Origin of the sequence: Thalassotalea sp. HSM 43 (genome assembly GCF_004752005.1) — a bacterium.
Classification (GTDB): domain Bacteria; phylum Pseudomonadota; class Gammaproteobacteria; order Enterobacterales; family Alteromonadaceae; genus Thalassotalea_A.
The window spans coordinates 1,439,984-1,555,326 of sequence record NZ_CP038493.1 but is presented as its reverse complement, the minus strand read 5'-3'; the positions used below and the strand labels follow the sequence as shown (position 1 = coordinate 1,555,326).

General features: G+C 43.2%; 105 protein-coding genes and 5 tRNA genes (2 of these 110 running past the window's edge). 57 read left to right on the top strand and 53 right to left on the bottom strand.

Annotated elements, in window-relative coordinates; translation table 11 throughout:
• On the top strand, positions 1–239 hold the 3' portion of the coding sequence (locus tag E2K93_RS06645; RefSeq protein WP_135438343.1) for a GIY-YIG nuclease family protein. 49 nt of this gene lie to the left of the window's left edge; only the last 239 of its 288 coding nucleotides appear in the window; its start codon lies off the left edge, out of view; its stop codon occupies positions 237–239.
• 948 nt (positions 240–1,187) lie between these two features.
• Here the strand turns inward: E2K93_RS06645 and E2K93_RS06640 are convergent.
• The 10 genes from E2K93_RS06640 to E2K93_RS06595 all read right to left on the bottom strand — a co-directional run bounded on the left by E2K93_RS06640 (position 1,188) and on the right by E2K93_RS06595 (position 9,624).
• Entirely contained in the window at positions 1,188–2,912 is a 1,725-nt protein-coding gene (locus E2K93_RS06640) for a Na(+)/H(+) antiporter subunit D (RefSeq protein WP_135438342.1), read from the bottom strand.
• A complete protein-coding gene (locus tag E2K93_RS06635; protein WP_135438341.1) occupies positions 2,905–3,159 on the bottom strand; it encodes a hypothetical protein in 255 nt (84 codons plus the stop codon). Before E2K93_RS06635 ends, E2K93_RS06640 begins: the two co-directional genes overlap by 8 nt.
• Complete coding sequence (locus E2K93_RS06630) at positions 3,160–4,692, bottom strand: monovalent cation/H+ antiporter subunit D family protein (RefSeq protein ID WP_135438340.1); 1,533 nt, start codon at positions 4,690–4,692, stop codon at positions 3,160–3,162. It lies immediately after the preceding gene.
• Complete coding sequence (locus E2K93_RS06625) at positions 4,689–6,206, bottom strand: monovalent cation/H+ antiporter subunit D family protein (RefSeq protein ID WP_135438339.1); 1,518 nt, start codon at positions 6,204–6,206, stop codon at positions 4,689–4,691. The genes E2K93_RS06630 and E2K93_RS06625 overlap by 4 nt, the downstream gene beginning before the upstream one ends.
• Positions 6,206–6,562 (bottom strand): cation:proton antiporter subunit C, encoded by a 357-nt coding sequence (locus tag E2K93_RS06620; protein ID WP_135438338.1) that lies wholly within the window; start codon positions 6,560–6,562, stop codon positions 6,206–6,208. Before E2K93_RS06620 ends, E2K93_RS06625 begins: the two co-directional genes overlap by 1 nt.
• Entirely contained in the window at positions 6,559–7,539 is a 981-nt protein-coding gene (locus tag E2K93_RS06615) for a DUF4040 domain-containing protein (RefSeq protein ID WP_135438337.1), read from the bottom strand. Before E2K93_RS06615 ends, E2K93_RS06620 begins: the two co-directional genes overlap by 4 nt.
• Positions 7,539–7,868: a monovalent cation/H(+) antiporter subunit G gene (gene mnhG, locus E2K93_RS06610; RefSeq protein ID WP_135438336.1), complete on the bottom strand. Its 330-nt coding sequence runs from the start codon at positions 7,866–7,868 to the stop codon at positions 7,539–7,541. The genes E2K93_RS06615 and mnhG overlap by 1 nt, the downstream gene beginning before the upstream one ends.
• A gap of 23 nt (positions 7,869–7,891) precedes the next feature.
• Positions 7,892–8,158 (bottom strand): monovalent cation/H+ antiporter complex subunit F, encoded by a 267-nt coding sequence (locus E2K93_RS06605; protein WP_135438335.1) that lies wholly within the window; start codon positions 8,156–8,158, stop codon positions 7,892–7,894.
• The gene (locus E2K93_RS06600) at positions 8,155–8,631 is read right to left on the bottom strand and encodes a Na+/H+ antiporter subunit E (RefSeq protein WP_135438334.1); all 477 of its coding nucleotides are present in this window, start codon (positions 8,629–8,631) and stop codon (positions 8,155–8,157) included. Before E2K93_RS06600 ends, E2K93_RS06605 begins: the two co-directional genes overlap by 4 nt.
• Before the next feature lie 123 nt (positions 8,632–8,754).
• Positions 8,755–9,624 (bottom strand): universal stress protein, encoded by an 870-nt coding sequence (locus E2K93_RS06595; RefSeq protein WP_135438333.1) that lies wholly within the window; start codon positions 9,622–9,624, stop codon positions 8,755–8,757.
• A 295-nt stretch (positions 9,625–9,919) separates the two neighbouring features.
• Between E2K93_RS06595 and E2K93_RS06590 the strand changes: the two genes are divergently transcribed.
• From E2K93_RS06590 to E2K93_RS06580, 3 genes are all read left to right on the top strand, one after another.
• Positions 9,920–10,852 carry a hydrogen peroxide-inducible genes activator gene (locus tag E2K93_RS06590; RefSeq protein WP_135438332.1) on the top strand — a complete coding sequence of 311 codons (933 nt, stop codon included), beginning with the start codon at positions 9,920–9,922 and terminating at the stop codon, positions 10,850–10,852.
• Between the two features lie 183 nt (positions 10,853–11,035).
• Positions 11,036–11,710, top strand: a complete 675-nt coding sequence (locus tag E2K93_RS06585) for an outer membrane beta-barrel protein (protein WP_135438331.1) — start codon at positions 11,036–11,038, stop codon at positions 11,708–11,710.
• A 951-nt stretch (positions 11,711–12,661) separates the two neighbouring features.
• Positions 12,662–14,197, top strand: coding sequence for a right-handed parallel beta-helix repeat-containing protein (locus E2K93_RS06580; RefSeq protein ID WP_135438330.1), 1,536 nt, complete (start codon positions 12,662–12,664; stop codon positions 14,195–14,197).
• A 283-nt stretch (positions 14,198–14,480) separates the two neighbouring features.
• Here the strand turns inward: E2K93_RS06580 and E2K93_RS06575 are convergent, their stop codons facing one another.
• Genes E2K93_RS06575 through cyaY form a run of 6 tightly spaced genes read right to left on the bottom strand, consistent with a single transcriptional unit; the run spans position 14,481 to position 20,203 of the window.
• Positions 14,481–15,608 (bottom strand): MltA domain-containing protein, encoded by a 1,128-nt coding sequence (locus E2K93_RS06575; RefSeq protein WP_135438329.1) that lies wholly within the window; start codon positions 15,606–15,608, stop codon positions 14,481–14,483.
• Positions 15,609–16,781 (bottom strand): heme biosynthesis HemY N-terminal domain-containing protein, encoded by a 1,173-nt coding sequence (locus E2K93_RS06570; protein ID WP_135438328.1) that lies wholly within the window; start codon positions 16,779–16,781, stop codon positions 15,609–15,611. It lies immediately after the preceding gene.
• Positions 16,781–18,187, bottom strand: coding sequence for a uroporphyrinogen-III C-methyltransferase (locus E2K93_RS06565; RefSeq protein WP_135438327.1), 1,407 nt, complete (start codon positions 18,185–18,187; stop codon positions 16,781–16,783). The genes E2K93_RS06570 and E2K93_RS06565 overlap by 1 nt, the downstream gene beginning before the upstream one ends.
• Position 18,188: 1 nt before the next feature.
• Complete coding sequence (locus tag E2K93_RS06560; RefSeq protein WP_228445525.1) at positions 18,189–18,872, bottom strand: uroporphyrinogen-III synthase; 684 nt, start codon at positions 18,870–18,872, stop codon at positions 18,189–18,191.
• A gap of 55 nt (positions 18,873–18,927) precedes the next feature.
• The gene (gene hemC, locus E2K93_RS06555) at positions 18,928–19,857 is read right to left on the bottom strand and encodes a hydroxymethylbilane synthase (RefSeq protein ID WP_135438325.1); all 930 of its coding nucleotides are present in this window, start codon (positions 19,855–19,857) and stop codon (positions 18,928–18,930) included.
• A gap of 25 nt (positions 19,858–19,882) precedes the next feature.
• A complete protein-coding gene (gene cyaY / locus E2K93_RS06550; RefSeq protein WP_135438324.1) occupies positions 19,883–20,203 on the bottom strand; it encodes an iron donor protein CyaY in 321 nt (106 codons plus the stop codon).
• Positions 20,204–20,365: 162 nt separating this feature from the next.
• On the opposite strand from cyaY, the gene lptM reads away from it, so the two are divergent.
• From lptM to E2K93_RS06505, 9 genes are all read left to right on the top strand, one after another.
• The gene (gene lptM, locus E2K93_RS06545) at positions 20,366–20,512 is read left to right on the top strand and encodes an LPS translocon maturation chaperone LptM (protein WP_135438323.1); all 147 of its coding nucleotides are present in this window, start codon (positions 20,366–20,368) and stop codon (positions 20,510–20,512) included.
• 67 nt (positions 20,513–20,579) lie between these two features.
• On the top strand, positions 20,580–21,827 hold the full coding sequence (lysA, locus tag E2K93_RS06540; RefSeq protein ID WP_135438322.1) for a diaminopimelate decarboxylase: 1,248 nt from the start codon (positions 20,580–20,582) through the stop codon (positions 21,825–21,827).
• A gap of 25 nt (positions 21,828–21,852) precedes the next feature.
• Positions 21,853–22,683 carry a diaminopimelate epimerase gene (gene dapF / locus E2K93_RS06535; protein ID WP_135438321.1) on the top strand — a complete coding sequence of 277 codons (831 nt, stop codon included), beginning with the start codon at positions 21,853–21,855 and terminating at the stop codon, positions 22,681–22,683.
• 21 nt (positions 22,684–22,704) lie between these two features.
• Positions 22,705–23,412, top strand: a complete 708-nt coding sequence (locus E2K93_RS06530; RefSeq protein WP_228445523.1) for a DUF484 family protein — start codon at positions 22,705–22,707, stop codon at positions 23,410–23,412.
• A gap of 2 nt (positions 23,413–23,414) precedes the next feature.
• On the top strand, positions 23,415–24,128 hold the full coding sequence (locus tag E2K93_RS06525; RefSeq protein WP_189637871.1) for an HAD-IA family hydrolase: 714 nt from the start codon (positions 23,415–23,417) through the stop codon (positions 24,126–24,128).
• Between the two features lie 141 nt (positions 24,129–24,269).
• Positions 24,270–25,784, top strand: coding sequence for a S10 family peptidase (locus E2K93_RS06520; protein ID WP_135438319.1), 1,515 nt, complete (start codon positions 24,270–24,272; stop codon positions 25,782–25,784).
• A gap of 147 nt (positions 25,785–25,931) precedes the next feature.
• Positions 25,932–28,100, top strand: a complete 2,169-nt coding sequence (gene uvrD, locus E2K93_RS06515) for a DNA helicase II (RefSeq protein ID WP_135438318.1) — start codon at positions 25,932–25,934, stop codon at positions 28,098–28,100.
• 166 nt (positions 28,101–28,266) lie between these two features.
• Positions 28,267–29,343 carry a YjgN family protein gene (locus E2K93_RS06510; RefSeq protein WP_135438317.1) on the top strand — a complete coding sequence of 359 codons (1,077 nt, stop codon included), beginning with the start codon at positions 28,267–28,269 and terminating at the stop codon, positions 29,341–29,343.
• A gap of 2 nt (positions 29,344–29,345) precedes the next feature.
• A complete protein-coding gene (locus tag E2K93_RS06505) occupies positions 29,346–30,401 on the top strand; it encodes a M48 family metallopeptidase (RefSeq protein WP_135438316.1) in 1,056 nt (351 codons plus the stop codon).
• Positions 30,402–30,417: 16 nt separating this feature from the next.
• Here E2K93_RS06505 and E2K93_RS06500 read toward each other — a convergent pair whose 3' ends face one another.
• The 4 genes from E2K93_RS06500 to E2K93_RS06485 all read right to left on the bottom strand — a co-directional run bounded on the left by E2K93_RS06500 (position 30,418) and on the right by E2K93_RS06485 (position 36,948).
• Entirely contained in the window at positions 30,418–32,772 is a 2,355-nt protein-coding gene (locus E2K93_RS06500) for a penicillin acylase family protein (protein WP_135438315.1), read from the bottom strand.
• A gap of 63 nt (positions 32,773–32,835) precedes the next feature.
• Positions 32,836–34,155, bottom strand: coding sequence for an aminotransferase (locus tag E2K93_RS06495; RefSeq protein WP_135438314.1), 1,320 nt, complete (start codon positions 34,153–34,155; stop codon positions 32,836–32,838).
• Between the two features lie 9 nt (positions 34,156–34,164).
• On the bottom strand, positions 34,165–35,406 hold the full coding sequence (locus tag E2K93_RS06490) for an MFS transporter (RefSeq protein WP_135438313.1): 1,242 nt from the start codon (positions 35,404–35,406) through the stop codon (positions 34,165–34,167).
• A gap of 15 nt (positions 35,407–35,421) precedes the next feature.
• Positions 35,422–36,948: a pyridoxal phosphate-dependent decarboxylase family protein gene (locus tag E2K93_RS06485; RefSeq protein ID WP_135438312.1), complete on the bottom strand. Its 1,527-nt coding sequence runs from the start codon at positions 36,946–36,948 to the stop codon at positions 35,422–35,424.
• Positions 36,949–37,225: 277 nt separating this feature from the next.
• Between E2K93_RS06485 and E2K93_RS06480 the strand changes: the two genes are divergently transcribed.
• The 6 genes from E2K93_RS06480 (at position 37,226) to E2K93_RS06455 (ending at position 44,642) form a co-directional block, all read left to right on the top strand.
• Positions 37,226–38,440, top strand: a complete 1,215-nt coding sequence (locus tag E2K93_RS06480; protein ID WP_135438311.1) for an alanine racemase — start codon at positions 37,226–37,228, stop codon at positions 38,438–38,440.
• Between the two features lie 2 nt (positions 38,441–38,442).
• Positions 38,443–38,748, top strand: a complete 306-nt coding sequence (locus E2K93_RS06475) for an immunity protein Imm33 domain-containing protein (protein ID WP_135438310.1) — start codon at positions 38,443–38,445, stop codon at positions 38,746–38,748.
• Positions 38,739–39,914, top strand: coding sequence for an aconitase X catalytic domain-containing protein (locus E2K93_RS06470; RefSeq protein WP_135438309.1), 1,176 nt, complete (start codon positions 38,739–38,741; stop codon positions 39,912–39,914). Before E2K93_RS06475 ends, E2K93_RS06470 begins: the two co-directional genes overlap by 10 nt.
• On the top strand, positions 39,914–40,354 hold the full coding sequence (locus tag E2K93_RS06465) for an aconitase X swivel domain-containing protein (RefSeq protein WP_135438308.1): 441 nt from the start codon (positions 39,914–39,916) through the stop codon (positions 40,352–40,354). Before E2K93_RS06470 ends, E2K93_RS06465 begins: the two co-directional genes overlap by 1 nt.
• 312 nt (positions 40,355–40,666) lie before the next feature.
• Complete coding sequence (locus E2K93_RS06460; protein WP_135438307.1) at positions 40,667–42,067, top strand: S8 family peptidase; 1,401 nt, start codon at positions 40,667–40,669, stop codon at positions 42,065–42,067.
• Between the two features lie 820 nt (positions 42,068–42,887).
• Positions 42,888–44,642: a hypothetical protein gene (locus E2K93_RS06455; protein WP_135438306.1), complete on the top strand. Its 1,755-nt coding sequence runs from the start codon at positions 42,888–42,890 to the stop codon at positions 44,640–44,642.
• A 107-nt stretch (positions 44,643–44,749) separates the two neighbouring features.
• Here the strand turns inward: E2K93_RS06455 and E2K93_RS06450 are convergent, their stop codons facing one another.
• The 4 genes from E2K93_RS06450 to E2K93_RS06435 all read right to left on the bottom strand — a co-directional run bounded on the left by E2K93_RS06450 (position 44,750) and on the right by E2K93_RS06435 (position 47,160).
• The gene (locus E2K93_RS06450; protein WP_135438305.1) at positions 44,750–44,998 is read right to left on the bottom strand and encodes a hypothetical protein; all 249 of its coding nucleotides are present in this window, start codon (positions 44,996–44,998) and stop codon (positions 44,750–44,752) included.
• Positions 44,999–45,046: 48 nt separating this feature from the next.
• Positions 45,047–45,391, bottom strand: a complete 345-nt coding sequence (locus E2K93_RS06445; RefSeq protein WP_135438304.1) for a hypothetical protein — start codon at positions 45,389–45,391, stop codon at positions 45,047–45,049.
• Between the two features lie 329 nt (positions 45,392–45,720).
• Complete coding sequence (rarD, locus tag E2K93_RS06440; RefSeq protein WP_135438303.1) at positions 45,721–46,626, bottom strand: EamA family transporter RarD; 906 nt, start codon at positions 46,624–46,626, stop codon at positions 45,721–45,723.
• A gap of 75 nt (positions 46,627–46,701) precedes the next feature.
• Positions 46,702–47,160, bottom strand: a complete 459-nt coding sequence (locus tag E2K93_RS06435) for a thioesterase family protein (protein WP_135438302.1) — start codon at positions 47,158–47,160, stop codon at positions 46,702–46,704.
• 159 nt (positions 47,161–47,319) lie between these two features.
• Here E2K93_RS06435 and recQ point away from each other — a divergent pair, with 159 nt between their 5' ends.
• A complete protein-coding gene (recQ, locus tag E2K93_RS06430) occupies positions 47,320–49,089 on the top strand; it encodes a DNA helicase RecQ (RefSeq protein ID WP_135440422.1) in 1,770 nt (589 codons plus the stop codon).
• A gap of 21 nt (positions 49,090–49,110) precedes the next feature.
• On the opposite strand, the gene E2K93_RS06425 is transcribed toward recQ, so the two are convergent.
• Positions 49,111–51,438: a hypothetical protein gene (locus E2K93_RS06425; RefSeq protein ID WP_135438301.1), complete on the bottom strand. Its 2,328-nt coding sequence runs from the start codon at positions 51,436–51,438 to the stop codon at positions 49,111–49,113.
• A gap of 74 nt (positions 51,439–51,512) precedes the next feature.
• Positions 51,513–52,376 (bottom strand): 4-hydroxybenzoate octaprenyltransferase, encoded by an 864-nt coding sequence (gene ubiA, locus E2K93_RS06420; RefSeq protein WP_135438300.1) that lies wholly within the window; start codon positions 52,374–52,376, stop codon positions 51,513–51,515.
• A gap of 173 nt (positions 52,377–52,549) precedes the next feature.
• Between ubiA and E2K93_RS06415 the strand changes: the two genes are divergently transcribed.
• The gene (locus E2K93_RS06415) at positions 52,550–53,899 is read left to right on the top strand and encodes an MATE family efflux transporter (RefSeq protein WP_135438299.1); all 1,350 of its coding nucleotides are present in this window, start codon (positions 52,550–52,552) and stop codon (positions 53,897–53,899) included.
• A gap of 145 nt (positions 53,900–54,044) precedes the next feature.
• Here the strand turns inward: E2K93_RS06415 and E2K93_RS06410 are convergent, their stop codons facing one another.
• The 6 genes from E2K93_RS06410 to E2K93_RS06385 all read right to left on the bottom strand — a co-directional run bounded on the left by E2K93_RS06410 (position 54,045) and on the right by E2K93_RS06385 (position 58,784).
• Positions 54,045–54,449: a DUF3718 domain-containing protein gene (locus tag E2K93_RS06410; RefSeq protein WP_135438298.1), complete on the bottom strand. Its 405-nt coding sequence runs from the start codon at positions 54,447–54,449 to the stop codon at positions 54,045–54,047.
• 148 nt (positions 54,450–54,597) lie between these two features.
• The gene (locus tag E2K93_RS06405; RefSeq protein WP_135438297.1) at positions 54,598–55,164 is read right to left on the bottom strand and encodes a chorismate--pyruvate lyase family protein; all 567 of its coding nucleotides are present in this window, start codon (positions 55,162–55,164) and stop codon (positions 54,598–54,600) included.
• Between the two features lie 3 nt (positions 55,165–55,167).
• Complete coding sequence (gene glpG / locus E2K93_RS06400) at positions 55,168–56,028, bottom strand: rhomboid family intramembrane serine protease GlpG (protein ID WP_135438296.1); 861 nt, start codon at positions 56,026–56,028, stop codon at positions 55,168–55,170.
• A 9-nt stretch (positions 56,029–56,037) separates the two neighbouring features.
• The gene (gene glpE, locus E2K93_RS06395; protein ID WP_135438295.1) at positions 56,038–56,370 is read right to left on the bottom strand and encodes a thiosulfate sulfurtransferase GlpE; all 333 of its coding nucleotides are present in this window, start codon (positions 56,368–56,370) and stop codon (positions 56,038–56,040) included.
• 180 nt (positions 56,371–56,550) lie between these two features.
• The gene (gene tdh / locus E2K93_RS06390; protein ID WP_135438294.1) at positions 56,551–57,576 is read right to left on the bottom strand and encodes an L-threonine 3-dehydrogenase; all 1,026 of its coding nucleotides are present in this window, start codon (positions 57,574–57,576) and stop codon (positions 56,551–56,553) included.
• 14 nt (positions 57,577–57,590) lie between these two features.
• Entirely contained in the window at positions 57,591–58,784 is a 1,194-nt protein-coding gene (locus tag E2K93_RS06385; protein WP_135438293.1) for a glycine C-acetyltransferase, read from the bottom strand.
• Positions 58,785–59,113: 329 nt separating this feature from the next.
• On the opposite strand from E2K93_RS06385, the gene waaA reads away from it, so the two are divergent.
• Positions 59,114–60,400 (top strand): lipid IV(A) 3-deoxy-D-manno-octulosonic acid transferase, encoded by a 1,287-nt coding sequence (waaA, locus tag E2K93_RS06380; protein WP_189637869.1) that lies wholly within the window; start codon positions 59,114–59,116, stop codon positions 60,398–60,400.
• A 49-nt stretch (positions 60,401–60,449) separates the two neighbouring features.
• On the opposite strand, the gene E2K93_RS06375 is transcribed toward waaA, so the two are convergent.
• The 5 genes from E2K93_RS06375 to E2K93_RS06360 all read right to left on the bottom strand — a co-directional run bounded on the left by E2K93_RS06375 (position 60,450) and on the right by E2K93_RS06360 (position 67,992).
• A complete protein-coding gene (locus E2K93_RS06375; protein ID WP_135438291.1) occupies positions 60,450–62,534 on the bottom strand; it encodes an alpha/beta hydrolase family protein in 2,085 nt (694 codons plus the stop codon).
• 2 nt (positions 62,535–62,536) lie between these two features.
• Positions 62,537–63,103 carry a hypothetical protein gene (locus tag E2K93_RS06370; RefSeq protein ID WP_135438290.1) on the bottom strand — a complete coding sequence of 189 codons (567 nt, stop codon included), beginning with the start codon at positions 63,101–63,103 and terminating at the stop codon, positions 62,537–62,539.
• 169 nt (positions 63,104–63,272) lie between these two features.
• Positions 63,273–66,221 carry a prolyl oligopeptidase family serine peptidase gene (locus tag E2K93_RS06365; RefSeq protein WP_189637868.1) on the bottom strand — a complete coding sequence of 983 codons (2,949 nt, stop codon included), beginning with the start codon at positions 66,219–66,221 and terminating at the stop codon, positions 63,273–63,275.
• The gene (locus tag E2K93_RS17675) at positions 66,211–66,837 is read right to left on the bottom strand and encodes a hypothetical protein (protein WP_189637867.1); all 627 of its coding nucleotides are present in this window, start codon (positions 66,835–66,837) and stop codon (positions 66,211–66,213) included. The genes E2K93_RS06365 and E2K93_RS17675 overlap by 11 nt, the downstream gene beginning before the upstream one ends.
• Before the next feature lie 117 nt (positions 66,838–66,954).
• Complete coding sequence (locus tag E2K93_RS06360; RefSeq protein WP_135440421.1) at positions 66,955–67,992, bottom strand: glycosyltransferase family 9 protein; 1,038 nt, start codon at positions 67,990–67,992, stop codon at positions 66,955–66,957.
• Positions 67,993–68,100: 108 nt separating this feature from the next.
• On the opposite strand from E2K93_RS06360, the gene E2K93_RS06355 reads away from it, so the two are divergent.
• The gene (locus E2K93_RS06355; protein ID WP_228445521.1) at positions 68,101–68,841 is read left to right on the top strand and encodes a 3-deoxy-D-manno-octulosonic acid kinase; all 741 of its coding nucleotides are present in this window, start codon (positions 68,101–68,103) and stop codon (positions 68,839–68,841) included.
• Between the two features lie 4 nt (positions 68,842–68,845).
• Here E2K93_RS06355 and E2K93_RS06350 read toward each other — a convergent pair whose 3' ends face one another.
• Positions 68,846–69,511: a TetR/AcrR family transcriptional regulator gene (locus E2K93_RS06350; RefSeq protein ID WP_135438288.1), complete on the bottom strand. Its 666-nt coding sequence runs from the start codon at positions 69,509–69,511 to the stop codon at positions 68,846–68,848.
• Between the two features lie 202 nt (positions 69,512–69,713).
• Between E2K93_RS06350 and coaD the strand changes: the two genes are divergently transcribed.
• Entirely contained in the window at positions 69,714–70,211 is a 498-nt protein-coding gene (gene coaD, locus E2K93_RS06345) for a pantetheine-phosphate adenylyltransferase (RefSeq protein ID WP_135438287.1), read from the top strand.
• Between the two features lie 109 nt (positions 70,212–70,320).
• Here coaD and mutM read toward each other — a convergent pair whose 3' ends face one another.
• From mutM to rpmB, 5 genes are all read right to left on the bottom strand, one after another.
• Complete coding sequence (mutM, locus tag E2K93_RS06340) at positions 70,321–71,136, bottom strand: bifunctional DNA-formamidopyrimidine glycosylase/DNA-(apurinic or apyrimidinic site) lyase (protein ID WP_135438286.1); 816 nt, start codon at positions 71,134–71,136, stop codon at positions 70,321–70,323.
• A 38-nt stretch (positions 71,137–71,174) separates the two neighbouring features.
• Positions 71,175–73,100: a M48 family metallopeptidase gene (locus E2K93_RS06335; protein WP_135438285.1), complete on the bottom strand. Its 1,926-nt coding sequence runs from the start codon at positions 73,098–73,100 to the stop codon at positions 71,175–71,177.
• A 23-nt stretch (positions 73,101–73,123) separates the two neighbouring features.
• Positions 73,124–73,723 (bottom strand): LemA family protein, encoded by a 600-nt coding sequence (locus tag E2K93_RS06330; protein WP_135438284.1) that lies wholly within the window; start codon positions 73,721–73,723, stop codon positions 73,124–73,126.
• Positions 73,724–73,924: 201 nt separating this feature from the next.
• The gene (rpmG, locus tag E2K93_RS06325) at positions 73,925–74,080 is read right to left on the bottom strand and encodes a 50S ribosomal protein L33 (protein WP_033078277.1); all 156 of its coding nucleotides are present in this window, start codon (positions 74,078–74,080) and stop codon (positions 73,925–73,927) included.
• 11 nt (positions 74,081–74,091) lie between these two features.
• A complete protein-coding gene (gene rpmB, locus E2K93_RS06320; protein WP_135438283.1) occupies positions 74,092–74,328 on the bottom strand; it encodes a 50S ribosomal protein L28 in 237 nt (78 codons plus the stop codon).
• Positions 74,329–74,746: 418 nt separating this feature from the next.
• Between rpmB and E2K93_RS06315 the strand changes: the two genes are divergently transcribed.
• On the top strand, positions 74,747–75,643 hold the full coding sequence (locus E2K93_RS06315; RefSeq protein ID WP_135438282.1) for a neutral zinc metallopeptidase: 897 nt from the start codon (positions 74,747–74,749) through the stop codon (positions 75,641–75,643).
• A gap of 11 nt (positions 75,644–75,654) precedes the next feature.
• On the opposite strand, the gene radC is transcribed toward E2K93_RS06315, so the two are convergent.
• Positions 75,655–76,326 (bottom strand): RadC family protein, encoded by a 672-nt coding sequence (gene radC / locus E2K93_RS06310; protein WP_135438281.1) that lies wholly within the window; start codon positions 76,324–76,326, stop codon positions 75,655–75,657.
• Between the two features lie 172 nt (positions 76,327–76,498).
• On the opposite strand from radC, the gene coaBC reads away from it, so the two are divergent.
• From coaBC to E2K93_RS06295, 3 genes are all read left to right on the top strand, one after another.
• Positions 76,499–77,713 carry a bifunctional phosphopantothenoylcysteine decarboxylase/phosphopantothenate--cysteine ligase CoaBC gene (coaBC, locus tag E2K93_RS06305; protein ID WP_135438280.1) on the top strand — a complete coding sequence of 405 codons (1,215 nt, stop codon included), beginning with the start codon at positions 76,499–76,501 and terminating at the stop codon, positions 77,711–77,713.
• 85 nt (positions 77,714–77,798) lie between these two features.
• On the top strand, positions 77,799–78,383 hold the full coding sequence (gene slmA, locus E2K93_RS06300) for a nucleoid occlusion factor SlmA (protein ID WP_135438279.1): 585 nt from the start codon (positions 77,799–77,801) through the stop codon (positions 78,381–78,383).
• Between the two features lie 95 nt (positions 78,384–78,478).
• Positions 78,479–79,936: an aminoacyl-histidine dipeptidase gene (locus tag E2K93_RS06295; RefSeq protein ID WP_135438278.1), complete on the top strand. Its 1,458-nt coding sequence runs from the start codon at positions 78,479–78,481 to the stop codon at positions 79,934–79,936.
• Positions 79,937–79,994: 58 nt separating this feature from the next.
• Here the strand turns inward: E2K93_RS06295 and yrfG are convergent, their stop codons facing one another.
• The gene (yrfG, locus tag E2K93_RS06290; protein WP_135438277.1) at positions 79,995–80,666 is read right to left on the bottom strand and encodes a GMP/IMP nucleotidase; all 672 of its coding nucleotides are present in this window, start codon (positions 80,664–80,666) and stop codon (positions 79,995–79,997) included.
• Between the two features lie 153 nt (positions 80,667–80,819).
• Here yrfG and nudE point away from each other — a divergent pair, with 153 nt between their 5' ends.
• The 3 genes from nudE to E2K93_RS06275 are packed head-to-tail and all read left to right on the top strand — an operon-like array spanning position 80,820 to position 82,797.
• Positions 80,820–81,377 (top strand): ADP compounds hydrolase NudE, encoded by a 558-nt coding sequence (gene nudE, locus E2K93_RS06285; RefSeq protein WP_135438276.1) that lies wholly within the window; start codon positions 80,820–80,822, stop codon positions 81,375–81,377.
• A 2-nt stretch (positions 81,378–81,379) separates the two neighbouring features.
• Positions 81,380–82,204 carry a 3'(2'),5'-bisphosphate nucleotidase CysQ gene (gene cysQ, locus E2K93_RS06280; RefSeq protein WP_135438275.1) on the top strand — a complete coding sequence of 275 codons (825 nt, stop codon included), beginning with the start codon at positions 81,380–81,382 and terminating at the stop codon, positions 82,202–82,204.
• Positions 82,205–82,215: 11 nt separating this feature from the next.
• Entirely contained in the window at positions 82,216–82,797 is a 582-nt protein-coding gene (locus tag E2K93_RS06275) for a YceI family protein (RefSeq protein WP_189637866.1), read from the top strand.
• A 92-nt stretch (positions 82,798–82,889) separates the two neighbouring features.
• Here the strand turns inward: E2K93_RS06275 and E2K93_RS06270 are convergent, their stop codons facing one another.
• The 3 genes from E2K93_RS06270 to E2K93_RS06260 form a co-directional block, all read right to left on the bottom strand.
• Positions 82,890–83,129 carry a YheU family protein gene (locus E2K93_RS06270; protein ID WP_135438273.1) on the bottom strand — a complete coding sequence of 80 codons (240 nt, stop codon included), beginning with the start codon at positions 83,127–83,129 and terminating at the stop codon, positions 82,890–82,892.
• Between the two features lie 29 nt (positions 83,130–83,158).
• On the bottom strand, positions 83,159–84,130 hold the full coding sequence (locus E2K93_RS06265; RefSeq protein ID WP_135438272.1) for a hydrolase: 972 nt from the start codon (positions 84,128–84,130) through the stop codon (positions 83,159–83,161).
• A gap of 94 nt (positions 84,131–84,224) precedes the next feature.
• Positions 84,225–84,680, bottom strand: coding sequence for an META domain-containing protein (locus tag E2K93_RS06260; RefSeq protein ID WP_135438271.1), 456 nt, complete (start codon positions 84,678–84,680; stop codon positions 84,225–84,227).
• 140 nt (positions 84,681–84,820) lie between these two features.
• Here E2K93_RS06260 and E2K93_RS06255 point away from each other — a divergent pair, with 140 nt between their 5' ends.
• Entirely contained in the window at positions 84,821–85,396 is a 576-nt protein-coding gene (locus E2K93_RS06255; protein WP_135438270.1) for a PhnA domain-containing protein, read from the top strand.
• A 111-nt stretch (positions 85,397–85,507) separates the two neighbouring features.
• Here the strand turns inward: E2K93_RS06255 and E2K93_RS06250 are convergent, their stop codons facing one another.
• The gene (locus E2K93_RS06250) at positions 85,508–87,415 is read right to left on the bottom strand and encodes an ATP-binding cassette domain-containing protein (protein WP_135438269.1); all 1,908 of its coding nucleotides are present in this window, start codon (positions 87,413–87,415) and stop codon (positions 85,508–85,510) included.
• 74 nt (positions 87,416–87,489) lie between these two features.
• Between E2K93_RS06250 and E2K93_RS06245 the strand changes: the two genes are divergently transcribed.
• Positions 87,490–87,681 (top strand): YheV family putative zinc ribbon protein, encoded by a 192-nt coding sequence (locus E2K93_RS06245; RefSeq protein ID WP_135438268.1) that lies wholly within the window; start codon positions 87,490–87,492, stop codon positions 87,679–87,681.
• A 67-nt stretch (positions 87,682–87,748) separates the two neighbouring features.
• On the opposite strand, the gene E2K93_RS06240 is transcribed toward E2K93_RS06245, so the two are convergent.
• Positions 87,749–87,982, bottom strand: a complete 234-nt coding sequence (locus E2K93_RS06240; protein ID WP_135438267.1) for a SlyX family protein — start codon at positions 87,980–87,982, stop codon at positions 87,749–87,751.
• A 245-nt stretch (positions 87,983–88,227) separates the two neighbouring features.
• Here E2K93_RS06240 and fkpA point away from each other — a divergent pair, with 245 nt between their 5' ends.
• Positions 88,228–88,980: an FKBP-type peptidyl-prolyl cis-trans isomerase gene (fkpA, locus tag E2K93_RS06235; protein WP_135438266.1), complete on the top strand. Its 753-nt coding sequence runs from the start codon at positions 88,228–88,230 to the stop codon at positions 88,978–88,980.
• Between the two features lie 79 nt (positions 88,981–89,059).
• Here the strand turns inward: fkpA and rsd are convergent, their stop codons facing one another.
• Positions 89,060–89,527: a sigma D regulator gene (rsd, locus tag E2K93_RS06230; RefSeq protein WP_135438265.1), complete on the bottom strand. Its 468-nt coding sequence runs from the start codon at positions 89,525–89,527 to the stop codon at positions 89,060–89,062.
• Between the two features lie 165 nt (positions 89,528–89,692).
• Positions 89,693–90,559 carry a S1/P1 nuclease gene (locus E2K93_RS06225; RefSeq protein ID WP_228445517.1) on the bottom strand — a complete coding sequence of 289 codons (867 nt, stop codon included), beginning with the start codon at positions 90,557–90,559 and terminating at the stop codon, positions 89,693–89,695.
• 484 nt (positions 90,560–91,043) lie between these two features.
• Here E2K93_RS06225 and hemE point away from each other — a divergent pair, with 484 nt between their 5' ends.
• The 10 genes from hemE (at position 91,044) to E2K93_RS06175 (ending at position 97,844) form a co-directional block, all read left to right on the top strand.
• Positions 91,044–92,111 (top strand): uroporphyrinogen decarboxylase, encoded by a 1,068-nt coding sequence (hemE, locus tag E2K93_RS06220; RefSeq protein WP_135438263.1) that lies wholly within the window; start codon positions 91,044–91,046, stop codon positions 92,109–92,111.
• A gap of 102 nt (positions 92,112–92,213) precedes the next feature.
• Positions 92,214–93,236, top strand: coding sequence for a UDP-N-acetylmuramate dehydrogenase (gene murB, locus E2K93_RS06215; RefSeq protein ID WP_189637864.1), 1,023 nt, complete (start codon positions 92,214–92,216; stop codon positions 93,234–93,236).
• Between the two features lie 12 nt (positions 93,237–93,248).
• Positions 93,249–94,223, top strand: a complete 975-nt coding sequence (birA, locus tag E2K93_RS06210) for a bifunctional biotin--[acetyl-CoA-carboxylase] ligase/biotin operon repressor BirA (protein ID WP_135438262.1) — start codon at positions 93,249–93,251, stop codon at positions 94,221–94,223.
• The gene (locus E2K93_RS06205; RefSeq protein ID WP_135438261.1) at positions 94,171–94,953 is read left to right on the top strand and encodes a type III pantothenate kinase; all 783 of its coding nucleotides are present in this window, start codon (positions 94,171–94,173) and stop codon (positions 94,951–94,953) included. The genes birA and E2K93_RS06205 overlap by 53 nt, the downstream gene beginning before the upstream one ends.
• Positions 94,954–95,108: 155 nt before the next feature.
• Positions 95,109–95,184: transfer RNA gene (locus tag E2K93_RS06200), tRNA-Thr, on the top strand.
• A 42-nt stretch (positions 95,185–95,226) separates the two neighbouring features.
• Positions 95,227–95,311: transfer RNA gene (locus tag E2K93_RS06195), tRNA-Tyr, on the top strand.
• A gap of 27 nt (positions 95,312–95,338) precedes the next feature.
• Positions 95,339–95,413, top strand: a tRNA-Gly gene (locus tag E2K93_RS06190).
• Positions 95,414–95,428: 15 nt separating this feature from the next.
• Positions 95,429–95,504, top strand: a tRNA-Thr gene (locus E2K93_RS06185).
• A 226-nt stretch (positions 95,505–95,730) separates the two neighbouring features.
• A complete protein-coding gene (gene tuf / locus E2K93_RS06180; RefSeq protein WP_135438260.1) occupies positions 95,731–96,915 on the top strand; it encodes an elongation factor Tu in 1,185 nt (394 codons plus the stop codon).
• A 578-nt stretch (positions 96,916–97,493) separates the two neighbouring features.
• Positions 97,494–97,844, top strand: coding sequence for a hypothetical protein (locus tag E2K93_RS06175; protein ID WP_135438259.1), 351 nt, complete (start codon positions 97,494–97,496; stop codon positions 97,842–97,844).
• 205 nt (positions 97,845–98,049) lie between these two features.
• Here the strand turns inward: E2K93_RS06175 and E2K93_RS06170 are convergent, their stop codons facing one another.
• Positions 98,050–98,337 carry a GIY-YIG nuclease family protein gene (locus E2K93_RS06170; protein ID WP_135438258.1) on the bottom strand — a complete coding sequence of 96 codons (288 nt, stop codon included), beginning with the start codon at positions 98,335–98,337 and terminating at the stop codon, positions 98,050–98,052.
• A gap of 453 nt (positions 98,338–98,790) precedes the next feature.
• Here E2K93_RS06170 and E2K93_RS06165 point away from each other — a divergent pair, with 453 nt between their 5' ends.
• The 13 genes from E2K93_RS06165 to rpsG all read left to right on the top strand — a co-directional run.
• Complete coding sequence (locus E2K93_RS06165; protein WP_135438257.1) at positions 98,791–100,632, top strand: hypothetical protein; 1,842 nt, start codon at positions 98,791–98,793, stop codon at positions 100,630–100,632.
• A gap of 214 nt (positions 100,633–100,846) precedes the next feature.
• Positions 100,847–100,923 (top strand) — tRNA-Trp (locus tag E2K93_RS06160).
• A gap of 67 nt (positions 100,924–100,990) precedes the next feature.
• Positions 100,991–101,371 (top strand): preprotein translocase subunit SecE, encoded by a 381-nt coding sequence (gene secE / locus E2K93_RS06155; protein WP_135438256.1) that lies wholly within the window; start codon positions 100,991–100,993, stop codon positions 101,369–101,371.
• A gap of 3 nt (positions 101,372–101,374) precedes the next feature.
• Entirely contained in the window at positions 101,375–101,920 is a 546-nt protein-coding gene (gene nusG / locus E2K93_RS06150; RefSeq protein ID WP_135438255.1) for a transcription termination/antitermination protein NusG, read from the top strand.
• A 135-nt stretch (positions 101,921–102,055) separates the two neighbouring features.
• Complete coding sequence (locus tag E2K93_RS06145) at positions 102,056–102,949, top strand: sulfite exporter TauE/SafE family protein (RefSeq protein ID WP_135438254.1); 894 nt, start codon at positions 102,056–102,058, stop codon at positions 102,947–102,949.
• Positions 102,950–103,229: 280 nt separating this feature from the next.
• Positions 103,230–103,658, top strand: a complete 429-nt coding sequence (gene rplK / locus E2K93_RS06140) for a 50S ribosomal protein L11 (protein WP_135438253.1) — start codon at positions 103,230–103,232, stop codon at positions 103,656–103,658.
• A gap of 3 nt (positions 103,659–103,661) precedes the next feature.
• Entirely contained in the window at positions 103,662–104,360 is a 699-nt protein-coding gene (gene rplA / locus E2K93_RS06135; RefSeq protein WP_135438252.1) for a 50S ribosomal protein L1, read from the top strand.
• Between the two features lie 304 nt (positions 104,361–104,664).
• A complete protein-coding gene (gene rplJ, locus E2K93_RS06130; RefSeq protein ID WP_135438251.1) occupies positions 104,665–105,159 on the top strand; it encodes a 50S ribosomal protein L10 in 495 nt (164 codons plus the stop codon).
• 85 nt (positions 105,160–105,244) lie between these two features.
• On the top strand, positions 105,245–105,613 hold the full coding sequence (gene rplL / locus E2K93_RS06125; RefSeq protein ID WP_135438250.1) for a 50S ribosomal protein L7/L12: 369 nt from the start codon (positions 105,245–105,247) through the stop codon (positions 105,611–105,613).
• A gap of 331 nt (positions 105,614–105,944) precedes the next feature.
• Complete coding sequence (rpoB, locus tag E2K93_RS06120) at positions 105,945–109,973, top strand: DNA-directed RNA polymerase subunit beta (protein WP_135440418.1); 4,029 nt, start codon at positions 105,945–105,947, stop codon at positions 109,971–109,973.
• Positions 109,974–110,050: 77 nt separating this feature from the next.
• Positions 110,051–114,286, top strand: coding sequence for a DNA-directed RNA polymerase subunit beta' (rpoC, locus tag E2K93_RS06115; protein WP_135438249.1), 4,236 nt, complete (start codon positions 110,051–110,053; stop codon positions 114,284–114,286).
• Between the two features lie 236 nt (positions 114,287–114,522).
• Positions 114,523–114,897 carry a 30S ribosomal protein S12 gene (gene rpsL / locus E2K93_RS06110; RefSeq protein ID WP_135438248.1) on the top strand — a complete coding sequence of 125 codons (375 nt, stop codon included), beginning with the start codon at positions 114,523–114,525 and terminating at the stop codon, positions 114,895–114,897.
• An 84-nt stretch (positions 114,898–114,981) separates the two neighbouring features.
• Positions 114,982–115,343: the 5' portion of a 30S ribosomal protein S7 gene (gene rpsG, locus E2K93_RS06105; protein WP_135438247.1), read on the top strand. It continues 112 nt past the right edge of the window; only the first 362 of its 474 coding nucleotides appear in the window; the start codon lies at positions 114,982–114,984; its stop codon lies off the right edge, out of view.

The window sequence follows — 115,343 nt, the reverse complement described above, 5'->3', positions numbered from 1 at the left end:
TATACATTGGCGTAACCAGCAATTTAATTCAGCGCGTCTATCAGCACAAGCATAAGACAATTAGAGGTTTTAGTGCCAAATATAACCTAACTAAATTAGTTTACTTTGAAACTTTTGATGATATGGATAACGCAATTACAAGAGAGAAAAGATTAAAACAATGGCATAGACGATGGCAAGAGAGGTTAATTGGTGAAATGAATCCAGATTGGCGAGATTTATATTTTGATATTATTTAAGTGCGTGTATATACAGTCACAGAGCAGTCATCGGGGTTGCTGTCTTTGCCGCAATGACGGTGAAAAATCATAGTTTCTACTTCCGCTAATGGCACAAAGCGGAAATAATTAGTTTCAAGTGATCTGACCCCTTGAAGCAAAGCCACCCTATCTAATATGACATACAGAGCACAGCCGAATACAAAGGGAGTTATGGCGGCTAATGGCACACAAGAGTCAGATGATAAAATCACATAAGTTAAATCAAACACCTAACGGCAGACAAGAGGGATAAGCGGCTATACGCTGTCTCTCAAAAATAACACCGTCATTGCGGCGAAGGCCGCAACCTCGTATCGTATAGGTTTGCCTTTAACACCGCAATACTGAGTCTCTTCGAAACTGGAGAAGATCCCACCCAAAAACACGGTGGGATGACGCACAGGATGTGCTAATGCAAATTGCTTCATGGATGGAGGTTGTATATGTGTGATGGTGCAACTTTTCTAATTATGTGCGTACTTCTTTGGTGATTTTTTAATATGTATTGTGACCGTCTCTGATTGGCACAAAGCTGCCCTTTAAAGTCACTTCGAACCTTATGGAGGTTCCCGCCTTCGCGGGAATGACGGTGCTATTTTTTAACCTTGTGCGCGCTTCTGCGGCACTTTTATCAGGTTACGTTTTGGTCTTAAATTGGCACAAAGCAGTCCTTCTATGTCACCTTTAACCTGATTGAGTTCCCATCCAAAAGCACGCCGCAATGACGCTAAGGATGTGCTAATGCAAATGGCTGTGGAGTATGCAACAACCCTACGAAGAGAAACAAAAAAGGAGGCGCTAAGCCTCCTTTTTTCTAGTGCTATTTGAATGCATTGTCGTTAAATGCATTTGCTTTGACTTGCAGATATTAGTCTGTAAATGACTAAACTGTGTAGCGAATATTAGCTAATGCATTACTCCGTGTGATCAAAGCAGACCAAGCATGTAGTAGAGCATTAAATAGATCGCTAGTAATCCCGCCACCCAAACGACCATGGTTTCGATAGGCCAAAGCTTTGCGAAGTATCCTTTGGGTTTGCCTGACTCCGAATCATATGAATTCTGGATCATTTGCTTGATCGAAATAATCGCAAACATCTCCAGTTTCTCGTAGGCGCCGTAGGTTCTACAGGCAATAGTTCGCACAAAGTTAGGCGCTAGCTTACGATAAAACCAGTCAGCATCGAGATTAGTTGATGGTAACTCAGGCGGGTACATATTGCGTTGGTTTAACCACACAAAAGCGAGTGCCGAGAAGAATAGCAGCTGCAGCTGGGTTAAAACGTGAGTGACATCATAGGGCTGATAGTTATGCTCCCAAGGCAATAGGGCGTAAACCGTTTGTGCTGGGAAACTACCTATTACAACACACGCAATTGCAGCTAAGGTCATGGCAATAAGCATGTTCTTAGGAGGCTCTGTTGTGCGAATGCCAGAATCATGGGCGAAAAATGCGAAAAATGGAATTTTTATACCGGCATGGTGGAATACACCTGCGGCAGCAAACAGTAATAATAACCAAACGACGTCATAGCCTTCAGCAACCGCGGCAGCCATGATCATCGACTTCGATACAAAGCCACTGAAAAGAGGGAATGCTGAGATTGAAGCGGCGCCGACAATACAGAGAATGGTGGTTTTGGGCATACTCTTATACAACCCACCGAGCTCGGATCCATTAATCTTGCCGGTCATGTGCAACACGGCTCCCATTGTCATCATCAGCAGGCCTTTAAATATAACGTCGTTAAAGGCATGAGCAACGGCACCATTTAATGCGATAGCGGTACCAATACCGATACCAACGATCATAAATCCGATTTGGTTAATCAAACTGTAAGCTAACACTCGACGAAGGTCGTTTTCGATAACCGCAAAGAAAATTGGGAAACACGCCATGGTCACGCCAATCCAAACCAGGATTTCTTCACCTGGGAAACCTCGAGCAAATGCGTAGACAGCAACTTTAGTCGTGAAGGACGCTAAGAAGATGGTGCCTGATGGGGTTGATTCTGGATACGAATCGGTAAGCCAGTTATGCACAAATGGGAAGGCACACTTGATACCAAAAGCGGCAAAGATTAACCATGCGCCAACTTCAGCAATACCATCATGGGCCAAGCCAATATGCGTGAATAGCAGGCTGTTATTCACTTGGGCAAATATCAGTAGACCTGCCAGCAATAGCACCCCAGACAGCACCTGAATGATCAAGTAGCGTAGGCCCGCGGCATAAGCTCGATCAGTTCGACGAGCCCAAATGAGGAATACTGAGGTTAGGGCTAACAGCTCCCAAAACACAAATAAGGTCAGCAAATCTCCCGCAAACACGGCGCCTACCGCGCTGCCTGCGTAAGCCAAGCCCGCCACATGTTGGACCGTATCTTTAACATGTAAGGCGTATATGACGGCGATCAAAGCCGCTAGATGGAAGAGATAACCAAACATCAAGCTGAGCTTATCTACCTTCACTGGTTCAAGGCTGTAGCTCATAAACTCCATGCCCCAAAAAACGCCATGCTCCATGCCCAATAGGTTTAGAGCGCCGGCTATGGGAGCAACCAACATGATGATATTACGCGCCCAGCCTCGTAACAGAATCGCAGCAAAAGCTCCGATCATCAAAGGAAGAAATGGTATGACACTATTCATCGTAATAATCTTCCCCACGCATTATCACTTTTCGCATTTCTTTGGCGATTAAAACCAGAACGACACAGCCCACAAAGCCATAGATAGCGTAAAAAGCAGGTATATTTTCCCAGTCATGATAAATATGGCGATGGACAATAAAGTCGGCGACAACTAAAAGGCCGCAGATTACATAGAAAACGATTAGCATTTTCTTAATGTTTTCAGGCTTGTCGAAGAAGCCTGTGGGTTCATGCTGTTCAGCCATTTAGCCCTCTCCATTTAAATTGTTAGCAATCTCAACTTCGGTCGAAACGCCCGGAATCAGATTAATTAAGTCGATCAAGGGCTGAGGATAGAAAAACAACACAAGGCAGCCCACAGAAGTCACACTAAGTGCAATCAACATTGGCAGAGGAGCTTCCTTGGTATCTGCCCATGACCAAGGTTTTGCGTCTCCAGCCGAGGTAATGAAAAAACCTTTGATAGGAATGGGTAGCAGATAAGCAATATTAAGCAGCGAGCTGATCATCAATGTGGCGACAATGAATAGTTTATCTGCTTCAAGTGCGCCTATGGTGAGGTACCACTTACTCCAGGTTCCGGCCATCGGTGGTAAGCCAATGATACTGATGGCGCCGATAGCAAAAGCAATCATGGTGATCGGCATCTGTCTTCCCAAACCAACCATCTCACTGATATTTTTTTTGTGACTAGCAACCATGATCGCGCCAGCACAAAAGAACAGCGTGATTTTACCCACAGCGTGCGTTGCGATGTGTAATGCCGCACCAGCACTCGCTACCGAAGACGCCAGCAATGCGCCAACCACAATATAGCTCAACTGACTGACGGTAGAGTACGCTAGACGCGCCTTAAGGTTATCTTTGGTCATTGCAATGCAAGAAGAAAGCAGTATGGTCGCGGCGCCGATATAAAGCATGATATCTGTTGTCGCGAGGTTTTTAAGCTCGTCCAAACCAAAGATATAGATAACAACTTTTAAGATACTAAACACACCGGCTTTGACCACCGCTACCGCATGCAACAGTGCGCTCACTGGGGTCGGTGCAACCATCGCCGCAGGTAACCAACGATGGAAGGGCATAATTGCTGCCTTACCAATGCCGTAGCAAAATAAAACAAGCAGAGCACCAAGAATGACTTTGTTGTGGGAGTCATCAAAAATTCCGCCAGCACGAAAATCTAAGGTTCCAGTTAGGCTGTAGGTAGCGAGCACCGCAAAGAGTAAAAACGCGATTGACGTACCGAGTAAAATACCCAGATAAACTCGACCACCTTTTTTCGCTGCCTCGTTTCCGGCATGGGTCACAAGTGGGTAAGTCGAAAGGGTCAGCACTTCATAAAATATGAATAGGGTTAGCAAGTTGCCTGAAAAACAAATCGCCATAACGGAGCTAATCGCCAGTGCAAAGCAACAGAAAAATCGTGTTTGATTTTGCTCATTGTGTCCCCGCATGTAGCCAATGGCGTAGATGCTGGTAATAATCCACAAGAAGCTCGCCACCAGCGCGAACAGTACGCCAAGGGGCTCAACATCAAAGCTAATGCCTAGCCCTGGAAATATCTCTACCAACTGCAAATGCATCTCTACACCCTGGAAGGTGTAGTCTGTGATGGCCAGTACAACAGTAAATAAGATAGTTGCCGTTGTTAAGGTTACGGCTTCTCTTAGGTTCGGTATTTTGCCTGTCGAGATAACAAGTAATGCACCTACCAACGGCACCAAAATAGATAGACTGATCAGTTGTGAAGGTTCTACGCCCTGCCAGAGATTCATTTGAGCATCTCCTGGCTGCTAGTTACCACGTCTGTGTTTTGGAATAGCCACTCAGATGCAGTACTAGCGGCTTCGGTAGTCAGGCTTGTATCAATGCCAAAATAAATGTTGGCTAACACCAATATCCACATTGGAGCCAGCATAAGCCAGGAGACTTCCTTGACCTTATCTGGGGCTTGCGATTCAGGTAATTTTTGAAAATAGGCAGCTTCTAAAACGCGACCGATATAAACGACAGCCAATAATGAACCTGCCAAAACTAGAGCCGCGATCAACCAATGGTTTTGCTCTAGTGCTGCGGTGACTAAGTACCATTTACTCACAAAGCCAACAGTCAGAGGTACACCTATAATACTGAGACCTGCGATGGTAAATGCTGCCATAGTGAGGGGCATTTGCTTCCCTAACCCCCTGAATGCTTTTATATCAACGGAGCCAACACGATAAAACACCGCGCCAGCGGCCATAAACAGCGCGCCTTTCATAAGTGCGTGATTAAATATATGGATAAAGCTAGCCATCAGCCCTGTTACGCTGACGAGACTGAGGCCGAGAATCATGTAACCGATCTGAGCGACACTACTGTAGGCAAGTAAGGTTTTGACGTTACTTTGTACGATTGCCGTATATGAAGATTTGAAGATAGCAACAATGGCCAGCACCATCAAAATCAGTTCCATCCTCATTTCTTCAAACACATGCTCCACCCCAAATACCGTGAACACAAAACGAATCATTACGTATACAGCGACCTTAGTCGCAGTACTGGCTAAAAAAGCCGTAACGGCAGACGGTGCGTGGGTATAAGCAGAGGGTAGCCACATATGTAACGGGAATAAGGCAAGCTTTATACTGACGCCAACCATAATAAACGCCAAGCCAGTGTTGATCGTGCGGCTGCTTTCGTAGATATCTATTCTACTCGCCAGATCGAGCATATTAAGAGTACCGGTCATCATGTAGAGCATGCCGACACCAATCAAAATAAAGGTGGCGCCAATGGTGCCCATCACCAGATAACGGAATGCGGCAGTTAGACAACGACGATCAGATGCTAGGCTAACCAGCGTGTAAGTTGCGAGTGAGGAAATCTCTAAGAAAACGAATAGATTAAAAGCATCGCCTGTTAACAACATTCCCGACAGGCCTGCAAGACAAAGTAAATGTGCCGTGTAGTACAAGGTATGTTTGGAAGACTCGATTTCTTTTTCAATGCTGTCTTTTGAATAAAGCAATACCAGCGTTGAAAGTGCAGACACAGCTAACAGCACAAAGGCATTGGCAGCGTCGACACGTAACTCGATACCCCATGGCGGCGGCCAACCACCAAGTGCATAACTTAGCACGCCATCAGATAACGCAGTAACTAACAATTGCCAAGAGAAAAAACAGGCTAATGCACTGATTGACGTTGCAAAAAGCCACGTAAACAATGAGCGACCCATAACTAATGTGATAGGTGCTGCAATTAATGGAATTATTATAGGTAGTGCAGCTAAATGTTGTTCAAGCATTATATGGTGTCACTCTGATCTTTAAATTCATTTTCTTCAACGGTGCCATAAGCGCGTTTGATTCTAACAATGAGTGCTAGTCCGACCGCGGTTGTGGCTACACCGACAACAATCGCAGTAAGAATAAGTACATGAGGTAGCGGGTTGGAATAATGTGTTGCCCCGTCAACGACAATAGGCGCTGTGCCATCACTGACGTTTCCCATAGTGATATAAAACATGAACACAGAAACTTGAAATACATTCAAACCAACAATTTTTTTAACAAGGTTGCTTGCAGAAATAACGATGTAAAAACCAGTCATCATTAAAAACACGACGATCCAGTAGTTATAATGATCGAGAATAAAATTCACTTGATGTTTGACCTCTCTACCTGGCTACTAAAGGCATAGAAAATACTTAGCATAACGGCAAAAACTGTAATACCAACACCTAGCTCAATAATGATAATGCCGTAGTGTTGACCATCTAATGGCTGCGTTGTGAGTTTGTCGTAATCCAAAAAGTTGCCGCCTTTGTACATGCTGAACAACCCCACGCTTGCGTACAGTAAAACCCCCGCGGAGGCCATAAAATGCAAAAATTTGGGACCGATCACGGCGAATGCATTGGGTAAGCCGAAAACAAGGGCGTATAAAATAAGTGCGGCAGCCGCTATTACTCCGGCCTGGAAGCCGCCACCGGGACCAAAATCGCCATGAAACTGTACATAAAGCGCGAAAAGAATGATAAGGGGAATAATCATTTTGGCGACGACGTGCAGTACGTGATGGCTTGTTAAGCCCGACTCAGCAGCATCTTTCTTATTTTCCCTTCTAACGCCTAACAAAGAAAGTACGGCAATGAGGGCGGCAAACACAACCACTACTTCGCCAAGGGTATCAAAACCACGGTAACTGGCTAAAACGGAGGTCACCATATTGGGTAATCCAACTTCTTTTGGTGACTCTTCTATATATCGAGGGGCAACATGTTGATGTATAGGGTTATCTAAGTCGCCGAAAGCGGGCATGTCGAGAGTACCGTATATCAGTGCGGCTCCAGTGACACATACAACCAGTAAAGGTAATATCGAAGAATGAGAGTTTTCTTTTTCCTTCCGGCCAGTTAGGGTCAAAGTCCCAATCATCAAAACGGTCGAAATGCCTGCACCCACTGCCGCTTCGGTAAAGGCTACATCAACAGCATCAAGGTTTATGAATATCAACGCAGATAAAAAGCTAAAAATGCCGAACAGCATGACGACGGCAAATAAGTCTTTTAAGAATATAATCCGTAAAGCGGTAAGTGCCAGCATTGCTAGCAACACTAAATTAATCAGCTCATCCATTAACGCGTTTTCTCCTGTTGTTTCTCTTTAGCTTCCGCGAGGGTGAGTAAACCTCCATGGCGGGCGGATTTAGCAAGAGCATGAGAAGCAGTAGGGCTAGTGATCATTAGAAACACTAGAATAAACAGGAGCTTTGCAGTATTTAAGTCGAAAGAGGTTTGCAGCAGCAATCCGCCGATAATCAATATAGTGGCGATCGAGTCAGTAATACTTGCAGCGTGAATGCGCGTGAAAAAGTCAGGGAATTTGAAAATCCCCATCGCTCCACTCAAGCCAAAAAATACGCCTGCAATTAGCAGGATACTACTGACAATGTCTAAAAAAAGCATATTCTTCCTTATTGGTAAGGTACCTATTCAACAGGTGTCGTATCCTCAAAAAAACGCAGTACCGCGACCATTCCTATAAAGTTGATAAGTGCATAAACAATAGCAATGTCGAGAAATTCAGGGCGTCCCATCAGGTAACCAAGAGCAGCGATAAACAACACTGTCTTTGTGCCAAACATATTGACACCTAAAATGCGGTCATACACGGTTGGCGCGATAAACGCTCTTGCTAGCGCTAATGCCATAACAACCAAAATGGCGATACATACCACGGCATAAACTATAGTCATTTGTTTTTACCCCATATGCTGGCGATCTTCTTTTCCATCTCACCTTCCGCTAGTTCATCAATCGATGACTCTTGCAGCGCATGAACAGTTAGTTCGTCATTAACCAAGTCCACGGCCAATGTGCCGGGAGTCAGTGTTATTGAATTTGCATAGAGAACACGCTTGTGTCGAGGAACATGTTTCGTTTTTACTTTGGCCAAGGCTGGCGTCAACGTCACAGGTGATCTCCAAATGAGTTGAGTTACCTGAAGGCTAGAGCGAATAATTTGTCCGATCAAGAACGGAAGGTAGCGAATAATTTGCAGGCCTGTACCGTTTTGCAGTGGCTCTTTATCAATGTCATCCATGCGCTTTAAGATCACAAGTACGACAGCGACCGATGCGGCGCCGAAACCAAGCATCAAAGGTTGGATGTAGCCTGAAAGCAACAGCCAGAACATTGACAGTAATATTGCCCATTTAGTCAGATACATTAATAAGAACCGATTTTATTATCATGTAAATTATGGCTAGCAGGGATTAATAGACCTGCAAAGCCTTTAGTAACGCGCTTTTGACTTTCTTTCATAAATACTCCAAGCATACGATACCAAAATCTATTTTCTAGTTTTGGCTCGGCGGCCTCTACATATTAGGATGTCGGTGCGTAAATGATGCAAGGTATTTTCTGCGGTTTTACCGAAGAGAAAATCTTTCAGCCCTTTTTGCCCAACACTCCCCATGATGACTAAATCAGCTTTTACTTTGTTAGCAATAGATGGAATGTTTTTTTCCGCAGGGCCTATTGTGATGTGGGTATGAGCATCACCTAAATTAAATTTCGTTGTCAGCGATAACAGATTTTGTTCTGCTTCAGGCTGTTTATTTACTAGAACTTCTTGTTTATCAACAACGTCAAATTCTAATAAGGGCCTTGCAACGGGAATGCTATAAATAATATGTGCTTCATAATTAAAAACATTAGACAGCAGTGCTGTCCACTTTAATACTATATTATTGTAATCTTTTTTCAGCTTTGCTTTTGTTGACAAATCAACGGCTGCGACGATAACGGGTTTGCTTTTCCATTTGCGATCGCTTGCTATAAATATAGAACATGGAAGCTTTTGCATGAGCAGCGAATCTAATGACGTGTCAAAAAGGCTTTCTGTTTGATGCCTAGCTTTGACTACAAATTCATACTTCTTTTGCTGACATGCGTTCACCATCCAATCGGCAATATCATCGGTGGCGATTACATCACAAGTTACTTGAGTGTGTTCACCACAGATGTTGGAAGTGTCATCAATCAGAGTTTTTTTAGCTTCACTTACAGCTTGCTGGCGTTGGCTTTCGTCTTCAGTATCTAGGCCGCTTAAGAACCGCACGATGTCTAATGTTACATCTAGTGAATCAGCTATGCTCTTAGCTTTTTTGATAGGTAAGTTGTCATTTTCGTCTGCAACGACAAGTATTGATTTGGTCACGTGCAAAGCCCCTTAATCAGGATGACAACAAATAATTGGCTCATAATCACACTCCCAAACAATAACAATAAAAAAGTAAAATTACTCAGTTCTGTAGCACAGGGCAAAGGCTTGATGCTGGAACGTCTGAACGCCTTTAACCAGTTGATTCAAGGTCGTTTCCTTATCATCTTCAAAGTTAGTACAAAGGTTACTATGAAGAGCAAGCTATGATAGGACAATAGAACTTATTACATTTTATTGATAGTATCTATCTATCACCTATAAGTAAAATTCACCTGAAATAGGTATTAGAATGGCGCTAAACACCCCGACTATTAAGCAGCTGAAATACTTTGTCAGCCTGGCAGAATCGACTACTTTTCGTGGTGCAGCAGAGCGCCTGAATATCAGCCAACCGACTCTGACAGCTCAAATCTATAGCTTGGAAAAAACGTTAAATCTAACCTTGATTGAGCGTAGTCGCAGCGGCGCGACCTTAACGCCAGCAGGTAAAGATTTATTGGGTAATGCTCGACAAGTTATTGAGCAAATGCGTGGATTTATGGATCAAGCGGATATGATCAATCGCGGGCCAGGAGGCACATTCCGTGTCGGTGTATCCCCCACGGTTGGGCCCTACTTGCTGCCACATATTTTGCCCGGCCTACAAGATGCCTACTCATCATTGAAGCTCTATGTTAGGGAAAATATGCCCAAAAAATTAGAACTCGACCTATTGGAAGGGCGTCTGGATTTGGTAATGATCCCTCTGCCTTTTAGCAACTCCCGCTTGACGACCGAAGTGCTATTTCATGAACCACTTCAATTAACTATCCCTGAGGATCATCAGCTGGCTAAGTTAAAGAAAATACAAACCCACCACCTCAGCGGGCAGAATATACTGACGCTGGAAGAAGAATATAGTAGCTATCACCAAATAGAGTTTCTGTGTAGAGAGTTGGGCGCCAATATTGCCAGAGATTACGAGGGCACCAGCCTGGATGCTTTACGTCAAATGGTGATGATGAAAATGGGAATAACCTTTCTACCCGAGCTTTACATACACTCTGAAATACACCATCTACAAAATCTGAGCGTCAGAAAAGTGGAGCAATTACAACTCTATCGCACTCATGTCTTGGCATGGCGAATAAATTCGCCTAATCGCAGTTTCTATAGACAATTAGCAGAGCTGATACGCTCATTAGTAAAATCCAATCTAAGTAAAGTCAATTTGGATTTTTGAGCACACGGATTGGGTAAAATATAAACTTTACTAAAAAGTCATAACGTACGCATTGTCAGAATAAATGTCCGCTGTTGGCAAAAGTTGACGGACATTATCTGTAAAGGTAATGTCTGGTATGCGGGAACAGCAGCCGTTACAAATAATAATTATAAACCCAAATTTTAAGTTAAATTAAACGTAATGAATAAATATATTGCAGGGATAGCATTAGTAACTCTCCCTTTTTTTTCGAATGCTGAAACAACTATAGTGTCTGAAATTTTAGTTGGTACTACTCACAATAACCTTACAACTAGCTCACATATTAGAGGTGAAAATAATAAGTTTTCTAATTCTGAAAACTCTGAGTCATATGGTATTAGATTAGGAGTTAAATTCACTGACAATATATCTATTGAGCTTTCAAGAAATGTTCATGGTAGTGTTGAAAGTAATTTTACATATACATACTACACTCAATCGCCAGGTATACCTGGTGGTGGCACAATACCGTCGGAAACTCAGGCTATTACTGCCGACCATTCATTTGATATTGAATCAACTAAGTTGGGGTTCAAATTAGAATATAACTTATGGTCAGATTTATTTATCAATACTCGCATAGGTATTGCATATTGGGAATACGATGATAGCACCCCTCATTATTCACATGATGATGGTGACACAGGTAATGACGTATATTACTCAGTAGGGGCAGATTACCATATTACTGAAAATATATACGTCGGATTAGAGTATTCATTTTTTGAAGCAACCGATAACTGGGACGATACCAGTGGTGATAATCTAGGGAGTTTTGGTAAATTTTCTCATGAAGTCGAAGATTTATCCCTCATTGCAGGTTGGAATTTTTAATAGTTGGTGACTGAGTACAAGTGGCACACATGAGTCAGATGATAAAATCACGTAAGTTAAATCAAACACCTAACGGCAGAAAAGAGGGATAAGCGGCTATACGCTGTCTCTGACAAATAACACCTTCACAAATATACAACCTTCATCCATGAAGCTAATTGCATTCGCAGATCCTGTACGTCATTGCGGCGAAGGCCGCAACCCCGTACCGTATAGGTGTGCCTTTAACACCGCAATATTGAGTCACTTCGAAACTGGAGAAGATCCCACCCAAAAACACGGTGGGATGACGGTGCAACTTTTCCAATTATGTGCGTACATCTTTGGTGATTTTTAATATGTATTGTGACCGTCTCTCAATGGCACAAAGTTGCCATTTAAAGTCACTTCGAACCTGATGGAGGTTCCCGCCTTCGCGGGAATGACGGTGCTATTTTTTAACCGTGTGCGCGCTTCTTCGGCACTTTTTATCAGATTACATTTTGGTCTTAAATTGGCACAAAGTTGACGGACAATGCCTGTAAAGGAAATGTCAGGTATGAGCGATCAACGAACGCACAAGCTCTTCTGATAGTAATCGCTTTTTCTCTAAAGCTGACGTTCGCGCTTGCTTCATTAACAGTCATTTTCCTTACTCAAGAATGCATTATAATCAATGATTATACTATGACTTCAGTTAGCCATAAGCGGAAGTTAACTTTTGAGTTACTAGCGTTCAATGAAGCTTTGTTCGATACCAGCCTTAAATCAGCAAATTAATAAATCCTTTGTAAGATGTTCAATATATTGAATATTTTCTATATTCCTGTTTCTTTAGTGTTACCATCGATGTTGTGCATTTATTGTACAGTTAATTGGTTGTCGGTCGTTAGGTCAGATTATTTTCCGCCCTGGTGACTATCAGTCGTTCGTCGATTACCAACCACTAAAATTTGTAAAAAAGGAAGAAAAATGAAAACAAATATAATTAAGGGAATTATTCTTTTATTGGCATCAAGTTTTGCTACGACAAATATTTTTGCCGCAACAGAAACAGGATGCTTTGTTATTGCAAATACTGAGGCAAACAAAACTCAAGCAACATTAGGCAGTAAAAACAACCCCTATAGCTCATTGGATGATGTCCAAGCTGATACGAGTTGTGATGTTATACATGTACTCTATTCTGATACAGAGTTAGATGGTCAAATCATATTACGAGATGGTCAGAAGATATTCGGAAAAAAAGGAAAGAATGGTGAGCTTCCTGTTATAACTAATAGTCTAACGCCATATTGGTTCGGTTCACTTGACGGTATTGCTGTAGTTCTAGCAAAAGATAATAAATTAAAGAATCTACATTTTAAAGATACTCAAAATACAAGTATTTTAGGGTTTAATTTAGCCCAGCCAGTGGGTGGGAAAATAGATTTTGATAATCTTGTGGTAAGTGGTGCGAATCAGGCAGGTATTGTTAACCCATTGAGTGCTGTCGGGTCACCAAGTCTTACAATCATTTCAGATGAGGATATGGATGTTTCCATTAACAACAGTGATATAGGACAAGCAAACGTCATGTCATTGTATGTCTCGCTAGAAAATAGCAATGGCAGTGTTCAAATTAAAGATACTATCATTCACGATCAAGCGCAGTTATCTTCAGATAATCCCGAATTCTCTCCGGGGATCTTCATAATCGCTAGTGGATCTTCCGATCTGGCTGTCAATATTAAAGATACTAAAGTGGATAATATTGGCAGTAACTATATTTCAAACTCTGATGGCCTTTTGTTATTAAATGACGGAACTGGCCACATGGAAGCCTCAGTAGATGGTTATCATTTTACCAATCCTGATGGAGGTGGTGCAATTTGGAGTTCAACTGGCATTGAGATGGGTTTTTGGGACGCTGATGGTGGTGGTAGTTTTACAGGTATTGTTAAAAATAGTCGGATAGATGGTGCATACCAGACAGGTATACAAGTTGTAAATGGCCCCAGTGGAGGAAACAATACTTTAAACGTTGAACTGAATAACAATGAAATAAGCAACAGTGGACGTGGCATATGGCTGCTTAATACCGCTAACCCATACAGTAGTAGTTTTGTTGATATAAGAAATAATATTATCAGTAATTCAACACGGTTTGGGCTGCAAGTTGGAGCGGGCATGTACAATGGGCCAATGGATTCTCTGGAAATTATGATGGAAGAAAACACCATCCAGAATTCTGGTGAAGCGAATATATATCTTGAACAAGGCGTAGACCCAATTGCTAATGTACAAGTAGATGCAGGTTTAGGTTCTTTGGGTAGTGCAGGTAAAAATCGTATTTTAAGTGACGGTACTACTGAAACTGATATCTATTCATATGGCATGACAATATCTGCAATAAATAATTGGTGGGGTAGTGCTACAGGCCCAGAAACGATTGTTGAAGAAAATGGCGGTGTTGTTGATGTTGAGCCATCGTTGGTGATAGATCCGCTACATAAGGGTAAAAAGTAAATTCAAGCTTGTTCTTATCTAGGGCATCCTTGTTAATTGAAAGATATTAACATAGATGTCCTCGTTATTTTTTCATATTACCCCCTAATATAATGCTAACGTCTGCTGAGTAGAACAAATTAAAAATAAAGACAACTAAACGTATAGTTGTTTCTTGCACAAAGTTAATGTTCGATGCATTTTCTACAGTGACCGCTTTGGCGGCTTTTTCGACGGTCAAAACAAGATAGTTTGAACACTTTAAATAGCTAGAATATTAATTGATGCCGGTGTTTATTAAAGACTATTGCTTAAGCAGCATGATCCAAGCGTTTGCGTAATCCGGTAGGTGCTTGTTGGCGGCGTGGTAATCTTGCCAACCAAAGTAACTGTCTACCAACAAGTCGAGTTGGAATAAGTTGTTATCAAAGGCGCCACCGGTATCGGCTAATATCGCCAATTGACTGGTCTGTTGTTGGTTGAGCGGGTAGCTGATCATAATAAGCTTGCCTAAGCCTAAATCGTTGACGTTGCCTGCAAAGGTAACGTGTGGGCGAACCGCGATTTTTTGCTCAATTTGCTCTCCATAGCCCATGATGCCCGGCACTTCTGCAAAGTACCAATAACGTTTTTGTTCGGTTTTCCCTAGCGCATAATCATAGCTAATACCATTGTTACGATGAACATTGAAATAGCGGATTTTGCCATCGACATCGAGTACACCCGTGCCTTGCAGTAACACGTCATGCAAGGCGTCTTCGCTTAGCCATACCAATGGCTTGGCTAAATTTTGTTTGTCTAAGGCACCGTTGATGATGTCTTGACGGGTATATTTGAAGCGGGTCAGTGAGTTTTTCTTTTCTAACGCTTGCTCTTTAGTCATCCCTTGCTCATCAAAGGGTAATGCATACAAGGCTTGATTATGCTGCGCTGTTTTTACCGTGCTGGCCTGTAATCGCTTGGTATAGTATTTGGTGATAAACAGCTTTTCATCTGGGATTTGTTTTAAGAGTCTTTGTTTGACTTCATTGCTGCTGTTGTCGGCAATGCTGTCAGCTTTGAGTTTGTCTGGGTACCAGCGATAAAAATCAAAGTGCTGTTTTACAAAGTCACTGTCGTGTAAACGGCTTTGTCTGTTTGCTCGCACGTCTTCGCGGTAGACCTTACAGAGAAACGTTAAGGTTTGCTTAACTCTATCCAGCGTGATGCTTTTATCAAACACCTTACCGGCTTGAATAGCTTGCTTGTCGGTCTGACTTAGCTGCGGATCGCTGAGGTATTTGTGGGTGTTTTCAGCGACGTAACACAGGTCACTGGTTTTTTGCAGTTGCATTTGTCCAAGCTGTGGATTCGCTTCTAAGACAAACTTGGCGGAGCTGGCAAAACAGCTGGCACTGAATAGACACAGTGCCGTTGCGAAAAACTTTAACACTTATACGATTTCCTGATAAACCCGGTTTGCTTGTTGGTATTCACCCATGTCTTCTAGTAGGTGTGCGTAGGTTAGTAAGTCATCCTTGTGCTTTTCAATTTTAAACAAACTGATAAAGGCTTTGTGGGATTTTTCCGTTTGATTGTCGGCATAACAAATATGCGCCAAGGCACTCAACCACATGATATTTTGCGGGTCTTTTTGCAGTATTTTTTGAATGGCGTCAATAATATGTTGCGCATGACTTATCGGTAACTGCTTAACGGCATTGATAAAGCTTGCTGATGACTTGGCATTAATGCGTGGCAAAACCAAGTTCTCAAAGTTTTCGGTCAAGCCATTGGCCATTAATGTGTCGGCGTAGGCGATAATAAGGCCTTCGCTTTGCTTCTCTTTACGAGACAGACCTTTGTAATGCTTACCAACCGCATCGATGCTTTTGCTGCGTGCCAGCTGTTGGTATAGGCCACGGTAGGCGTCAAACTCTAGCGTATATAATACATCGGCATCAGCATTTTTTTGTTTACGTAAACGTTTAAGGCCTTCGATGGCAGCATCATATTTATCTAAGTCGATATTCACTTCGCAATCTAGGGCTATTAATCGCGCGTCATGGCCAATTAAGGTGTGATGATCATCAAGTAAACGACGGGCTTTATCTAAATGACCAGTTTGCATTTGCAATCGAGCGGCGAGTAATAGGGTTTCAAAACTAAAGTTTTGTTTGGCCGCTGGATGCTCATCAACCAATTGCAGAAAGTTTTGCGTGCTGGCGCTGTCGCCAATTTGGTGACTGGCTTTTGCCGCGAGCAACCAAGCGCTGTTGCTGAGTTCGCTGTTTTCGGCGCTGCTGGCCAATAGCTTTTCTGCACGCTGGTAATCACCAAGCAAAAATGCCCCCAAACCTTGTTGAAATTCCCGTTTGGCTCTGGCTTTACTGGCAAACAACATTTTGCGCCAAGTGCTAGAGGTTAGGCGAAATCCAAGGCGCACCATCCAATATATCAAGATACCTATAAAGCCGGCGATGACTAACATCAGCAAGGCACTTACAACCGTCATTTCTAAGGTTAGGTCGCCCATGGCGATCAGTATGTAGCCTTTTTCGTCAATAAGAAAAGGCGCTATAGCGATACTAATCAATACCGCGATAACTAACAGAGTTTTTTTCATTAAACGTTACCCTCTGTTGTCTCCGACGCGTTATCTTTCGGTTCATCCTTTGGTTGGCTTGGCGACTTTGTTGGCGGTCGTTGATCATAGCTTTTATTATCAAGCATTTTGCGTAACGCTTGTTGCGATTGCATTTGCTGAGGGTATTCAACATCAACCGGCTTTATACGCAGCTGGGACAAACGCATATTAAACTTCTGCGTCGCAGCCTCAGTCATATCAAAATAATCGTTTAGCCATTGGCTAATATCGTTCATGCTTTCAACGTATAGCTCGCTTTCACCCTTGCTTACTGCCCACTGTGCCAGTTGAAACTTAAGACGCATATTTTGCAGTAAGTTTTGCTCTTGATCTGGGGCCATTAAAGGTTCGACGTTTGCTGTGCGATAGCGCACCGTTATAAATTCGTCTTTGAATTTGCGCCATGATTTGGCCAAGTTTTGTTTCCAGTCGCCAATGTCTTCACTCAGTGCGTTACTTTCGGTCACTTCAATTGGCTCCGGGATTTGCACGGAGGATAAAGGCAATTTGTCGACTTGTTGACTGAGCGCCATAAGCGACAAAATAATGTCTTGGCGCTCTAACTTAGGTAATGTTTTCAGTGATTCAATGTCTTGATGGATCATCTCACGAATAGCCAGTAGTCGTGGGTCTTTTAATTCTTTAATACGGGCATCGGCATCGTGTAAAAGACTGATTGCCGTTTGTGTATCTTTCTCTAACCAAAGCACGCGTCCAGCCATGCGAGTTAAATACTCTGCTTCGGTTATCTGCCAGTTTTGTGGTTGACGCTCAAGCAGTTGTTTTATTTCGCCTTCAAGCTCGGCAATTTTACTTTTATTGCGTTGTTCAAATTGCTCAATGACTTCGCTGACACGCTTTTGCTGTGTGCTTTGTAAATCGGAAATTTGTTTTTGCAGGTGCTGATCCAATTCAGCCAAACTTTGTTTGGTTTGTTGATTCAGTTGTTGGCCTTGTTGCGCCAATGTGGTGTTTTGATATTGATATAAATAGCCAACCGCTGCACCGGCGCCAATGGCGAGTAATAAGGCTAATACTGCGGTTTTGGAAATGCCTGGCTTGCCAGCATTGCTATTGCTTGTTGTAGGTCGAGTCGGTGGTTTTTTAACTGGCGGCGATGTTACTTTTGTTTTGCCTGCGCTGCCTGCGCTAACAGCTTGCTCCGTTGCTTTTGCAGCGGGTTTCTCGCTTGCTTTGCTGGCCTCTTTCGCCGTTGTTTTATCGGCAGCTTTCGGGCTCGCCTGTTCAGCAGGTTTTGCATCGGCATTGCTGCTCAGGTTTGATTTTGCCTGTGCTGCTATTTTCGCCGCGTCTGCTGCGCTAACCGTCTTATTTTGTTGTTTGTTATCGGCTGTAGGCTGCTTTTTGTCGTCTTTTTCAGTCATGCTAGTTTTCCATTAACTGTGCTTTTATGCTCGCCAGAATGTGTTGATGACTTGCTCCCTGGCAATTGATGACCTTGGTTAAACCAAGGGCATGGGCATTTTGTCGTGTGCGTTCACTGACTACCAACCAGGTACATTGATTGGCAAAGTGCAAATCATCAATGAGCGCAAACAGCTTTTCAAGAATTTGAGTGGATGTCACTACAATACAATTAATTTGTTGTTTTCGCCATTTTTCAATGGTTTGCTCTGCATTTAGCGGCAACCATTGGCGTTTATATACTTCATTATAGGTGACAATTGCGCCGCGATTAGTCAACTCTTGCGCAAGATGCTCTCGACCACCATTACCACGCACAATGATAACCCGTTTATCTTTAACGTGTTGCAATGTTACAAGCTGCAGTAAACCTTCACTGGTTTCTCGCTCAGGCACGCTAATATTACTAAGACCACGGTGCTGCAATCGTGTGGCGGTTGCTTGACCGACGGCAAATACCTGTGTGCTGCTCAGCATCTCAATGGTTATGGTTTTTAAGGCAAACTCAACCGCCGCAGGGCTGACAAAAATAATAATGTCAGCGGCGATGTCACTAAACTGGCTGTGATCAGATAACGCCTGCGCAGACGCAGCGTATTCAAATAAAGGGCAAATTTCGATGAGGTTGGCGATCGGAGCTAGCACAGTCGCTAGCTCCTGAGATTTGGGTTGAGGCCTGGTAAGCAGGATATTAAGCGGGTTAGTCGCCATAAACCTGCTTGAGGATTTTCTCAGCGCCTTTATCAAGCAGACGTTGCGCCAATTGTTGGCCTAATACTTCGCCTTGTTCGATATGACCCGATATTTCATCGTGTAAAATCGTGCTACCGTCAGTGGCGCCGACAAGGCCGCGCAAATACAATTGCTCGCCGTCTATCGTCGCGTAACTGCCAATCGGCACCTGACAACCACCTTGAAGCTTTCTATTCATGGCGCGCTCGGCAATAACGCGATGACGCGTTTCACTGTGCTCAAGTGGTGCCAACAACGCTTTGACGCGTTCATCTTGGTTACGACATTCGATACCAACGGCACCTTGACCATTGGCAGGTAACATCACTTCTGGTTCAATAAACTCACGGATGCGCTCTGGCATCTCCAAGCGAATTAAACCGGCTGCGGCAAGAATGATGGCATCATATTGGCCATCATCAAGCTTTGCTAAGCGGGTATTTACGTTACCGCGTAGATCGCGCACTTGCAGATCTGGGCGCATGGCTTTGATTTGGCACTGGCGACGCAAACTTGAGGTACCAACGACGGCACCTTGTGGAAGCTCGGCAAAACTGTTGATGCTGTTAGACACAAAAGCATCACGTGGATCTTCACGTTCACAGATAACGTGCAGGCCCAAACCGTCCGGGAACTCAACCGGTACATCTTTCATAGAATGCACGGCAATGTCGGCACGGCCTTCGAGCATGGCCACTTCGAGTTCTTTGACGAACAGGCCTTTGCCGCCCACTTTCGACAGTGGCGAGTCAAGAATGATGTCGCCCTTGGTCACCATAGGCAATAGCTCAACGGTAAGCTCTGGGTGAAAGTGTTCCAGTCGTGCTTTTACATATTCTGCCTGCCACATGGCTAAAGCACTTTTACGAGTGGCAATTTTTAACGTTTGTTCAGTCATGACCTTGGTCTTTATGTTGTGGCAATTATTGCGCAGCCAGAGTGATGGTTGCATCCGCCTGAACGCTGACCGCGTTTGATAGGAATTGCCAGAATTCGTCACCGCCACGTTTGTCTACCCATTGCTCGTCAGTATAAGCAAAATGGTGACCATTAAATTTGGTTGCGACCCAAATTTCATGCAGCGGTGCTTGTTTGTTAATGATAATTTTTGTGCCATTTACAAAGGCTAAAGTTAACAGCCCACCGGCAGACTCGTAATCGATATCATGATCACATTCATCTATGGCTTCTTCTACCGCGAGCAAGAGTTCATCGGCCATTAGGTTGTACTGGCTGTCGTTCATCTGGAAACCTTATTTATTGTCAAGTCGGACATATTTTCATTATACCAATGATTAATTTGGTAATTGAACGCTAAAATCACAATTTTTAACGCTTTTTTGGCTTGGTATTTTAGCGGTTAAGTGCGATTATAATGCTATTATCTCATCAATGCGATCAATAAAATGCTTAATAAAAAACTGTTAGTTATTGTATTAACCTCGCTTACATTTACCTTGGCGGCTTGTGGCCAGAAAGGGCCATTGTATGAAGAACAGCCAGAAGCGAGCAATAAACCGCAAGAACAAGAGCAGCCGGAAGCAAAATCCTAACGATTTTGTGACATACACGTCGGCTCTAAACAGTTATCACAAGCAGTCAATTTTCAGGATTTAAAGCGTGGATTTTTTCAATCGTCAAGACGATGTTTTGTATGCGGAACAATGTTCAGTCAAAGACTTGGCCGCCAAATATCAAACTCCCTTATATGTCTATTCTCGAGCAACGATAGAGCGTCATTGGCATGCCTTTGATCAAGCTGCTGCGGCAACAGAACACTTAATTTGCTATGCGGTAAAAGCCAGCTCCAATATTGCCATTCTAAATGTGTTAGCTCGTTTAGGAAGCGGTTTTGATATCGTCTCTAAAGGTGAGTTGGCGCGCGTCATACAAGCTGGCGGCGATCCCGCTAAAGTGGTGTTTTCAGGTGTTGGTAAAAAAGCCGATGAAATAGCCTATGCATTAGAAAAGGGCATCCATTGCTTCAATGTAGAATCGGAAGCTGAATTATCTCGCATTAATGACGTTGCCGGGAAAATGGGTTTAAAAGCGCCAATTTCATTGCGCGTTAATCCAGATGTCGATGCCGGCACACACCCGTATATCTCGACAGGCTTAAAAGACAACAAGTTTGGTATTGCCATTGACTCTGCCATCGAGGTCTATCAAAAAGCTGCGGCGATGCCACATTTAGTTATCAAAGGTGTAGATTGCCATATTGGTTCGCAACTTACCGAAGTACAGCCATTCCTTGATGCACTTGATAGAGTGTTGTTATTGGTTGATAGCCTAGCGCAGCATGGTATTAAATTAAGCCATCTTGATGTTGGTGGTGGTTTAGGTGTGCCTTATCAAGGTGAAACTCCGCCACATCCGAGTGAATATGCCAAAGCCATTGCTGATAAAATGCAAGGCTATGATTTGCAGCTTATTTATGAACCAGGACGAGCAATTATGGCCAATGCCGGCATTCTGGTTACCGAAGTTGAATTTTTAAAAACCAATGAAGACAAACATTTTGCTATCGTCGATGGTGCGATGAATGATTTAATACGTCCTTCGTTATATCAGGCGTGGCAGGAAATCGTGCCAGTACAATACAATCACTCGGTAGAAGAAAAATTGTATGATGTGGTTGGTCCGGTTTGTGAAACCGGTGATTTTCTTGGTAAAGAGCGTAGCTTGGCAATTTCTGCCGGCGATCTGCTTGCTGTTCGCAGCGCTGGTGCTTATGGTTTTACCATGAGCTCGAATTATAATTCTCGTCCGCGCGTGGCTGAAGTCATGGTTGACGGTGATCAACATCACTTGATTCGCCAACGAGAAAGCATTGAGTCCCTTTGGATGGGTGAACAGGTCTTGCCATAGAGCAAGCTGACGAGTAGACCTTTACATGTTAATGAATTTTTCTAAAATGCACGGTTTAGGTAACGACTTCTTAGTATTGGATAACGTTACCCAAAACATCTTTTTGTCGAATGAGCAAATTCGCCGTCTGGCGGATCGCAATTTTGGCGTAGGCTTTGATCAGCTGTTGATTGTAGAGCCACCATATGACCCGGATTTAGACTTTCATTATCGCATTTATAATGCCGATGGCAGTGAAGTGAATCAATGTGGTAACGGTGCCCGTTGTTTTGCCCGCTTCGTGAAAATGAAAGGCCTAACCAATAAAAACAAAGTCAAAGTATCAACCGCTTCCGGTAAAATGACCTTGCACATTGAGCGTGATGGGCAAGTGACGGTGACCATGCCTGTGCCAGAGCTCGAGCCGGCAAAAATCCCCTTCAATGCGCAAAAAGTTGAAGGCACTTATATTATTCGCACAGAGCAGCAAACCGTATTATGCGGCACTGTTTCTATGGGCAACCCTCATTGCGTACTTACCGTCGATTCGGTGCAAGATGCGCCGGTTGACACCTTAGGTGCGGAGTTAGCCGTGCATGAACGATTCCCCGAAGGCGCGAATATTGGTTTCATGGAAGTTGTCTCACCAAAGCACATTAAATTGCGCGTATACGAACGTGGTGCGGCAGAGACTTTAGCCTGTGGTAGTGGTGCATGTGGTGCTGTCGTTGTTGGCATAACGCAAAAGAAACTTGCTAATAACGTGACCGTTGAACTGCCAGGTGGCAAACTTAAAATATTCTGGAAAGGCCCAGGCCACCCGGTAAAAATGACCGGTCCTGCAGATCATGTTTTTGACGGCCATTTACATCTTTAAAACTGAATCTTGGATACCATTTTGAATAACAACAATAATACTGATATCAATGTGAACGAAGAAACCCAACTGCTTAATGATGAGTTGATCGCCACTTACTTACAAGATAACCCAGATTTTTTCGCACGTAATCCGCAATTGCTGGCGTCAATTCGTTTCAGCGATAACAAGCGTGGCGTGGTCTCATTAGTCGAGCGCCAACAACAAATTCAGCGCCAAAAAATTCATGCGTTAGAAGAAGAAATTACCCAATTGTTGACGGTTGCCAATTACAACGAGCAATTATTCACGGTCTATAACGACTTGTATTTGAGCTTGATTGAAAGCCCAGATTTGTCTGACTTTCTCAGTAAACTGCAATTAACCACGACGCAACTACTTAATCTTGCTGGCTTTAAACTGTATTTGACCAACAAAGATTTCGAAATTGGTCATCCAACTATCGTTAAAACCGACTGCTCTGAAATTCTTGAAAATCGCCTTGGTGATAAAGAATATTACTTTGGTCGTATCCAAAAATCAGAACAAGAGAGCCTGTTTGCATCAACAGACGTCGGCTCAGTGGTATTGGTGAAATTAACCGAGCGTGAAAAGGTGCTTGGTTTTATCGCCATCAGCTCACAAGATGCCGAACATTTTCATCCAACAATGGATACCCTGTTATTAAACCAATTTCGCACATTGATTGCTAAACTATTAATACAACAGTTATTAAAAGTAGGTTTATAACGGTGCGATTCTACAAAAGGTTGTCATCGTTCAAGGCGATTAGCTTTGATTTAGATGACACCCTTTATGACAACCATCCTGTCATAACCAAAGCTGAGGCTGAATTGCAGTCACATTTGCAACAGATTGCGCCAGAGTGTGCCAATTTGGGCCGAGAGTTTTGGTGGCAACATCGGAACGTCTGTTTAACCAATCAGCCTGAGTTATGTCACGACGTCACTGCGCTGCGCTTAGCCTGTATGCAAGCGGGTATTGAAGCCCTTGGTTATAGTGAGCTAGAGGCAAAGCAAAAAGCGCAAAATGCGTTTGATTACTTTTTAAGTCATCGTAATAATTTGCAAGTGCCAGATCGAGTAAAAGCACTGTTGCAAGGCTTAAGCGAAAAGTACCCATTAGTGGCCATCTCAAACGGTAATGTCAGTATCGAAGAAATCGGTATCAGTGACTATTTCAGTCACAGCTTTTTTGCCGGTGACGGTAATTTGCAAAAACCAGAAGCGGATATGTTTGAGCAGGCGAGTCAAGCTTTGTCGATTGAACGCAAAGATTTGCTGCATATTGGTGATTGCACTCATGCCGATATTTACGGTGCGCTGTCAGCGGGTTGCCAAACAATTTGGATCAACAACGATGAATTTGGCATTCGTAAGAAGCCATTGAAAGTGTTACCAAATGCCGAATTTGACCATGTTGAACAGCTGGCGATGTTTTATTAATTCGCCAATTGCTCACCTTATCTACAGCTATACTTCCATTTAACCTATAATTCCGGTCAATCAACCAATTTATGTTGCGCCTTGAAGGCAAACGATTTTTAATGGTTTGATTACTCTTTGCATACAAAATCAGATAATTAAATGAAAATAACAAGCCTAATTTTTACTGTAATGGCCCTTGTTAGTCATGCATCAATTGCCGCAGACCAAGATTTTGGTCGTAAAATTGATATCGACTCAAGTGTTGTTAGTGAACATAAAACCAAGGTTAATGGTGAGCGTTTTGAGTACACCGCAACCACAGGTACCCAACCGGTATGGAATGACAACGGTGACGCTGTTGCCACCTTGTACTACACCTATTATCAACGTGATGACGTCAAAGACAGAGCATCAAGACCTTTATTAATCTCTTTTAATGGTGGTCCAGGCTCAGCGTCGGTATGGATGCACGTCGCATATACCGGTCCTCGCGTGTTAAATGTCGATGATGAAGGTTATCCGTTACAACCGTATGGGGTGAAAACCAACCCATATTCAGTGCTAGATACTGCCGATATCGTCTTTGTGAACCCAGTTAATACCGGCTATTCGCGCGTGCTACCAAATAAAGACGGTAAAATGCCGTCAAAAGAAGAACAACAGAAAATGTTCTTTGGCGTTAATGCCGATGTTAAATATTTGGCGGACTGGGTAAATACCTTTGTTACCCGCAACAATCGCTGGCGCTCACCTAAATATCTGATTGGTGAAAGCTATGGTACAACTCGTGTATCTGGTTTGGCACTAGAGCTGCAGAATCGCCAATGGATGTACTTAAACGGTGTGGTGTTGGTATCACCGACTGACATTGGTATCGACCGTAAAGGTCCGGTCAAAGCAGCAAACCGTTTACCTTACTTTGCGGCAACGGCGTGGTATCACAAAGCCCTAGCTGACAAGTATCAAAACATGGACTTATTGGAGTTCTTACCTGAAGTTGAAGACTTCACCATTAATGAATATTTACCGGCATTGGCGATGGGCGGTTTTATCTCGCCTGAGCATAAAGCGCGTATTGCCGCAAAAGTTGCCGAATACGCCGGTCTAAGTGAGCAAGTGGTATTGCGCTCTAACTTAGATGTCGATACTCGCTTTTTCTGGAAAGAGTTATTGCGCGATCGTGGTCAAACCGTTGGCCGACTTGATTCTCGTTACTTGGGTATCGATAAGAAAGATGTTGGTGACAGCCCAGATTACAACGCCGAGCTGACTTCATGGTTGCACTCATTTACGCCGGCAATTAATTACTATATCCGCGAAGAATTGAACTATAAAACCGACGTTAAATACAATATGTTTGGTAATGTTCACCCTTGGGATCGTAACAACAATAATACCGGTGAAAACTTGCGCCAAGCGATGGCACAAAACCCATATCTAAATGTTATGGTGCAAGCTGGCTATTACGATGGCGCGACCAATTACTTTGATGCCAAATACACCATGTGGCAGCTCGACCCAAGTTCTAAGATGAAACAACGCTTGAGCTTTAAAGGCTACCGCAGCGGTCACATGATGTACTTGCGTCATGATGACTTGAAGCAATCTAATGACGACTTACGTCAATTTATTAAAGACTCCATTCCAGCGAAGGAGCAGGCCGCTAAGTACTAAATGGCCATGGTTTGCAGCCTAATAAAACAGTAAAAGGGGAGCACTAGCTCCCCTTTTTAATGATTTTTTATTTTTTACTGTTTTTACATACAGTGACTGCGTTATACTAAAGCAAAATCTTATTGGCATTGGCAAAATATCAGCACTATGGATGTATCAGAACTCCTCGATTCGTTAAATGATAAGCAACGTGAAGCGGTTGCTGCACCGAGTAAAAACTTATTGGTATTGGCCGGTGCCGGGTCGGGTAAAACTCGAGTATTAGTGCATCGTATCGCTTGGTTAATGCAAGTCGAAGACGTATCGGCACACAGTATATTGGCGGTAACCTTTACCAACAAAGCTGCAGCAGAAATGCGTGGTCGTGTTGAGCAAGCGGTTGGCGGTAATGTTCATGGCATGTGGGTTGGTACTTTCCATGGTTTGGCTCATCGTTTATTGCGCATGCACTTTCAAGAAGCAAAATTACCACAAAGTTTTCAGGTACTTGATTCAGATGATCAGCTGAGACTAATTAAGCGAGTGATTCGTTCGTTACAGCTTGATGAGAAGAAGTGGCCGGCGAAACAAGCGATGTGGTACATCAATGGTAAAAAAGATGAAGGCTTACGTCCTAAGCACATTGATAACCAATATGATCCAACAGAAGCCACCTACATTAAGATTTATCAAGTGTATCAAGAGACCTGTGATCGCGCCGGTTTAGTTGATTTCGCTGAGTTACTATTACGCGCTCATGAGTTATGGCTAAATAACCCAATCCTACTTGAGCATTATCAACAACGATTCACTCGCATCTTAGTCGACGAATTCCAAGATACCAATGCCATTCAATATGCCTGGTTAAGTTTGCTCGGGCAAAAACATGGCAACATGATGATAGTTGGTGATGATGACCAATCCATTTACGGTTGGCGTGGCGCTCGTATTGAGAACATCCAAAGCTTCAGCAAAGACTTTGACGCCGAAACCATACGCCTTGAGCAAAATTATCGTTCAACAAAAAACATTCTTAATGCCGCTAATGCACTAATCGATAACAATAACAATCGCTTAGGCAAAGACTTGTGGACCGACGGTGTTGATGGTGAAGCCATTTCTGTGTACACCGCTTTTAATGAATTAGATGAAGCTCGATTTGTTGCTTCACGCATAAAGCAATGGGTTGAAGAGGGCAATAGTCTAGATGACGTCGCCTTGCTGTATCGTTCAAATGCGCAATCACGCTTACTTGAAGAAGCATTATTGCAGGGGCAGATCCCATATCGCATTTACGGCGGTTTGCGCTTCTTCGAACGCCAAGAAATCAAAGATGCATTGGCCTATCTGCGACTGATCAACAATCGTAATGACGATGCCTCATTTGAGCGAATTATTAACACCCCAACCCGCGGCATTGGTAATAAGGCGTTGACTTACATTCGTGATGCGGCGCGCAGTCATGGTGCGACGCTCTGGGATGCCTGTCGCCATTTGTTGAAACACGATGAATTAAGTGGTCGAGCAAAAAACGCCGTACAAGGCTTTGTTGAGTTAATTGACCAACTTGAAGATGACATTATCGAGCTTAACCTTGATGAACAGGCGAAAAAAGTCATTCACCATACTGGTTTGCATGCGATGTATCAGGCGGAAAAAGGTGAACGTGCTGCCGCGCGTATCGAAAACCTTAATGAGCTGGTGACCGCTTGCTCAACATTTGAGGTGAACGATGAGGTTGAAGACATGACGCCTTTAACAGCGTTTTTAACCCATGCAGCGTTGGAAGCGGGTGAGTCGCAAGCCGATGAATACGAAGCCGCGGTGCAACTAATGACTTTACACTCCGCCAAAGGCTTGGAGTTTCCAATGGTGTTTATGGTGGGCATGGAAGAGGGCATGTTTCCGTCGCAGCAATCGGCTGAAGACATTGTCCGTCTCGAGGAAGAGCGTCGTTTATGTTATGTCGGGATGACCCGAGCCATGCAAAAGCTGTTTTTAACCCATGCCGAAACACGTCGCTTATACGGTCAAGAAAAGTATCATCGCCAAAGTCGATTCTTAAAAGAAATACCGGATCAATTTCTGCAAGAAATTCGCATGCGCAACCAAGTCAGTAAGCCGAAAACCACCGGCCGTTTTAGCAATACCATTAGCTTAGAAACATTTGAAAATACCGGTTTTAAACTTGGTCAACGTGTAATGCACAACAAGTTTGGTGAAGGCGTGGTATTAAATTTTGAAGGCGCCGGTAAGCAAGCTCGAGTGCAGGTTAACTTTGAGCAATCGGGCAGTAAATGGTTGGTTGTCGCCTACGCAAACCTACAAGCGATATAGTAAATTAGGGCTAAGCACCTAGCCGTGTTTAGCCTTTGTTGTTACCCACTTGCAATCCTTATTGTTTTATTAACATAATGAGCCTCTGATGGATCAGGACTCTATTTATTGGCATTCTGATCTCACTAGGAATAATAATAATTAGGTTTTAAAACAAGGATAAAATATGGAACACGAACACAAGGACGAGACTGAGTCTTCGTCACCTGCGTTAATGAGCCTGTCACCGGTGGACTTTCGTTTTCACGGCAAATCAAAAGAATTTTTCGGCATTTGGATCGTCAATGTCCTGCTCAGTATTATTACTTTGGGGATATATTCTGCTTGGGCCAAAGTTCGCACCTTTCGTTACCTGTATGGTAGCACCGAACTAGACGGTCATCGTTTTAACTATTTAGCTGAGCCAATGCAGATCCTTAAAGGGCGCATACTGGCGGTGATCTTGTTCGCCGCGTATTACTGGCTAAGCATGCAGTCACCTGAATTTATGTTTGGTTTTATGGCGGTGATGGTGTTTTTAACGCCGTTTCTAATTTGCTCAAGTTTGCGTTTTAAAATGCGCATGACCAGTTATCGTAATGTGCGTTTCGATTACACCGGCACCTATTGGCAAACCTTGCTGTATTGTGTGGTGTTGCCATTTGCGTCGATATTTACCTTGTATCTGGCCATGCCGTGGGTATTGAAGAATATGGATCAATACATAGTCAATAACACCAAATACGGCAACAAAGCATTTAGTACCGAATTGTCTGGCGAAATATATTTTGTCGCCAGTTTTATCTCGGGTATTTTATTTGCCATCATTTTTGCTGTGGCAATGTTTGTGGTTAGCACCGTGGCACCAGATGCCAGTGTCAGCGAGCAAGCGATGAATATCATGACGTTTGCGACGTTTGCCGTATACCTGTTGGCGTTTACCATTGTGCGTGCCTTCTATAAGGCTCGTGTACGCAACCATATTTTTGAAAGTACCTTCTTGCAAGGCGTTGCTAACTTTGGCTCTACCTTTAGCTTTAATGGCCTGTGCTATATCTATCTAACCAATATCATTGCGTTAATCTGTAGCTTTGGCTTGGCTTATCCTTGGACCAAAATCCGTATGGTTAACTATGCCGTCGATAACACCGGCGTCATGGCGGTAGATAACCGTAGCGAAGTCATTGATGAAATTGGCGAGCAAACCACCGCTATTGGTGATGAAGTTGCCAATGTTTTTGATGTTGATGTTGCGTTAGGTTAACTATGCAATTACACGGCAACGGTAAATTAATGAGTCGCGGACAGGATGCTGTGCGCGACGTTAAGGTACGCATCGAAAATGAGCAATTAGTGATCTTAGATACGGACAATAGCGAGACGATTTATCAAAGCGAATATCAAAACCTGAAGGTGTCGGAGCCGCTTGGCAGCATTCCTTGTGATGTGCTGTTGAGTGATGGCAATCACATTAGCTTGGATAGAGACGATCCGGTGTGCCGTTTTTTACTCGAGCAAAAAAACAGCGTATTTCACCTGGTTGATAAACTCGAACGTAGCAAGCGATATTGGCTGCCGGCGCTTGTTTTGGTGCCGATATTATTTTATCTGTTGATAAATGTTGTGGTACCGGGTGCAGCGCGTTCAGTGGCGCATATTTTACCGGTGTCGTTCTTGCACAATGTTGACCAAGAATCGATAGAGTTTATTGCCGAACACGTTCTTGATGAAACTGAAATCAGCGAGCAAACACAGCGGCTTATAAACGATGATTTTGATTATATGTTGCAGCGATTGCAACTCAATCAATACCCTTATGATTTGCGCTTTTACAAAAGTGAAGCGTTTGGTGCAAATGCCTTTGCTTTACCTGGTGGCACCATCGTTGTTACTGATGACTTGGTTAATTTATTTGCAGAACAACCGCAAGTTATCTCGGCGATATTGCTGCATGAAATTGCTCATGTTGAACATCGTCATGGTATGCAAGCGATGGCTGAATCGTTAGCGACCACTTTGTTGTTATCGTATTTCTTTGGTGATCTACAAGGCATGGCTGAATTATTCTCGGGTACCGCATTAACGGTAATTCAGAATAACTTTTCTCGTGACTTAGAAGCTGAAGCCGATGACTTTGCCCTTGAAGGACTAGACCGACTGGATCGCTCGGCGGATGATTTTGCTAAGGCGATGCAAGGCTTATTTGAGCAACAGGGCGATGCTGCTGATGAGGATAACTTGGGCAAGTACTTCAGTACTCACCCAGCGTTAATCGAACGTATTAATAAGGCCAAACGCGCCGCTGAAAAACAAACTCATTAGCGTCTAGCGAATTAAATTAGTTGTATGCCTTAAGCAATAAGCTCATTGATGCTTGTTGCTGAGGCTCTTCAATAACCGTCAACTCGCCATTCAACCATTGAGTAAATTGATCATCATAATGTGCTGACATGGGATGACCGCTTTGCCCACCGGGCATGATTGATTTGACGGTAATGTCATCAGCCATTTCGGCAACAACCCTGACGGTAGCACCATGCTTGACTTTAAGGTCGCCTAAATAATCATAATTGGCTCGGCCAACGGTACTGGTTGAGCCGGACATTGGCTGGCTGTCAGAATTAAACATAGGGTCTAAAACGGATATCGCTTTACCTAATTCGTGATTAAGCTTTACGGTATGCATATTACCCAAACGCCACTTTAGTGGATCTTGACCCTGTGTTTTGACCAGGCTTTTCACCGCTGTAGTGAATGCATCAGATACAAACTTTTTGCGCTTATCTTGCCACCATAAATGCTCTGTCTCAGATAGTAGCAATTGATCCAGAGTGTGATTTACCAAATAACTTTTCTTTAATACTTTATTGAGTAGCGGTTTTGGTAATCGACTCGCTAATAAATCGTTAGCGAGTTGCTTATACCAAAGCTGAAACACCAATGCGGCGCCACTGTCTTTATCGGCAGTAGGTTGTTCTAGCCATCGTTTTAATAAGCGTTGTGCGCCAATATGAGCAGTAGACTTCCTCGGCGTGAGGTCGGCAAGCATGGTTGGTAACAATAACTGTGCTTGCGTATCAAAGTAATCAACTTGCAGTGTTTGCATATCGGTTAAGGTGAGCTGCTGTTTATCCTGCAAGACCGATTGTATACGCTGGATGCGATACGGTGCGGCGTTATCTGCGGATACCAAGACACCTTGACCTTCGGCGTTAACCCTCGCATTGGCGGCCGCAATAAATCCGGCTTTGGGGTTATAAATACGTGGCATATCTTGTTCTTTTACCATGCCTTGCCAGCGATTTTCGGCGATGTCGCCAGCGAGTGGCACTAAGCCGACCCCTTCACCTCTAAGTGGTAATACACCTGCGGTACGAAAACCTATGTTGCCCTTGGTATCGGCATACGTGGCATTTAACGATGGCGCGGCTAACTGATCCAAGGCCTTGTTAAATTCCTGCCAGTTGCGAGCAAGGTTAAACTGCAAAATAGCGTCTAAGCCTTTGTCACCAATATCTTGTATGGTCCAGCGTAATGACAACGACGGGTTTTCGGCGATTAACACGCCGTTTAAAGTATTAACTAACGTCACCTTGGTTGGCTTCTGCTCGCCTTTGACCTTGATACTGACTTGCTCGGTGTCGGCTTTATACCAAGTTTCTCCGTCTTTGTAGGTAAAGGCTTGTTCTGGATGCGGAGTTTCGACAAATACATCTTGGGTATCACCAATATTGGTAAAGCCCCAAGCAATGTGTTCATTAAAGCCATTAATCACCCCAGGTAGCCCTGCTACAGACCAACCCCGTATTTGTCGAGGTTGGTTATTGAGGTTAAAAAACAAATGCACTTCATAAAATAAGTTCGGTAGGCCCAAGGAATCATGAGAATCAAAGGCAAATAATGCTCGTTTATTTTCGGTTTTCTCGGGGCTAACCACCCAGCCATTTGAGCCAAAAGCAAATCTTGGCATTAAAGGGTTTTCGTTGGCATCGGTGTTATCGAGTCTGGCGACCGTATCTACGATATTATGATTGGCTGCGGGGATCGGCATAACATATGGGAATTCTTGCTTGTTGCCGTCATGAGTAAGGAACATCCGCGCAAGCTCGGGTTGCACTTCATTGTATATGGCCATGCGCAACAACTCGTTGCGAAAATTATTACCGCTTTGAAATGCCATTAACGCGCCGACTGCATAGACATCTTCCGCTTGCCATGGAGATACCTTTGAGCCAAGTAATAAAAACTCGGGTGGCAGAATTGGGTTAGCATAAATAAAGTTGTTGATACCGCTGATGTAATCTTGCACACGCTGTTGCATCACATCACTGGCGTTGGCTTGTAATTTTTGTGCTAATTTAGGAATACCAAGGCGCCACAATTCGATGTCGGTGGCGATCATATCCTTACCAAGCAGTTCGCTTAGACGACCAGAGCCTGCACGGCGAAACATCTCCATTTGCCAAAGGCGATTGGCAGCATGCAAGTACCCCTGCGCAAACAGGGCGTCGTCGAGAGAGTCAGCGTAAACGAATGGTCGTTGCGCCGCATCAAATTGGATTTCAATGTCCTGCTTTGCGCCTTTAACTAATTCGATACCGTCAAGTTTCACGTTCGAACCTGATAAGGTGCCGTATATGACAATGACCAACATGATCATCATCGCAAGCAGTAACTTTAACAAGGTTTTCATGACAATTCCTTTATGTCTGATACCAATTATTTTTGTACGGTAGCGTTATACCATGCTGGCCAGTTAGCGATGAATTAACGTTTGTTCAATTGACAGCGTTAACTTATCGACTATCTCATCCGCCTGTGATTTGTTGATGATCAAAGGCGGGCATAAAGCCAGCGTATTACCGTATACTTGTCGCAGGATCAGACCATTTTCAAGACATCTGGCAGCGATGTTAGCGGCGAGCTCTGCACAAGCAGTTTTGTTCGCTTTATCACTGACAATTTCTAGCCCGGCGATTAATCCCATACCGCGGATTTCGCCAACACACTCAAATTTTATGAGCTCGTTTAGGCGTTGTTGAAAATAGCACCCTAATTGTCCTGCATGTATAAATAATTGATCACGTTCGTAAATTTGCAAGGTTTTTAATGCAACTGCTGCACAAACAGGGTGACCAGAATAGGTATATCCATGGGCAAATGCGCCAACTTTGTTGGCCGGCTCGCGAATTGTTTCGTGAATATTAGCGCTCACGGCAGCGGCGCTGATAGGTAAGTATGACGAGGATAAGGCTTTGGCCAAGGTCATCATATCGGCATCAATGTCAAAGGCGCGACTGGCAAAATCATGACCGGTTCGGCCAAAACCAGTAATCACTTCATCACAGATAAAAAATATTTGATATTTGTTTAGCAGGGCCTGCACTTTATCAAAATAGCCTTGTGGTGGCAGCACCACACCTCCGGCACCATTTATGGGTTCTGCGATAAACGCGGCGATAGTGTCTGGGCCTTCGGTTAAAATGAGTTGCTCAAGATTATCGACCAAGCGTTGGCAAAATTGAGCTTCGGATTCACCGGGCAAGCCATTGCGATAATAATGTGGGCAATCGGTGTGTAAGATGTTGAGCTCGTCAATGGGCAAATTAAAATGCTGATGAAACGCCGGTAAGCCGGTTAAACATGATGCGGCCATAGTGACACCATGATAGGCACGATGCCGTGATATCACCTTTTTCTTTTCTGGCTTGCCGATGACATTAAAATAATATCGTAATAATTTTAAATGGGTGTCATTGGCATCACTGCCGCTGTTACCAAAAAATATCCGCGCATCGTCCATCGGTAGCATGTCTGAGAGCGTTTCAGCGAGCTCAATGCCTATGTTATGGCTTTTTCCGGCAAACATCGGCGTATAGGCTATCTCGCGCATTTGTTGATTGGCGACCTCTATAAGCTCTTCGTTGCCATAACCCAAAGATGTTGACCATAAACCAGCAAGTCCTTCGATGTATTGCTTGCCTTTATCATCATAAACATACGCACCTTGGCCGCGGCTAATGATTAATTGTTCGGTTTCATTAGGGTTGGTTTGTGGGTAGATGATACGTGTCATGGCTGTACCTTAATATTTAACTGTGCGATAAACGGCGATGAGCATTAAGGCGTTAATGGCACACACCACAGATACAATCCAAGTGCCTTCGCCATCGCCTATGATTGGCGAGACAATGACCGGTCCTAAGCCACCACCAATCATGGTGGTTAAGCCGTTATAAATACCAGCGCCTGTGGCAACCTTATGTTTCGGTAACAGCCGTTGTACCATGGCAAATTCGCAGGCGTTGTAAGACGAGATAAAAAATACCGCAGCAGAAAACAATAACGCCACTTGCCATATAGTGTCGCTGTCTAAGGCCAAATACAGCATGATGCCACACATAAAATAACCAACCCCGGCTACTATGGTGCGCTTATTGTGTTTGTCGCCAAGGTAAGACCATAGCGCAATACCGAACAATGAAAATACATAGGGGGTGGCAACCAACCAAGCGATGTCATTAAATGGGATGCCTTTTTCGGTGGCAAAATAGGTCGGTAACCAACTTGAGACGCCGAGCGCGACAATATTGTTGCAGATACCTATCGCCATCAATAACAAAAAGCCAGGTTTGGTCATGACTTGCCAAAGCAGCGAATTATCGGTGAGTCCATCTTCGTAATCATGATGGTCGGCTAGGTATTGCCGTTCTTGTGATGAGACTTTGTTATGTTGCGCGGGTTTGTCTTGAATGGTTAGGTAAACCAAAGGTAAGGAGATCACTAGGCCGATTAACGCCAGTACGACAAAGCCCGAACGCCAGCCAAAATTGGCCATCATTGGCACCAATAACAGCGGTGCGGTTAATACCGCGACGAATATACCACTGACCCATATGCTGTTCGCCTTGGCACGCTCATGCAACGCGAACCAGTTTTTGGTGAGTTGCGCCATCATCGGAAAATGCACACCTTCACTGAGGCCAAGTAATACTCGGGTGGCGATGAGCAGCATCATAAATTGGCTTACCCACGCACCCAGCGCAGTAAACAGGCTCCATAACACAATAACCACCAGTAAGGTTTTGCGTGGGCCGAAACGGCTGGCAATTGGGGTTAAAAAGATATTGGCTAAGCCATAACCCAAATAGAATATGCCCATTAGCAAAGAGCCGTTATCGCGAACTTGCTGATCGCTCCAGCCATATTCTTGCGCCATTAAGGGGATGGCAAAGGTGATATTTAAGCGGTCGTAAAAACCAACCAACACGGTGACGAACAGCACCAGACATATTCGCCAACGATAGTTTTCTTTCAAATATTGCATGATGACGTCTTGTTATTATTTATCACTGTAGCCTAACAGTTTTTTGAAATAACGGTAAAGGCGATAAATCTTAGGAATTTTCACTCCTTCAAATACACTCTTATCGGCGCTTGAATACAGTTGGTTAAGAAAGTCGGCCAGCAGTTTGTCTCTAAGCTTTGGCTCCATCAGGTTAAGCACGTTATTTACCGCATCCATACGCTCCGGTAAGTTGGTGCCGTCTGAGCCAAGAAGTTCACTGAGCTTTTCCAGTAATCTTTCATCAGGGTTAGCCACCAGTTCGGCGATGTCATCGGGTAACTGTTGCATTGATGGGCCTTTTTGTTCGGCCACCAGCTTGGCTGTCATCATTTTTAGATCGCTAATAAATTCATCGGCTTTATCTGCATTATGCGCGCCTACCGACAGGTGTACGTTGCCCTTAGATGATGAGTAACCAAATTGGGGTTGAATGTACCAACCTCGAGTTTTCATTTCATCGGCTAGCGCGAATATATCGACCGTGTCGGATGTAATGGCAAATAAGTTTGCTTTTGGCTCACCCATAAGTCGCAGTGGTTCAATGTCGTTGGTAATGGCGTCCATGATTTTGTTGGCAGCGGTTTGGCTCTTTTGCACCAAATCTAAGTAACCTTGCTTGCCCATATGGTTGAGAATTGCCCAACACGCAGCGATCGGTCCGGCGGATTTGGTTGACATCACCGTTGGATTTATCACCGAGTAACCGGTCCAGCCTGACCAAGCAAAAATTTGATAGCTGCGCATCTTGGCACCGTCTTTGTAGATCACCGCTGACGCACCTTTTGCCGCATATCCCCACTTATGAAAATCCATGGAAATTGATGTCACTCCGGGCACCGATAAATCAAAATCGGGAATGTCGAAGCCTAATTGTTTAGCAAACGGTAAGTACATACCGCCAACGCAGCTGTCGACGTGAAATAGAATGTCGTGCTTGAGAGCGATCTGACCTAACTCACTAATGGGATCAATAACACCATGGCCGTAACCCGGTGCCGATGCCACCATCATGATGGTGTTATCGTTAATTGCTTGTTCCATTTCGCTGCCAATGGCTTGAAAGTTTTGTTCATTAACTTTAACCACGACCGGCTTAATTTTTAGGTACTGACAGGCCTTAGTGAAGGCTGGGTGAGCGGTTTCCGGTAATAGCAATTCCGGTTCGCTAATGTTGCGTTCTGCTTTGGCAAAGTCTCGCGCCGATTTGACCGCTAATATAATTGATTCAGTACCACCGGAGGTAAAACTGCCCTCAGCTTTATCGCCACCATTGATCAAATCAATGGCCATACCGATGACTTCTTTCTCCAGTTGCATGGCGCTTGGAAACGCCGTTGGGTCAAGACCATTTTCGGTTAAAAACAGACTAAATGAGTCTTTTATAAGCTTCATCGCTTGTGGGCCAGCATCATATACATAGGCGAATACTTTGCCTTCTTCCCAAGGCAGGTCTTCACTCTTCATTAACTCTAATTTAGTGAGTACTGTTCCTGTGTCTTGACCTTGTTCTGGAAACTTCATTTAAAACTCCGTAAATTTCCACTATGTTAATAAAATGTTAACAGCGATGATTGGCGCATAGTGACCGAATATGAATTTGTACACAAGCCCAATCTTTATAACTTTTTGCTTCAACAAAAAGCTCGTCTGTTATAAGTAAGAAGGCTATGCTGTTTCAAAGTAAATTGAACTATTGTTCGAGACAAGTCAATCTTAAATTGTATATATGTACAATAAAGTATAGTCTGATATTTAACGGGTGAGCCAATAATATGTTGTTGGTCAGAGAAGAGTGGATATGAGTAATCAATATCAGCAGTATGAAAAATGTCTGAAAGTGGCGGCGGTAAATAGCCCAAGTTTGTTCATTGATTTGGATGTCCTTGATGCTAATGTTGAAAAAGTACGTGCGGCCACTTACGGCAAAGATTTGCGATTGGTGGTTAAGTCATTACCATGTCTCGATTTGTTAGCGTATTTGGGTGAACAACTCGATTGTCGCCGCTTTATGTGTTTTCACACCCCATTTGTGTTGGAAATTCTCGACGCTTTTGAAAATGCCGATATCTTGATGGGTAAGCCATTACCAAGTAATAGTGTCGAGCACATCATTAAATACTTGGCGCAACATGAGCAGTTGCCAAAGCTGGCGCAAATCCAATGGTTGATAGACAGTAAGCAGCGCCTTGATCAGCTATTGATGTTAGGCCGTAAGTACAATGTGTGCTTTAAAATTGCCATCGAAATTGATGTAGGCATGCATCGTGGCGGTCTTGGTGAACCTGAGCAACTGCAACAATTGCAGGCGTTTGTGAATCAAAATAAGAAGCACGTCAAACTCACCGCCTTGATGGGGTATGACGCGCATGTGGTAAAAGCGCCTCGACCGTTTATGTCTGTAGAAAAAGCATTCGCTCAAACAGAACAACGATACCAACAATTTATTGATGCCTTGCTGCTCAATGGTGAAGAGCTGATATTCAACGGCGGCGGCAGTACCACTCATGCCATGCACCAACAATCGTGTACCAATGAAATATCGGTGGGTTCGATTTTTTTGAAACCGACAGACTTTGATTTGGCCGGACTGCGCCAGTATCAATGTGCCTGTTTTATTGCTACTCAGGTGTTAAAGCGATTAAAAGGCATCAGCATTCCTTTTGTGCCTGACAAGTATTGTCAGTGGACGGAAAAATACAAAGATACGTTGTTTTTGTACGGTGGTCGCTGGCTGGCTAAAGCGGTGTATCCAAACCTGATGCGCAATTACTTATATGGCTTGAGCTCAAATCAACAATTTATGATGGTCGATAGCAAGCAGCCAATTGACGTTGATGATTTTGTCTTTTTTAGGCCAAGCCAAAGTGAAGCGGTATTGTTGCAGTTTGGCGATATTTTGCTGTTACGTCGTAAGAATGAGCAAGTACGTTTACAGCACCGTTGGTCGATTATGTCACAACACAAAGCCAAGCCTTTGCCGGGACGCATGCAACGACAGCGTAACGAGGATTGATAATGAGCCAACAATTTTTTTTGATATCGAAATTGGTCAGCAATGACAATGTTGCGCGACTTGCGTATCGTGAAAAGCCCTTTTCTAATCAAGACAGTGGCTGGCGGGTATTTACCAGCGAAGAAACCGGTGAGTTTTTAGCCAAACCCAGCAACATCTTAATGCTTGATATTGAACAACTTGGCCATCTAGCAAATAACTTAACGCGATGTGCGCAGTTTCAACTCGATTTACCGGTCGGGAGTTGTTTTGAATTTAAGCATGGCCAATGGCAACCCTACGTAAATGAGCAGCAACAATGCAGCTAACAGAACAACAACAGGCGATTCTTGATGGCAGTGAAGGCCCTGAAATGGCTAAGTGTCTGCTTACTCTAGTGAATTATGGTAAAGCATTTAATGCGCCCCGTTTGGTGCCAATTAAAAGCGCACATTTAACCGGAAGTTTTAAAATATTCTTTTACACCGCGTACTATGAAATCATTTCGCAGTTGGTTAGCGCTGGCATTAAAGTCAAAGTCCCTACCACATTAAATCCACGGCCGGGCTATGACTATACACCGCAAAATCGATTGATCTTTAAATCACAGCAATGGCATGAACAACAGTTAGAAGCCTTAGGCATCATCGCCAATTACTCTTGTGTTTGTTATCGCTATGACAACATTCCCGAATTTGGTGATGTTCTTGGTTGGGCTGAAAGCTCGGCGATTATCTATGCAAACTCGGTGATTGGCGCACGTTCAAATCGCAATTCGATTATGGTCGATATTTGTCAGGCGGTGACTGGTTTAACGCCTGAGTTTGGTTACTTATTGGATGAAAATCGCCGTGGACAGGTAAAGATAAACCTTGATATTGACGTTATGGACGCGCCGGCGTTAGGGTTTCTAATCGGCAAAATTGCCGTCGATAAGGTACCGGTACTCGATTACTACCCGTTTACTGATGATCAATTAAAAAACATGGGCGCTGCCATGGCTTCAAGCGGCGGTGTTAGCTTATTTCATGTCATTGGTTTAACCCCTGAAGCGAGTGATGAGCAAACCGCGTTTGCCGGTCAGCAGCCTGAACAAAGCGTGACCATCAGCCAAGATGATTTAACGCAAGTGCGCAGTGCTAAGGAGATTCAACAGGATGCAAAAATCATTGCTTTCGGTTGTCCGCAAATGACCTTGCAAGAAACCATGGAAATCGCGCCGTACTTTGTCGGCAAAAAAGTTAAAAAACGCACTTTGTTCCATTTGATTCCGCAAGCACTTAGAGAGTTTGAGCAAAGTGAATTATATCAACAAGTAATCGACGCTGGTGTTGAGGTATTAGAGCATTGTCCATTGGCCGGATTGAGTTTGCGTATTAGCATCGGTAATAAAGAGGTGTTAACCCCGTCGGGTAAGCTTTATTACTATTTGGAAGGTACACGCTACGGTGATCTGCATGATGTGCTGGCGGCGTGTGGCGTGGTGGAGCAGTAATGCAAAAAATTCAAGGCAAAGCTATCGTCCCTGGACAAGCTCGCGCACCAGCGCTGGTGACCGAACAGCCCATCAACTTTACCGCGTCTATGTGTAAAGTACCGAATATGTTGCCAAGCAAACGGGCGGAAGTTCGTGATGCGCATCATGAACTGTTTAAACAAAATATTGCCGGCAAAGTGCTGGTATTCCCAAGTTGTATTGGCTCGACACATACCGGTTTAGTGTTGTTGGATTTAGTCAGTTTTGATAGAGCACCGGCGGCAATCATTGTGCAACATGCCGATTCATTATTGGTGTCAGGCGTGGTGTTAGCAGATGTCTGGTATCACAAGTCCATCGCCATCATTGAAGTCGATGACGACAAGTTATTCGATAAAATACATAATCAACAGATGGTAACGGTTAAATCCTGCGGCACCATCTTAATAGATGATTAACTCTGTCTATTTGCATCACAACACGATTAATCTTTTGGTTATAAGCTATGTCATTCGTTATTGCGTTTGTAAATACCATGTTACGAAATACCGGTTAGGATTTTTGTGCAATATTTAATCAATTTTTCACTTCTCTTCACTTTATTTGTTATACCAATATCTTTGCAAAAGTAATATCTCGGCAGTATGAGATCTTAATTTGGTAAAAAATAAAACTCAACGAACACCGTAAGGTACTGAATTAATGGGTCTAATTGATTCAGTAATGGTGATTCATTATCCGTTGAAAATAACAATATTAGGGAAGTTAAAATGAAAACTAAGATTATCTCGATAGCTATGCTAGCGGCTGTGTCTACACCGTCTATTGCAGGCTCTTACCTATACTCTACCAACAAACACTTCGATGCCAACAAGGTTGAAAAACAAGTCGCCGCCAAAGGTGGTCAGGTTGTTGATTGTTTAGCAGAAATTGGTGTTTGTAAGGTCTCGTTTGATACACACCAACAAGCAATGGATGCGGATTTAGGTTTGGTGCCAAATGTATCTACCTTTGTACCAAAGATGGACACCTCGTCTTTGCCTGTGGCGGATATGACCTTAACGTCTAATGAAGCGATGGATATGCAACAACAAGAAGATGACTTCTTTTTCGGTTTGCAATGGGGGCATGATGCGGTGTCGGCTCAACAAGCTTGGGCAGCGGGTCACCGAGGTCAAGGCGTACGAGTTGCGGTTCTAGATTCTGGCGCTGACGCGTCTCACCCAGATTTATCACCGAATATCAATTACAGCCTTAGCCGTTCATTTATTGCCGATGAAGACTGGTTTGATTACGCCGGTGAAGTCGGTAACCACGGTACCCACGTTGCAGGTACGATCGCTGCCGCTGATAATGGTTTTGGTACCATAGGTGTTGCACCGGAAGCTGAATTGGTGATTTTAAAAGTATTATCAGCATACACTGGCTCAGGTGACAGTTATGGCACCATGGCGGCAATGGTTTACGCAGCGCAAAACGATGTTGATGTTATTAACATGAGTTTGGGTTTGAGTATCCGTAAAAATGGTTATTACGATGTTGAAGGCACGCCAGAAGACATCAGTGATGACATCCGTTTTGCACCAGGTGGTAAAGACGGTATTGCCCAATTTAAGAACGCATACGGCAAAGCGGCAAAATACGCTCGTAACAACGGTGTTATCTTAATTGCTGCCGCGGGTAATGATGGTGTTGATTATGACCATGCTGACTCGTTGATTGCACTACCGGCAGAGCTTCCTGCGGTATTAAGCATCTCGGCAACAGGCCCTATGATGTGGGCAATGGATTCATACACCAACTTGGATCACAAAGCGATTTACACCAACTATGGTCAATCATTGGTTGATTTCTCTGCTCCAGGCGGCGATTACAGCAGTGCGTTTATGCCAGGTGGTTTTGATGATTGTACTGTTGGTTTTATTACCCGTCCTTGTTATGTGTTTGACTTCGTGTTTAGCACCGGCGGTAATGGTTCATGGTACTGGTCTGTCGGTACGTCAATGGCATCGCCTCACGCCGCTGGTGTTGCAGCTCTTATCATCAGTGCAAATGGTGGTGATATGTCGCCAAATGACGTTGAGAAAGAAATGCGTCGTTTAGCGGACGATCTTGGTAAGCCAGGCAATGATGACGTTCACGGTGCTGGCCGTGTTGTCTCACCTCACTAGCATCCGATTTCTACATAGTAAAAAGCTCCTTTAAACAGGAGCTTTTTTTATGCCAGAATAAATACATTAAATCGCTAACTCAGCGTACCGATATGCGATTGAATGAGCTAGATAACACAGGGTATGACCTAACCGTGTGTCACCTTAACTGTGGGCTTGACGCTTGCGTTGACGGCGTTTTTTTAATGAGTCGATGCTATAGATTACCAAGGCGCTCCAGATAAACGCGAAGGTTAGCATTTTCTCGAAAATGAGTTGCTCGTTATAGACGGTGATTGCCAATACGTGCTTCAAGGGGTCAGATCACTTGAAACTAATTATTTCCGCTTTGTGCCAGAAGCAGACCTTGAGAGACTTAGCGATTAAGACAGCAATGATACGATAGCGGAAGTTTTACTATTTCGTTTTTATTACTTGTCTATACGCAAAGCGGAAATTAATTTAAAATTTTTTCCCATATATTTTCTACTAAATTATTCGAGTCATGTTACTGAGAAGTATCGATAGTCCCCTTAAAACCAAGAATTTACATTTCAAATAATTATTTTCAATAGAAACTGTACAAACATACAACTGAAACAAGTTTCCCCTATATTCAGGAAAATGCGCAAATCGCGCACTATTAAATTGTTAGGTACCCAATGAAGTTTAGAGTCATTAATATTTACATTAATAGATGTCTGGTCAATAATTGAACAGTTGGGGTGGGGCAATAATTCCGATTGTATTCATAACATTTCGACTAAGTAAGCGAGTTATGGATTCGCAAATGTTAGCAGCTTGATGCGAAAGATGACTCAAATATAAAAGGACTAAAATTATGCGAATATTATTTGAATTCCGATTGAAACTGGCGTTTTTCGCGCTAATTGTGTTGGTCGGCTGTGATAGTAGTGTTGACAGCAATGGTATTGAAAACGTTGCAGAAAAGAAAACAGATTTAGAACTTGCTGAAGACAATTGGCGTCAACCATTGTTTAGTGGTTTAGGTGATGTGAACTTTCCGATTACAACCAAATCTCCGGTTTCACAACAGTATTTTAATCAAGGACTTGCATTATCTTATGCGTTTAATCACGCAGCAGCTGATTTTGCGTTCAACGAAGCATCTATCTACGACCCAGAATGTGCCATGTGTTATTGGGGCAGTGCGTTAGTATTAGGGCCAAATGTGAATGCTGATATGGCAGCCTCCAATGCTCCTGGCGCTTTTGCTTTGGCTAAAAAGGCTAAAGAACTGAGTGCAAACGTGAGTGCCAAGGAAAAAATGCTCATCGAAGCGCTGCAGCTACGCTATTTAGAAGTAGAGCCGGACGATAGAAACTCACTCAATGAAGCATACGCAGATGGCATGCGCTCAGTAATGAACGCCTTTCCGAAAGATGCCCATATTGCTGCGCTTGCAGCCGAGTCGATGATGGATGTACACCCTTGGGATTATTGGGATGCAGAAGGTATAACACGACCTTGGACCAAAGAAATTACCGATACAATAGAAACTGCTTTAGCGCTGGATAAAAATCATATTGGCGCGATTCACTTATATATTCATGCGGTGGAGCAATCGACAAGCCCAGAGCGTGCAGAACCCTATGCAGATACGCTCGCAAAACTTGCCCCAGCAGCTGGGCATCTAGTTCATATGCCTGCTCATATATATATGAGAGTAGGGCGTTACCATGACGCGACTTTGAATAACATGTTGGCTACAGCAGCAGATGATGAGTTTATTCAGAATTGTAGATCGAATAGTCCAATATATCTCGCTGGTTACATTCCGCACAATTGGCACTTTGGTTGGGTTACAGCCGCCATTAGTGGTTGGAAAAGCAAAGCCTATGAATTAGCTGATGGCACAGCCGCTGCTTTAACTGAAGAATTGCTTCGTGCCCCAGGCATGGCGGTAGCACAACATTATTATTCGCAGCCATTGTATGCAAAAGTTAGATTTGCTGATTGGCAAGGGATCCTCGACACAGTTGAACCCGCAGAGGATTTACTTTACGCTCGCGGAATTTGGCACTACGCAAGAGGACAAGCGTTTGTTGGGATGAATGATAAAGTAATGGCAAAACAAGAACTAGCAAAATTAGCTGACCTGCGAAGTATGCCGGACATTCAAACACTTCGTTTTTTTAATCGCGAGGGTGCACCAATTCTTTTGGAAATTGCTGAGACGGTGTTAACAGCCTCGATTGCTGAAAACGCAGGGGATCTGCAAACTGCAATATCCGTATACAAGACAGCTGTAGAGATGGAAGATTCGTTGCCCTATACGGAACCACCAGAGTGGTACTTTCCGGTGAGACATGCATTGGGTGCTGCACAAATTGATGCCGGTGAATTTGCCGCCGCGGAGGCAACCTATCAACGAGACCTAGAGATAATGGTAGAAAATGGCTGGGCCCTTCGCGGACTTTCAGAAGCGTTAATTTTGCAAGGTAAAACTGAAGAAGCAAAGAGTGTGGAACGTCGATTTGAGGCCGCATGGAAGCATGCTGAGATCCAAATAAGCGGATCAGTATTATCCAAAGAGGATACTATGCTCAGCGCTACTGCTAATGGTTTGAATTAGTGTGATTACCAAGGGCTAGACTTGCACTGCGGCCCGTTATCTTAGGCGTCAGTAGGCTAGAGATATAATTGATGTTTTCTGGGGTGAACAAGGTGACTTTTGAGGGGTTAGTCGCCTTCTGTTTTTGATCTTTTGTCAGATTGAGCTTTCCCTGATGTTTCTTTTTTCTCAGCGATAAATTCAATAGTGTGTTGTACTTTTGGGTCAGGTAAGAACATTTGTAAAAACAAGCCTGCCGCTAATGCAACACCTTTCTGTTTCTTGGCTAATTTATAAAAAACTCGAAAAAGATAAACGAGAAATAAAAAACCTAACCAAATAAATATTTGCGAATAAGCGTTAAAAGAAAGTTCCATTATTTTCCTTCCAATAAGTGTGGCCAGCAGAAGTGCTGGGAGAAACAATTAATTGATAAAGAAAATAAGGCGAAGCGAAGCTATGTTTTGTTGATAGGAGATGATTTTAATAAATGTACTAAATAGACTTTGTTCTGGCCAAGGTGGAATTTGATAGTCAGAATTATCAAAAAAGTTGTCTATCAGTAAAGAAAGCCAGAATAAATGAGTTGGATAAATGTATAGAGTTGGATTTTGTTTGATATCAAAAACACTGGTTTCAGTCGACTCAGAAACTTCTGCGTAAGAAACTGAATGAGTGGTTGATGACTTTTCAATAGACGGAAAAGCACCTGCTAGCCATACGACTGACAGGAGAATTAACCACAGGTATTTCAAATTTGTTTTTGACATAACATCTATTTGGTGCCAGTTGTATCTACTTACAAGGGGGAAGTAGAAAAAACTACTAATCGTACATTTGACTAACCGGATAACTTTAGCGGTCAATTTCTTTCTGATAGCTTTATAGAAAGTGTGTACGGCCGAAATTCGCTCTAAGCGGAAGTTTTCCGCCTTCGTAACTAATACTCTAATGAATATTCATTCATGTTAGGTAATCGGCTCCTTTAAACAGGAGCGTTTTTTATGCCAGAATAAAGACATTAAATCGTTAACTCGGCGTACCGATATGCGATTGAATGAGCTAGATAACACAGGGTATGACCTAACCGTGTGTCACCTTAACTGTTGGCTTGACGCTTGCGTTGACGGCGTTTTTTTAATGAGTCGATGCTATAGATTACCAAGGCGCTCCAGATAAACGCGAAGGTTAGCATTTTCTCGAAAATGAGTTGCTCGTTATAGACAGTGATTGCCAATACGAACATGATACTCGGGCCGACGTATTGGAAAAAGCCCATGGTGGTTAATGGCAAGCGTTTGGCTGCGGCGGTAAAAAACAGCAAGGGTGCTGTTGTTACCAAGCCAGCGGCGATAAGGGTGACGTTTAACGACATGTCATTGAGCATCATATTGGACGTCGCTGATTCGGCAAAAAATGCCCAATACAATAGACCCAGCGGTAACATCCAGAACGATTCTATTAATAACCCTGGTAAGGAATCAACCGGCATTTTTTTGCGCAATAAGCCGTAAACACCAAACGATGTGGCTAAACCGAGAGCAACATAAGGTACGCTGCCTAAACTGATCAGTTGAATCAATACACCAACCATGGCCAATGCGACCGCAACTAGCTGCCATCGGCTGAGTCGCTCGCCGAGAAACAGCATGGCCAAGGCAACGCTAAATAGTGGGTTGATATAGTAGCCCAGACTGGCTTCTAGTATGTAGTCGTTATTCACCGCCCAAATAAACAACAACCAATTGGCCGCTAAAATAAGACTGGTGAAAAAAAGCCAAGCGAGCTTTTTACGATCTCGATAAATCGCTCTGACTTTAGACCAATTGCCCATGAGCAGGACAATAGCGACCAATAACACAAATGACCAAACGATTCGGTGCACCAAAATTTCCATGGCAGGTACCATAGATAATAGTTTGAAATAAATAGGCGCTATACCCCAAAGGGTGTAGGCGCATAAGGCGTTTATCACACCTTTTTTGGTTTCGTTTGCTGCTTGCATTAGTGCATTGCCATGTGCGTGTTTTTAAGGGGCGCGAAGTGTAGCATGAGTGGCTGTATAACCACCAATAATAGTTTAAACCATGTAAGTACCGGTACCGGTACCGAAAGCGATGTGCTCATTACGCTCATTGTGCAGCTCCATTCGGGCTACGGCGACTTCACTGCCATGGCGGATAATACGTGCGGTGGCGATAAAGGATTTACCACGACCGGGACGCAAATAATCGGTACGTAAATCAATGGTTGCCATACGCGTCAATTTGTCGTGAATTTTTTCTTTACTCGGTTGTTTTATATTGCTGATTAAGTTCGCCGCGACAACAACGCCACCGACCATATCCAGCACTGATGCGGTAACGCCACCATGGAGAATTTTTTGCACCGGATTGCCCATAAGCTTGTCGTCCCAATCAAAGTGGATCTCGGCGTAATCTTCACGCATGGCGACAATGTTAAAGCCAAGCAAGCGATTAAAGGCAATATGTTGGTTCCAGATGGCGGTGACTTCGTTAAAAATATCTGTTAATTGCATTGGCTAACTCGTTAATACAAAAGGTAAAAAAATAAACTTCAAAAAAGCCTACCTTAGCATCTATCAGTTAAGTAAAATAGCGATACAAGCAATAACAATAATGCTCCTTTGATTCCACAGTCATCATCAACTCAGTACAATGAAATAGACCTGCAAAGCATGTTAAGCCAGTATTTTGGCTTCGACAGTTTTCGTGTGGGTCAGCAACAGGTAATTGAACAATTAATCAGTGGGAGAGATTGTTTGGTGTTGATGCCGACCGGCGGTGGTAAGTCGCTGTGTTATCAATTACCCGCCGCGATATTGCCGGGTCTTACGGTGGTGGTGTCACCACTGATTGCGTTGATGAAAGATCAGGTCGATGGCCTAGTGCGCCAAGGTATCGGTGCAGCGTACATCAATTCTTCGTTATCACAACAAGAAATTAATAACACCATGCAGCGTATTGCCAGTGGTGAGATTAAGACTTTGTATGTGGCACCGGAACGATTGCTTAGCCATTATTTTTTACAAGCATTGGCAAGCATGCACATCGCTTTTTTTGCCATTGACGAGGCGCATTGTATTTCTCAGTGGGGACACGACTTTAGGCCATCCTATACCCAATTAGGTCGCATTAAAGAGCATTTCCCTTATACCCCTGTCATTGCGCTAACGGCGACCGCGGATGTGACTACCCGTAAGGATATCCTTACCCAGTTACGCTTACAAAACCCTTATGTGCATTTAGACAGTTTTGACCGTCCCAACATTCGCTACACCCTAACCGAACGTTACAATGGCGAGCGCCAGATTCTCGAATACTTAAACCAAAATCCAGATGACAGCGGCATTATTTATTGCTCGAGTCGTTGGCAAGTCGACAATTTGTGCAAAAAGCTAGCGCAACAAGGGGTTAACTGTGCCGGATATCATGCGGGCATGGAAACTGAGGTTCGACATGTTATTCAAGATGGTTTCACCAAAGATAACATTCGGGTTGTGGTGGCAACCGTTGCCTTTGGTCTAGGTATTAATAAGCCTAATGTGCGCTTTGTGATTCACTACGATACACCGCGTACCTTAGAAGCTTTTTATCAAGAAACGGGTCGTGCCGGACGTGATGGTTTGCCGGCAGAAGCGTTGTTTCTTTTTGATAATCAAGATATCGATAAAGTGAAAAAGCGCATTATGCAGAATGACAATGACCACAGAGTCAATGTTGAGTTGCAACGCTTTGCCTCGATGGCTGGTTTTGCCGAAGCTCAGACTTGTCGTCGTCAGGTGTTATTAAATTATTTTGCGGAATATACCGAACAAGCTTGCGGTAATTGTGACATTTGCCTTGACCCGCCAAGTACCTATGACGGCACGGTCGATGCACAAAAGGTGTTGTCTTGTGTCTATCGTATAGGGCAAAGCGGTGACATTCATTATCTTATTGATGTGCTACGTGGTCGCGATAATGACAAAGTGAGCAACAATAAACATCATCAAGTATCAACGTTTGGTATTGGTAAAGATAAAACCCGTGGTTATTGGTTTAATGTCATCCGCCAACTTATCCACCTCGGTATGTTGCAGCAGGATATTGAAAAACAATCAGCGCTGCAATTGACCAACGCATCACGGTCGATATTGAAAGGCGAAACAGCACTGATGATGGCCAGACCGCGATTGCAAAGTCAGAGTTATTGGCAGCAAAGTAAAGCGAAAGTCAGCTACGATAAAAGCTTATTTAAAAAGCTTCGTACATTGCGCAAAGAGATTGCCGATGCCGAAGACATTGCGCCGTTTATCGTTTTCAATGACGCAACCTTGATTGAAATGGCCAAGTACAAACCTACCAATAGCACTGCATTTTTATCGATTAGTGGCGTTGGGGAAACAAAATTGGCCCGCTATGGCAGGCCATTTATGCAATTGATCGAGGAAAACATCAGCGCTTAACGCTGATGTTGTTTGTTACCTTTAGTTAGATAGCGACTCATAGGTTGCCATTAAGTAACGGGTCATAAAGCTGACATTGTCATAGCTCGACATAATGCTCATATCGATAACATCGTTGGCATTAAAGTCTATTTCGGTTTTACTGACTAAGCCTCTCTCGTTTACCGTGGTTGAGCGTCTATCGAGCACGCCATCACCTTGGATATCCAAATCAGCGGTAATCGCATTACCAAATTCATCGTTAATATAATTGGCTAAACTCACCAAATTACCATTATCAAATGATCTAAAGCCACTGATGAAGCCATTGTCATCGTAACTAAACTGGGTATCTAGTTCTATGGAACCGTCGTCATTAAAGTCTTCCTGAATTGACGCTAACAGATTACCTACGTAGTTATAGGCAATGCGTATTTGCGGGTCGGTATGAGTTTGCAACTCTTCGACAATACGGCGTTGACTGTCGTAGCGGATTTGAGCACGAGAGTCGTCAATAACACCATCGCTGAGTTGATCAAAGCTATATGCGGTAACCAATCCTAGGTTGTTATAACTGTACTCTGAGGTGTAGTCTCTAAACGCTAAGAACTTGTGATCAAACACTTCCTTTGTCAGACGATTATTGTTGTCGAAAGTCGAGGTTTTGACATAGTCGACGGTATTCGTACCAGGATCGATGAATTCTGCTGTAACCGATAACTCATTACCAAAACTGTCACGATTGTAGATTTCCTGATAATCGTCTTCACCGTCAGTGTTAACGTCTTCTATCGCTCTAGTTAAATAGCCTTTTGCGTTATATGTGTACCTTTTGGTAAAGGTGACGCCACTTTCTTTTTTAACAAAGCGGGTTAGATTGCCGTCGGCATTAAAGTTAGATTGGATCTCTTCCAATATCGTACCGCCAGCGTCTAGATTGGTATAAGTAGCGGCCAATAAATTACCATTGTTATCAAAATTCACCGTTTCGGTATCTTGCTCTGTGACGCTGCCACTTTCTAAGGTTTGTACGGAAAGGCCGACAAATTTACCGCTGTTATTAATATCAAATGAAACTCGTGAATCGACGGTGTTATCGCCATCATTATCTTGCTCAACCTGCGTCGCAACAAAATTGCTGCTTTGTTCTGATTCACTGTCTAAGAGAATATCAACAGAGCGCATGTAATGAACCACGCTGGCATTGGCTAGGATGTTGTCTTCAACTAACTTGTTGCGGGCATTTTGCCAAGCATTGTCACGATAAAAGTTTTCCATCGGTTTGAATAAATCAAGGCTGACATTTTGCCAACTGGTGTGTGTCGCGGGTGTTATAAGGACACCGTTTTCTGGGTTTTGATCAGAATCGACTGAATAGATAACTGACGCAATGTTAAAGCCACGACCTGGAAAACTGTCGTTGGCATAACCGTTCCAAAAGCGTCTTACTTCAACAAGGCTAACCGGTAAAAACGATTCAGGGGCTATGTCATAAGGGCTAATTCGACCTTCACAAGGAATGCTATCGCCAAGCTGCACTGAACCAATGAAAAAGGCAATGGTTTCGCCCGGTTCGCAGGTAAAGCGTCCGGTACCATCGATACAACCGGTTTCACCATTTGATTTTTCGTAACAAATACCTTCAACATTGCCATCCATAAAGATGCCTTTGTTAAAACCTAACAATGCACTATCTGCGGCACAATTTTCAGGGTTCATGACTTCACAAACTTGATAGCGAACATCAAGGTTGCCTAATGGCACATCGCCTAGGGAGTTCAACCGACCGTTCGATTGTATTTGAAAGAATTCGTCAAAATCTGGAACAACCAGATTCATGCTTACTTCATTAGGGTCAATGGTGTCACCGTCGATTTGATCATTGGCGAGCAAATCAACGACGTTATCAATAGGGTAGGCACCATCAAGATCTTCTGCCTGATCGGAATTTAAACTAAACACCGCGGGGATAACTTCAACCGTAACCACGCCACGCGCGCATTTACTGCTGTCGCTTTTCAGGCAAACCTCATACACCATCTGATATTCACCAGCGGAGGTCATTGGTTTAACGTTTAAGGTGGCATTACTGTTTAAGGATAAGGGCGCTTGTGCCGAACTCACTGTCACTGTGACATCGTCAAGCGATAAATCTTTACTATCAAGCGTATCGTTACCAATGATACTAAGACTGTTTGCACCCTTTCGACCAGGAATACCGGTTATTGAATCGTTAGCAATACTTAAATTAGCAGTGTTACTGTTACCGCCGCCGCCTCCACCGCCGCCACCGCCGCCACCGCCACAGGCAGTTAACGTTGAGACGAGTATTAGATAGAGAAAAGGGCAAATTATTTTTGCTTTGGCCATGTTCCAACAATCCCTATTATTGTTATTACATATAAGTGATTATTTATTAGCCTAGCAGAGAATTTTAAAAAGGGTTAAAACACAAACTGACAGATGATGCCAAATAAAACCACCAGTAATCCATAGTGATTATTTAAAAATGCTTTAAAGCAGTTGTCACGCTCTCTACGCTGAATCAAGTGATGCTGGTAGGCAAAGCTTAAAGTGACGTATATCAGTGCCAAATAGTAAAATGCATTAAACTGTTGAAGTTGCCCAACTTTAAACAACAAAGTCAGGGTTAAAAGCTGTAGAAAAGCAATCGCCATTTTGTCGAATCGACCAAATAAAATGGCGGTCGATTTGACCCCGATTTTTTTATCGTCGTCTCTGTCCACCATCGCGTACATGGTATCGTATGCAACGGTCCAAAATAAGTTGGCGAAAAAAAGTAACCAAGCAACAGTCGGGACTGAGCCGTTAATTTCACTAAATGCCATGATCATGCCCCAACTAAATGCCGCACCAAGGACCACCTGCGGTAGGTGAGTGAAGCGTTTCATGTAGGGGTAACTGGCGGCAAGCAATAGCGCAACGAATGACAATTGAATGGTTTGCCAAGACAAGGTAAGTACCAACATCAAGGCGATGAGCAATAATCCAATAAACAATGCAATGGCTTGTTTTTCGGTAATAAGGCCACTGACTAACGGCCGCTGCGCGGTGCGTTTTACATGGCCATCAACGTTTCTGTCAGCAAAATCATTGATCACACAACCGGCACTGCGCATGATAAAAACACCGGCTGCAAAGACTAAGGTTAAATGCCAGCCAGGGAAACCATCTGCAGCAACCAGCAACGCCCAAAACGTCGGCCACAACAATAAGTAGGTGCCAATTGGCTTATCCATGCGAGTTATGAGCTTCACTGCCTGCCATTTTTGTGTCAAATCTGTCATATATATCTAGGATTCAGAGAATCATTATTATTGTCATTATAAATATGGCTTGAATCTGCTTAGTCTACATACGTATTCACTAAGTGCACCACAGCTGCAACAGGTAAAATGTACCCTGATTTACCATAAATTTTTACCTATATTAACGTAACCCGTATTGCGAATAAACCCAGATGACCTTTTTAAATAAACCGGCGCTGAAGTCCAGTTTTAAGCTGGCTTGGCCGATATCCCTGCAAAATACATTGGTGACCATGCTAAGCATGATCGATGTCATGATGGTGAGTCATTTAGGGAATGCCTCGGTTGCCGCTGTTGGCTTAGGTAATCGCATTCAATTCGTTATATTGATTTTGGTTACTGGCCTGTCTTGGGGCGTAGGCATTTTAGCGGCGCAATACTATGGCGCGGGCAATCAGCAAAAAATACGTCGCTCTATCTTGATGGGTATTGTGCTTGGCATTGTCGCGCTGAGCCCGATCATAATTGCCAGTGTGATCTATGCCGACGGTATTATGGCAATTGGCAGTAAAGATGCGGATGTTATCGCCATTGGTGAACGCTATTTGTGGATCACCATGCCCAGCTTATTGTTCGTTACGGTGAGCATGGTATTTGAAAATGCATTGCGCAGTACCAACGAAGTAAAACTGCCGATGTTGCTCAGTGTGGTCGCGATTGTCCTTAATATCGTGCTTAACTATTGGTTAATCAATGGTGGGCTCGGTGTAGCTGCGTTGGGCGTCGATGGCGCCGCAATTGCCACTACGGTGAGTCGTTTATTCCATATGCTGCTGTTGATTGCGGTACTAATACATATCCGCCATTTTCTTCGACCATCAAGCGCCGATATAAAAAGCCTTAATCAGTTTCAGCCCTGGAAAAAACTGGTGCTGTTGGTTTTGCCATTGATGTTTAGTTTTGGTGTTTGGTCGCTGGGAACCTTTGTTTATCAGGTGATCTACGGCCGAATGGGCACAGCTGAGTTGGCGGTAATCAGCTTATTGGCACCGGTTGAAGGTATGTTCATTTCGGTGTTTTTTGGCTTCGCGTCAGCTTGTGCGATTATGGTCGGACAGCGACTGGGCGCCAATCAATTTGACCAGGCTTGGTCGATAGCTCGCTCATTTATCACCTTAGCCCCTGTGGTCGCCCTTATTTTGGGGATCGTGATGTTGATTCTTGAACCTATTATTTTCCTGCCATTTAATGATATGCCTGAAAGCACCTTGGCTTTGGCGTCAAATATTTTTGTGTTGATTGCTCTCGGCGCATGGATAAAAATCAGCAATATGACCCTAGCGATGGGGGTGTTACGTGCCGGCGGTGAAACCAAAGCCTGTTTGTATATTGATACGATTGGCATGTGGTTAATCAGTATTCCGCTGACAATGCTGGTGGCGTTTTACTGGCAACTACCAATGTTTTATGTGGCACTGGCGGCTTATTCAGAAGAGGTGTGCAAGTTATTGCTGTTTGGCTGGCGCACCATCCAGAAAAAATGGCTAAGAAATCTGACTTAGCCATTTTTTGGTAAGTTTATAAACTTACTTAATTTACTTACGTATTTTAACTACGTACTTTCACTGCTTACTTTCAGTACTTGTTAAGAGTACTTGTGAAGAGTGCTTGTAAAAAGTAGATACTCCTTTTAGCTAGTGAACCGTTTTAGTTGGCACTAACCACGATCACAGTATTTGGCGCCAATGTTTTACTCAAATCAATGATTTCCACATTATTGTCAATTCGATATTTAGAGCTTGCTCGTCGGTTGAGATAGTTAAAGGTATTATCTGCACCGTATTGCGCGGTGAATTCAACCAAGTTGGTGTTGTTGCACTTTATTTGCTCTGTCGCGAGGTGCACTTGTGCGCCTTGATCACGTACCACGTTTCCAGCAACTCGGCGCAAATAGGTTTTTGTTGCGCTTAGATTGTTAGATACCGCATGAACACATAACTTGGTCGCGATTGAATTGTCTTTCGCAACGAAGGTTACATTTGCAGCCATGCTGTTGAGGCAAAATAAAGAGGTTGTAAGCAGTGAGCCAAGAGTTAGGGGTGTAATCTTCATGATTTTCTCCAGCCGATTCCGTCACGTAACATTATAGGTAGGAGTGAAGGGGGCGATGTAAGGAATAGCCGATTAAAAGCTATCGCTTTTATTTCGCTTTAAAATCAATTGGATATTTGGCTTTTGCTCAGTTCATCATTAGCTTTTGTTAAGCTTTTTTATAGGCTCTAGCGCCGGGTAGGAATACTTCGGCAACCATTAACGGCTTTTGCTCGATATAGAATAAACTTCTGCGTCCCCAAAGGTTATGGTCGACGCGTAAATCGAGCATGTTGGCGAGTTCACATACCCGCAGACTCGGGGCTATTTCTGCGACTTGAACCACTTCGCGATGTAATTTGGGATTGTTGAACAAGACTTGACCCAGCGGTTGCTCACCAAGGTTGGCTAATTGCTGTTGATCGCCGGTTAAGCTTTTAAGTGGCAATAGGCTGCGGGCAAATACGTGGGGCACGGCATCGCAAAACAACACCACTTCACGCACCAGCACTTGTTCACCTTGCTCAATATCGGCATTGGCCTCATGGGGCTGGCAAGCTTCTATTCGTTGACCCAATAATTCTACTTTAAAATCAACACATTGTGCTTTAAGGCGAGCGGTTAATGAGGTTGGGTCAAGCAACCAATCATTAAGTCTGGCGGTTGTTGGTGCATGTTCAGCACTGACCCAGTTGACATCCAGACCTATCGGAAACTCTTGCTTTAAACGCTGCATAGATTATCTCGCTTTAGAGTCTTGGTAGTTATATACAAAGGCCAGTAATGAGCCACTGATCAAGCCCATTAGGTGCGCTGTATTAGCAACATTAATTGGCATGAAATCGGTAAAACCAAGCACCAGCCAAAATAGCATAAAGCCAATCAGCGACTGAGATATACCGATGCCGCGCCCTGGATTTAAGTAACCAAACCACCAGACAAAACCAAATACGGCATAAACCACACCCGATAAGCCGCCAAAATTAGGGCCGGAGACATAAAATTGACTGACGTTAGAAACGATGGCGGAGATCATAAAAATCGCCATTAACCAGCTACTGCCCAGTTGTTTTTCAATTTGACCGCCAAGTTGCCACCACCACATGGTGTTAAAAGCAATATGCAATAAGCCGTAGTGAAACAGCGCAGGGGTGATAAACCGCCAAGGCTGAGAAATCGTTTGCTCAATATCACCGAACTGATTGAATAGCACCAGTTGATACAGGCTGTCACCAAAAACGACGAAGGTGGCAAGATATACCAACCAACAGATGGCAAAAATAATCAAGGTGAGCGGGCCGGCGTTGGCAATAAAACTGTTTTTGAGTGTTAGCCAGCTACCACTTGATGGCAATGATACCGAGGCGCCGCTATTCCAAGCCGATGATTGGTATTTACTGGCCCCAGGATTTTGTCTGAATTGTTCAAACTCAATGCGCGCTTGCGCCATGTGCTGCTCTTCACACCACAGGGTATAACCATCACGTTGGCCATTATCGTCTTGCGCATCGGTGACGCGCGTGGCAATGCCTATGCTATTTAGGTAGCTGGCAAATATTTTTGCCATGGCTTGATGATTGATATTAACAAACGGCTGCATTGATATTATTTAGCGCTCAACTTTATCTGGGTAGCTACGTGACCATAAATCAAAGCCACCATCTAATGAATACACGTCACTGAAATCGTGGCCAATTAAAAATTGTGCTGCTTGTTGGCTGGAAATGCCATGGTAGCAACAGACAACGGTTGGCGCATCAAAATCTGCATCACGTAAAAAATCACCAAGATTTTCATTACTTAATTGGATAGCACCGGGGATGCGACCATTGGTAAATGACTGTGGGTCGCGGATATCGACAATGACAAATTTGTCTGTGTCTAAGGTGTTATAGACATCATCGATATGCAAATGTTTAAAACTGCTTTGTTCGCCGTGCACGGTTGATTTCCTTTAGAACATTTGTGTCGATTGTATCATAGCTTGGCTGTGTTGAAACAACCTAACAAAACTCTGTATAAAGCCTCGTAGATCCACAATCGATAACGGTTTATAAAAGTAAAAAAGGCCGAAACATGATGGTTTCGACCTTGTATTATATGCGTTTAATACGCTGAGGGTTTAATCCCAGTTAAGAATAACCTTACCGGAATTACCCGACAGCATGGCATCAAAGCCTTGCTGGAATTCGTCAATGCCAAACTCGTGGGTAATGATAGGGCTGATGTCCAAACCAGATTGGATCAAGCTCGCCATTTTGTACCAGGTTTCAAACATTTCACGACCGTAAATGCCTTTGATAACCAAACCTTTGAATATCACTTTCGCCCAGTCGATAGCCATATCCTGACCCGGAATACCGAGCATGGCAATCTTACCGCCATTGTTCATGCTATCGAGCATGGCGTGAAATGCTGATGGCACACCAGACATTTCTAATGCAACATCAAAGCCTTCGGTCATGCCGAGTTCTTTCATAACATCTGGCAAGTTTTCATTGGCAACATTTACGGCGCGTGTTGCGCCCATTTTACGGGCCAAATCTAGACGGTATTCATTGATGTCGGTGATCACGACATGGCGTGCACCAACGTGTTTGGCAACCGCTGCTGCCATAATACCGATTGGGCCTGCGCCTGTGATCAACACATCTTCGCCGACCAAATCAAATGACAACGCAGTATGTACGGCGTTACCAAATGGGTCAAAAATTGACGCCAATTCATCTGGCACTTCGTCCGGTAATTTAAAGGCATTAAAGGCTGGAATCACCAAGTACTCGGCAAAACAACCGGTGCGATCGACACCAACACCTATGGTGTTGTTACATAAGTGGGTACGACCAGCACGACAGTTACGACAATGCCCACAGGTAATATGACCTTCGCCAGAAACGCGATCACCTTCAGCAAAGCCTTTTACTTCACTGCCCATACCAATCACGACACCGGCGTATTCATGACCAACAACCATAGGCACTGGAACGGTCTTTTGTGACCATTCATCCCAGTTGTAAATGTGAATGTCAGTACCACAAATAGCGGTTTTCTTAATTTTAATCAGTAGATCATTTGGACCTACTTCTGGCATTGGTGAGTCTGTCATCCAAATGCCGGTTTCTGGTTTTAATTTTGCTAAAGATTTCATACTCTCGCCTTAAATTAGATCACGCCCATTTCTTTACCGATACGAATGAACGCATCGATGGCTTTGTCCAATTGCGCTTTACTATGCGCTGCAGAAATTTGTGTACGAATACGTGCTTGGCCTTTCGGTACGACTGGGAAAGAGAAACCAATAACGTAAATCCCTTGTGCTAATAAGCGGTCGGCCATTTCAGCTGCAATTTTCGCATCGCCTAACATCACAGGTACGATAGCGTGGTCTGCACCGGCACAGGTAAAGCCTGCAGCTTCCATTTTATTGCGGAAGTAAGCGGCATTATCTTTTAACGTTGTACGTAATTCGCCACCATCAGCAAGCATATCAATAACGCGGATTGAGGCGCTAACAATAGCCGGAGCTAAAGAGTTCGAGAACAAATATGGACGAGAACGCTGACGCAACCATTCGACAATCTCTTTTTTACCAGATGTGTAACCACCTGATGCACCACCCATGGCTTTACCTAGGGTACCGGTAATGATATCAACACGATCCATTACTTCGCAGTATTCGTGCGAACCACGACCATCTTCACCAACAAAACCGACGGCGTGTGAGTCATCAACCATGACCATCGCATCGTATTTATCAGCTAAATCACAAACACCTTTAAGGTTGGCAATAACGCCGTCCATCGAGAATACGCCATCGGTAGCAATTAACTTAAAGCGAGCACCGGCTTCTGTGGCCGCAATAAGCTGCGCTTCTAAGTCTTCCATGTTGTTGTTGGCATAACGAAAACGTTTCGCTTTACAAAGGCGCACACCATCAATAATTGAAGCGTGGTTCAAGGCATCAGAGATGATTGCATCTTCTGGACCAAGAATGGTTTCGAACAAACCGGCGTTGGCATCGAAACATGACGAATAAAGAATGGTATCTTCCATACCCAAAAAGGCACTTAGTTTATTCTCTAGTGTTTTATGGATGTCTTGGGTACCACAAATAAAGCGTACTGATGCCATACCAAAACCATGATCATCTAAACCGGCTTTAGCGGCCTTGATCAGTTCTGGGTGATTCGCCAGACCCAAATAATTGTTCGCACAAAAATTAATAACTTCTTCACCAGTATTTACCGCAATATCGGCTTTTTGCGCCGTGGTAATAACACGCTCAGATTTGTATAGACCTTCTTCTTTAACCTGCTCGATTTGTTGTTGCAGGTGGTTGAGGAAATTTGCTGACATATCAACCTCAGTAAGTTGTTGTAATAACGGTGCGAATTGTGATTTCGTACCCTGTTAATTTTGCGCGCCATTGTACGCTTTTAAACCATCAGTGCCTAGCCCAATTTGCACTTGTTAACAAAAGCTAGGCAGGGGAAAACTGGCAAGTTTATATTCCAGTTTACGGCTAGGCCTAGAGCTGCTGTTGGCTGGGGAATAGGATGATTATAGACCAGAGTTAAAACAAGGCTTATGACATCGGTGGTTTGTGCTTGAGTTGTAATTGCTAATTTAAAAATGACGGACTGATGGGTATACTTAAGCCATTGTTTTATAAACGGGTCTCAAATTTGAACCGATACAAGCTAAGTTTGCGCCTGTACCAAGTGTTGATTCTACTGCTCACACCTTTGTTGGTACTGGTATTTTTGTTGCGTTCGATTAACCATAAAGAGTATCGACAACGAATGCGCGAGCGTTTTGGCTGGGTCAGCAGCAACATGCAACCCGGTGGCATCATAGTGCATGCCGCCAGTGTTGGTGAGGTCATTGCCATTAAACCGTTTGTAGAAGGCCTATTGCTGCGTTTTCCTGATCAGCCGATAACGGTTACCACGTTCACGCCAACGGGCTCAGCGCAAGTGGTTAAGTCGTTTCAAAATAGAGTTCAGCATTGTTACTTACCGCTTGATATCTCGTTTTGTGTGCATTTATTTTATAAATTAATGCGACCACAAGCGATGGTGCTCATGGAAACTGAAATTTGGCCAACCATTATTCAACGTTGTTATAAATCCAACATTCCTTTACTGCTCATTAATGCACGCCTATCTGAAAAGTCGTTAGCGCATTATCAAAAACTAACTTGGTTGATTACTCCGGCGTTAAATAAGTTTTCGGCGATCATGTGTCAAAGCCAAGATAACGCCGAGCACTTTATGCGCTTAGGCGCCAATAGTGACAAAGTTTCCGTCAGTGGAAACTTAAAATATGACATTGATATTACCGATTCGTTGCGTGATAAAATTGCTGAGTTAAGGCAATTTGTTGAGACAAAACAACGCAAAGTATTGGTGCTAGGCAGCAGCCACCAAGGTGAAGAAGACCTCGCATTGGCAGCGTATCGAACATTGAAAGAAAGGTTTAATGATTTGCTACTGATTATCGTACCGCGCCATCCAGAGCGGTTTGATAGCGTTGCACAATTGGTACGAAAACAACAATTAAACTTGGTTCGTCGCAGCGAATCTAAACCAGTAACAACCGATGATGATGTTTGGCTTATTGATAGTTTAGGTGAATTGGTCGCCTGTTATGCTGTCAGTGATATCAGTATCATCGCCGGTAGCTTTTCTGATGTTGGTGGTCATAACCCATTAGAAGCGGCGTTGTTTGCCAAGCCGATTGTGGTTGGCCCTAATATGGCAAACTTTAAAGACATGAACCAAAAGCTTGTTGATGGCCGCGGTATTATTCAGCTAGATCACAACGAAGAATTGTCTAACACCCTGTTTAACTTGCTACTCGATGAGCAGCTAATCAGTGATGTTGGTAAAAATGCAGAGCAGGTGATTCTTGAAAATCAGGGCGCAACCGCGCAAAGCATAGACACATTAGCGCGGTATATGATGCGTTAACGGTTTCATGCCGTTAAAACACATTACTACGCAGGCCAATTCACACATGCTATCGATTGAGTAATTCTTGAATCTCTTTCTGGGCTTGTGCTTCTCGTTCAGCATCGATTCGATCCTGCTCTTCTAAGGCCTTAATTTGCGCATCTAGATCGTCGTCGAATTGAGCGTCGAATCGTTGTCGAAATGCGTTGCTATCATCGTCTAGATTGTAACCTTTTAATAAGATATTTCGTTCCTGAGATTCTAGCATGCTCGCGTTTGCGCCAGTTGCGTATGGCAGGTTTAATTTGCGCCGTATAAAGTTATCTATGTAGGCAAACTGATGTCTGTCACCATGCCAATTGTGATGGCCGTGAGCAACATCGTTATAGAACACTGTTTCCACATCTTTGTTTAATTGTTTCAGTCGGTATTTCATGCGATTAGCTTGCTCAAAATCGGCTATTTCGTCTTTTTTACCGGCAATGAGTAGGATCGGTGCTTGTACTTTTTCAGCGAAGTAAAATGGTGATACAGCTTGTAAATCATCATTGAAGTCTCCAACCACTTCGCTGACCATGTCACGAAATTGTTGTGTGGTTTTATAATTGCTGGCATTAAATAAGTGCATCAAGTCATAGATGCCGTACATTGACACGATACATTGATATTGTTCGGGTTTTTTAATGGCCAACATAACCGCTGAATAGCCACCATAACTACTGCCAATTGAACACATATGATCAAACTGATATTGCTGTCTGATTTGTTCTACTGCCAAGCTGATATCATGTTCGATTAATTTACCAAATTGACCTTTACCAGCCTCGGTAAACTTTTTACCAAAGCCTGCGGAACCACGGAAGTTTACTTGCAGAACACTGTAGCCACGATTGGTTAAAAACTGCACGTCACGATTGAAGGTGGCGATATCACGAACACCTACTGGACCGCCGTGCGGATACACTAACAAAACCTTATTGTCGTAATCTTGTGGTTGGGTAAATATCGCTTCAACGAAGGTGTCTTTTTCAACTTCTACTTTGAAGGTTTTTGATGGGTTCAAGTTAAACAAGTCCATGCTTGGAAAGCGTGCGGCAATTTTTTTCGCCTGTCCTTGCTCTGCGGGCAAATAAAAATATTGGCCTGGGTTATCAGAGCCAGACGTCGCCAATAGTTTGGTTTTCTTATCTAAGCTTTCGCCAATAATCGATACGTGTTGCTTGTCGAAGTTTTTATTAAGACGCTCATTGAGGGTGATGTCGTCAGTGGAGAAGTATTCAGTCTTGGCGATTCCATGCTCTAAATATGTGACAGAATGAACACCTTGCCCCATTGGGTTTAATTGCGCAGACGCTAAATCATACATAGGGTGTTTATAGATAACGTCACCAAGTGTTTGAGTTTTTATATCAAACTTGACGAGTGCGACATGATCGTGGTCTTTGTTGGATAAAACGGCCAACTCTTTGCTATTCAGAAAACCGACAGGAATAAATTCAATGTTTTGGTCGGTTTTCCAAAAAAGCCGCCACTTATTGGTTCTTTTATACCAAAACTTCAGCTCTTTGCGTTTTCTGTCACCGCTCACCGCCATTATCGTGGCGTTGTTATTATCGTAGTAATATAACAATGCGTCGTCGAGGCCGCTGTCGAGTAATTCCGCTTGCGCAAAATTTCGTGTCATCAGTTGCTCAACGGTGATTTTGTAGATTAAATGTTTCTCGTCAATACTGCCTGGTGTATGCACGTAAATCATGGTGTTCTCTACATCAGGAAGGGCTGAGATAACATAACCTGACGTGCCGATAACTTGCCATTTCCCTACAGGCTCTTGTTGACTGAAATCGAGTTCAATAAAACCCCTATGGCTGTTTGTTTCAACGTATACCGTGTCGTTGTCTATCCACTCGTAGTCGATAACAAGATCATTGTGAATTGCTGTTTTGGTCTCCTTGACTGGGTCGAATACACTCATTAAATTGCGTTTTGTTAGAACATTATTTTCGTATGCAAAAACGTGTTTGCCATCCGGGCTAAGTTTCATACTGAATATTGAATCATCACGAAAAATATCGTCCACGGGAATCAGCATGCCTGCTAACGCATTATTACTGAATGCAAGAGTCACAAACGCCAATATCCATGCTTTCATTGTTACTCTCCCTGTTGCTGGTTGGTTTGTGGCCTAACAACATCAAAAAATTTATCTTCACCGGGGCCGGTGTATATCATCGCTTTATTGTCGATCACATCGGCAAAGTTTTTTTCCATATATTCCAAAGCAATGGACGAGTTATTGAGCAGTTTTAGTTGAGAATAAGCGGCACCAAAAAACAAATACACTTCCATGTTCAGGTGACCAACATAGCTGATGGTGTTCTTTTTGACCGCAAAGCTCCACAACTCGTTATCGAAGTCATTGCGTTTGGCGTATTTAGAAAATTGGACTTTGCTTAAGCTGTACTCGCCTTCGGGTAAGGCAAGCAATATGTAATTATTGCCACGTTGCAAATCGGCTTGTCCCAAGGCAATAGAGGTTGGGCCAGAAATGACAATTTCTTCTATTTTTTGATTGGTATCGACTGCAAGTAAAAAATAGCCATCATTTTGTTTGAGGCCAGTGACTTGGTCTTTTTTGATGCTACTGACTTTCGTGGCACAGCCCCAAACAAAAACACAAATGACTAAGGCGATGGAGATGCTCTTTTTATTGTTATTCACTGTGGCTCACTCGCTAAGCGGTAGCGGACGTTATGTATCATAAACATAACACTTCCATGTATTTATTTTCATACTAACCAATGACTTAAAAGTGGTCAATTAATGAGTATTGGTAAAGCTAGATAACAAAAAGACGATCAAAGTCGTCTTTTTGTGAGTAAAGTAGCGTTTATTCGCTCACCACTTTTTCTGTAGCGGTATTCTCGTCGCTGCTTATCTGCTGGTTTATTTGACTCTCTTCATCAGCGGTCAGATTAAATGTCTGAGTATGCAGTACGGTGCCGGTTAAACTTCTTACTTCTAAGGTCCAATCACCAGGTATTAGTAGTTCCTCTTTGCTCAGCTTTTTATCTAGGTGTAAGCGCCTTTGCAAATCGGTATTGACCAAATATAAGCTTTCATACTCATTGATTTCTTTAGGTGGTAACCAGTGCACGACGAGCATGGTATTGCTCTTATATTTGCTCTTCAAATCTTCATTGGCTTCGAGGGTTATGGTGGTACCAAAACGGACATCTTTTTCGACAGTGAAGCGTGTTGTGCCATCTTCGATTTTTGAGTATTGGTAATCGCCACGATAATACTCCGGTTTAAAAACACCTGACTCAACTTCATCGACAGCAACATCGATGATGTCCAATTTGTACTTTTCTTTCATCGTCTGTTGTATTTTCGCTAGCTGCTCGTCATCAAATTGAGCCTGCCAAAGGATGGTGCTGATCACCGAACGCTGAGTACCTAGGTATTTTTTCTCTACCCAACGGCGCTCATGTTCCGGCAGATCTTGGTAGAACAATTTTGCCATACATTGCTCAAAGTCAAACTCGACCCCTTGTCCTAAACATTGCGCTTGCGCTATATAGAGTTGGCCATAGTGAGTCTCTTGTTGTTGAGCCTGTTGGTAGTATTGATAGGACTTATCGTAATCTGTCTCGACATATTGGCCTTGCTGATAAATATCGCCAAGGCGAATAGAAGCGCTGGCACGACCGGCATCAGATGACTTTTGGTACCAATGCACGGCTTGTTCTATGTCTTCTTGATAAACAATACCACGGTGATAATAACTGCCAATATTGAACATTGCTCTGGCATGTCCTAAATCCGCCGCTTGTTGATAGTATTTAGCAGCTTTGTGCTCATCATTGGCAACATTGTCATCAAACTCAAACGCATCGGCGATGACAACTTTGTCATAGGCCAATGCGTCATTGTCCTTAGATGCCTCTGGTAGAGGTAAATCCAGCTTACGGCGAATAAAGTCATCGATATAAGCGATTTCGTGGCGGTCGCCACTCCAATATTTGTGGCCATGCCCGGTATTGGCATAGAACAAATATTCCATATCTTTGCCGAGCTGTTTTAAGCGATATTTCATGCGATTCGCTTGTTCAAAGTCGGCAATGGTGTCTTTTTCACCGGCCATCAACAAGACTGGCGCTTGCAATTTTTCGGCAAAGAATATGGGTGAAACATCCTTTAATGATTCGTCAAAATCACCAACAATTTCAGCAACTTTTTCTTGAAATTCTGGCTGGGTTTTTAAGTTACTGGCATTAAATAAATGGGGTAAATCGTAAATCCCGAAATTGGAGATAACGCATTCGTATTTGTCTGGATGATAGATGGCTAACATCATTGCCGAATAACCACCATAACTGGAGCCCATTGAACACATGCGTTCAAAATTGTGCTCTTGCTCCACTTTGCTCACAACCGCTGAGATGTCTTGCTCAATGAGTTGGCCAAACTGCTCTTTACCGCGTTGCAAAAACTCTTTACCAAAGCCTGAAGAGCCACGAAAGTTAACATTTAATACTGCGTAACCTCGACTGGCAAGGTACTGATTGTTGCGATTAAATACCGCATAGTCACGAACACCGACCGGGCCACCGTGTGGGTTAACAATTAGCACGCCATTGTCATTACTTGTTGGTAAAGTAAGAATTGCTTCAATATAGGTGTCGTCATCAATTTTAACGTCAAAGGATTTTGCCCGTGCGTAGACCACATCCTGTTGCACTTCGTAGCGATTGCGTACCAAGGTGAGTTTTTTCGCACTCACATCAAAATAATAAAACTGGCCTGGGTTGTCTGAGCCTCTGACCGATACCAATAAAGCATTGTCATCTAGACTTGCTTGCACCACCGAAACCGACTGTTCAGGAAAAGACTTTTTCAATGATTTATTAAGACGAATGTGCTCAGAATGGAAATACTGGTTGGTCGGTAAACCATGAGAGAAGTAGGTGACGTACGCGATAGAGCCGTCAGGGTTAAGGCCGGCATCGGTGAGATCATAGCGGTTATGCTGAAATAACACCTCGCCAAATTCTTGGCTGTGTAAGTCAAACTCCACTAACGACACTAAATCAGTGGTCTCGTTGCTTAATACCGCAATTTTACTGTCAGAGATAAAGCCAATAGCTGGTGTGAACTTTTCGCCTAATTCATAGCTGTTGTAATCAATCCATTCGCCGTCTTTATCATCAAGTTTAAAATACCATTGCATGACTTCATCATCATCAAAGGTCGCTGAAAACATGGCATTGAATTGTCTGTCGTAACGATAATATAGAGCGTCGTCCAACGGCTCGACAAACTCAAAATTACTATCAAAATTACCTGCATATAAGTCTTTGATATTAATTTTATAAACGGTTAAATCATCACTTCGTGCGTCGCCTTTATGGGCAAACAACACCTCGCCTTCAATGTTCGGCAGGCTGTCAACAAGCCTACCCTCTGGTTCTAATAAGCGCCATTTGGCTTTGCTCTTGCCGTCACTATAATCAATTTTAATAATACCGTTGCGACGCGAGGCAAAGGAGACAAAAATACTTTGGTTGTCTATCCAATTTAAATCGGAAATACGAGTTTTTGAATTGTGTTCAACTTCAATTAATTTGCTGCTGGTTTCCTTGTTAGGATCAATCAATTCAATCACGTCATAATCATCATCTCTGTCATAAGAGACAATGTATTTACCGTCAGGGCGCATAGCAATTTTGTAATGATCGGAATTTTTATAGAGCTCTTCTGCATGTAATGGTTCGCCGGCAGTGCTGCTAAAGCTGACCAGTGCGAAAAGACAACTGATGATTAACTTATTTGGCATTGACGGTCTCCTTGTCTGCTGACTCTGCAATAAACGGTGTTTGCGGTTGCTCTTGCTTTTGCTGTTGCTCCTTGCGTTGAGTTCCTGCCACCAATTCAAAAAACGAATCTTCGCCGACACCGTGATATACCATGTCACGACCGGCAAGAATTTGTGGAAAGTTCTGTTCCATATATTCAAGGGCAACCGATGATTTATTAAGTAATTCAAATCGGCCACCGGCGTAGTACCAGTATGTGAAGGTCGTGGCATTGAGGTGACCTACGTAACTGATTTTGTCTTTTTCAACAGAAAACTGCCAAAGCTCATCTTCGAATCCGCGAATGTGCGCATTGAAATTGATTTTGACTTTGTCGATGGTGTAATCACCCGCGGGTAAATTGATGAGAATATAGTTACTACCTTTTTGCAGATCATCTGATGTCAGCTTGATCAGCTTGGTGCCACTGATAAGAATTTCCCGTAATGGACGGTTAGTATCGACGGCGAGTAATAAGTAGCCCTCTTCTTTGTCGAGTTTATTGTCAATATCGTCTTTGATGCTAGAGACTTTGGTGGCACAGGAAGTCAATAAGCCAATAGAAAGTATGGCCAAAAGCAGAATGTTATTTCTCATTATTATCTCGCTTTTTGGGGAAGTAAGCGATCACTAACAAGCATTACTTCCATGTAATATAGCAAATAGCATGATAACCAACAGCGCGTGGTTGGTCAATAAAGTAGCACAATGGGCTTATAGGATCTTATCAATACTGTTGGTGACCATAGCAACACTAATGCGATCCATTAATTCGCCTTTAGCCCGCGTGCCCCAAGGCAACTGCGCAACCTCTTTACCGTGTTGCTCTAATACACATTGGGGGTAAACACTGACGACAAAATCTAGGCTTTTGTATGGGCCTGTGCGCTGCGGATTTGAATGGGCATAAAGACCGACAACTGGCGTCGATACTGTGGTTGCCATATGGGCAGGGCCGGTATCTGGGGCGATTACTAATTTAGCTGACTCAAGCACCGCCAACATTTGTTTTAAATTGGTTTTACCAACCAGATTGGTCAGAGCACAGTTAGCGTGCTTTTCAATGTCATTGGCAAGATTGACTTCCAATTGCGCAGGGCCACCGCATAACACCACCTGATATCCCTTGGCGGTTAGGTGTTCAGCAACCTCAGCATAGCCTTTAGCATGCCAATTGCGCTCGGCTTTACTGGCGGCAGCTGAGATAACGCAATACAGTTTGCTTTGCTCAATATTGTCGTGAGCCCAGTCTCGTTCTTGTTGACCGAACGGCATCAACCAGCTTGGCGCGTCGATATTAACGCCAATGGCTTTGGCGAAATTCATGAAACCGTCGAGCACATGTGGCTCCGCTTGTGGGGCAATTTTTTTATTGGTAAACAACCATTGGCCTTCTTTGGCACGTTGCTTGTCGAAACCAACTTTGACTTTAGCGGGAATAAATAAACTGGCAATACTGGCTCTTAAGGCAACTTGCATATGTAATAGAACATCAAAGTCACGTCCTTTCATATGTTGACGTAATTGCATGTAGCCTTGCCAGCCTAAAGACTTATCAAACACCACAAATTCAACACCAGGCAAGCCTTTGAGCAACATGTGTTCGACTTTGCCAATGACCCAAGTGATCTTTGTTTGTGGATATTGCTTTTGGATTTGTTGTACCATGGCTACCGCGTGGCAAACATCGCCTATAGCTGAAAGTCTTAAAATACAAAGAGATTTTGGCTCAAGAGAGGTTTGACCCGGCATAAAGGATTCACCACAATAATAGTTATAACCATGTGCTAATTGATGCAATCGCCGCCAACATTGTTTGCCGTGACGTTATCAATAGCCCCTATATAAAGGCTTATTATCTTGAACCTATCGAGATTTGTAAAACATTCAAACATAAATCTTTTTCAAGAAGGCAATATTCGTTGTTTATATGATGCCGATCTGCTCAATGATTTTAGTGTTGAAATGTTTGATTCGAGCTACTGGCAACAACAAAACGCGGTATTGGGTTCCTCTACTGGCCGCGGCACTGCATGGTTTGTACAACACCCTCAAGTGAAAATGGTGCTGCGTCATTATTATCGTGGCGGCTTGATTGGCAAGCTGATCAATGACAGTTATTTCTATACCGGTTTTATGAATACGCGCGCCGCGAAAGAATTTATTCTGTTGGCGGACATGCAACAGATGGGATTACCTGCACCAAAACCTGTCGCCCTTAAAATTGAGCGTCAAGGATTGACCTATAACGCCGATATTTTAATTGAGCTTATTCCAGGCGCAAATGATTTGGTGGCGTTATTGACGCAAACTGAATTGCCAGAGCAAAGCTGGCAGCAGATAGGTGCTTGCATAAAAGCCTTTCATCAGCAGCGCATCTATCATCATGATCTTAACGCCCATAACATTATGTTGGATAGCGACAATAAAATTTGGCTAATTGATTTTGACCAAGGTAAACAAATGGCCAGCGAAGGGCCATGGCAGCAACAAAATTTGCAACGTCTGCAACGCTCATTTTTAAAAGAGCAAAAAAAAATGCCAGTGTTCCATTATAGTGAGGAAAACTGGCAATCATTATTACAAGGCTATTCGAGCTAACGGGTTACGCTTCGGCAGTCTCGGTCATAGCTTGTTGCTGTAGCGTCTTGTATTTGTCACGAGCGGTTTCAAATGCATCTCTAGCATCGCTGGTAACGTAAGGGCTTAGCAATGCGAAAATCTTTAATAGACCATCGTAAATACTTTCATCATTAATATCTGGCTCTTCATCAACCTGTGTCTGCAAGTAGCTCAACCAAAAGGTCGTGGTTAGGCGCAACAAACAGGTTAAATCTTCATACTCATCATCCTGAATGGATAGAATGCCAGCATCGCTTAACGAGTGCAGCATGTGTAATACACGCTGTTTAATTTGTCGTTGAATTTCACTGTAACGTTTTTTCAATGCCGGGTTTTTCGCTAACAGCACCGGTAAGTTGGAATAGAAAAAACGGAATTTGGAAATAAGCTGAAAGACGATATCCATATACAACAAAATGCTGTCTAGTGGGTCTTCAGTTTCCCGTAAGTGTTGAAATTCAGAAATCAAATCATCCGCATATTCACTGTATATGGTATTGATGATGTCTTCTTTATTGCGAAAATGGTAATACAGGTTACCAGGGCTAATACCCAAGTGTGCGGCAATATGGTTAGTGGTGATATTGCGCTCACCTTTTTCATTAAACAGCTCTATGCTGGCGTGAATGATCTTATCTCTTGTTTTCATTTCTTCCGAAACTCTTATTTAATGCCTGGCCCGATAAGCATATTTATCCAGGTAATGTAGATATTACTCACATCATACTATCAAATTAACTGAAAAAGGAAGTTTTTTGAGTATTTACTTTAGATGGCTAATGAGCACGCCGTATTTGCTTTGTGTGCAGCACAAGCTAAAATGGCAGAAAATGATTTGTTAATAGCTATTTATGAAAAATAAGGCGATATACCCGGGCACGTTTGACCCGGTAACCAATGGTCACTTGGATTTGATTGAGCGAGCGGCTAAATTGTGCGATCAGGTTGTGGTTGGGGTTGCTGCGAGCCCTAGCAAAAAGCCTCGTTATGACTTACAACAACGCGTCGATATGATCACTGAGATCACCACTCACTTAGATAATGTCACTGTGGTTGGCTTTTCCGGTTTATTGGTAGACTTTGCCAAAGAGCAAAATGCTAAAGTGCTGATTCGTGGCTTGCGCGCGGTTTCTGATTTTGAATATGAATTTCAATTGGCCAACATGAACCGTCGATTATATCCCGAGCTGGAAAGTGTGTTCTTAACACCTTCTGAGGAAAACTCCTTTATCTCATCGACATTGGTTAAAGAAGTGTCCTTACACGGCGGTGATGTATCTGAATTTGTGCATCCGCATGTCAAACAAATCCTTGATAAAACCGTGTTTAATAAAGCCAATCAAAGCTAATTGGCCAGCCCATCAAGGCAAATTAAAAAAGCTGGCTTATGCCAGCTTTTTAGTTTTTAAATCCGTTATTTATACACGCTACAGAGCTAATGTACCGCGTTCGATGCGGTTAATTTTTTTGGCAACGAGGGCAAAATGTTGTCGCCCGTCCACCTTGTTTAATTTCTTTTAACGGCGTTTCACAGAGAAAACAGGGCTGATCTTTGCGACCATAAACCATCAATGATTGGGCGAAATAACCCGGTCGACCATCGGCTTGCGTAAAGTCTTTTAGGGTGGTCCCGCCTTGTTCTATGGCTTGTTGTAATACCTTTTTAATTCTCTTTGCTAAATCGATAAAGCGTTTCTTCGAAATCTTGCCCGCGGCTTTTGTGGGATTGATACCGGCTTGGAATAGGCTTTCATTAGCGTAAATGTTACCCACCCCAACCACGATATGATTATTCATAATGAAGGTTTTTATCGCCACGGTTTTATTGCGAGATTTTTCATATAAATACTGACCATCAAATTGCTCGGATAAGGGTTCTGGCCCTTGGCTTGCTAACAGCGGATGTTGGTAGACGTCACCGGTAAGCCACAATACCGCACCAAATCGTCTAGGATCATTAAGGCGCAAAGTGAGGCCGTTATCAAACACCAAATCAAAATGATCGTGCTTACTGACTTCGGTATGTTCAGGGATAACCCGTAGCGTCCCAGACATGCCTAAATGCAATAACAAGGTGCCTTTATCGGTTTTTAGCAACAGGTATTTCGCGCGTCGAGTAACGCTGTCTATCACTTGGCCTTGGATATCATCAATGGTATCGGTAATGGGCCAGCGCATATTGGCATTTCGAACCACAACTTCTTTGACAGTGTGATTAACGATATGTGGTGTTATGCCGCGTCGGCATGTTTCTACTTCAGGTAATTCAGGCATGATAATTCATTAACAGGCTGTAGTGGTTGGCAACTAAGTTAGCTTGCAACAAGGTTAGGTGGCATTGGGCAGTCCAGCGTATCGGCAATCGCCCGCACTAACTCCATTTCTTGGTGCGTAAAGCTCTTGTCACCGGTTGCAATTAATAAACAGGCCCTAAGTATCCTAGGTTTCTCTTTTACCTGCAACTCGACTAACGTTTGTAGCGCGCCGTCTAGATCACTAAATTGACACTTATCTTCAGACAATAAACGTAACTCGCTCATCTCACTGGCTTGTCTAACTAATGGCAGTAAGCGTTGTTTCTCATCGTCATCGCTGACCAGTTGGTGTAATAAAGTGCTAAACAAAACTTCGGCAGCGGCATAGCATTGCTGAAGGCGACGTTGTTTGTGCAGTTTGTTGGCACGAGAAAATGATGAGCCAACATGTCGGGTGATGATTTTTTGCAATATCCATTCGAACAAACTGATGTGCTGGTCAATATCAATAAGCACCTGAATATTATCGCTAAATTGCTTATATTGAGATTCATCCATGGATTGTAGAAGCGGTACGCTCATGTCAATTAATGGCAGGCGGAAGCGACTTTGTAACTTGCCAACGGTAATGCGTAATGCGAACACGTTATCGAGCACATCGGTTGGGCAATGCTCTTTTAAGTGGCTCAGTTGTGCCTTTAATAAGGATTCATCAGCTTCGAGTAATAAGGCATACACAAACGCTTGGGCACCATGTGGGGTGCGGACCGCATCAATCACATTAACGGGCATCTCAAGCAATAATTGTTGCGCATAATCGATGTTGTTGTCACTGATTTTACCGACACTTTCAATGGCTTTTTGCGCCACAACCGCAGACGTTAAGGTTTTTGCAAACTGCTCTTTCTTGGCTTGTTTTTGCTCTTTCGCTTGTTGGCGTTGTTGTTTCTTTAGTTCATCTTCACGTTGTTGTTCATTGATTTTGCGCTGCAATTTAAAGTGCGGCGATATACGTTCAATGCGCTTATCTAATGGCGGATGGGTGGCAAACATCGATTCGACAAAAGAACTTACGCCAGAGCTAAAATAGGCGTGACTCATTTGCGGCGCCAAAGGTGTATCTAATAGCGAGCCATGATCTGAGTGACCTATTTTATACAAGGCACCGGCAATACCTTCTTTGCTACGGGTAAACTGGACGGCGCTGGCATCGGCCAAATATTCCCGCTGTCGACTGACCCCAGCTTTGATCAAACCGCCAAAAAAGTTACCACTAAAGCCAATGACGATTAACCCTAAACCTAATGCTAAGAACGCTCCGGTATTTTTATTGTTACCGCGTACCGTGCGTAAAATATAGTAACCGATATAACCGATAATCAGGATGCCGTGCAAAACGCCAATCAAGCGCATATTTAAGCGTGTATCACCGTTTAGCAAATGACTAAATTCGTGGGCGACAACCCCTTGCAGTTCTTCTCGTGACAAGCGCTCAATGCAACCACGAGTGACACCAATGACAGCGTCCGAGCTGTTATAGCCGGCGGCAAAGGCATTAATTGCAGGCTCATGCGCAAGTATGTAAACACCAGGCACCGGCGTGCCTGAGGCAATGGCCATTTCCTCAACGACATTAAGCAGCATTTTTTCATTGGCGTCTTTGCTGTCATGGGTGACGCGTTGGCCCCCGAGCAGCTCGGCTATTTTTTTACCACCGGAGCCCAAACTAATACTTTTATAGGCACTGCCTGAGAAGATAACCACGGCGACGATACAGGCAACAAAAATGGCGGTTCGCCATTCAAATTGCTGCGTCATCAAGGACATGCTCAATGCTTGGTCTGCATCGAGTGCCAAGTACGTTTGTAGTGCCATAACCAGAAGGTAGGTCATGGCGATAAGACTAAATACAGCCGCTAAAAATAAAACGCCTAAACGCCAGGTGTTGCGTCTGGCGTTTTGTTGGGCCTGAAAAAAATCCATTAATTGAAAGCCTTAAATAGCGCTTATTTAAAAGATACTTTTGGTGCTTGCTGGATTTGTTGAGAATCCTCAAACTCAAGTAGGCTAGCATCTGGACCATGACCGAATGCACCGGCAAATACAGTTTGTGGAAAGCTCTGTTTATAGGTGTTGTACGCCATGACCTGATCGTTAAACGCTTGACGCGCAAAACTGACACGGTTCTCGGTACTGACCAGCTCTTCATTAAGCTGCATCATGTTTTCATTGGCTTTCAGCTCTGGATAATCTTCCATAACAAAATTAAGTTTATCCAAGGCGCCAACCAAAGCACCTTCCGCGCCCATTAACGATTGCATCGCTTGCGCATTGCCAGGTTGTGCCGCGGCAGCTTCTAAGCCTTTGGCAGCGCTGTTACGCGCACTGATTACCGCTTCCAATGTTTCTCGCTCGTGGCTCATATAAGCTTTAGCGGTTTCAACCAAGTTCGGTATTAAGTCATAACGACGCTTTAGTTGAACTTCAATTTGAGCAAAGGCATTTTTATAGCGATTCTTTAAGGCAACGAGTTGGTTATAAATGCCAATAACGTAAAAAATAGCAATAAAAACAACAACCCAAAATACGATTGTAGTGATACTCACAGGCGCTCCTAGTGTTAAATTTATGTTGCAATGCCCTTAATGTATCGGTTGCTTTGGTTAGCTGCAAGGAGTAAATGTTTCTAGATAAGGCGAAATTCGATGAAAATAAGGGGCAATGATTGGGGCAATAATCACGGCAAGGGAATTTTAGGCATAAAAAAACCCGGATAAACCGGGTTTTTTAAGAAAGCAGTAAACCAATTACTTGATTTTAGCTTCTTTGTAGATCACGTGCTTGCGAGCTTTCGGATCAAACTTTTTGATTTCCATCTTTTCAGGCATGGTCTTTTTATTCTTGTCAGTAGTATAAAAATGACCAGTACCAGCAGATGAAACTAAACGAATTTTATCACGCATTGTTCAATTCCTTAGACTTTTTCGCCACGGGCACGGATGTCTGTTAATACAGCATCAATACCTTTCTTGTCGATGATACGCATTCCCTTAGGAGTAGTACGTAATTTAACGAAACGATTTTCGCTTTCAACCCAAAAACGGTGTGTTTGAAGGTTTGGTAAAAAACGACGACGGGTAGCATTCAACGCGTGTGAACGGTTGTTACCTACCATCGGTTTTTTGCCTGTAACTTGGCAAACTTTAGACATGTGAGTCACTCCAATAAATAATTTTCAGCTCGAGCTTGTTTATTATATCGATTCAGTAGCAAAGCACACAGGTGCGCATTGACGATTGATTCGATATCAACTCCTCAGGCCGTCGCCCATAGGAGCCTGAAAAAGGTCGCAAATTATATAGACGTCCTTTTAAATGATCAAGCTTTATCGGCTACTAATTAAGCTGATGTTCTTAATGGGCGCGATTATACGTGTATTTGCTGAAAAACCCAACAGAAATTACCGCCAAAATCGCTTTTATTACGACATATGTATAAAAATAGTACGGTTCTGTTAATCAAAGGTTTTCAAGCGGTAAGTATTTTTATCCTCCATTAGCCGCGGCAAATTGGGATTCAACGCCGATCGCTGCTAAATTTTATGGATAGTAAGCAATACGAGGTGGGTTATGCGTTGGCAAGGTAAACGAAGAAGCTCGAATGTCGAAGACCGCCGCGGCCAGAGAGTGTCGGCTGGTGGTGGCGGAATTGCCACTTTATTAATGCGTTTTCTGCCTTTTTTACTGCAAACCAAAATAGGCCGCATATTACTTGTTATTGGTGTTGTCGGTTATTTTGGCGCACAAATGCTGGGCGTGAATATCGCACCGCAGCAAAGTTCAGAGCAACAGATCCCGGCAAATACGCAATTAACCGAGCAGCAACAGCAATTAGGAGAGTTTGTCGCGGTGATTTTAGCGGACACCGAAGATACTTGGCACAAATTGCTACAACAACAGCAGAAAAGCTATCGCGAACCGGTATTGGTGTTATTTACGCAGGCGGTGCAGTCAGCGTGTGGCACAGCAAGTTCTGCGGTGGGACCATTTTATTGCCCAGGTGATGAACAACTCTATATAGATTTGTCATTTTATGAAGATTTGAAAACCCGTCATGGCGCGCCTGGTGATTTTGCCCAAGCCTATGTCATCGCCCATGAAGTGGGTCATCATTTACAAAAAGTGCTCGGTACAACAACCAAAGTTCGACAGGCGCAACAAGGGGTGAGTAAAACCGAAGCCAATAAATTGTCGGTGAAATTAGAATTGCAGGCGGATTGCTATGCCGGAGTGTGGGGTTACTATGCTCATAACGAGCGCGACATGCTAGAAGCTGGCGATTTAGAAGAAGCGCTAACCGCCGCGGCGGCTATTGGCGATGACAGACTACAAAAACAGGCACAAGGGCGTGTGACGCCGGATAGTTTCACCCATGGCAGTTCAGAGCAGCGGGTAAGTTGGTTCCGTCGCGGCTTTGATAGTGGCGACTATTTGCAATGCAATACCTTTGGCGGTGCCAACTTATAGACGCCGCATGATCACATGTCGCCGCGTTCGGCTAACGAACAGGTTAAATGACCGGCGATGATAATGTGATCAAGCACCCTTATATCAATAAGTGCCAGCGCCTTGATTAATTTCTGAGTTATTTGTTTGTCAGCAAGGCTAGGTTCGGCAATCCCTGACGGGTGGTTGTGCGATAAAATAATCGCTGCGGCGCGATACTTCAAAGCTGCCTCTACGACAACGCGTGGATAGACGGTGGCGGCATCTATGGTGCCAAAGAACATTTTTTTGTAGCAAATAACCTTGTGTTGGTTATCAAGAAATAACACCGCAAACACTTCATGCGGTTCATGCTTTAATTGACTGATTAAATATTGTCGAGTTTGATGCGACGAGGTTAAGTTAACACCGGATTCCAGTTTGGCGGCAAGAAAACGGCGTGACATTTCTAAACACGCTTGCAGTTGCACAAACTTGGCTTGGCCAAGACCGGGCTGCTGACAAAAGGTTTCGAGATCGGCGGTGCAGAGATTATGCAAATTGCCAAAACGTTGCAATAGCAGTCGACCTAGAGCCACAGCATCAAGACCTTTAATGCCGGTTCGTAAAAAGATCGCCAATAATTCGGCATCACTGAGGTTTTGTACCCCTAGGTTGAGTAATTTTTCGCGAGGGCGCTCGCTTGCAGGCCAATCTAATAACATATTTGCATTCCTTGCTTTAATGTATTGTTGGCGTATTACGGTCAATTAGCTGAATGTGAATACTTACTAATCTGAAGATAACTATTTAATATCCATTTAAATACATGTTATCTTATCGCCACAATTGTTATACACAGTACGTAATCTGTGTCACTAATTTTAGCAGGACGAGATGTTTTTACAGAATAAAAATATCGTTTTGGGCGTAACCGGCGGTATTGCTGCTTATAAATGCGCCGAACTGGTTCGCCGTTTAAAAGATCATGGCGCCAATATTCGCGTGGTGATGACCAATGGCGGCAAAGCCTTTATTACCCCTCTTACCTTACAAGCGGTTTCTGGTAATCCAGTCGCTGACAGTCTACTAGACCCTGCCGCTGAAGCGGCAATGGGACATATTGAGTTAGCCAAATGGGCTGACTTAGTGTTGATTGCTCCAGCATCTGCAAATACGTTAGCGCGCATGTCTGCCGGTATGGCCGATGATTTGCTCATGACCATTGTATTGGCAACGGCAGCGCCGATTGCCATTGCGCCGGCGATGAATCAGCAAATGTGGGCAGCAGCAGCAAGCCAACAAAACCTTTCGACATTAATATCACGCGGCGTCAAAATCTGGGGTCCAGCAGCAGGTGAACAAGCCTGTGGTGACGTCGGTTATGGCCGTATGTTAGAGCCTGATCAGTTGGTTCAACACACCCTAGAGCACTTTAGTGCGCTAGAACAAAGCCAAGGATTACAGGGACAGCACTGGCTTATTACCGCAGGCCCGACGCGAGAAGCGATTGATCCTGTGCGTTATATTTCCAATCATTCATCTGGAAAAATGGGCTATGCCATTGCCGATGCTGCGCGCCAACTTGGCGCAAAAGTCACATTGGTTTCCGGTCCAGTAAACTTGCCCGTACCAGAAGGGTGTCAGTGCGTCTGTGTACAAAGCGCTGATGATATGTATCAAGCGGTCATGAACAGCGTTGAGCAAACTGACGTGTTTGTTGCCTGTGCAGCGGTTGCCGATTATAAGGTCGCGAAGGTTAGCGATCAAAAAATCAAGAAAACCAGTGATAATCAACAGATGGCGATAGAGCTGGTGAAAAACCCTGATATTGTCGCCAGTGTTGCGGCACAACCAGACAAGCCCTTTACTGTGGGATTTGCGGCTGAAACCCAAGATGTTGAAAGCTACGCCAAAGCAAAATTGCAGCGCAAGAATCTAGATATGATCGCCGCCAATGATGTGTCAAAACAAGGCCAAGGCTTTAATAGTGATGACAACGCGCTTAGTGTATTTTGGCAAGGTGGTGATCAGCAACTGCCATTAATGGATAAACAATCTTTGGCAAGGCAGCTGGTGTTGTTAGTTAAACAACGCATGTCCAATGAATAATCGTATCGTGCCAATTAGCTTTGTGGTGTATTAAGCAAAGCTATTTGCGGCAATATAAAGAAGTAGAATAAAGAAGAATAATTACATGTCTGAAAATCAAAAACCAAATAGACGACAGCAAATACTGGAATGCTTAGCTCATATGCTGGAAACCAGTCCTGGGCAGCGCATAACAACCGCAAAGTTAGCTGCAGAAGTCGGTTTCTCTGAAGCGGCTTTGTACCGCCACTTCCCATCAAAAGCCCGCATGTTTGAAGGTCTGATTGAATATATCGAAGAGGCGTTGTTTTCACGCATCAATATGATTTTGGCAGATCAAAAAGAAACCATGGTGCGTTGTCACCATATTACCCATGTTATTTTGATGTTCGCTGAACGCAATCCGGGTATGTGTCGAATTCTTGCTGGTGATGCGTTAGTTGGTGAAAACGAGCGTCTAAGAGCCAGAGTGCATCAATTATTCGAAAAGCTTGAAACCCAATACAAACAAATTCTACGGGAACGCAAATTGCGCGAAGGTAAAGGTTTTCCTATCGCTGAGGGTGCATTGGCTAATACCTTACTAAGTTACTGTGAAGGTAAAATAGGTGCTTATGTGCGCTCTGGTTTTAGTAAAAAGCCAAGTGAAAGCTTTACTGAACAATGGCAATTTATTACCGCGGCTTGTTAAGCGCTTAAATCGCCCCCATATTTAATGACATAAAACAGTTCAGCCAGTGAAGGTGTAGACCATTGCTGGCTTTCCTATATCTAAAAGAGCCTATTATGAATGAATTAAATCAATTACATCCATCCTCATTGTGGTCTATTTTCGCCAATATCTGTGCGATTCCGCATCCATCAAAACACGAACAAAAAATCTCAGCATGGATACAACAATGGGCAGCGGATCTTGGCATTGAATGCAAAGAAGATGAAGTTGGTAACCTATTTTTGAAGAAGCCGGCAACAGCAGGCATGGAAAACCGTAAAGGTGTTATTCTGCAAGCGCATATGGATATGGTGCCGCAAAAAAATAGTGGTACAGACCATGACTTTTTGACCGATCCGATTCGTCCATACATTGATGGCGAGTGGGTCACCGCAGATGGCACCACGTTAGGTGCGGATAATGGTATTGGCTTAGCCTCAGCGATGGCGGTGTTAGCGAGTGATGATGTTGCTCATGGTCCATTAGAAGTGCTAGTTACTATCGATGAAGAAGCTGGCATGAGTGGTGCGTTTGGCCTTAAGCCGGGTTGGTTAGATGGTGATATTTTAATTAACACCGATTCTGAGCAAGAAGGTGAAGTCTACATGGGCTGCGCTGGTGGTGTTGATGCGACTGCGACGTTTATGCTTGAAACTGAAGCGGTACCACAAGATTGGGAATCGTTTAATATTTCCATTTCTGGCTTAAAAGGTGGTCACTCTGGTGTTGATATTCACTTAGGCCGTGGCAATGCCAATAAGCTTCTAGTGCGCTTTTTATTACAAGCGAGCAAGCAATTTGCTATTCAACTAACCGAGCTTAATGGTGGTAGCCTGCGCAATGCCATTCCTCGTGAAGCCAATGCAAGTTTTGTTGTTGCCAAACAGCACATTGCGGCATTAACAACGGCATTTAACGATTACTTAGCGCAAATCAAACAAAACCTGCATGTGGTTGAACCGGATCTTTCTATGATGCTGATTCAGCCGGAAGAATTTGACCTAATGTGGTCACGTGCTTGTCAAAGCAACATTCTAGCGGCGCTTAATGGTGCACCTAATGGTGTATTGCGCATGAGTGATGATATTGAAGGGGTTGTTGAAACCTCGATCAATATGGGGGTGTTACGCTGCAAAGGGCCTAAATTTGTTGCGCTTAATTTAATTCGTTCTTTGCATGACGATGGTCGTATAGAAACCGAAGAAATGATTGAGTCAGTATTTTCACTAGCGGGCGCTAAGGTTGAGTTTACTGGTGCCTACCCAGGTTGGAAACCAAGTACCGATTCACAGATCATGAATTTAGTGCGTGAAACTTACCAAGATAACTTCGATAAAACGCCGGAGATCATGGTCATCCATGCAGGCTTAGAGTGTGGCTTGTTTAAAACCGAATACCCACATCTTGATATGGTATCGATTGGTCCAACAATTAAATTCCCGCATTCTCCAGATGAAAAAGTGGAAGTTAAGACCGTTGGTGAATACTGGCAGTTGTTAACCGCAGTATTGGCGAATATTCCAGAAGCCTAAATAACGCCGAAGAGTAACTAAAAAAGCCACTACACAGTGGCTTTTTTATTGCGTGAAATTACGCGTGGGACTGCAATATATCGTCGAGCAATACTCGGTAGTCGGTGATAAAGGGGTAATCATCGATTTGCCTACTTGCTTGCTTACTATCCGGGTTAGCGACAGCCAATAAATGACCTATGCCAAAGGTTTTTGCAGCATCAAGAATTGGTATGCTGTCGTCGACAAAAAGGGTGTGTTGCTTGTCAAAGCCGACGTCTTGTTGCAACTGTTGCCATAAACTTTGCGATTCTTTACTGACACCATATTGGTGACAGGAGATTAATCTATCAAAGTATTTATCAAGGGCGGTTTTTTCGACTTTCAGACTCAAGCTACCTGGGTGTGCATTGGTGACTAATATAACGCGTCGACCCGATTGTCTTAGTGCTTGCATAAAGTCATGAGCATCATCTCGAAGGCGTATTAAATGGTCAACCTCCCGTTTTATGTCGGTGATCGGCATATTAATTTGCTCGGCCCAGTAATCGAGACAGTACCAAGAAATGGTGCCTTCTACATCACGATATTTTTGCGCCAGAAAATCTTGTGCGGCACTGACGCTAATTCCTTGTGATTGCGCATACCTTTTGGGCAAATGTTGTTGCCAAAAATAGTTATCAAAATGCAAATCAAGAATGGTTCCATCCATATCCAGTAGAACGGTGTTGATATTTGCCCAGTCCAGCATTATTAATCCTATCAATACGTTAACCAATTAAGTATATTATTAAGAAATTGGCAACGATTTGCTATGCTTAATTAGACATTAACTTGGTTATATTATTCAGGCAAGTATGTTGTTTGACCTCATTCCTCAAATGCACTGACACGTTGAAGTTCCATGGATAACGATACAAAACTGGTTTTGCCTGAAATCCTGAAAAGTCAGGATGTAGCTAAAAGCCGCTTGGTGACGGTCGAGGCGATTGACCTCAAGTTCAGTAACGGTGAATTACGCACTTACGAAAAAATTAAAGGCGCGGGTCGAGGGGCGGTACTGATTGTGCCTATGCTCGATGATGAAACGATTATTTTGATACGCGAATATTGCGCAGGAACCCACTCATATCAACTGGGCTTTCCTAAAGGCCTGATTGATCCAGGCGAGCAAGCCAGTGAAGCGGCAAATCGTGAGTTGCAAGAAGAAATAGGCTTTGCGGCGACCGAAATCGACTATATTCATAAGGTAAGCCTAGCGCCGGCGTTTTTTAATGCCACTATGGAGCTATTTGTCGCCCGAGGGTTGTACGAAAGTCGTTTAGAAGGTGATGAACCTGAGCCATTGCAAGTGGTGCATTGGAAACTGAAAGATTATCAACAATTACTGGCACAACCAGATTTCACCGAAGCACGCAGTATCACTGCGTTGATGCTACTTTTAGATAGAATAAAAGGCTAATAATGAAGCAATCGATGTTGTTAGAAATCGCTATCAAGCTCGCCAAACTCGCTGGTGAAGACGTTATGCGATTTTACCAACAGGGTAATTTCGAAGAATATCATAAAGCGGACGATTCACCGGTAACCAGTGCCGATTTAGCGGCAAATAAACTGTTGGTCGATGAATTAACTCGCCTTACCCCTGACATTCCAATTATCTCCGAAGAAAGTACCAATATAGAGTTTCAACAACGACGTAATTGGCCTCGTTACTGGTTACTCGATCCTATCGACGGTACTGGCGAGTTTATCGCTGGCAGTGGCGACTTTGCCGTTAATATTGCCTTAGTAGAAAATAATTGGCCAGTCATTGGCGTGATACATGCACCAGCACATGGCGTTACCTATTACGCAAGTAAAGGGGCTGGCGCGTTTAAAGACGATGGTAAACACGTTAACGCCATTCAAGTTGCTGATTATGATGGTTCAAGAGCGCTTAATGTTGGTGTTTCTCGTCGACAAAATGTGGCGGTGATAGAGCAGTATTTAAGTAAAGATTATAGTTATCAACATATCCCGCTAGGCAGTTGTTCACTAAAAAGTTGTCAAATTGCTGAAGGCTCAACGGATTGCTATTTGCGTATTGGCCCAACTGGCGAATGGGATACTGGCGCCAGCCAAATTATCCTGCAAGAAGCTGGTGGTAATATTGTCGATAGTGAGATGAATGAATTAAGTTACAACCGTCGTGAAAGTTTGATGAACCCAGATTTTATCGGTTTGGGAAATGCTAAAATTGATTGGCAACACGTGATTATTCCACATCGATGCAGCCGAGATTATTAGAGGATTTAATTATGAAACGCGTTTTAACCCTACTGAGTGTGATATTAACCTGTTGTAGCTTTAATGCGACGGCAGAATGGATACTGAATAATAACCAATCGAGTATCAACTTCGTAAGCATTAAAAAACAGGATATTGCCGAGTTGCATCGTTTTGCTAATCTTAAAGGCCGACTGATTGAGCATGGTCGAGGTGAGGTTGTGATTGATTTGGCAAGCGTTAATACCGGTATTGAAGTGCGTGATACGCGTATGAAAGAAATACTGTTTGAAACCGAACGATTTGGTAAAGCCATCATTAACGTTGATGTTGGCCGTATGTTTATGATGGAAATGGAGCAGGGTAAGCCGTATCCTAAAACCATCCAAGGTAGCATTGAGATGCATGGCGTAACCAAAAGCTTTCATGTTGCAACAACCATCATCAGCTACGATAAAGACAACATTCTTATCTCAAGTATCCACCCAGTGATTATCAATGCCAGTGATTTTGGTTTTGATGAAGGAATCGCTAAATTGACAGAGGTTGCGGGTCTGCCAAGTATTTCAAAGGCCGTGCCGGTATCGTTCGTCCTTACCTTTACCCGTAAATAAGTATTAACGACGCGAAAAAAAGCCAGTCTCATAGAGTCTGGCTTTTTTGTTTATAAATTAATAACTAGGGTGTTACCCAGCAAATATCAAGCTTAGTCGCTAGACGGTTGCTCACCTTGTTCGAATAAGTGTCGTTCCATGATGTTGACGGTTTCGTGCAACTCTGAATAAACGATGACCCATTCTCCACACAACAGTTTGTCTTTAACTTGCTGTTTTTTATCGTCTAGCGAGATCTCTTCAAAGCCATAATCGGTACCCTCGCGCAAAACGAATGATTCGATAATGTTGTCGAGCACATCACTGTTAAGTTGTTGTAATGGAATGATCATAATAAACCTGTTGTCGATAACACTACTGGTTAACGCCAAACCTCAGAAAAATAATCCAACACCCGTTGCTCAATAAAGTATTCAGGTTTGAATGGATTACTACCGCCAATAAAGCCAACATGTCCGCCGTGCTGGCTCAGTTCATAGGTCAGCTTATCATTGTTGGGCAGTTGCTCGATAAATTTATGGCATAAAAACGGATCGTCCAGCGCATGCAATACCAGCGTCGATGTGGTGATGTGCTCTAGCTGATAGAGACCACTGACTTTTTCATAATAGTCGCTAGCATTATCAAAGCCATTGATAGGTGCGGTGATCTTATCGTCAAACTGCCACAGCTCTCGAATAGCGCTAAGCTCACTCTTTTCTATATGGTCAATTAAACCCAAATCCATCTTTTGCTGAGTGCTGTCTTTTAGCATATCCACTAGGTATTTTTGATATATACGCGAAAAACCTTGGGAGATGCGCTGACTGCAGCTGCTTAAATGCAAAGGTGCACAAATGATTGCTGCCGCAGCAAATGGGTGGTTTTTATCTTCCACTAGGTAGTTTGCCAATACATTACCGCCTAGCGAAAAACCCAGTATGGCAAGCTTACGATTAGCAAACTGTTGCTTGAGATGCTCGACACAATAATGAATATCAAAGGTATCACCACTGTGGTAACTCGGGCCATGGCGATTGGGCTTGCCTGAGCAGCCTCTAAAGTGCATCAATAGACCAATCCAACCACGCTGTTTGATGGCCATCATCATGCCCTTGGCGTAATGGCTATCAATCGACCCTTCTAAACCATGTAAGACAAAGACGATAGGTTTGTCTGGTGCGGCAGCAGGGTCTTCGGTCCAAGCAAGATCAACAAAATCACCATCCGGTATTTCAACGGTCTCGGTAATGATGTCGAGTTGTAGGTTTTTACGAAGAAGCTTACCCGCCATTGTTTGTAAATGGCAGTTGCTAATCCACCAGGCTGGTCGGAAGTTACTGTTTATTATCATTGCAAGTTAGTGCGCTAATTATTCCTTAAATCACGGCGATTATAGCGCTATTTGTGTTGCTTAAACATTCCCTTTGACAAATTTTAACCAAGGCCTATTTTTTACTGCTCTTTTTGGTAACGGCGACAAATGTTGCTAATGGTTGATTGGCGTCATCCATTAGGGTGAGCGTGTTGGCGTCGATTTGATATAAATCGGTTTCACTAAAGGCTTTAAACAGGCCTTGCTCTTGTTGCATGCCTGCTTGACACATTTTGCGGGTCGCCATTGCTGGGCCTAACTCTAAGGTGGTTTCGGTCATTTCAAAACGACCAGAGTAGTTATTGCAACCGGCAAAGCCCGTAAAGTTTTGCGGGTCTTGTGAAAATTGAATAAAAATGGCCTTTTGATTCTCACCTAAGGTGACCTTTTTACCTGCGAGCATGGTCAGGTTCCATGGCTGACCAAGCAAATCAACGGTGACATCTGGGGTATCTGTTTGTGGCGCAGACTGGCAGCCAGCAAGACCGATAAATATCGCAGGTAAGATGATAGTGAGTATTTTTTTCATTATTGCACTCCATAAGAACTGTGTTTTAAGGATAGATGTTTTGCGCCATAAATGCCGAGCTAATTACGGTGCAATTCGAGCGAAGCGAACAACGCTCTGATATAATCGATGTTAATTTGCTTATCTATTGAGAATACACCATGTCAATCGAACAAACGTTGCGCGACCGCAGTGAAAACAAATGTGAACTATGTAGTGCTACAGACAACTTAACTGTCTATGAAGTTCCGCCGGTCGCCGAGCCAAACTCAGATAAGAGCGTTTTATTATGTGCGCATTGTAGCGCGCAGATAAACCAAACTGACAGTGATTATGACACCAATCACTGGCGCTGCCTTAACGACAGTATGTGGTCGCAAGTACCGGCAGTGCAAGTTATGGCATATCGTATGTTAAAGCGCCTTGACTCTGAAGGTTGGGCACAAGACCTACTCGATATGATGTATATGGATGACGACGTCAAACAGTGGGCAGACTCGGCTGCTGGCGATGCGCCGGAAGCAGAAGATCCAACCCTTGATGTCAATGGTGCTCACTTGCAAGCGGGTGATAATGTTGTGCTAGTAAAAGATTTAGTCGTTAAAGGCGCAAACTTCACCGCCAAGCGCGGTACGGCGGTACGTGGTATCTCACTTAGCTCCAACCCGTTACATATTGAAGGTCGCGTAAACGGTACCCGCATCGTCATTATTGCGGCTTACACTAAGAAGATGTAATACCAAACCATTCGCTGTTATATGTTTCATTGTTGATACAGATGAATTGAAAAGGGCGCTACTTTAGTAAAGTAGCGCCCTTTTTATAGAAGTCAGCGATGTCTCGTCGGGTTATTCTGCCGCCATAATCTCTTCTATTTGTTCTAGCAACATCATCCACTGCTCTTCAGCGTCTTCCAACTTAGGTTTGAGATCAGATTGCGCTGATAGCAATTCATTTAACTTGGCTTTATTTTGCTCTTCATACGTTGCAGGGTCGGCCATTTGTTGTTCGACATCATCGAGTGTAGCTTGCCATTTTTCAATTTGCTGCCCGAGCTTGTCAGCCTGTTTTTTTAATGGCGCGGCTTTTTTGCGAAGCTCTGCTTGCGCACGGCGTTGCTCTTTTTTATCGACTTTTTCGCTACTTTGCGAGTCGTTGGTATTTGCGGCTTTACTCGCGGCTTTTTTATCGTCGTCTAGCCACTTTTGATAGTCATCAATATCGCCTTTAAATTCTGTGACGTGACCTTGGCCGACAAGATAAAACTCGTCTACACAAGACTCCAGCAAATAGCGGTCATGGGCAATCAGGATGATCGCCCCTTCAAAGTTTTGCAATGCCATAACCAGTGCTTGGCGCATTTCTAAATCGAGATGGTTAGTCGGTTCATCGAGTAACAACAATTGCGGCTTTTGCAGCACGATAAGCGCTAACACCAAACGGGCTTTTTCACCACCTGACATAGTATTGATGACATTCAAGGCTTGATCACCACTAAAGCCAAAGCGACCAAGGTGATTACGGCCTTGCAGCTCGGTAAATTCCGGGTGCGCTAATAGCACCTGATTCAAAGCGGTATCATCCATTCGCAACTGTTCAAGTTGGTGCTGAGAGAAATAGCCAATATTCAGTTCTTGAGCACTAAATCGCTCACCTGACATAAGCGCCAATTCGCCAGCCAAAGATTTTATCAGCGTAGATTTACCAGCGCCGTTGCGACCCAATAAACCAATGCGACTGCCAGGTACCAAATCCATATTCACTTGGCTAAGAATTTTGGCGTCTTCACCGTAGCCACAGTCACTCGCTTGCACAGACAGTAATGGGTAGGGCATATGCTCTGGGTTGCTGAATTCAAAACTGAATTGACTATCTACATGCGCCGGCATCAAGTCCGGTAGTTTTTCAAGTCGTTTTAAGCGGCTTTGGGCTTGTTTTGCTTTCGACGCTTTAGCGCGAAATCGATCAACAAAAGACGTCAGGTGTTTGACCTCTTTTTGTTGCTTTTGAAACATTGCTTCTTGTTGCGCTAAATGCTCGGCGCGTTGACGCTCAAACGAGGAGTAGTTGCCACTGTAGAGCTTGGCCTTACCCTGTTCAATATGCAAAATTTCATCGATGACGTCATCGAGAAAATCTCTATCGTGGGAAATCAACACTAAGGTGCCGGTGTATCGTTTTAACCAACGTTGTAGCCATAACACCGCGTCTAAGTCTAAATGGTTGGTTGGCTCATCGAGTAGCATCAAATCAGCACGACTGATTAATGCTTGTGCGAGGTTTAAGCGCATGCGCCAACCACCAGAAAAGCTGCCAACGCTTAAGCTCAGTTGCTGTTGACTAAAGCCCAAGCCGTGCAATAGTTCACCGGCTCTGGCTGGCAATGAGTAGCCATTGATGGCATCAATTTGATCGAGAATGTTGGCTTCTTCATTACCATTGTCGTTATCTCGGGCAACTTGCAGTTGTTGCTCTAATTGGCGGAACTGACGGTCGCCGTCGATGACGTATTCAAGTGCACTTTTAGTGAGTGCTGGGGTTTCTTGTTTTACCGTGGCGATATCCCAGTTGCGCGGCATATCTAAATTGCCTTTATCGATTTGTAATTGCCCTAACAGCGCTGCAAAAAGAGACGACTTACCACAACCATTTTTACCGACCAAACCAACTTTGTGGCCTGGGTAAATGGTGAAGCTAGAGTCTTCAATAAGGGTCTTTAAGCCCCTATCTAAAGTGATTTGCGATGCTTTAATCAAACTTCTTTCCTTTTTCTCTGTAGGGAAACGCGATAAAATAACGCCCTAATTGAGCAATTTTAGCTGTTTTTATTATGAAAAAACGATTTATCGCCGGTGCCAAATGTCCAGAATGCAATGCTATGGATACCTTAGCCTTATATAAAGAAGACGGCGTCGAAAAAGTAACCTGTGTTGCCTGTGGCATGTTAATGACCCAACCGGACGAGAAGGTAGCGCCTGAAGTACGTGGTGACGAAACCGTAATTGGCGTATTCAAGCCTTAACTCTTCAGAGTCTGCTTAAGATCTCACGAAGGCCACTAACTCTTTCAGCGTTATAGCTCACTGCTGCTTAGTAATGTGGAGGCGGCGCTTCATCTTCTGGGTTCGCAATTTGCGAAGCGTTCATGCTTTTTACCTTGTCGACAACCAAGTTCAGCTGATCTTTTAAATGGCTGATGCCTTCTTGATGCGCGGTGATTTCGATGTTGAGCTGTTCGATCACATCGTCCTGAAAAGCAATTTTGGCTTCTAGGTTGTCAATGCGGTCTTGTAATTGCTCAATGAGTAAAGTGTTCTCAGTCATTGGACTAACCTGTAATAAATTTTGCTCATTATCGCCAAAGCGCGCTTGAAGTAAACCTTTTATTAATACTAGGGTTTAAAAAGCGCTTTTTGACCCCATATCTGCATTTATCAACACTTTTGTTGAATAAAACAACAAATAAAGCCTATGCATTACGAGTTTTTATAGCTAGTATTGGGTGAAATTAAAAAATTAAACACTGTATATGAGGTGCTTTTCTTATATACGATGTTTTGGAGAAAGAGATGAAATTTATTACAAAGCCAACCATGGTTGCCGTAGCCGTATTGGCTCTTATTGGTTGTAACGAACCTCAAACTGAGAAGAAAGCCGCTACTCTTGAAACTGATGATCAAAAGCAAGCGTATGCTTTAGGTGCTTCTATCGGTAACTACATGAGCAACAACCTAACTGAAAATGAAAAGCTTGAAATCAACTTAGACAAAGAATTGATTTTAGCTGGTTTCCAAGAAACCCTTAACGGTGAAGGTCAGTTTGACGAGCAAAAAATGCAAGAAATGCTGATGGCTCTTGACCAACGTGTTCGTGAAAAGCGTGATGCATTAGCAAACGCTGATCGTGAAAAAGCACTTGCAGACGGTCAAGCTTTCTTGACTGAAAATGCAAAACTTGAAGGTGTTGTCGTAACCGAGTCTGGTCTTCAATACCAAGTTATTAAAGAAGGCGAAGGTGACAAGCCAGCTGCGACTGATACCGTTAAAGTTCACTATAAAGGTACTTTAATCGACGGTACTGAATTTGATAGCTCATACAAGCGTAACCAACCAATTGAATTCCCACTTAACCGTGTAATCAAAGGTTGGACTGAAGGTGTACAATTAATGAGCCCAGGTTCTCATTACAAATTTGTTATCCCATCAGAGCTTGCTTACGGTGAACAAGGTACAGGTCCAATTCCGGGCAATGCAACTTTGGTTTTCGAAGTAGAGCTTATTGAAATCGTCAAGCCAGCAACAGATGAAGAGACTGCGTCTTAATTCTTGGTCTGATAATTAATATGAAAAACGCCGGACACTGTCCGGCGTTTTTGTTTGTATAAGACGGTTAAAAAGCGCTTTACCTATGCTTGGTAAATAGCTCTTCAATAAGAATATCTTCCATCTCGAAACGCTCTTCCAATAATTGCCCTAAGGCAGATAAATTAATATCGAACCCTTCTAAGCTGTCGTCTTCTGCCACTTCAGCGTATTTGTCATTGAAGTTAAGAGCGACATCCGTTGATTTAGCGATTTCAGGGTAGATGCGGGCGGCAAGGGCAACAGAATCAGGACCGTTTTTCTTACATTGGGCAACGAGTTGGTCGAATACCTCAAAGTGGCCTGCGGATATGTAATCCATTAGCAATTGGCAAAACGATTGAAGTTCGGTTTTTGTTGGTAAAGCTCGGTCAGCTTGATCATAAGGCGGTAAGCCTGCCAGTTGGCAGTATCCCACTAGAACAGCCTGTCGTTCAGCCAGCCAATTATCAATCGCGGTATGTGAACCGCCCCATTGTTGCTGTGCTTGTTCTAAACGTGTAAGCATGTTCCCTCCATCATTAGTGTGATGCTTGTGAGATACTCTATATAAGACTGAATTTCTAACACAAATGCAACACTTTTTTATGCTTGATTATAAGTTATTGAGAATTCGATTTTGTCTGTTGGGAAGCAGCAATCGATTAAATTAAGTATAGTCCTAGGACAGTAATTACAAGTATTTTTTGAGGATTATTTTTAATCGTTGTGCAGCCTTACTCATTTGCTGCAGCAGAATCTGTTGATTGGTCTTTACATAGAGTGGGTCAATCATCGTTGGATGGCTAAGTGACTGACACAATTCACCTTTTAATTGGCAATAGCCAGTAGTTGGCAAGCGACTAATTTGCAACGATTCATTCGCCCAGCGTGTAATATCAATGGCTTGTTCGGTGCTATAGTCGGGCATTTTTTGCTGCATGATCTGCAGCCATTTTTTATTGCTTTTGCCATCGAGTAAACAGTAATCCCACACCGCATGCAGATTATCGCAATGGCGGTAGAAACTTGATGTTTTTACTTGGTTGCCACCCCTATCAGAAGAAAAACTAACATGCATCGGTTGGTGAATATCACCTAACCAATGACCGAGAAAGAATAATGCTTGCCATGTTTGTTGCTCATTCAGTGCTGTTTTTAACTGTTGCAAGTGGGTATGTATGGCATAGGTAATACAAGGCTTGTTGGCCGAGCAGCTATCTTTGCTAACGCGTGTTTGATTGCGTTTTACGTTCATGTAATGCCATGGTTTGTATTGGTCATAAAGCTTGTCACGCTTTATCGCGTCTGGCCAATTACAGCCATTGGCAAAAGTAAGAGCTTGTTGGTTTGGTAAATTAAGGTAGCGATTTATGCGTTGTTTTTCTTTGCTGGGGACAGTCTTTAGGATCGCGCGTATTTTTTGTTTGTCGTCTTGAGCAAGCTGCTGCCAAGTCGATTCGCATACCAATACATGGCCGTCTTTACCTAAAGCTAAGGTGTTGAACGATAGACTAATCAGTAGCAATGCAAACAGCTGACGCATATATGATGAACTCAAAACAATATTAACCATTCAAAGTGTTACATAGCCATTGAAAATAGCAATGTCGAAGCTGCTGCTATGGCGTTATGTATGTCTATGACGATGGAGAAGCACCCGAATGGATTGTGTAGGTTGATAACAGAGAGCACAAAATAAAAATTTGTCAGGAGCAAATTTTCTTTAGCGAAGCTACCCGAAGGGTTTGTGCAGGGATAGCACAAAATAAAAAGGCCTTAACAAAGTTAAGGCCTGAAATGCTCGCTGTATGGTCTAGTTAAACTAGCTTCTTATTAGTTATTCTTAAGCTTGGTAAATTTTATAACAAAGCATTGGCGATTACGCAACATTTTTTTACAAATTTATTTCACTTTTTATCACAATTGTCGGAATGTTATGCAGTTTTTTGTCAGTAATTTGAGTTTTGTTTGCCTTAAAACATAGTATCTGTGGTGCGTTTTGGGTAGAATGTCGGCAATTTTTTCCAGGGCTACAAAAGACGATGACCGAATTAAAAAATGATACCTACCTTCGTGCTCTATTAGGTGAGCCGGTTGATTACACTCCTGTATGGATGATGCGCCAAGCTGGACGCTATTTACCTGAGTATAAAGAAACCCGTAAAGACGCCGGTGACTTTATGTCGTTGTGTCGCAATACCGAATTAGCAACAGAGGTGACCATTCAGCCTTTACGTCGTTTTGATTTGGATGCCGCTATTTTATTCAGTGACATTCTAACCATTCCGGATGCCATGGGTTTAGGTTTATATTTTGAAACCGGTGAAGGTCCAAAATTTGAACGTCCAATTACCTGTGCCGCCGATGTGCAAAAAATCGGTCATCCAGATCCAGAAGGTGAATTGCAATACGTTATGAATGCGGTTCGTTCAATTCGTAAAGAACTTGATGGCAAAGTACCATTAATTGGTTTTTCTGGTAGCCCATGGACATTAGCAACTTATATGGTTGAAGGCGGCAGCTCTAAAGCCTTTACTAAAATCAAAAAAATGATGTTTGCTGAGCCGCAAACTTTGCACTTGTTATTAGACAAGTTGGCTGACTCAGTCATTTCATACTTGAATGCGCAAATTGCCGCTGGTGCACAATCGGTCATGGTATTTGATACCTGGGGTGGGGTACTTAGCCCAGGCATGTACAAAGAGTTTTCTTTGCAATACATGGCGAAAATCGTTGATGGTCTAAATCGTGAGAACGAAGGCCGTAAAGTGCCAGTAACCTTGTTCACTAAGAACGGTGGTATGTGGTTAGAATCAATCGCTGCAACAGGTTGTGATGCGGTTGGTCTTGATTGGACCATTAATATTGAAGATGCGGTTGCTCGTGTTGGTGATAAAGTTGCCTTGCAAGGTAATATGGATCCATCAATGTTATATGCACCAAAAGAGCGTATTGAAGATGAAGTACAACGCATTCTTAATGGCTTTGGTCACAAGGGCACAGGTCACGTATTTAACCTAGGTCATGGTATTCACCCAGATGTGAACCCAGAACATGCAGGTTACTTTATCGATGCAGTGCACAAGTACAGTAAACAATATCATCGATAAGCAGCGTACAACGACATAAAATAAAGGGGCAGATGCCCCTTTATTGTTTGTTGCCCATAAATGCGGTTTAATACCTGCCATTAATAAAATAATCTCCGTACCATGCAAACTTTGACTCAATCATTGAAAACACTGTCTACCTTTGCCATCGAGAACTTTGGTGAAAACGTTATTCATTTGCAATCTTTGGCAGATGTTCAGGCGCTTGCAAACAATTTACCTGAGTCGTTTTATATTCTTGGCGGCGGCAGCAATACCATTTTTGTTGAGGATTATGCTGGCGCACTAATATGCCCTGAATTAAAAGGCATTGAGGTAACCACAACCGCTGAGCATTTTCATTTGCATGTAGGTAGTGGCGAAAATTGGCATCAGCTTGTTGAGCATTGCTTAGCGCAAGGTATGTATGGCCTGGAAAATTTGGCCCTTATTCCCGGTAACTGTGGCGCGGCTCCGATTCAAAATATCGGTGCTTATGGTGTCGAGTTAAGCGATGTCTGTGACTACGTTGACTGGTATGATTTTGCCAAAGCTGAAGTGGTCAGAATGTCGGTTGATGCATGCCAATTTGGTTATCGTAATAGTATTTTTAAAGGTCCATTAAAGGGCAAAGGTATTATCACCGCCATCGGTCTTAAATTAAGCAAAGCTTGGCAAGCGAAGATTGCTTACGCTGGTCTAAAAGAGCTTGGCAGTGACGCAACGGCACACCAGGTGTTTGATGCTGTAGTACGAATTCGTCAGAGTAAACTTCCTGATCCTGCGCAAACCCCAAATACCGGTAGCTTTTTCAAAAACCCTGTTGTTGATAACAATACATACCAAAGATTACAGGCTCAGTTTCAAGATATGCCGGCTTACCCACAAGCCGATGGCTCGGTAAAGATTGCCGCAGGTTGGTTAATCGACCAATGTCAGTTAAAAGGGCATCAAATAGGTGGTGCGGCAGTGCATGTCAAGCAAGCGTTAGTGCTTATCAATAAAGATAACGCGACAGGTCGCGATATTATCGAGCTGGCCAAGTACGTACAGCAAATGGTGGCTAATAAATTTGCGATTCAATTGCAGCCAGAAGTTCGGTTTATCGGCCAACAAGGCGAGATGACCTTAGAGCAATTTGTATAGAGAGATAGCACATTGGCAAAAGTAGTACGCGAAGAACTTATCAGGCAGTTAGCATCAGGACAATTTGTCTCTGGGCAGTTTCTGGCTGAGCATTTAGGGGTTTCCCGAGCTGCGATTTCCAAACATGTTAAAGCGCTCGGCGAGATGGGATTAGATATCTTCTCGGTACAAGGCAAAGGTTATAAACTTGCCCACCCAATGCAACTGTTAGAGCAGGAGAAAATAAGCCAACATCTACAGACTTTGGGCGCACAAAATAACGTCGAAGTGCACACCATCATTGATTCAACCAATTCGTATTTGATGCGTCGCTTACCGAATCAGGTCACTCACGGCCAAGTATGTATCTCTGAATATCAATCGGCAGGTCGCGGTCGTCGCGGTAAACAATGGCAGTCGCCATTAGGCTCTCATCTATATATGTCGATGTATTGGTATTTAGAACAAGGTATGGCGGCAGCGATGGGCATTTCTATTGTTGTTGGTATTGCCGTAGCCGATGTACTCAAAGGTATTTATGACTTACCTGTGCAATTAAAGTGGCCGAACGATATATACGTTGATGGCGCCAAGCTTGCTGGTATTTTAGTTGAATTAGAAGGGCAAAGCATTGGCCCCGGTCATTGTGTTATTGGCCTTGGCTTAAATGTACAAATGCCAGACAACAGCGCCGCAGAAATCGACCAATCTTGGACTGATCTCAGTCGTGAATTGACCGAAAATATTGACCGTAATTTATTAACCGCACAATTGATCGCACAAATCAGTAAGAGATTGCAGCAGCACCATCAATTTGGTTTAGCGCCGATGTTAGACGATTGGCAAAAACAAGATTACTTTTATAATCAAAATGTGTTGTTGCTAGCCGGCGATAAAACCACGCGGGGTATTTGCAAAGGCATTAACCAAAGCGGTGCACTATTATTGGAAGTTGATGGTAAATTACAGCCAGTATATGGCGGTGAAGTCAGCTTACGGGCCGGATAATATTATGTATTTGTTGATTGATACGGGAAATACCCAAGTTAAATATATGCAGTCGCACCAAGGGGAGATGGGCTTAATTGAGCGCACCTCGAATGAGCGATTTTTGCAGTTATTGCCTAGCTTTGAGAATGTACAACAAATATTAGTGGCCAGCGTGGCTAACGATACCTTTGCCGACAGTATTTGTCAGTGGGCCAAAGACAACAACATCGTCTGTCAGCATCTTATGACCCAAGCTGAGTCGTTTGCCATCAAAAACAGTTATGCAAATTACCACACTATGGGCATTGACCGCTGGCTTGCGGTGATTGCTGCAGAGCAGCTCTATCCGAATCGTAATCTAATCGTAATTGATTCTGGAACGGCGACCACCATTGATGTGTTATCTGCAGACAAACAACATCAAGGTGGCTGGATCGTACCGGGTATCGACTTGATGGCGAACAGCTTATTTAGCAACACCGATAAAGTATTTGGTGAGGTAAGTGCGATAGAGCAATTGCAATTTGGTCGCAGCACGCCAGATAACGTCAATATGGGCGTTTGGGCGATTAACATTGGCTTGGTTAATCAGGCCATTAGTTTATGCAAACAGCAGCAATTGGATGACGTTATTTTGGTATTTACCGGTGGTTATGGCGATAGTCTTAAAAAGGCAGGGAAATTTAATGGTGAAACCGTTGAAGATCTTGTGTTTCAGGGAATCGCGCGTTTTATAGATGGCAGTTAAGATGTTAAAAATTGATTATAAAAACCATCATTGGCAATGAATTTCTAACAATTTTGACTGAAAAAACGACAATCGATAAAAAAGTGGAATTTTTTTTTAATTTTCGGTTGCAAGGCGCAAAACATTACTCTAGAATTCGCTCCACTTAATGCAGTGCCGTCTTAGCTCAGTTGGTAGAGCAACTGACTTGTAATCAGTAGGTCGCCAGTTCGACTCCGGCAGACGGCACCATTAATTCCACTTCGTTAAGTAGTGGTAAAAAAAGAATTTTTTGGAGGGGTTCCCGAGTGGCCAAAGGGATCAGACTGTAAATCTGACGGCTCCGCCTTCGGTGGTTCGAATCCACCTCCCTCCACCAATTTTCGCTGAAATAGCTGTGAGACGCGCGGGTGTCGTATACTGGCTATTACCCTAGCCTTCCAAGCTAGAGAAACGGGTTCGATTCCCGTCACCCGCTCCATTTGGATATCAGGATGCTGATGTAGCTCAGTTGGTAGAGCGCACCCTTGGTAAGGGTGAGGTCGGGAGTTCGAATCTCCCCATTAGCACCACTCCTGATTATCCCTAATGAAGAACCTTCCTTCTCCGTCTACCATTTATTTTCATCGTGAATTTTTAGGATCTGTTGATTCTTAGATCGTGTAGCATGCTGCATTGTATCTGCTGATCAGTGCAGACCTGAATATATAAATCGGCGTGAATTTTCGACCTGCAAAAATGGTGTAAAAATATCACACGCTCTGCAAAATACTGTTTTGTACTTAAAGGTAATTGAAAATGGCAAAAGAAAAATTTGAACGTTCGAAACCGCACGTTAACGTTGGTACTATCGGCCACGTTGACCACGGCAAGACAACTCTAACTGCTGCGATTTCTGCAGTTTTAACTAAAACTCACGGTGGTGAAGTACGTGATTTCGCTCAAATCGATAACGCTCCAGAAGAGCGTGAGCGTGGTATCACAATCAACACTTCTCACATTGAGTACGATACAGAGACTCGTCACTACGCACACGTAGACTGTCCTGGTCACGCCGATTACGTTAAAAACATGATCACAGGTGCGGCACAAATGGACGGCGCGATTCTAGTAGTTGCAGCGACAGATGGTCCAATGCCACAAACACGTGAGCACATCCTTCTTTCACGTCAGGTTGGTGTACCTTTCATCATCGTATTCATGAACAAATGTGACATGGTTGATGACGAAGAGCTACTTGAGCTAGTAGAGATGGAAGTTCGTGAACTTCTTTCAGAATATGACTTCCCAGGTGATGACCTACCAGTTATCCAAGGTTCAGCACTAGGTGCATTGAACGGTGAAGCGAATTGGGAAGCGAAAGTACTAGAACTTGCAGAAGCACTAGACACTTACATTCCAGAGCCAGAGCGTGCGATTGACGGTGACTTCATTCTTCCAATCGAAGATGTATTCTCAATCCAAGGTCGTGGTACTGTTGTTACTGGTCGTGTTGAGCGCGGTATCATCAAAGTTGGTGAAGAAGTAGAAATCGTTGGTATTAAAGAGACGACTACTACAACTTGTACTGGTGTAGAGATGTTCCGTAAGCTTCTAGACGAAGGTCGTGCTGGTGAGAACTGTGGTGTTCTTCTACGTGGTACTAAGCGTGAAGAAGTTCAACGTGGTCAAGTATTATGTAAGCCTGGTTCAATCAAGCCTCACACGAAGTTCGAATCAGAAGTATACGTACTAACCAAAGATGAAGGTGGTCGTCACACACCATTCTTTAAAGGTTACCGTCCACAGTTTTACTTCCGTACGACAGACATCACTGGTGCAGTAGAGCTTCCAGAAGGTGTAGAAATGGTAATGCCAGGCGACAACTTGAAGTTTGTTGTTGAGCTTATCAACCCAATCGCGATGGACGAAGGTTTACGCTTCGCTATCCGTGAAGGTGGCCGTACAGTAGGTGCTGGTGTTGTATCTAAGATTATTGACTAATAATTTGTAATACAATACAGCCAAAAAAAGGTCGCTTTGAGCGGCCTTTTTTTATACCTATAAGGCCAGCTTCACGGTGTTCCGTGATGACCGAACGCGTTAAGAAAACAGTCCTATTGGACTGTTTTTAGTGAGTGAGGACGAGGGCCTCTGGCCCGACGTTAGAGCCGTACAATACAGCCAAAAAAGAGTGCTTCGGCGCTCTTTTTGTTTTTGGGGCCAGACCGAACTGGGGACCAAAACCTACTCGAAAATAAGCACCGTCATTGCGGCGAAAGCCGCAACCTCCTGATGCAAGCAGTGACTCTTTAAAAACGGCATTAAATAATCTCAGAATATAATTGTCGCCAATTGGGATTTGATTCCTGCATTATCTGCATTCCCACCATCCATGGTGGTTTATCTAAAATCATCGACTAATATCGATTGATTTGGTTACAAACCAAACCTTAAAAAAGGGCGCTTCGGCGCTCTTTTTGTTTTACGCGTTTAATACATATTTGACGTTAACTAATTGAAAAGGTTAATGTCTGGTTAGAGCGATAAGCGGAACATTCTATATTCATTAAGGGATTATCATGTTATCTATTCTATGGTCTAAAAAGACTAAAGCAGTTTTGCAATTCAAGAATTTCTTGGATAAGCGACTTTGTGCTGAATATGGAAAAAGAAAATATTATACCAAAGAACAAATCGCTTTTATTGTTGCCACCATGTACCCGCAATACGTTAAATACATTGAATTTGCATTATACATTTATATGACCCCTGAAGACTTTGAACGTTATAATCAATCAATTGGCGAGTTATATAATGCTGATGATATGGGTAAAAAAATCAACTTTGTACACACTGAAGAAAAAGACACAAGTGCTTTAAGAAAAGATTCGAGAAAGTCAGATGCCAACACTTTAGGGATTCATGGATAGACCGCTTTTGGCACAAAGCGGAAATAATTAGTTTCAAGTGATCTGACCCCTTGAAGCAAGGGCTGCTTTATGCCATTCAGAGATGGTCACAAGACATATTAAAAATCACCAAAGATGTACGCACATAATTAGAAAAGTTGCACCGTCATCCCACCGTGCTTTTGGGTGGGATCTCTCGACGCATAAGGAGACTATGAAATTTCATTTATAGTAATTCTTGATATAAATCTTTCCATTCAGGATTCACTTTTCTAATAAGTCGTTCTTTCCAATTTCGTTGCCATCTTTTTAATCTTTTCTCTCTGTAGAGTGCACTTTCCATATCGTCATAAATCTCGAAGTAAACCAGTTTATCTAGGTTGTACCGTTTACTAAAACCTTTATCCAGCTTTTGTTTATGCTGATATATTCGTTGTATCAGGTTGCTGGTTACTCCAACATAAATAACTTTATTCGTATCGTTCGAAAGAATGTATATGGCTGGCTGTTTCATAATTGAAGTCCTTTTCAATGTTTGAAACAAAAACTATAGCTGAAGTATAAAGGTGAGTATTTTTAGTTACCTTAAAACTGATAAAGATCCCACCCAAAAACACGGTGGGATGACGGCGCTTTTTCTTTGGCATTGTGTGGGTTCTTTGGTGCTTTTTATCCGATATTATTTAGTCTCCTTTGGCACAAGGCAGCCCTCTAAAGTCTCTTCGTCCTGATGGAGTTTGCGTCGTTGCCACAATGACGCACAGGATGTGCTAATGCAAATAGCTTCATGGATGAAGGTTGTATATTTGTGAGGGGGTGTTTTTCTACTATTGTGTTGCCGCTAACTAAATAAATTGGATATACATTCTATTTGTGTATCTAGAGGTATACCCAGAACAAAGCTTACTTTACATCTTTTTAAGCTAACTCTAAGATAGCTAAAGCCTATTTACTTTCAAGGAACGAAATGTCTAAACCTCTACTGTCAATATTTGCGACACTGATCATTGTCGTATTTGCCACTGTTTTGTATCTGACTAATCAAAATCCACAGTCACATCAATTGTCGCAAGATGTTGAACAATCAACAATTGAAATGCCAATCACTACGGCGGCACAGTCAACTGAGTTGCCACAAGCGGCAAAACCTTTACTTATTGATGAGATCAAAAGCGATAAATACTGTCCAGATTATAAAAACTTTGACCGAGTTGTTAGTCGTAATAAAAGTCGTTTTTTAGAGTTGCATGCGACGCGGTTGTTTCTTGAAGGTGAACAAGTCGAAGCGATATTTTCCGTGCTGTTTAATCGTTATGATAGTGATGTAGCCTATCGCTGGCTTGATCGCGTGATGAATATCGACATGACGGCCCAAGAGAACATTGATGTACTCACTAAAATTGATACTCTGCAATACACCTTATCGACCGAGCCACAGAACAACAGTGGTTTATATTTTAAGCAATCTTATTCCAATGTTTCCCCGGATCAAGATGAATTTGCGGAGCAATATATTTCTGACATTGAAAGACGAGCGCAGTTAAATCCGCAAATGGAAGCGATGGATTGGTTTGGCGCCTTCTTCTTAAGTGTGATGTTAAATAATGATGAGTTTGGTGCGCTTGCTTTAGATAAATTTAATGGCAGCAGTTATGAATATCGTAAAATGGTTGTCTATGCCTCGTTTCATAAAATTCGTGAATTTCTTGGCATACTGAATCAACAGCAGCTGCATACAATGCTTGATGCGATTGATGAGTTCTTGCCTTTTGAAAGTGACGACGCTGTTTTTGTTCATGGCTTGAACCAAACCTATGCGAAAATCGCTAAGATATACAAGCTATCAACGAGCAGAGAACTAGCGGTGGTTACGGCCCCAGAATTTTCGATGGATACCACTGTTGAACAACTCTTTGTCGAGTTGGAACAAGAAAACCCGGATCTTGCAAAGCAACCCAGTGTCGAAGAGCTGTGTGTCTTAGCTGATCAACCGGTGAGCGATGTCGCGATTAAAAAGGTCAATGCATCGCAAATTGGTGAAGGACTGTGGCAACAAGCTTACCAACAAGAATGTCGCGTTTTTGCTGATGAAACCAATATGTTGTTTGCCGCATCTTATTTAAACATCAGTATTACCGATATCAGTCGTCGAGAGACATTATTATCCGCGTCAGAAATTGCCAGTTATAAAGCGAAAATAGAGTCGGCGCCAGATGATATTAAGCCTTATGCCTATTTGGCGTTGTATGAGTTAGCAAACCACTCGGTGAAGAAGGAATTTGTCCAACAAATGGAACAAGAAAAGTTATTTGCTAAAGACCCAAATTTTTCGATGTTCTTAGCAATAGCGTCTCACAAAGCTGATGAGCAACGACAAATACTTGAACGTCACGCGCAAGACCTTGCACCTTACGGAGCCGATGGCAGAACCTTGATCTATAACTTGATTAAAAGTAATTGGACGAATCAAAACGAACTTATTATCGATTTGATTAATCAAGGGCTGCCACTAAAAAGAGACAGTCAAAGCCCTGATCCATTATTGGCTTATTTGCAACAAATAAAGGCAAGGATGCAGGCATCAGAAGGTCGAGATTACCAAGCTGAGGAATCGAGCCTGCAGCTGCTCGATATGTTGGTTGATCGGTCACAAGTCGATGATGCGCATATCAATTTAATGGCGTCGTTGAAATACAAAAATAAGCAGGCCTTTGACTATTTGTATGAGCGCCATCCTGATTTGTACCCCCATGAGCCAGAATTCATGGTCGACTTTGAATGCGAAGACAGTATTTTAAACATGCATTAATGCCCCTAAGGCTATTATATAGTGATAAAAGGCAGTTAATTATGCTTTACAAAAAAATCACGCTTTCGCTGTACAGAACGCCAATTAAATCTTGAGTAATTGCGACAAGGCAGTATAATAGCCGTTCACTTCTCATGTAATTCTTAATTTTCCCTTCGAAACGACAGAAATCACATGATTAGTGTATCGGTATCACGGTGATACTTTGATATATAGGGGTGTAGTTCCAATTGGTAGAACGGCGGTCTCCAAAACCGACGGTTGGGAGTTCGAGTCTCTCCACCCCTGCCAAATTTTCCAACCTCGCTATTAAGCGGGGTGCGTTTGTCTTGATATTGACAGGAACAGGTCAGAAGTTATGAATGCAAGTACAGAAACCCCACAAGGTGGTTCTCTTGATACAGTAAAGTGGATTGTCGTATTTCTACTTTTAGGTGGTGCCGTTTACGGTAACTATTACTTTGGTGAAGAATCAGCGCTTTTCCGTGCGCTTGGTGTTGTTGGTGCCGTTATCGTCGCCGGCGTTATTGCTTTGCAAACAGATAAAGGTCGAAACTTTTTCACGTTTGCTAAAGAATCTCGCACCGAAGTACGCAAAGTTGTATGGCCTACGAAACAAGAATCTATGCAAACTACTGGTATCGTAATTGTTGCGACATTGGTTATGTCTTTGATTCTTTGGGGACTAGATAGTCTATTATATGAAATTGTAAGCTTCATTACTTCGCTACAGGTGTAATCAATGTCTGAAGAAATTAAATTAAGATGGTACGTTGTTCAGGCCTTTTCAGGCTATGAAGCTCGCGTACAAAAAACGCTTTTAGAGCACATCAAAATTCACAGCATGGAAGACAAGTTTGGTCAGGTTTTAGTACCTACCGAAGAAGTAGTTGAAATGCGCGCTGGTCAAAAGCGTAAAAGTGCTCGTAAATTCTTCCCAGGTTATGTTCTAGTAGAAATGGCAATGGATGAAGAAGCATGGCACTTAGTGAAAAGCGTGCCACGTGTATTAGGTTTCATTGGCGGTACATCAGATCGTCCTGCACCTATCACCCAAGCTGAAGCGGATCGTATTTTACAACGTCTTGATGAATCTACAGATGCGCCGCGTCCTAAAACATTGTTCGAACCAGGTGAAGTGGTTCGCGTTGTTGACGGTCCATTTGCTGACTTTAACGGTGTTGTTGAAGAGCTGGATTATGAAAAGAGCCGTATCAAGGTATCTGTTTCAATCTTCGGTCGTTCAACGCCAGTAGAATTAGAATTCGTTCAAGTCGAAAAAACCTAATTCAGATATATTCTAAAAGCCGCGCTAGTCGCGGCTTTTTTGTGCCCATTTGCCGCTAATAGCAATTGCACCTGTGCGCTAGTTTTAATACTATCAAGAGATAGATGTAAGCCAAAATGTCGTTATTTATTGTTGATGAACTCCCGTATTACAGATAATCGCAATCGCTCACTTGCACTTGCCGCCATGGTGTTCATTGCCATTTGGGCGACAGTGTTGTTGATGCAATCTGACACATTGGCATTAATCAGTGAATATTTTGGTTTCTTCTTTTTGGGCATCGGTGGTGCCATCGCAGCAAACTCTACCGGAGCTGGTGGCGGTGTGGTGTTTGTTCCTTCCTTTGATGCCCTAGGCATGCAAATCAATGAAGTCATCGGTACCAGTTTCGCTATCCAATGTTTTGGCATGACCATGGGCAGCTTGTCATGGCTGGTGTTCTTTCATGGTAAAAGCGAGCAAAAAATAGAACGGGTTAACTTGTTATATCAAGCATTGTCAGCCAGTTTACCGTTTTCGATCATCGGTATTTATTTGGTGCAGTACTTGCCTATTCAGCCTGTTGCCTCAATACACCTCATCTTCAGTATCTTTTCCTTGGTGTTTGGCGTTATTGTCCTATATCACTGTGTCTATCTTGGTAAACGCTCGACCCATCGTGGCGTTAAAACATTGACCAAAGGCGAGATTGCGTTAATTGCTATAAGTAGTTTGGTCGGTGGTATCATCACCGCCTGGATTTCTGTGGGCGTTGGCGAAATTTTAGCGGTTATTTTATTGCTGCGCGGTTTTTCGGTAATGTTCTCTGTCGCCGCTGGCGTTATTGTTTCGGCATTATCGGTTATCAGTGGCATTGCCTATTTTATAAACCTACAACTGATTAATACCGAGGTGCTGATATTCGCCGCACCCGGTGCTATTGTCGGTGCGTTTGTTGCGCGCTATTTAGCCTTATGGCTCGGTGCGCAAAAGCTAAAAATGTTTTTAGGTAGCTGGATCTTACTGGTCGGTATTCTCGGTATCCTTTAAAGCAATTTTTTCATCTTAAAATCCCTTCTTTGGTTCGAAATGACGATTCTTTGATATCGCTTTGCAGCTTTATCTTGATTAGCAAATTAACGCATTTCAGGGCGTTAGCCTTTAAATGCCCCTTTTTTAAACAATCTAACGGTTAAGTGCTTGCTAAATGACCGCTGATTAATATATAATCCGCTGCCGATTTTATTTGGGGAACCGATAAAATCGTTTTTATTTAACCGGGGAGCTGAATTGTTTCAGCGTTATCTACCCAAACTAAAGGTATTAAACAATGGCTAAGAAAGTCCAAGCTTTAATCAAGCTACAGGTTGCTGCTGGTGCAGCTAACCCGTCACCACCAGTTGGTCCTGCACTAGGTCAACACGGTGTAAACATCATGGAATTCTGTAAAGCGTTCAACGCAAAAACAGATTCTCTTGATAAAGGCGCTCCAGTTCCAGTAGTAATTACTGTATACAACGATCGCTCATTCACGTTTGAAACGAAAACTCCACCTGCTTCTTACTTGCTTAAGAAAGCTGCTGGTATCAAGAGTGGTTCAGGTCGTCCTAACACTGAGAAAGTTGGTACAGTTACAACTGCACAACTTGAAGAGATCGTTAAGATGAAAGAACCAGACCTAACTGGCGGTTCATTAGAAGCATCAGTGCGTACCATTGCGGGTTCTGCTCGTTCAATGGGTTTAGTGGTAGAGGACTAATCAATGGCTAAATTATCAAAACGCGCTCGTCTTGCACGTGAAAAAGTAGACGTATTAAAAGAGTATGAAATCAACGAAGCCGTTGCTCTTCTTAAAGAATTAGCTACTGCTAAATTCCGTGAGAGTGTTGACGTTGCTATCAAACTTGGTATCGATGCTCGTAAATCAGATCAAAACGTTCGTGGCGCAACTGTACTTCCACATGGTACAGGTCGTGACGTACGCGTTGCAGTATTCACTCAAGGTGCAAACGTTGAGAAAGCTCAAGAAGCTGGTGCTGACATCATTGGTATGGAAGACTTAGCTGAACAAGTTAAGGCTGGCGAAATGAACTTTGACGTTGTTATCGCTACTCCAGACGCAATGCGTGTTGTAGGTCAACTAGGTCAAGTATTAGGTCCACGTGGTCTAATGCCTAACCCGAAAGTTGGTACCGTGACTCCAGACGTAGCTACTGCTGTTAAAAACGCAAAAGCTGGTCAAATCCGTTACCGTAACGACAAGAATGGTATCATCCATTCTACAATCGGTAAGGTTGACTTTGAAAGCGATCAAATCGAAGCGAACCTTGTTGCTTTGCTAACTGCACTTAAGAAAGTGAAGCCAGCACAAGCGAAAGGCGCTTACATTAAGAAAATCAGTTTATCGACTACTATGGGTGCCGGTATTGCCGTTGCTCAAGGTTCTTTAACTGAAGCTTAATTGACCGTTTACAAGGGGTGAGAATTAGCATATAATTTCGCCCCTAAAAATTTGGTAGGTGCTTGTCACTATGATTCTAACCTTAGGGTAAATTGTAGATTTTCAAGCTCCCGTCCAAGACCGTAGGTGTTGTTAAACCCTTAAGCACTTTATGAGTGTGGCGCTAACCACTTAATTCCCTACGTAGATGGTGTTACCCAGATATTTTTCCTAAGAATTCTGGATCTCGCCGTAAAGGCTTAAGCTAATGATTAGCTTAAGAGATTTAAATACCGGTTAGCCGGTAAACCAGGAGTTAAAGCCGATGGCTATCAATCTTGATGATAAAAAAGCAATTGTTGCTGAAGTTCAAGAAGCAGCTGCTGGCGCTCAATCAGTTGTAATCGCAGATTCACGCGGTGTTACAGTTGATGCAATTACAGTTTTACGTAAGCAAGCACGTGAAAACGGTGTATGGATGAAAGTCGTTCGTAACACGTTAGCACGTCGCGCTTTAGAAGGTACTGATTTTGAATCTGTTAAAGATTCTTTAGTTGGTCCATCTTTAATTGCATTCTCTAACGAACACCCAGGTGCAGCAGCTCGTTTGTTCTCAGATTTCGCTAAAGAAAACGAAAACTTAGAACTTAAAGCAGCAGCATTTGAAGGTAACGCGGTAGAAGTTTCGGTATTAGCGAAACTACCAACTTACGACGAAGCAATTGCACGTTTAATGAGCGCAATGAAAGAAGCATCTGCAGGCAAACTTGCCCGCACACTTGCTGCAGTTCGCGATCAGAAAGAGCAAGAAGCAGCTTAATAGCGCTGTTAACTTGTATTTATATAGTTATACCTAACAGCCCTAATTTGAAATGTGCTGTTAATTAAAAATAGGAAAGATAATCATGTCTATCTCTAAAGAAGATATCTTAAATGCTATTGCTGAAATGTCAGTAATGGATGTTGTTGAATTAGTTGAAGCTATGGAAGAGAAGTTCGGCGTATCTGCTGCTGCTGCTGTTGCTGTAGCTGGTGGCGACGCTGGTGCGGCTGCTGCTGAGCAAACTGAATTTGACGTAGTTCTTGAAAGCTTCGGCGACAAGAAAGTTGCTGTAATCAAAGCTGTACGTGGCGCAACTGGCCTAGGTCTTAAAGAAGCTAAAGAGCTAGTTGAAGCTGCTCCTAAAGCTCTTAAAGAAGGCATTGAGAAAGCAGAAGCTGAAGCTCTTAAAGCTGACCTTGAAGCTGCAGGCGCAACTGTTGCTATCAAGTAATCTGTATCTTTACAGATTAGCTGCCTAAATATAGGCAATGGCTGGTGACAAATGTCACCGGCCTTTTTGCGCTAAAAGAGATTGTGTTTTAAATATTAACTTGTTAGTGTTGTAAGTTACTGTCTTTTTTAGCGTAAACACTAGTTCTAATATATAAATAATTGTCAACTTGCGAAGATTTTCGCCGGTTGAGGTTTTTTTTTATATAAAGAACTGAGTGTAAGTTTTAAGCAAATAAGCTAAGAGATATTTGCTTAAAATTTAAAAAGATTTACTCCTGACCGTGCCATCTGGCAGTCAGGTTGGCCATAACGAGCAAGATGAGGAACCCATGGTTTACTCTTATTCTGAGAAGAAGCGTATTCGAAAGGATTTTGGTAAGAGCGTTCAGGTAATGGATTATCCATTCCTGTTGTCTATCCAACTCGAATCTTTCCGCAAGTTTATTGATATCGATGAAACGGGTACAGTTGGTTTAGAAGCTGCATTCCGTAGTGTATTCCCAATCAAAAGTTATTCTGGTAATTCAGAATTACAATACGTTAGCTACCGTTTAGGCGAGCCTTTATTTGACGTTAAAGAATGTCAAATCCGTGGCGTAACCTATTCTGCGGCTCTACGCGTTAAATTACGTATGGTAATTTACGATAAAGAAGCTGCCCCTGGTACAGTTAAAGATATTAAAGAACAAGAAGTTTACATGGGCGAAATCCCATTGATGACAGAGAACGGTACGTTCGTTATCAATGGTACTGAACGTGTAATCGTATCTCAGTTACACCGTTCACCTGGTGTATTCTTTGATCATGACAAAGGTAAAACTCACTCATCGGGTAAAGTGCTTTATAATGCACGTGTAATCCCTTACCGTGGTTCTTGGTTAGATTTCGAATTCGATCCGAAAGATAATCTATTCGTACGTATTGACCGTCGTCGTAAATTACCGGCGTCTATCATCTTACGTGCATTAGAATATTCAACAGAAGAAATTCTGGCAATGTTCTACGAAACCACGCGTTTTGATATCAAGAAAAGCAAGATGGTTATGGAATTGATTCCAGAGCGTCTTCGTGGTGAAACCGCGACATTCGATATCAAGATGCCAAGTGGTGATGTATTAGTAGAGCAAGGTCGTCGTATCACTGCTCGCCACATTCGTGCATTAGCTAAAGAAAAAGTAAGTACTCTTGAAGTACCTGCTGATTACATCGTTGGCCGTGTATTATCGAAAGACTATGTAAACAAGAGCACCGGTGAAGTTATCGCACAAGCGAATGACGAGCTAACTCTTGAATCAGTAGCTGAGCTAGTTGAAGCGGGTCATAAGTCGCTAGACACTCTTTACATGAATGAATTCGATTGTGGTTCATACATGTCAGACACCGTTCGCATCGACTCAACAAGTAACCGTTTAGAAGCGCTTGTTGAAATTTATCGTATGATGCGCCCAGGTGAGCCACCAACAAAAGAAGCTGCAGAAGCTTTATTTGACAACTTATTCTTCTCTGAAGAGCGTTATGATTTATCAAACGTTGGTCGTATGAAGTTTAACCGTCGTGTTGGTCGCAGCGAATCTACTGGCGAAGGTGTTCTATCTAACGACGATATTACCTCGGTAATGAAAACCTTAATCGCTATTCGCGATGGTAAAGGTGAAGTCGATGATATCGATCACTTAGGTAACCGTCGTATTCGTTCTGTAGGTGAAATGGCAGAGAACCAGTTCCGCGTAGGTCTTGTACGTGTTGAACGTGCGGTTCGTGAGCGTTTGTCTCTTGGTGATCTTGATGCAGTAATGCCACAAGATTTAATTAACGCTAAGCCGATATCTGCTGCCGTTAAAGAGTTCTTTGGTTCATCGCAATTGTCTCAATTCATGGATCAAAACAACCCGCTTTCAGAAGTAACTCATAAGCGTCGTATCTCAGCGTTAGGCCCAGGTGGTTTGACACGTGAACGTGCTGGTTTTGAGGTTCGAGATGTTCACCCGACTCACTATGGTCGTGTATGTCCAATCGAAACGCCTGAAGGTCCAAACATCGGTTTGATCAACTCATTGTCTTCTTATGCTCGTACTAACGATTACGGTTTCCTAGAAACACCATATCGTAAAGTTATCGATGGCTTAGTAACAGATGAAATCGATTACTTGTCTGCAATTGAAGAAGGTAACTTCGTTATTGCACAGGCAAACGCGGAAGTAGACGAAAAAGGCACACTTGTTGACGGGCTTGTACCATGTCGTCACAAGAACGAATTTACGTTAATGTCTTCGGATCAAGTCCAATATATGGATGTATCTCCACAGCAAATCATTTCTGTGGCGGCATCACTTATTCCATTCCTTGAACACGATGATGCGAACCGTGCATTGATGGGTGCGAACATGCAACGTCAAGCCGTTCCTACATTGAAAGCTGACAAGCCACTTGTTGGTACAGGTATGGAAAAAACCATCGCAGTTGACTCTGGTGTAACAGCCGTAGCCAAGCGTGGTGGTGTCGTAGATTACGTTGATGCGTCTCGTATTGTTGTACGTGTTAACGAAAGCGAAATGGTTCCAGGTGAAGCTGGTATCGACATCTACAACTTGACCAAATACACACGTTCAAACCAAAACACCTGTATCAACCAACGTCCAACGTGTAACGTTGGCGAGCCGGTACAACGTGGTGACGTGTTAGCTGATGGTCCTTCTACCGATTTAGGTGAGTTGGCTCTAGGTCAAAATATGCGTATCGCATTCATGCCTTGGAATGGTTACAACTTCGAGGATTCGATGTTGATTTCTGAGCGTGTGACGAAAGAAGATCGCTTCACAACGATCCACATTCAGGAACTAAGCTGTATCGCTCGTGATACTAAGCTAGGTTCAGAAGAAATTACTTCTGATATTCCGAATGTTGGTGAGTCAGCACTAAGCAAGCTAGATGAGTCTGGTGTTGTTTACATTGGTGCTGAAGTAAAAGGTGGCGACATCTTAGTAGGTAAGGTTACACCTAAAGGTGAAACTCAACTTACACCAGAAGAAAAACTTCTACGCGCTATCTTCGGTGAGAAAGCTGCTGACGTTAAAGACAGCTCGCTACGTGTACCTAACTCTGTTCAAGGTACAATCATCGATGTTCAAGTATTCACCCGTGATGGTGTTGAAAAAGATAAGCGTGCACTAGAAATTGAAGAAATGCAGTTACAAGAGGTTAAGAAAGACCTTGGTGACGAATTCTCAATTCTAGAAGATGGTATCTACGCTCGTGCGAAGAAATTGCTTATGTCTGCTGGCATGAACGAGAGCGACCTTAACGGTATGTCTCGTGATCAGTGGTTAACGCAAAGCTTGTCTGACGAAGGTCAACAAACTGAGCTTGAGCAAATTGCTGAGCAATATGATGCAATCAAAGCTGACTTCGATAAGAAATATGAAACCAAGCGTCGCAAGATCACTCAAGGTGATGATTTGGCACCTGGCGTTCTTAAGATTGTTAAAGTTTACCTTGCTGTTAAACGTCACTTACAACCTGGTGACAAAATGGCGGGTCGTCACGGTAACAAAGGTGTTATCTCTAACGTAGTTCCGGTAGAAGATATGCCATACGATGAAAACGGTGAGCCGGTTGATATCGTACTTAACCCATTGGGTGTACCGTCACGTATGAACATCGGTCAGATTCTTGAAACTCACTTAGGTATGGCTGCACGCGGTATCGGTGAGAAGATTGACCGCATGATCAAAGAACAACAAGAGCTAGCTAAGCTGCGTACATTCTTGAAAGATGTATATGCGGTTGGTGAATCTCGCCAAGTTGTGGACATTGACAATTTCTCTGATGACGAAGTAATGCGTCTTGCTGATAACCTTCGTGCTGGTTTGCCTATCGCAACCCCTGCATTCGATGGTGCAGCTGAGAAAGAAATCAAAGAACTATTCCGTCTAGCGGACATGCCAGAAAGCGGTCAATTCACGCTTTATGATGGTCGTACCGGTCGTGCGTTTGAGCGTCCTGTAACTGTAGGTTACATGTACATGCTGAAACTTAACCACTTGGTTGATGACAAAATGCATGCGCGTTCAACAGGTTCTTACTCTCTTGTTACACAGCAACCTCTGGGTGGTAAAGCTCAGTTCGGTGGCCAGCGTTTCGGTGAGATGGAGGTATGGGCACTTGAAGCTTATGGTGCTGCTTATACTCTACAAGAAATGCTTACTGTTAAGTCTGATGACGTTAACGGTCGTACCAAGATGTATAAAAACCTTGTTGATGGTGACCATCGCATGGAACCTGGTATGCCTGAATCGTTCAACGTATTGTTGAAAGAGATTCGTTCACTTGGTATCAACATTGAGTTGGATCAAGAGTAAGGCTTAGGTTCTAAGCAAAAGAATGTAACGGGAGGGCGCAAGCCCTCCCAGATGTTAACTCCGACAGGAGACAGAGTGTGAAAGATTTACTTAAGTTTCTTAAGCAACAAAATCAAACTGAAGAATTCGATGGTATTCGCATCGGCCTAGCTTCACCTGACATGATTCGTTCATGGTCATTCGGTGAAGTGAAGAAGCCTGAAACCATCAACTACCGTACGTTCAAACCTGAACGTGACGGTCTTTTCTGTGCGCGAATTTTCGGCCCTGTAAAAGATTATGAGTGTTTGTGTGGTAAGTACAAACGCTTGAAGCACCGTGGTGTTATTTGTGAGAAGTGTGGCGTAGAAGTTACCTTAACTAAAGTTCGTCGTGATCGTATGGGTCACATTGAACTAGCTAGCCCAGTAGCTCACATTTGGTTCCTTAAATCTCTTCCATCTCGTATCGGTCTACTTTTAGACATGACCTTACGTGATATTGAGCGTGTATTGTATTTTGAATCATACGTGGTAACTGAAGCCGGTATGACGACTCTTGAAGTCGGTCAAATTTTGACTGAAGAAGAGTACCTAGATGCACTAGAAGAGCACGGTGATGAATTTGAAGCGAAGATGGGTGCAGAAGCAATCCTTGCGCTTCTTAAAGAAATTGACCTTAACGCTGAAATCGAGCAAATGCGTGAAGAACTGCCAGAAATCGGTAGTGAAACTAAGCGTAAGAAGATCACTAAGCGTCTTAAGCTTATGGAAGCCTTCGCTCAATCTGGTAACAAGCCAGAGTGGATGATTATGTCGGTTCTACCGATTCTTCCACCAGATTTGCGTCCTCTAGTACCACTAGATGGTGGCCGTTTTGCAACGTCTGATTTGAACGACCTTTACCGTCGTGTAATCAACCGTAACAACCGTTTGAAGCGTCTTCTAGACCTAGTTGCACCAGACATTATCGTACGTAACGAAAAACGTATGCTACAAGAGTCTGTTGATGCACTTCTAGATAACGGTCGTCGTGGTCGTGCAATCACGGGTTCTAACAAGCGTCCTCTGAAATCTCTTGCTGACATGATCAAAGGTAAGCAAGGTCGTTTCCGTCAAAACCTTCTAGGTAAGCGTGTTGACTATTCAGGTCGTTCTGTAATTACCGTTGGTCCAACGCTTCGTTTGCACCAGTGTGGTCTTCCGAAGAAGATGGCTCTTGAGCTATTCAAACCATTTATCTACGGCAAGTTAGAAGCACGTGGTTTAGCGACTACGATTAAAGCGGCTAAGAAGCTAGTAGAACGTGAAGTTGGTGAAGTTTGGGATGTACTTGATGAAGTAATCCGTGAACACCCGGTTATGCTTAACCGTGCACCAACACTTCACAGACTTGGTATCCAAGCATTTGAACCAGTACTTATCGAAGGTAAAGCGATTCAGCTTCACCCATTAGTTTGTGCGGCGTATAACGCTGACTTCGATGGTGACCAAATGGCTGTACACGTACCTCTAACGATTGAAGCTCAGTTAGAAGCACGTGCGCTAATGATGTCTACCAACAACGTACTATCTCCTGCGAACGGTGACCCAATCATCGTACCATCTCAGGATGTTGTATTAGGTTTATATTACCTAACGCGTGACTGTGTTAACGGTAAAGGTGAAGGCATGGTATTCGGCTCTCCTGAAGAAGCTGAAAAAGCCTACCGCACCGAAATGGCCGAATTACACTCTCGTGTTAAAGTACGTATCACTCAGTTGATTGATGGTGAAGAAGTTACTTCACTTATCGATACAACAGTTGGTCGTTCATTACTTTGGATGGTATGTCCGAAAGGTCTTCCATTTGAAATCATCAACAGAACTTTAGGTAAGAAGCAAATCTCTAACCTAATTAACCATGCGTACCGTAACTTAGGTCTTAAAGATACTGTTATCTTTGCCGACCACATTATGTACACAGGTTTCCACTACGCGATGATCGCTGGTGCGTCTGTTGGTATCGACGATATGGTTATTCCTGATGAGAAATACACCATCATCGATGCAGCTGAAGAAGAAGTTACAGAGATTCAACAACAGTTCGAATCTGGTCTTGTAACAGCTGGTGAGAAATACAACAAAGTAATCGATATCTGGTCATCTGCTAACGAAAAAGTTTCGAAAGCGATGATGGACAACTTATCGAAAGAGCAAATCTTAAACCGTGACGGCGAAATGGAAGAGCAAGACTCTTTCAACTCAATCTTCATGATGGCCGACTCTGGTGCTCGTGGTAGTGCCGCTCAGATTCGTCAGTTGGCGGGTATGCGTGGTCTAATGGCAAAACCAGATGGTTCAATCATCGAAACACCAATCACGGCGAACTTCCGTGAAGGTCTGAACGTACTTCAGTACTTCATCTCGACTCACGGTGCTCGTAAAGGTTTGGCCGATACGGCATTGAAAACAGCTAACTCGGGTTACTTAACTCGTCGTCTAGTTGACGTTGCACAAGATTTGGTTGTAACTGAAGCAGATTGTGGCACTGAAGATGGTCTATTGATGACACCACTTATCGAAGGTGGTGATGTTGTTGAACCATTACGCGAACGTGTTCTAGGTCGTGTTGTTGCTCAAGACGTGTTGATTCCAGGTACTGAAGATGTATTGTTCGCACGTAACTCATTATTAGATGAAGCAGATTGTGACACATTAGAAGAACATTCTGTTGATCAAGTATGGGTTCGTTCAATCATTACTTGTGAAACTGACTTTGGTATTTGTAAGCATTGTTACGGTCGTGATTTAGCACGTGGTCATATGATCAACGAAGGTGAAGCAATCGGTGTTGTGGCAGCACAATCAATCGGTGAGCCGGGTACACAGTTAACGATGCGTACGTTCCATATCGGTGGTGCGGCATCACGAGCTTCAGCTGAAAACTCAGTTCAAGTTAAAAACACTGGTACTTTGAAGTTACAAAACGCTAAGTTCGTAACAAACTCAGAAGACAAGATAGTTATTACTTCACGTTCATCAGAACTTACTGTTATTGATGAGCTAGGTCGTGAGAAAGAGCGTTATAAAGTTCCTTACGGTGCAATTCTTGGTAAGAAAGATGGCGAAGCTATCAACGGTGGCGAGACTATTGCAAACTGGGATCCGCATACGCATCCAATCATCACTGAGGTTGCTGGTAAGATCAAATTTGTTGACCTTATCGACCAGGTAACTGTGACGCGTCAAACTGATGAACTAACAGGTTTGTCATCTATCGTTATCACTGACCCTGCACAACGTAGCTCAGCTGGTAAAGAAATGCGTCCAATGGTTAAGCTAGTTGATGCCAAAGGTAAAGACGTAATGATCGCTGGTACTGAAATTCCAGCACAATACTTCTTACCAGGTAACGCTATCGTAAACCTTGAAGATGGTGCTGAAGTAGGTATCGGTGATGCGCTAGCACGTATCCCTCAAGAGTCTTCGAAAACTCGTGATATTACCGGTGGTCTACCACGTGTTGCTGACTTGTTTGAAGCACGTAAGCCGAAAGAGCCTGCGATTCTTGCTGAGAAGACAGGTATCATTGGTTTCGGTAAAGAAACTAAAGGTAAGCGTCGTCTACAAATCACTCAACCAAGTGGTGAAGTATACGAAGAGATGATTCCTAAGTGGCGTCAACTTAACGTGTTTGAAGGTGAATCTGTACTACAGGGTGAAGTTATCGCCGATGGTCCAGAGTCGCCACACGATATCTTACGTCTACGTGGTATCTCTGATGTTGCTAACTATATCGTTAACGAAGTGCAAGACGTTTACCGTCTGCAAGGTGTTAAGATTAATGATAAGCACATCGAAGTTATCGTACGTCAGATGATCCGTAAGTGTGAAATCCTTGATGGTGGTGACAGTGAATTCTTAGCAGGTGAGCAAGTTGAAGTTGCTCGCGTTAACATTGCTAACCGTGAACTGGAAGCAGCGGGCAAGAAGCCAGCTGAATTCAACATCATGCTAATGGGTATTACCAAGGCATCGCTTGCAACTGAGTCATTTATCTCAGCGGCATCGTTCCAGGAAACTACTCGTGTTCTTACTGAAGCAGCTGTTGCTGGTAAGAAAGATGACTTACGTGGTCTGAAAGAAAACGTTATCGTTGGTCGATTGATTCCTGCTGGTACCGGTTATGCGTATCACAAGAACCGTGCAGTGCAAGCTGTTGAAGGTGAAGAAGAATCAACTGTTTCTGCTGAAGATGCAGAGCAGGCATTAACCGACGCACTGAACGCAGAAATGCTAAGCAGTTTTGGTGAACTTTCACAAGAAAGTGACAAGCCATCTGACAATGACTAATTGTTAGCCAACGTTTAAAGCACTTTAAAAGGGGATCGCAATGATCCCCTTTTTTGTACACTTATCGATCAAAAAAGATCAATGATCTTTGACTCTTTGCTTGACAGTTACCCCCATCACTAATAAAATTCCGCGACCTACTGTTATGGTAGGGATTTTTCACGTTTATGAGGGTGTGAATAAAGGCGGTCCAAATACCCCTTAATCACATCAGTTTTAACTAATCAGGAGCTATAATGGCAACTATTAACCAATTAGTACGTAAGCCACGTGTTAAGCAGGTACAAAAAAGTAACGTTCCAGCGTTGCAAGCTTGTCCTCAACGTCGCGGTGTATGTACTCGTGTGTACACTACTACACCTAAAAAACCTAACTCAGCACTACGTAAAGTAGCTCGTGTTCGTCTAACTAACGGCTTCGAAGTTACATCTTACATCGGTGGTGAAGGTCACAACTTGCAAGAGCATAGCGTAATTCTAATCCGTGGTGGTCGTGTTAAAGACTTACCAGGTGTTCGCTATCACACCGTTCGTGGCGCACTAGATTGTTCTGGTGTTAACGATCGTAGACAAGGCCGTTCTAAGTACGGTGCTAAGCGCCCTAAATCTTAACGGTTCTCCGTCAAGTAAGGCCAAACTAACATTTAATATTTAATTGTTTTGGGATAACCCTGAAGCTAAATCGGAGAATTTAAAATGCCAAGAAGACGTGTTGTAGGTCAGCGTAAAATATTACCTGATCCGAAGTTTAAAAACGAACTTTTAGCAAAATTCATCAACATCCTTATGGTTGATGGCAAAAAATCTGTAGCAGAAAAAATTGTATACGGTGCACTAGACATTCTATCGGAAAAGAACCCTGAGAAAGATCACTTAGAATCTTTTGAAGTTGCTCTTGAGAACATCCGTCCACACGTAGAGGTTAAATCTCGTCGTGTTGGTGGTTCAACTTACCAAGTTCCAGTAGAAGTACGTCCAGTACGTCGTAACGCTCTAGCCATGCGCTGGTTAGTTGACGCTGCTCGTAAACGTGGTGAAAAATCAATGGCTCAACGCCT

Excerpts from the sequence above, each read along its gene's own strand:
- E2K93_RS06640 (WP_135438342.1), bottom strand. The coding sequence starts at position 2,912 with ATGAATAGTGTCATACCATTTCTTCCTTTGATGATCGGAGCTTTTGCT.
- E2K93_RS06635 (WP_135438341.1), bottom strand. The coding sequence starts at position 3,159 with ATGGCTGAACAGCATGAACCCACAGGCTTCTTCGACAAGCCTGAAAAC.
- E2K93_RS06630 (WP_135438340.1), bottom strand. The coding sequence starts at position 4,692 with ATGAATCTCTGGCAGGGCGTAGAACCTTCACAACTGATCAGTCTATCT.
- E2K93_RS06625 (WP_135438339.1), bottom strand. The coding sequence starts at position 6,206 with ATGCTTGAACAACATTTAGCTGCACTACCTATAATAATTCCATTAATT.
- E2K93_RS06615 (WP_135438337.1), bottom strand. The coding sequence starts at position 7,539 with ATGGATGAGCTGATTAATTTAGTGTTGCTAGCAATGCTGGCACTTACC.
- mnhG (WP_135438336.1), bottom strand. The coding sequence starts at position 7,868 with ATGCTTTTTTTAGACATTGTCAGTAGTATCCTGCTAATTGCAGGCGTA.
- E2K93_RS06605 (WP_135438335.1), bottom strand. The coding sequence starts at position 8,158 with ATGACTATAGTTTATGCCGTGGTATGTATCGCCATTTTGGTTGTTATG.
- E2K93_RS06600 (WP_135438334.1), bottom strand. The coding sequence starts at position 8,631 with ATGTATCTGACTAAATGGGCAATATTACTGTCAATGTTCTGGCTGTTG.
- E2K93_RS06590 (WP_135438332.1), top strand. The coding sequence starts at position 9,920 with ATGGCGCTAAACACCCCGACTATTAAGCAGCTGAAATACTTTGTCAGC.
- E2K93_RS06585 (WP_135438331.1), top strand. The coding sequence starts at position 11,036 with ATGAATAAATATATTGCAGGGATAGCATTAGTAACTCTCCCTTTTTTT.
- E2K93_RS06580 (WP_135438330.1), top strand. The coding sequence starts at position 12,662 with ATGAAAACAAATATAATTAAGGGAATTATTCTTTTATTGGCATCAAGT.
- E2K93_RS06570 (WP_135438328.1), bottom strand. The coding sequence starts at position 16,781 with ATGAAAAAAACTCTGTTAGTTATCGCGGTATTGATTAGTATCGCTATA.
- E2K93_RS06565 (WP_135438327.1), bottom strand. The coding sequence starts at position 18,187 with ATGACTGAAAAAGACGACAAAAAGCAGCCTACAGCCGATAACAAACAA.
- hemC (WP_135438325.1), bottom strand. The coding sequence starts at position 19,857 with ATGACTGAACAAACGTTAAAAATTGCCACTCGTAAAAGTGCTTTAGCC.
- cyaY (WP_135438324.1), bottom strand. The coding sequence starts at position 20,203 with ATGAACGACAGCCAGTACAACCTAATGGCCGATGAACTCTTGCTCGCG.
- lptM (WP_135438323.1), top strand. The coding sequence starts at position 20,366 with ATGCTTAATAAAAAACTGTTAGTTATTGTATTAACCTCGCTTACATTT.
- dapF (WP_135438321.1), top strand. The coding sequence starts at position 21,853 with ATGTTAATGAATTTTTCTAAAATGCACGGTTTAGGTAACGACTTCTTA.
- E2K93_RS06520 (WP_135438319.1), top strand. The coding sequence starts at position 24,270 with ATGAAAATAACAAGCCTAATTTTTACTGTAATGGCCCTTGTTAGTCAT.
- uvrD (WP_135438318.1), top strand. The coding sequence starts at position 25,932 with ATGGATGTATCAGAACTCCTCGATTCGTTAAATGATAAGCAACGTGAA.
- E2K93_RS06510 (WP_135438317.1), top strand. The coding sequence starts at position 28,267 with ATGGAACACGAACACAAGGACGAGACTGAGTCTTCGTCACCTGCGTTA.
- E2K93_RS06505 (WP_135438316.1), top strand. The coding sequence starts at position 29,346 with ATGCAATTACACGGCAACGGTAAATTAATGAGTCGCGGACAGGATGCT.
- E2K93_RS06500 (WP_135438315.1), bottom strand. The coding sequence starts at position 32,772 with ATGAAAACCTTGTTAAAGTTACTGCTTGCGATGATGATCATGTTGGTC.
- E2K93_RS06495 (WP_135438314.1), bottom strand. The coding sequence starts at position 34,155 with ATGACACGTATCATCTACCCACAAACCAACCCTAATGAAACCGAACAA.
- E2K93_RS06490 (WP_135438313.1), bottom strand. The coding sequence starts at position 35,406 with ATGCAATATTTGAAAGAAAACTATCGTTGGCGAATATGTCTGGTGCTG.
- E2K93_RS06485 (WP_135438312.1), bottom strand. The coding sequence starts at position 36,948 with ATGAAGTTTCCAGAACAAGGTCAAGACACAGGAACAGTACTCACTAAA.
- E2K93_RS06480 (WP_135438311.1), top strand. The coding sequence starts at position 37,226 with ATGAGTAATCAATATCAGCAGTATGAAAAATGTCTGAAAGTGGCGGCG.
- E2K93_RS06475 (WP_135438310.1), top strand. The coding sequence starts at position 38,443 with ATGAGCCAACAATTTTTTTTGATATCGAAATTGGTCAGCAATGACAAT.
- E2K93_RS06470 (WP_135438309.1), top strand. The coding sequence starts at position 38,739 with ATGCAGCTAACAGAACAACAACAGGCGATTCTTGATGGCAGTGAAGGC.
- E2K93_RS06465 (WP_135438308.1), top strand. The coding sequence starts at position 39,914 with ATGCAAAAAATTCAAGGCAAAGCTATCGTCCCTGGACAAGCTCGCGCA.
- E2K93_RS06460 (WP_135438307.1), top strand. The coding sequence starts at position 40,667 with ATGAAAACTAAGATTATCTCGATAGCTATGCTAGCGGCTGTGTCTACA.
- E2K93_RS06455 (WP_135438306.1), top strand. The coding sequence starts at position 42,888 with ATGCGAATATTATTTGAATTCCGATTGAAACTGGCGTTTTTCGCGCTA.
- E2K93_RS06450 (WP_135438305.1), bottom strand. The coding sequence starts at position 44,998 with ATGGAACTTTCTTTTAACGCTTATTCGCAAATATTTATTTGGTTAGGT.
- E2K93_RS06445 (WP_135438304.1), bottom strand. The coding sequence starts at position 45,391 with ATGTCAAAAACAAATTTGAAATACCTGTGGTTAATTCTCCTGTCAGTC.
- rarD (WP_135438303.1), bottom strand. The coding sequence starts at position 46,626 with ATGCAAGCAGCAAACGAAACCAAAAAAGGTGTGATAAACGCCTTATGC.
- E2K93_RS06435 (WP_135438302.1), bottom strand. The coding sequence starts at position 47,160 with ATGCAATTAACAGATATTTTTAACGAAGTCACCGCCATCTGGAACCAA.
- recQ (WP_135440422.1), top strand. The coding sequence starts at position 47,320 with ATGTTAAGCCAGTATTTTGGCTTCGACAGTTTTCGTGTGGGTCAGCAA.
- E2K93_RS06425 (WP_135438301.1), bottom strand. The coding sequence starts at position 51,438 with ATGGCCAAAGCAAAAATAATTTGCCCTTTTCTCTATCTAATACTCGTC.
- ubiA (WP_135438300.1), bottom strand. The coding sequence starts at position 52,376 with ATGACAGATTTGACACAAAAATGGCAGGCAGTGAAGCTCATAACTCGC.
- E2K93_RS06415 (WP_135438299.1), top strand. The coding sequence starts at position 52,550 with ATGACCTTTTTAAATAAACCGGCGCTGAAGTCCAGTTTTAAGCTGGCT.
- E2K93_RS06410 (WP_135438298.1), bottom strand. The coding sequence starts at position 54,449 with ATGAAGATTACACCCCTAACTCTTGGCTCACTGCTTACAACCTCTTTA.
- E2K93_RS06405 (WP_135438297.1), bottom strand. The coding sequence starts at position 55,164 with ATGCAGCGTTTAAAGCAAGAGTTTCCGATAGGTCTGGATGTCAACTGG.
- glpG (WP_135438296.1), bottom strand. The coding sequence starts at position 56,028 with ATGCAGCCGTTTGTTAATATCAATCATCAAGCCATGGCAAAAATATTT.
- tdh (WP_135438294.1), bottom strand. The coding sequence starts at position 57,576 with ATGAAATCTTTAGCAAAATTAAAACCAGAAACCGGCATTTGGATGACA.
- E2K93_RS06385 (WP_135438293.1), bottom strand. The coding sequence starts at position 58,784 with ATGTCAGCAAATTTCCTCAACCACCTGCAACAACAAATCGAGCAGGTT.
- E2K93_RS06375 (WP_135438291.1), bottom strand. The coding sequence starts at position 62,534 with ATGAAAGCATGGATATTGGCGTTTGTGACTCTTGCATTCAGTAATAAT.
- E2K93_RS06365 (WP_189637868.1), bottom strand. The coding sequence starts at position 66,221 with ATGCCAAATAAGTTAATCATCAGTTGTCTTTTCGCACTGGTCAGCTTT.
- E2K93_RS17675 (WP_189637867.1), bottom strand. The coding sequence starts at position 66,837 with ATGAGAAATAACATTCTGCTTTTGGCCATACTTTCTATTGGCTTATTG.
- E2K93_RS06360 (WP_135440421.1), bottom strand. The coding sequence starts at position 67,992 with ATGCCGGGTCAAACCTCTCTTGAGCCAAAATCTCTTTGTATTTTAAGA.
- E2K93_RS06350 (WP_135438288.1), bottom strand. The coding sequence starts at position 69,511 with ATGAAAACAAGAGATAAGATCATTCACGCCAGCATAGAGCTGTTTAAT.
- coaD (WP_135438287.1), top strand. The coding sequence starts at position 69,714 with ATGAAAAATAAGGCGATATACCCGGGCACGTTTGACCCGGTAACCAAT.
- mutM (WP_135438286.1), bottom strand. The coding sequence starts at position 71,136 with ATGCCTGAATTACCTGAAGTAGAAACATGCCGACGCGGCATAACACCA.
- E2K93_RS06335 (WP_135438285.1), bottom strand. The coding sequence starts at position 73,100 with ATGGATTTTTTTCAGGCCCAACAAAACGCCAGACGCAACACCTGGCGT.
- rpmG (WP_033078277.1), bottom strand. The coding sequence starts at position 74,080 with ATGCGTGATAAAATTCGTTTAGTTTCATCTGCTGGTACTGGTCATTTT.
- rpmB (WP_135438283.1), bottom strand. The coding sequence starts at position 74,328 with ATGTCTAAAGTTTGCCAAGTTACAGGCAAAAAACCGATGGTAGGTAAC.
- E2K93_RS06315 (WP_135438282.1), top strand. The coding sequence starts at position 74,747 with ATGCGTTGGCAAGGTAAACGAAGAAGCTCGAATGTCGAAGACCGCCGC.
- radC (WP_135438281.1), bottom strand. The coding sequence starts at position 76,326 with ATGTTATTAGATTGGCCTGCAAGCGAGCGCCCTCGCGAAAAATTACTC.
- coaBC (WP_135438280.1), top strand. The coding sequence starts at position 76,499 with ATGTTTTTACAGAATAAAAATATCGTTTTGGGCGTAACCGGCGGTATT.
- slmA (WP_135438279.1), top strand. The coding sequence starts at position 77,799 with ATGTCTGAAAATCAAAAACCAAATAGACGACAGCAAATACTGGAATGC.
- E2K93_RS06295 (WP_135438278.1), top strand. The coding sequence starts at position 78,479 with ATGAATGAATTAAATCAATTACATCCATCCTCATTGTGGTCTATTTTC.
- yrfG (WP_135438277.1), bottom strand. The coding sequence starts at position 80,666 with ATGCTGGACTGGGCAAATATCAACACCGTTCTACTGGATATGGATGGA.
- nudE (WP_135438276.1), top strand. The coding sequence starts at position 80,820 with ATGGATAACGATACAAAACTGGTTTTGCCTGAAATCCTGAAAAGTCAG.
- cysQ (WP_135438275.1), top strand. The coding sequence starts at position 81,380 with ATGAAGCAATCGATGTTGTTAGAAATCGCTATCAAGCTCGCCAAACTC.
- E2K93_RS06275 (WP_189637866.1), top strand. The coding sequence starts at position 82,216 with ATGAAACGCGTTTTAACCCTACTGAGTGTGATATTAACCTGTTGTAGC.
- E2K93_RS06270 (WP_135438273.1), bottom strand. The coding sequence starts at position 83,129 with ATGATCATTCCATTACAACAACTTAACAGTGATGTGCTCGACAACATT.
- E2K93_RS06265 (WP_135438272.1), bottom strand. The coding sequence starts at position 84,130 with ATGATAATAAACAGTAACTTCCGACCAGCCTGGTGGATTAGCAACTGC.
- E2K93_RS06260 (WP_135438271.1), bottom strand. The coding sequence starts at position 84,680 with ATGAAAAAAATACTCACTATCATCTTACCTGCGATATTTATCGGTCTT.
- E2K93_RS06255 (WP_135438270.1), top strand. The coding sequence starts at position 84,821 with ATGTCAATCGAACAAACGTTGCGCGACCGCAGTGAAAACAAATGTGAA.
- E2K93_RS06245 (WP_135438268.1), top strand. The coding sequence starts at position 87,490 with ATGAAAAAACGATTTATCGCCGGTGCCAAATGTCCAGAATGCAATGCT.
- E2K93_RS06240 (WP_135438267.1), bottom strand. The coding sequence starts at position 87,982 with ATGACTGAGAACACTTTACTCATTGAGCAATTACAAGACCGCATTGAC.
- fkpA (WP_135438266.1), top strand. The coding sequence starts at position 88,228 with ATGAAATTTATTACAAAGCCAACCATGGTTGCCGTAGCCGTATTGGCT.
- rsd (WP_135438265.1), bottom strand. The coding sequence starts at position 89,527 with ATGCTTACACGTTTAGAACAAGCACAGCAACAATGGGGCGGTTCACAT.
- hemE (WP_135438263.1), top strand. The coding sequence starts at position 91,044 with ATGACCGAATTAAAAAATGATACCTACCTTCGTGCTCTATTAGGTGAG.
- murB (WP_189637864.1), top strand. The coding sequence starts at position 92,214 with ATGCAAACTTTGACTCAATCATTGAAAACACTGTCTACCTTTGCCATC.
- E2K93_RS06205 (WP_135438261.1), top strand. The coding sequence starts at position 94,171 with ATGGTAAATTACAGCCAGTATATGGCGGTGAAGTCAGCTTACGGGCCG.
- tuf (WP_135438260.1), top strand. The coding sequence starts at position 95,731 with ATGGCAAAAGAAAAATTTGAACGTTCGAAACCGCACGTTAACGTTGGT.
- E2K93_RS06175 (WP_135438259.1), top strand. The coding sequence starts at position 97,494 with ATGTTATCTATTCTATGGTCTAAAAAGACTAAAGCAGTTTTGCAATTC.
- E2K93_RS06170 (WP_135438258.1), bottom strand. The coding sequence starts at position 98,337 with ATGAAACAGCCAGCCATATACATTCTTTCGAACGATACGAATAAAGTT.
- E2K93_RS06165 (WP_135438257.1), top strand. The coding sequence starts at position 98,791 with ATGTCTAAACCTCTACTGTCAATATTTGCGACACTGATCATTGTCGTA.
- secE (WP_135438256.1), top strand. The coding sequence starts at position 100,991 with ATGAATGCAAGTACAGAAACCCCACAAGGTGGTTCTCTTGATACAGTA.
- nusG (WP_135438255.1), top strand. The coding sequence starts at position 101,375 with ATGTCTGAAGAAATTAAATTAAGATGGTACGTTGTTCAGGCCTTTTCA.
- E2K93_RS06145 (WP_135438254.1), top strand. The coding sequence starts at position 102,056 with ATGAACTCCCGTATTACAGATAATCGCAATCGCTCACTTGCACTTGCC.
- rplK (WP_135438253.1), top strand. The coding sequence starts at position 103,230 with ATGGCTAAGAAAGTCCAAGCTTTAATCAAGCTACAGGTTGCTGCTGGT.
- rplA (WP_135438252.1), top strand. The coding sequence starts at position 103,662 with ATGGCTAAATTATCAAAACGCGCTCGTCTTGCACGTGAAAAAGTAGAC.
- rplJ (WP_135438251.1), top strand. The coding sequence starts at position 104,665 with ATGGCTATCAATCTTGATGATAAAAAAGCAATTGTTGCTGAAGTTCAA.
- rplL (WP_135438250.1), top strand. The coding sequence starts at position 105,245 with ATGTCTATCTCTAAAGAAGATATCTTAAATGCTATTGCTGAAATGTCA.
- rpoB (WP_135440418.1), top strand. The coding sequence starts at position 105,945 with ATGGTTTACTCTTATTCTGAGAAGAAGCGTATTCGAAAGGATTTTGGT.
- rpsL (WP_135438248.1), top strand. The coding sequence starts at position 114,523 with ATGGCAACTATTAACCAATTAGTACGTAAGCCACGTGTTAAGCAGGTA.